A 115,343-nucleotide genomic window follows, 5' to 3' on the forward strand; every position below is an offset into this window, starting at 1 on the left:
ATCATCTACCACATAATTTTGTTGTTTTAATTGTTCTAAAATTTCATGGCGCTCAGCATCGCCGCCTTTTAAGCTAATACCAACAAAGACTTGCGCTTCTTCTGTGTTGTTTGCTCGGTAGTTAAACTCGGTAATATTACGGCCTTGTAAAGCGCGACAGAAGCCTAAGAATGCACCTTTTTCTTCTGGTAGTGTCACCGCATAAATAGCTTCACGCTGTTCACCTAACTCGGTACGCTCAGCAATATAACGTAGACGGTCAAAATTCATGTTGGCGCCACATACAATCGACACAATATTTTTATTGCTGATTTTATGTTCGGTAATATATTTTTTGATGCCAGCGAGGGCCATCGCACCTGAAGGCTCAACAATACTGCGGTTTTCGTCGAAGGTATCTTTAATTGCCGCGCAAATTTCATCTGTATTTACAGTTACAATATCAGGGTCAACAATTGGACCAGAATTATCAGACTTACGCAGACGAATAATATCAAATGGTAAAGCACCAATTTGTGCGACGGCAGTACCATCTGCAAACAAGCCTACATGTGGCAAGATTACGCGTTCATTTGCTTCTAAGGCTGCTTTTAAGCACGCAGATTCTTCATATTCAACGCCAATAATTTTCACGTGAGGTGCAACTTCACCAAGGTAAGCTGCTACGCCTGAAATAAGGCCACCACCACCTACAGCAACAAATACATATTCTACATCACGCCATTGACGTAATATTTCATTTGCAATAGTACCTTGACCAGCAATGACAAGTTCATCGTCATAAGGTGGAATGAATACAAGACCTTCAACTTCGGCACGTTGCTGCGCATATTTATTTGCGATATCAAAACTATCGCCATGTAACACAACTTGACCACCCAAGCGTTTAACTGCTTGAACTTTAATGTCTGGAGTTGTGCTTGGCATAACAATAATCGCTGGAATTCCTAAACGTTGACCTGACAATGCTACGCCTTGAGCATGGTTTCCAGCAGATGCACAAATTACCCCACGTTCGAGTTGTTCTTTAGGTAATTGGCTAATACGGTTATAGGCACCGCGTAATTTAAAAGAAAAAACAGGCTGTAAATCTTCACGTTTAAAACGAATAATATTATTTAATTTTTGACTAATTCGTGGAGCTGCTTCGAGAGGTGTTTCAATTGCAACATCATAAACCGTTGCTTGTAAAATTTGTCGTACCACACGAGACAGCATGTTCATCTTCCCTATAACAGTTTAAAATAGGAAGTTATTGTAGCAAACCCCTGTGCATTTGCGCCGATTATTGGTGCATAAATGTCAAAAAATAGTTGAGTGATGTCATGAGTCTATACGCAACCCAAGATGAAAAGAAACAAGCTGCTGCGAAAGCTGCTTTAAAACACTTACCCAAAGGTGGCATTTTGGGGGTTGGGACTGGAAGTACAGTAAACTTTCTAATTGATTTATTGCCTGAATTGCAATTAGAAGCTGCTGTGGCAAGTTCTCAAGCAACTGCTGATCGCCTTAAAAAATTAGGCATTGAAGTTGTAGATATGAACCATGTTGGTGGTTTAGATGCCTATGTTGATGGTGCAGATGAGATTGACCGTCATATGCATATGATTAAAGGCGGCGGTGCTGCATTAACACGTGAAAAAATTGTTGCTTCAATTGCAAAGAAATTCGTATGTATTGTTGATGATTCAAAGTGGGTTGATCAACTTGGCCGTGATTTTCCACTTCCTGTAGAAGTTATTCCAATGGCTCGTTCGGCAGTTGCTCGTAAACTAGTCGCTTTAGGTGGTGATCCGGTTTATCGCGAAGGCGTCGTAACAGATAACGGTAATGTGATTTTGGATGTATTTAATCTTAATATTTTAAATGCGATTGATGTAGAAAAAACCATTAATAACATTCCAGGTGTTGTGACTAATGGTATTTTCGCTTTAAACCCAGCAACGATTGCAATTGTTGCAACAAATAATGGTATTGAAGAGCGTACAGCACAGTAATGTCTGCAAAAATGCCAGAGATTAAAATCGTTCGACACGTAAGAGCAAGGAAATTGCGCTTACGTGTTGAGCCAGCTTCAATACGCCTGACAGTTCCTTTGTTTTGCAGTAAGAATCAAATTCAGCTTTTTTTAGCACAATCTGAGCAATGGTTGATCGAAACGTGGAATAAGCAACAACACGTTCAATCTAGTTCACTTGAAATTCCTTCAGAAATTTATTTTTTTAATAAAGACCAACCGTTTCAGGTCGTTGTTCAAAAGCAACATCGTGTTTTCCAATTTGATTGGGAAAATAACTGTCTATTTATTAAAGATACGCAGCCATATTTGGCATTACAAAGTGCAGTTATTGCGTTTGCAAAACAAGAATTACCTAAGCTTTTAAACGATTTAAGTGAGAAAACTCGTCTAAATTACAGCGAATGTTCAATCCGCCGTCCCAAAACTCGCTGGGGAAGTTGCAGCAGTCAGCATAATATTATGCTGCATGCAGGTTTGGTGCTCATGCCACAAGAGATTGCTCGCTATGTCGCTATTCATGAGTTAGCTCACACTAAACATTTTGATCATAGCCCTGCATTTTGGGCAGAAGTTGAAAAATATGATCCATATTTTCAAAAACACCGCAGACAACTTAAATCAAATCCGTTGCCTGCATGGTGGTATGTCTCAAATTAACTAAAACTACATTCTAATTGTGGTGTTTGTAAGTTATCTGGTGCTTTTCGGCTATCTAGACCTGCTTTGGCACTCACAATTTTATTTGCTTTAATCGATAATTGTATAAAGTTGTATTGCTGCGTTGAGTTATTTGGTTCGGCTGAACTTGAGTTGAGTAAATAACTTGAGCTTACAGCATCTGTTTGCAATAGATTATCTGTACTATCGGCGCTTAAAGCAGAGCGATAAGTCTGTGTTCCTTTAATAAGTTCGATTTGACCATTCGCACGGAAATTAAGCTGACAACCTGTTGAGGTGTCTTCATAGTGACCTACTAAATAGTCTGTAGCTGGTAGTTTGGGGTCGGACAGATTAATGCTAGTCAAACCCTGTTTACAAGGATATGCAGAACCGTTACAGGTCGCTGTAATACCGCTAAAACCTACAGCACGACGATAATCACCAGCCCCATCTATACGGAAAAAGTCAGTCGTATTTCCGGCAGGTATGACCCCTGAATATAGTTTCTTTTGCAGTAGATCATAACCTATTTGATCTAGACTGGATTGGCTTTGGGTATCTGCCAATTTTAAAGTCGCGGCTTTTAAATTGGTTGCAAAATTATCGCGCGTAGCTTTTTGATTAGCTGCGATATCTAACAGTGTATTTTTAACTGGATCAATATTATCTGGAGCTGATGTGAAAATAGGGGTAAAGGTCGTTTGATCCCCATGAAGTTTTTTCCCATCTAAAAAGCCATCTTTTAAATCTGTTGCCAAACTTTTAATGAGCTCTTGGTATGTGGTTGTTCCACCATGAAAAGTTGACCAATGTTGTAAGTAGCCAAAGCTAAGATAACTATCTACATATGTACTAGGTTTTTGAGTTGAGTACTGCAATAAAGTTAAAACCGTAAGGGGATTGGCTGGACTTAAACTTGGAATGTCTGCATCTTTGAACGCATTAAGAAGAGATCTATAAACGTCTTGAGAAGCTAAATCCACATGCAATTGCTCAATGCGTGTTGGGTCAATCGTCTCTTGAGGAAGTTGTCCTGAACGTATAACAGCGCGTTGGTAAATTGCTTCACTGCTTGGACTTATGGATAGGGTTCTGCCACTTATACTGTTCGGTGTAATAAACGCATGATAAATACCAGAGAAATTTTGGTATGTTGAAGTAATTGGATCAAATACTTGAGATGAATTTTGAGTCGTAATTTCTACACGATATAAACGATTCAATTTAGCGGTAGGAATTTTGACATTAAAGCTATTTAAACTTGCAATTGAAGTATCTAATAAAACAGAGTTAGTGGTGTTGTCATATACTTTTAGTTGGATATTACGCATTTCTACAGGAGATTTAAGAGTAACATCAGTCGTTGCCTCTGGAGTAGGATCAACGGGTGTTGGGGTGCTTGGTGAGTTGCCACTACTACTGCCTCCACCTCCACAACCTACAAGTAGTGCACTTAAAATTAATGTGCTCAAGCCAAGGTAAGTGTGTAATTTTGTTTCTTTTGATTGATGAAGCATCCTAGCTCTCCAATTAAATCTGGTATTTATTTGCTGATATTTGTTTAGTTATGACAGTTCAATAAGTTCTATCTAATTGTCGCTAAAATTAAAAAAATTAAAATTACCAAGCATGAAATGGTTTTGTAAGCTTGGACATCCTGTCATACTACCGCACAAGTATAGATTCAAGAATTGAGGTAATGCACGTGATTTCTGTCGGAATTGTTGGTGGAACGGGTTATACAGGCGTTGAACTATTACGTATTTTATTACGACATCCTAAAGCGCAGGTTCGAGTTCTTACTTCACGTACAGAAGCGGGCAAACCAGTTGCAGATATGTTCCCTAATTTACGTGGACATACTGATCTTCAATTTTCAGATTTAAATATTGATGATTTAAAAAAGTGTGATGTTGTATTTTTTGCGACCCCTCATGGTGTTGCGATGCAGCATGCAAAAGAATTGATTGCAGCTGGAACTAAAGTTATTGATTTAGCTGCTGATTTCCGTTTGCAAAATCTTGAGCAATTTGAAAAGTGGTATGGCATGGAGCATGCTTGCCCAGACCTTCTGGAAAACTCAGTATATGGTTTGGCTGAACTAAACCGCGAAAAAATTAAACAAGCACAAGTGATTGGTAACCCAGGTTGCTATCCAACAACTGTTCAATTGGGGTTGGCTCCACTTTTGAAATCAGCACAAGCATTGATTGAAACAAAAAATATTATTATTGATGCGAAGTCAGGCGTTTCAGGAGCAGGCCGTAAAGCAAGCTTAGGCATGATCTATAGTGAAAATGCTGATAACTTCAAGGCTTATGGAGTTGCTGGGCACCGTCATCATCCGGAAATTGTTGAAGCATTAGAAAATATTTCTGGGCAAAAAGGTGGTTTTGAAGGGCTCTTGTTTGTTCCTCATTTAGTTCCAATGATTCGCGGTATGCTCAGCACAATTTATGTCGATTTGACAGAAACTGGAAAACAAACTGATATTCAGGCATTGTATGAGCACTTTTATGCAAATGAAAAATTTGTTGATGTGATGCCTGCTAACAGTTCGCCTGAAACACGTAGTGTGCGCGGTGCGAATGAGCTTCGTATTGCTTTATATAAGCCGCAGCCGAATAAACTTATTATTCTTGCGGTACAAGATAACCTTGTGAAGGGTGCATCTGGTCAAGCTGTACAAAATATGAACCTTATGTTCGGCTTTGATGAAGATGAAGGCTTACAAGGGATTGGTTTATTACCATAAAAAACTCTTTTTTGCTTCACACACATTTAAATTTCGATTTAAATGTGTGTCTTGACTCTGATCTTAAACACTGAGATGACGATGCAAAACTCTGGACAGACGACTTCGGCAGAAAGTTCGTTGCAAAAGAAAAAATTTTTAAATACCAATAAACCTTTGTTTATTGGTGCGGCTATTTTAATGAGTGGCTGTCTTGCGCTCGGCTATACAATTGGGCACCGTCAAGGTCTAACTGTTGTAGGTTACGATGCAGATGCAGAGCAATTGGTTGAAGTGGTGCAAAAGCAAAAAACAGCTTTAGATGCGGTTAATAAAAGCCTGAATGCTGCGGTACAAGAGCGTGATGTTGCTGTAACAAATGCAAATGATCTGTTTGAAGCCCTTAATCAGGCCAATGCTGATAAAACGCAGCAAGAAGGTATGAGTAATATCTACCGTGATATCTTGAGGCAGCGCGGTGGTCTAAGCTTAACGATTCAAAATTTGGCGATCAAACCTCTGCCTGAAAATGCTTATGAATATCAGTTAGATTTAGTGCAGGTGAGCCCAAGCAAGCGACGTGCTTCAGGATCGATTGAGATAAGACTCATTAAAGATACAGAAGTTTTGGTGGTGCCACTTGAAGCTAAAAACTTTAACTTTACTGATTTTGAGCGTTTAACAGGTCGTTGGACTATGCCTAAAGGTTTTACGCCTCAATTTATTGAGGTACGTTTAACAGGCGGTTCTGATACACCAGTTATTAAGCGTTTTAGTTGGCAGCGCGGTAAACCTGTCGAAACATCTTCTGCTTTTGTGGCAGAAATTCCTCAAGCTGAAGCAAATTCACAATAGTAACATCCTATGCGAACAAATAAGCGTCAAACAAACTTAAAAGATATCAAGGCTTCTTTTCAGCAGTCTGGTTATGTCGATTGGCACTTCCATCCACGCTTAAGTGATTCGCAAAACGAAGATCATGACGGAGAGGTTGTTGTACAAACAGCACCTCCTGAACTCAAGCGTCCGCCGTTATATGCAGTCGTCTTAATGAATGACGATTACACGCCAATGGACTTTGTAATTGAAATTTTACAACAATACTTTGCAATGAATCTTGACCAAGCAACTCAAGTAATGCTAACAGTACACTATGAAGGTAAAGGTATTGCTGGGGTATATCCAAGAGACATCGCGGAAACCAAAGCAAACCTTGTTAATAATTACGCTCGATCGCAAGGTCATCCATTACTTTGCCAGATTGAGCCTAAAGCATAAGGGGGTTACATGCTCAGTCGTCAATTAGAAGTATCATTACGTTTGGCTGTTAGCATGGCTCGTCAAAAGAGACATGAGTTTCTTACAGTTGAACACTTATTATTAGCACTACTCGACAACGATTCGGCCGTGAATGCATTAAAAGCATGTGGGGCTGATATAGTTTCTTTACGTAAAGAATTAGAAGAATATGTAGAACAACATACTCCTAAGCTTGGCGAAAATAGCGAGCAGGCGCCTCATCCAACAGAAAGTTTTGACCGCATTTTGCAACGTGCTATTTTTCATGTGCAATCAAGTGGCGGCGATCGTACTGTTGAAGGTGCGGATGTTTTGGTCGCAATGTATTCAGAGCGTGATTCTTTTGCTGTGTATTTGCTTAAACGTCATCAAATCAATCGATTGACACTGACTCAATACTTGTCTCATGGGACACGTAAAGATGAAGTGCAAGTTGAAGAAGAAGTTGAAGATATTGAGGGTGAAACGAGTACGGGCAATGCAGGGCCATTAGAGCTTTATACGCTGAACTTAAATGTTGAAGCGCAAAAAGGCAAAACTGATCCACTTATTGGTCGTGAAAAAGAAATTGAGCGTACTGCACAAATTCTGTGCCGCCGTCGCAAAAATAATCCATTACTGGTAGGTGATCCGGGCGTTGGTAAAACCTCGATTGCTGAAGGTTTGGCATGGTTGATTGTGAATGGTAAGGCGCCTAAACCTTTGAGTCAGGCTGAAGTTTATAGTTTAGATATTGGTGCATTAGTTGCTGGGACCAAATATCGTGGTGACTTTGAAAAACGTTTAAAACAATTGCTTAATGCTTTGAAGAAAAATCCAAATGCGATTTTATTCATTGATGAAATTCACATGATCATTGGCGCAGGCTCAAGTATGGGCAGCACAATGGATGCTTCGAATCTCATCAAGCCAGCTTTGGCAAATGGTACTTTGCGTTGTATCGGTTCAACGACGTTCCAAGAATATCGTCAGGTTTTTGAAAAAGACCATGCGTTATCACGTCGTTTCCAAAAAATTGATGTCAATGAGCCAAGTATTTCTGAAACAATTGATATTTTGCGTGGCTTAAAATCTAAATTTGAAGATTTTCACCACGTACAATATGACGATAAAGCATTGGTATCAGCTGTAGAGCTTTCTGCTAAATTCATTAATGATCGTTTCTTGCCAGATAAGGCAATTGATGTGATTGACGAAGCTGGCGCTCAGCGTCGTTTGAAGGCTGAAAGTGATGATAGTTTGATTACGGTAGAGAATATCGAAGATATCGTTTCTAAGATCGCTCGTATTCCACCAAAAACTGTTTCTAAAGATGATAAGTCAGTGCTTGAAAATCTTGAGCGTGATTTAAAACGTGTTGTGTTTGGTCAGGATGAAGCGATTACCGCTTTAGGCTCAGCGATCAAGTTATCTCGTGCTGGATTGAAATCACCAGATAAGCCAGTAGGTAGTTTTGTTTTTGCCGGTCCAACAGGTGTGGGTAAAACTGAAGTCACTAAACAACTAGCGAAGTTGTTAGGTGTTGAGCTGGTGCGTTTCGATATGTCTGAATATATGGAACGTCATGCAGTTTCACGTTTGATTGGTGCACCTCCGGGTTATGTGGGTTATGACCAAGGTGGGCTGTTAACTGATGCGATCCATAAGAACCCACACTGTGTTTTGTTGCTAGATGAAATTGAGAAAGCACATCCTGATGTGTTTAATCTCTTGCTACAAATCATGGATCATGGTGCTTTAACGGATAACAACGGACGTAAGTCAGACTTTAGAAACGTTATTATTGTCCTGACTACGAATGTGGGAGCAGAAAGTATTTCTCGCGCGAGTATTGGTTTTACTGAACAAGATCATAGTTCTGATAACCAAGAAGCAATGAAACGTGCTTTCTCACCAGAGTTCCGTAACCGTCTAGATAGTGTTATTCAATTCAAGTCATTACCAACAACTGTTATTGAGTCTGTGGTTGATAAATTCTTGACAGAGTTACAAGCTCAACTGGATGACAAACAAGTTGTACTTGATGTCGATCAAAGTGCTCGTGATTGGTTGGCAACAAACGGCTATGACCGCTTGATGGGGGCACGTCCAATGCAACGCCTCATTCAAGAACACTTGAAGAAACCATTAGCTGAAATGATTTTGTTTGGTGAACTGGCAGATCATGGTGGTAATGTGGCTGTATCAGTGAAAAATGAAGATGGCAAAGCTGTTGGCTTAAAACTTGAAGTGTTTGAAGATCATCATACGGCAGAACCAGCATAACTCATGTTAATTGATAGTCTAGCTATAACCCGAATACTGAGTGTATTCGGGTTATTTATTATTACAGCAATTGCTGAAATTCTGGGTTGCTATTTCCCTTATCTGATTTTAAGAGAAGGCAAGTCGGCTTGGCTGTGGTTACCTACAGTTTTAAGTTTGGGTGTCTTTGTATGGCTATTGACCTTACATCCAGCGGCTTCAGGGCGCATTTATGCTGCATATGGCGGTATTTATATTTTTACTGCGTTAATGTGGCTGCGCTTTGTTGATCAGGTCGGATTAACAAGATGGGATATATTAGGTGGTCTAATAGTACTTTGTGGAGCTGGCTTAATTATTTTGCAACCTCAAGGGCTGATTCGTTAAGACAATGAGTGAATCAAATCTTAAGCGTGAAAATAAGAAGTTTTTTCAAAAAAAAGACTTGTCAAAGGCCTCAACAATGCGTATTTTAGATTTAAGGAACATATTTTTATATTTGAGATAAAGATGTTAAATCTATCTGTGAACACTAACGCATATTATTATTTTTGGCAATTTAGATAGTTGCCTGAGCGTATTCGGGCATGAGAAAGTTGCCCATCACAGTTAATACCTGATCGGCAACCCCGATCAGGTTTTTTTATGCTTTATCTTTTTAAATCGAGGAACTTAAAATGAACAACATGACTTATTCATACTTTAGCAACTTTTATTGGTTTTACTTTTGCTTACCGTTACCAACGAATAGATCCAAAACGCTCAAATAAATGATCGGACTGAATAGATTGCAGTCCCAAGGAAAAACCAATGAATGCCCTAAATACTTTATTAACACAAAGCAATACAAAAGAAACTCCAGTTAGTTTACCTGTCCAGTTAAAAGCAAAATATCCGCTTGCACACGGTTTCGTGCGTCAAATTGCCGAACACCGTCAAACTATTCAAAATATTCTTATCGGCAAAGATCATCGGTTAATGGTAATTACAGGGCCTTGTTCCATTCATGATCCGGTTGCAGTACTTGAATACGCTGAAAGATTGCAAAAATTACAAGAAAAAGTAAAAGATCAGATTTTTATCGTGATGCGTGCATACATTGAAAAACCACGTACAACTGTGGGTTGGAAGGGTTTCATGTATGATCCAAATTTAGATGGTTCATCAAATTTACAACTTGGCTTAGAAAAGTCTCGCGAACTTTACCTGCAAATTATTGAAAAGGGTTTGCCAATTGCGAGTGAAATTTTAAGTCCAATGGCAACTGGTTATTTTGATGATTTATTGGCTTGGGGTGCAATTGGTGCTCGCACAAGTGAATCTCAGATTCACCGCGAAATCTCAAGCCACATGCCATACAGTATTGGTTTCAAGAATGGTACTGATGGCTCAATTCAGATTGCATTAGATGCAATTCAGTCAGCACAAAATGAACATCAATTTCTAGGGATGAATCAGCAAGGTTTACCTTCAGTGATTCAAAGTGCTGGCAATCCATTGCCACACTTGATTTTGCGTGGAGCGAATCATGGGCCAAATTATGATTTAGCTTCAATTCAGGCTATACGAGAAAAACACAAACAAAATTTTCCTGCATTGGTGATTGACTGTAGTCATGGTAATAGCAGTAAAGATCCGTTACGTCAGCCAGAAGTTTTACAGCAAATCGTTGCTGAACGTTTAAAAACACAAGTAAAGGGTGTCATGATTGAAAGTCATTTGGTTGATGGTAGTCAAAAGATTTCTTGTGATATGACTTATGGGCAGTCAGTAACTGATGGTTGTTTAGGGTGGGAAAAAACAGAGCGACTTTTGTTAAGTGTTTCAGAGCAGTTAAAAGCAAAAGAGTTAGCTCATTCAGCTTAATGTTTTGCATATTTAAAAAGGGATCTGCGAACAGATCCCTTTATTTTTTAAGAAGCATGTTTTAATTCTGATAAGAATGTTGTGATTTCATGGCCAAATTTTTTCGGCTCGGTCAATAAAGGTGTATGGCCTGAGCGCTCAAAATATATTGCTTTTGCATGCTCGACACTCTGTGCAATAAGTGTCTGCCCAGTTTCTGGATAAAGCGTTGAATTACGGCCAATAAAGAAAGTTGTTGGGCACTCTAATTGCTGGATAGCTTCACGATAATCTTCATTGTGATAAAGATAATTTTCGACATACCAAAATAAATAATCTAAACGCTGAATAGGTAATAAATATTTTTGTAGAAACGGTTGTTTTAGCGCTGTTTTAAAAACTAAAGGGCTAAATGGATTGCTACTTTGTAAATCAATAAAATCTACCCAAAGGCGAACCAATTCCTGTCGATCTGGAAGTGATAATTCATAAAGATATTTGGCATTTTTGTGCTTTGATAATAATTGATAGATATCATTTAGTAATTGTTTGAACTGAGTATGATGAGAACCAAATAAACCATACTCCCATGTTGAATCGACAGATATTTTAGGTGTTTGGTCGATATGTAAATATGCTTTTAGTTGCTGTGTGAGATGAGCATGTTTCATACCATGCATGGCAGTTGTAGCACCCATTGAATAACCCATCAAGATAAAGTTATCGAGTTTTAATTGTTCTATTAAATGAGCAACGTCTTGCCAATGACTTGATATTGCATCTTGCTCAGGGATTGCACAATTTTTTGAACCGCCAAACCCACGCCAATCTGGAATAATAAACTCATAATCTTTACGGTTTGCATAAATAAAAGGTAGCCATTGCCAACTTTGCATACCAAGACCAGATAAAACCAAAACTGGTTCACCACGACCAACACGACGTACAAATAAATTTTCCCGATCGGGCATGGTGTAATATGGCATGGCTATTCTCCGGATACGCTATCTTGGGCGAAGCGTTTTAATTGAGGGATGACTTGTTCCAACCATTTGATCCATTCACTTTCCATCGTAATTCCAAGTTCTAAGATCATTTTATGGATGTATAACACACGGTCATTTAGATCATTGCTGTCTTTAAAATCTTTATCATAAATACTTTGATAAAGTTTAAGCTTTTCCTGATGTAGACCAAGGTGTCGTAACAGTTCAGGTAATATCTGATTATTGCTCAATTGTGCTTCAGCACGCAATCTAACCATCAAGTCATCACGAAGCTGCGCAGGTTCACTTTGTTGTGTCATCCATGAAGCTAGCTCAATACGTCCCAGTTGTTCAACTTGATAAGTCTTTTTTCGACTATTTTCCATTTCATTTTCTAACGTTGAAACCCAACCTTTTTTGAGCATGTGGTTGAGTTCACGATAAATTTGCTGATGGGTGGCATTCCAGAAAAAACCGATTGAACGATCAAAGCGGCGGGCAAGTTCGAACCCTGTGCTTGGTCGTTCAAGCAAGCTGGTCAATAAAACATGAGGAAGTGACATAGCAATCCGGTTTGTAAGCAAAAGTAAAGTGTGACTGATGAGATTATGCAACATGTTGCATAAAAGTCAAAATTTGATTATAAATTAATGCAACAAGTTGCATTAGCAAGCTAATTGCTAGCCAAAGGAGAAAATATGTCAGCTTATCCACATTTATTAAAGCCACTTGATTTAGGCTTTACTACTTTAAAAAACCGTGTGCTTATGGGGTCTATGCATATTGGGTTAGAAGAAGCACCGCAGGGATATGAGCGCATGGCAGCATTTTATGCTGAGCGCGCAAAAGGTGATGTTGGATTGATCGTAACTGGCGGTGTTTCTCCAAATGATGATGGTGTTGTATTTAGCCACGGTACTAAACTAGATACAGTTGAAGAAGCTGAGAAACATAAAGTGATTACCCAAGCTGTTCATGAAGCTGGGGGGAAAATTGCTATGCAGATTTTACATACTGGGCGTTATTCTTATCAGGCAAATAACGTTGCACCTTCAGCAATTCAAGCACCAATTAACCCGATTAAGCCTAAAGCTTTAAGTTCTGCCGAAGTACAACAGACCATTGATGATTTTGCAAACTGCGCCAAACTTGCTCAGTATGCAGGTTATGATGGTGTAGAAATCATGGGCTCTGAAGGTTATTTAATTAATGAGTTTATTGCTGCACGTACTAACCATCGTGATGATGAATGGGGTGGTAGTTACGAAAATCGTATTCGTTTCCCCATTGAAATTGTAAAACGTACGCGTGCTTTGGTTGGTGAGAACTTTATCATTATTTATCGTCTATCGATGCTTGATTTAGTGGAAGGTGGTTCAAGTTTTGATGAAGTGATTCAGCTTGCAAAAGAAATTGAAAAAGCAGGTGCAACAATTATTAATACAGGCATTGGCTGGCATGAAGCACGTATTCCAACCATTGCAACAAAAGTACCTCGTGCTGCGTTTACGTGGGTCACAGAAAAACTCAAAGGAGAAGTCTCTATTCCTTTGATTACGTCCAACCGAATTAATACGCCAGAAATGGCTGAACACGTCTTGGCTTCTGGTCATGCTGATATGGTGTCCATGGCACGCCCAATGTTAGCGGACGCTGAATTTGTCTTAAAGGCAAGTCAAGGTCGTAGCGATGAAATTAATACATGTATTGGGTGTAACCAAGCGTGTTTAGATCATATTTTTTCAATGAAAATCGCAACGTGTTTAGTGAACCCTCGCGCATGTTATGAAACTGAACTTATCTTTAAAGAAGCACAGATTCAAAAGAATATTGCTGTTATTGGTGCGGGTCCGGCAGGTTTAAGTTTTGCAGTATATGCAGCTGATCGCGGGCATAAAGTCAAAGTTTTTGAGGCAAGTCATCAAATTGGTGGTCAGTTTAATATTGCAAAGACTGTTCCTGGAAAAGAAGAGTTTTATGAAACCTTACGCTACTTTGGCCGTCAAATTGAATTGCGACCAAATATTGAGCTTGTATTAAATCATAAAGCAACTTATGAAGAGTTGAGCCAAGCAAATTTTGATGAAATTGTAGTTGCAACAGGTGTAACTCCTCGTCAATTACAATTTGAAGGCATTGATCATCCTAAAGTACTGAGCTACTTACAAGTTCTAAGAGAACGTGTGCCTGTGGGGCAGCGTGTAGCTATTATTGGGGCGGGTGGTATTGGTTTTGATACGGCGGAATATCTTACTCACGAAGGTGAAAGTGGCAGCTTAAACCCAGAAAAGTTCTATGCTGAATGGGGAATTGATACTCAATATGAGCATGTTGGCGGGTTAAAACAGCCAAAAGTTGAAGATTCGGAACGAGAAATTTATTTACTGCAACGTAAAGCTGCTGCTGTAGGGGCTGGTTTAGGTAAAACTACTGGCTGGATTCACCGTACAGGTCTAAAAAATCGTCAAGTCAAAATGCTTGGTGGGGTTCAATACGACAAAGTTGATGATCAAGGTCTTCATATAACAGTAGATGGAAAACCGAGTGTACTTGAAGTTGATCATGTGGTGATTTGTGCTGGTCAAGAATCCTTTACAGCAATGTATGAACAATTAAAAGAAGACGGAAAAAATGTTCATTTAATTGGTGGAGCTAAAGAAGCCGGTGAATTAGATGCAAAACGCGCTATACGACAAGGTGCTGAATTAGCAGCGACACTATAAATTTATATGGGCATTTCTTTCAAAAGGAAATGCCCATAATTTCATTAAGTAAATTAAAGGAAAAATAATAATGGCACTTGAAACAACAAAACATTCTTTAGAAAAATGGCATCACATGATTCAGGTAGGTAACTTGTCCGATCTAAATGATTTGCTGGCAGATGAAGTTGTTTTCCGTTCGCCTGTTGCCCATAAACCTTATGAAGGAAAGCAAGTCGTTTTCTTCATTCTGAGCAATGTTATTCAGGTATTCCAAGACTTTACTTATTATCGTGAGTTTTATACGGAAGATGGCGAAAATGTGGTACTTGAGTTCAGTGCAAATGTAAGCGGCAAGTCATTAAAAGGTATTGATATGATACGTTTTAATGAGCAAGGCAAAATTATTGATTTTGAGGTAATGATTCGTCCAATGAGTGGTTTAGCGGCGCTAGCTGAACAAATGGGTATAAGAATTGCCAAGTTTCAACCGCAATAATTTTAGCAAATAGCCTAAGTAATATTATTGGGGTCATTAGAATGTGGGTAAAACTTTCAACATTAGTCTTATTGCCTGTATTATTTATACAAGGGGCAAAGGTTCGTAAGAATACACCACGTCTATTAGAGGCCATTGGCGAGCGTGAAGGTCTATGCGGACAAGGAAGACCTTTGTCATTGCTTATTTTAGGTGATTCTGCAGCGGCAGGTGTTGGAGTTGAGACTCAAAAAGATGCTTTATCTGGCGCAATTATTTCTGAGTTGCAAGATGAGTATTCTTTATGCTGGAAACTTCATGCAAAAACAGGCGATACAACCAAGCAGGTTTTTCAAGCTCTACAGCATTTAGAGCAGCAAAATTATGATGTTGTTGTTACATCTATCGGTGTTAATGATGTGACAAAATTAACCTCAGCAAACTCATGGATAAAACAACAAAAGCAATTGTTTCAGCAAATACAGACGCGTTTTCAACCTAAACTCATTATTGTATCTGGCGTGCCGCCAATGCAACATTTTCCAGCTTTGCCGAATCCATTGGCTTGGCTATTTGGAAAATATGCGGAGCAAATGAATCAGGCATTATATAAATGGTTAGAATTACAAAACCAATTTAGATTCATTCAATATGATATTGAAAGTTTTCAAGCGATGAATTTGCCTATGGCAAGTGATGGTTTTCATCCAAGCAAAGAAATTTATGCAATTTGGGGGCAGCAGGTTGCAGCATTAGTGCGGCAATCATTTAACTCATAATCAGAGGTCGTGATTGGATATGGGCATATCTACTTTAAATAAAATTAAAGCTTTCGGTTCAGAATTTTTTGATTCGGTGCTGGGTGCTGAACAGCCAAAAGTCTATTATGACCCAAAAGGGAAAATTAAAGATGTTTTAGATAAATTGCCCCAACTTAAGCAAAAATATCGTCCTACGCCATGGTTAAGTAACAATCATGTTCATCTTTTGTATTTTGATATTATTAGAAAAAAAACCATCAAGCTTGAATATGACCGTATTGATCAGCTCATCATGAAAGATGGTGGTGTAACTGCAATCGCATGGTATGGCTATAATCTTCCAAAAGCTACTCCTACAGTTGTCATCATGCATACTATTACAGGAACACCTGAAAGTATGCGTGAACTGGTGAAAGATTTACATCACTATACGGGGTGGAGAATAGCGCTTTGCTTACGCCGTGGGCATGCTGGTTTACCTATGCCTGTACCACAGATTTCTCTTTTTGGATCAACAAGTGACCTTAAAGAGCAGCTTACGCATATTCAAAATTTGTTTCCTGAATCAGATTTGTATGCAGTGGGTTCTTCGGCAGGCACTGGCTTACTCGTTCGTTATTTGGGAGAACAAGGCACTGACACGCCATTTAAAGCTGCTTTTGCAATGTGTCCCGGCTATAACACAGAGATTGGCTTTAAAAATGTTCATCCGTTTTATAGCAAAATGATGACCAAAAAGTTATTCAAATATTTTATCCACCCTTATCAAAGTACTTGGAACCAGATTTCTTCTTTAGAAAAAGTTCTTGCAACCACTAGTCTAGAAGAGTTTGAAAAAGAATATTTTGAAATGGCTGGCTTTCAGGATTATCAAAGTTATTGTCAGGCAATTAATCCAATTTATGTATTTGAAAATGTCAAAATTCCATTAATGATTCTTAATGCTGAAGATGATCCGGTATGTTCTATTAAAAATTTAGAACCTTATAAAGAAACGATCCAGCAAATGAGTAATATTGCAGTTGTAACCACTAAAAAGGGAAGTCATTGTGGCTTTTACGAAGGTTGGAAAAGTACCTCTTGGGCTGCCAAATTAATGTCGAATTATTTTATGGTTAATCATAAACAATGACGGTGTTGCTGTGATTGGTTAAATAAAGCCCATCTATTGAATGGGCTTTATGATTTATCAGGTCAAGATAAAAGCAATTTGGGATCTTTCAGTCCAATTTTGATTTTAGTACTAGCAACGAGGTCTTTTTCATCGGTTTGGTTTGGATGAAAGTCAAAGCGATAATAATCAAAAAATTTCGGAGTTAAAATTCTATATTGTGTTCCCATAAAACCAAGAAACTTACGCCAAGACTTAAAATTGAGAAGTTGATGATCACGTTTCATAAGAACGAATTGATAAATTGTTGAGAAGGCAGTAATTAGAAATAGGCTTAAAGTGAAGACGGTCACACGAGGAAGATACGCACTTAGCCCATTTCCATACAAATGCTGATAAAGATCAAAGGCAACAGCTTTATGTTCGGTTTCTTCAATACTGTGCCATAGCCATAAATTACGGATAGTTGAGTCTGTCATCAGTTCATTAACAGATTGCATCATACTAACTACAAGTACCGCGGTATAGTGCTCTAAGCCAACTGTTACAAGCAAATTCCATTTCTTACTAAAAACTTTTTCAATACTTTTTAAAACGATGCCAGTTACTTTTTCTAAAGATTCGGGATCAAGGCCATATTGCTGTGCACTCACATGAAAAGCATGATGTTCTTTAGAGTGCATTGCTTCTTGACCGATAAAAGCACTGATTTCGCGATCTAAAATTTCATTTGACTTTGCTTTGGCACGTAAAGCTCGAACTGAACGAACAAAATATGATTCACCTTCAGGAAACAAAGTAGATAAACCCGTAAAATAATGGGTAAAAGATGGCTCGTTGTTGCACCAATAACGAGGAGTATTTTCAAAATTGTAGTCCATGCGACGGACTGGAAATGAGGCAGGTACGCGATTTGATACAGTAGTCATTTTAAGCTCCAATCTTCTTTTAATTGAGGTTCCAAAAAGGAACTTGATAAAAAACTACATCTCGGCGTGAGCAACGTCAATGCTTTTTCAGGGGGAATAAGTAGATTGTCCTAAATTGATATCTAGGCAAACTTTAAAGACAAATTGGGAATACAAAGGTAAAGCTGATTATTGAGTTGATAATTTTAATAATATTTAAAAAGCCCAAATCAACTGTTCAATTTGGGCATAATCATACGAGAACTTAGTTTTTAAGCGCTGGTGTAGCAGCAGCAATCGCAGCGGCAACAGCATCATCTTCAGTTTGAGATGGTTCTGCTGGCTTAGCTGGTTTTGACTGAGCTTTTTCAGGCTTCGGTTCTGCTTTTGGCTCAGGTTTAGGTTCTGGCTTAGGCTTCGGCTCTGCTTTAGGTTGTTCAGAAACAGTTGTTTGTGAATTTTGCTCAGATTGGGCAGGGCGAGTTTCACTGCGAATTACAGTTGTAGTATTCGCGGTTTCCTCGTGATGAACTTCAACTTGCGTTGGTTCCTGAGTTTGAGCTTCTTCAGTTTTAACACTTTCTAGAGACTCAAATTTTGCAGGTTCAGCAGGTTTAGGTTCTGAAACAGCAGTTTCAACCTTTTCTTGCTCTTCTTCAGGTGTTTCTTTTTTGACGCATGCGGTTAACAATAGTCCAGCCGCAATTGCAGCACAGATTAAAAGTTTTTTATTTGCCATTGCCCTAAACAACATTTAATTGAGGAGCTGGCATTATAACAGCAAAAGAGAATGAAAAAATCATGTGAGATTGACCTAATTTTTTATTAAAAATGCTGATAGAATAGCCAGTTGTTTAATGATCTTTGAATTGGTGCGGTTTGACTTTGCTTTATAGGGGCAGAGTACAGTAAAATTGCCCAACATTGTAGGCCGATTTCGGCTTGATTGTACGAGAAACTTAATGACCCATTTTATTTTTGTTACTGGTGGTGTGGTTTCATCGCTAGGTAAAGGTATTTCTGCTGCTTCAGTTGCTGCACTTTTGGAAGCCCGTGGCTTAAAAGTCACAATGGTTAAAATGGATCCTTACATTAATGTCGATCCGGGGACAATGAGTCCTTTCCAACATGGTGAAGTTTTTGTCACAGAGGATGGTGCCGAAACTGATCTAGACTTGGGTTATTACGAACGTTTCTTACGTCGTGCGAAAATGACCAAATTGAATAACTTTACCAGTGGTCGTGTATATCAAGATGTTCTAAATAAAGAACGTCGTGGTGACTACTTAGGTGGTACGGTTCAAGTTATTCCACATATTACTGACAACATTAAAGAACGTGTACTTCGCGCCGGTGAAGGTTACGACGTTGCAATCGTTGAGATTGGTGGTACGGTCGGTGATATCGAATCACTTCCATTTATGGAATCAGTCCGTCAGTTAATGGTTGAGCTTGGTCATAAACGTACCATGCTGATGCATTTAACTTTGTTGCCATATATCAAATCTGCGGCTGAGTTAAAAACCAAGCCAACTCAACATTCAGTGAAAGAGTTACTTTCAATTGGTATTCAGCCAGATATCTTAATCTGCCGTACTGAATATGATGTAGATGTTGATACTAAACGTAAAATTGCATTGTTCACTAACGTGGAAGCGCGTGCCGTTGTGGTATGTAAAGATGCGAAAACGATTTATCAAATTCCACGTACATTCTATGAACAAAACGTTGATGACCTCATTTGTGAACGTTTTGGGTTTAATGATCTTCCAGAAGCAAATCTAGAAGATTGGGACAATGTAGTCGAAGCATTACTTAACCCAGAATACACTTTACGTGTAGCTATGGTTGGTAAATATGTTGAATTACCAGATGCTTATAAATCTGTGAATGAAGCATTGTTACATGCAGGCATTAAAAACCGTGTGAAAGTACAAATTGACTATGTCAATGCTGAAGAACTTGAAAGCCAAGACGTTTCTATTTTGCAAACAGCTGACGCAATTTTAGTCCCAGGCGGCTTTGGTGAGCGTGGTACTGAAGGCAAAATGAAAGCCATTCAATATGCACGTGAAAACAAAATTCCATTCTTGGGTATTTGTTTAGGCATGCAATTGGCTGTAATCGAATATGCACGTCATGTTGCAGCTATGCCAGAAGCATCTTCTACAGAGTTTAACCGTTCTACAAAGTATCCATTGATTGGTTTAATTACCGAATGGTTAGATGAGCGTGGCGAGTTACAACAACGCAGCGTAGAGTCTGACTTAGGCGGAACTATGCGTTTAGGTGCACAAAAATCTGAATTGGTTGAAGGCACAAAAACACGTGAAGTCTATGGTAAAGCAGAAATTACTGAGCGTCACCGTCACCGTTATGAAATGAACAACCGTTTCATTGAGGCGATTGAACAAGCTGGTATGAAGATTTCTGGCTATTCTTCAGCACAACATTTGGTTGAAACTGTAGAAATTCCTGAACATCCTTGGTTTATTGCTGTACAATTCCACCCGGAATTTACAAGTTCACCACGTGATGGACATCCATTATTTGCTAGTTTTATTGACGCTGCGAAAACACAGCATCAAAAAAGTAAATAATGCGATTTTAAATAAACTGGGAAAGTTTAAATGTCACAATTAAAACCACAAGAAGTTGTACGTTTAGGCGATATACAAATGGCAAATCATTTGCCATTTGTATTATTTGGCGGAATGAACGTACTTGAATCAAAAGATTTAGCTTTCGAAATTGCAGAAACTTATGTTGATATTTGCAAACGCTTAGACATTCCTTATGTATTTAAAGCGAGTTTCGATAAAGCAAATCGTTCTAGTCTGCATTCGTTCCGTGGCCCTGGACTTGAAAAGGGTATTGAATGGTTAGGCGATATTAAAAAACATTTTAATGTGCCTATCATTACCGATGTTCATGAGCCACACCAAGCTGAAGCAGTTGCAGAAGTAGCTGATATTATTCAGTTACCGGCTTTCTTAAGTCGCCAAACTGATCTTGTTGAAGCGATGGCAAAAACACAAGCTATTATTAACATTAAGAAAGCCCAGTTTTTGGCACCTCATGAAATGCGTCATATCCTGAATAAATGTTTAGAAGCAGGAAACGATAAACTTATTCTTTGTGAACGTGGTTCAGCATTTGGCTATAACAACCTTGTTGTAGACATGCTTGGCTTTGACATCATGAAAGAAATGAATGTTCCTGTTTTCTTTGATGTAACACATGCGTTGCAAACTCCTGGTGGTCGTGCTGACTCGGCAGGTGGTCGTCGTGCTCAAATTACAACTTTAGCACGCGCTGGAATGGCAACAGGCTTGGCTGGGCTGTTCTTGGAAGGTCATCCAGACCCAGAACATGCAAAATGCGATGGACCTTGTGCATTACGTATGTCACAGCTTGAGCCATTCTTGGCACAAATAAAAGAATTGGATACTTTGGTTAAAGGATTCAAAAAGTTAGACACCCATTGAGTTTTTACTCACTTACGCTGCTTTAATTGCAGCCCATATTCATTTAACAGAGGAATTGTTCATGAGCCAAATCGTTGACATCCGTGCACGTGAAATTTTGGACTCTCGTGGTAACCCAACCATCGAAGCAGACGTAATTTTAGAATCTGGGGTTGTTGGTCGTGCATGTGCACCATCTGGTGCTTCAACTGGTTCTCGTGAAGCTTTAGAACTACGTGACGGTGATAAATCGCGTTACTTAGGTAAAGGTGTTAAAACTGCGGTTAACAACGTAAACACGATTATCCGTGATGCTTTAGTGGGCAAATCAGTATTTGAACAAAAAGACATCGATAATACGATGATCGAACTTGATGGTACTGAAAACAAAGAAAAATTGGGTGCAAATGCAACTTTGGCTGTATCATTGGCTGCTGCACGCGCTGCTGCTGATGAAAAGAAAATTCCTCTTTTCCAATACATCGCTGATTTACGTGGTCAAAAGATTTTGACTATGCCTGTACCAATGATGAACATCATCAATGGTGGTTCGCATGCAGACAACAATGTTGATATTCAAGAGTTTATGATTGAGCCTGTAGGCTTCACTTCATTTGCTGAAGCATTACGTGCAGGTGCTGAAATCTTCCATTCTCTAAAATCAGTTTTAAACAAAAAAGGTTTAAACACTGCTGTGGGTGATGAAGGTGGTTTTGCACCAAACTTGCGTTCAAACGAAGAAGCAATCACTGTTATTCTTGAAGCTATTGGTCAAACTGGTTACAAAGCTGGTTCTGATATTATGTTGGCGCTTGACTGTGCATCTTCAGAATTCTACAAAAATGGTCAATACATCCTTGCAGGTGAAGGCAATAAAGCATTCACAAGCAACCAGTTCTCTGACTATTTAGCGGGTCTTGTAAACCAATATCCAATTATCTCAATTGAAGATGGTTTAGATGAATCAGATTGGGAAGGCTGGTCTTACTTGACGTCTATCCTTGGCGATAAAATCCAATTGGTAGGTGATGACTTGTTCGTTACAAACCCGAAAATCCTTCAACGTGGTATTAATGAGAAAGTAGGTAACTCTATCTTAATCAAGTACAACCAAATTGGTACGTTGACTGAAACTTTGGATGCAATCTATCTTGCTAAAGAAAATGGTTATACGACTGTAATTTCTCACCGTTCTGGTGAAACAGAAGATTCAACTATTGCTGACTTGGCAGTAGGTACAGCGGCTGGCCAAATTAAGACTGGTTCACTTTGCCGTTCTGACCGTGTTTCTAAGTACAACCAATTACTTCGTATTGAAGAGTTGACTAAAGCTGCTTACCGCGGTAAAGCTGAGTTTAAAGGTTTAAACTAATCTTTAAATAAAAAGTTAAAATTAGTTTTTTTAACATTTTTAGGGTGCTATTTCTCTATTTTTAATAGGAAATGGCACCTTTTTTAATGCTTAAAAGATGAGTTACTTTTTCATTTTCTAATGATTTTTTTTATTACATCTCAAGAATGCAAAACTCTGTCTATTACAGCATTTTCAAAAAGCTCATGTCAGACATTTATAATACTCAATTCTTTTACTATCCTAGTCGACGGGTTTTTAAAGACTCTGCCCAACTATGATGTTTGCAACGAGAACACTCTTGATCAATTTTATTGAGAATTTTAGTTTCACCACATTTCATGCATGAATAAAAAGTATTGATTTTAAGTACTTCAGCTTTGCAATAAGCATCAGGGAATAGTGGTAATCCCCATTTTACTTCTTCATCTTCATAGTACAGTAAGCTAAGGATACCGTCGGACTCCAGTAAAGCTGTTCTCACTTGACCTAAATGTTCAACATTTTGTTGGCGCATCTCTGAGAAAAACTCATCATGTGAATATGATTGTTTCTGGAAATCTTTGTAGACTAAAAGTCCATCTTTGACCACGCAAAGTGCTTTTCCTTCTAATAGATCTTCAATTTTCTTATGCTTCACCATGGCCCAAGTTACTAAGCGATAGAGAAAAAGAATAACGATAAATACGACTAAAGCATGGGTAATAGGTAAGTCCTTGGTAAACATTGGATCACCAGCAGCCGAGCCTAAACATAAAATAATTGCGAGTTCAAAAAGGGAAAGTTGGCGAACACCACGCTTACCTGATAGTCTTAAAAAACTAATAATAATGATAAACATGAGGAAGCATCGAACCAAAATTTCCAAAATAAAGGTCCATGTGGTGTCACCTATGAAAATATTAAAAAAATCCATTTTTTCTCCTTTTAATAGGTGGATGAAGTCTTTATAAGATTCTTAACAAATTAAAAATAGAAAAAATATACTTTTTAAGTAGTTATTGGTTAAAAATTCGAACTCTCTGTGATTCTGTATAAATTTTATTTTTCAAACTATGTATTAGAATAATACATATAGCGTACGTTTTAATTTTAGATAAATAGCAAGACAGAATGATTGTTGAAGTTGTCAAATAGGATGAAAGTGTATTTATTAGAATTTTAGTTTTAAATGTCTTTTTCTATATTAGCTAGGAATTATGGTACTTCATTTTTACAATATCTAATATTAATAGATATATGATATGTTTTAATATTTTTTGGATTTTATGAGGAACTTTATATCATGAGAAAGCAATATCATTTTAGAAAAATTGAAAATGATACTTATATTTGGGATGTAGATAATTTAATAGCTTTAACTAGAAAATTTAAAGTAAAAGAAATTTTACTATCAGAAATAAAAGAATTAAATGAACCATATTGGTATCCAGATTCTCATCCTACTACTCAAGATATTATTAATCATATGCTACTAATTCAAGAAGCAGATCTGTCCTATCCAATAATAATATGTTCACAGGGGAGAATAATGGATGGTATGCATAGGGTGGCAAAAGCAAAAAATTTAGGTAAGGATAAAATATGTGCTGTACAATTTGATAAGGATCCCCAGCCAGATTATATCAATGTTGATGAAAATGATCTTATCTATGGTGATTAATTATTTAGTTTCCATAATTTTTATATTTAGAAATATAGAATTTATTAAAATTTTTTCTATGTTTAGGATTAATTATGGAAAATTTATTTAGCTACGGATGATACAGAAGATTTTGCTTATACTGTTTTATTTTTAATCTCAACTATTTTAGGTTCTATCACGAGCAAGCCAAAATTTTGAGGCGGATGGTGGCTTATAACATCCATTAATATACTTTACTGACAATTCGGGCTATACGGAATAGCATCTAAACGTTTTTGAAAAGCACCGGCATTCAGTATATTTTCATACATTTGTTGATATGTTTTTTTGTGATCCTCAATGTTGTGATAATCGATAATTTGTTGAAGTTTGTCTCTATATTCTATATGGCCAGCATGGAACATTGCTGCATAATGTCCCCACAATATATATTGATATCGTACAGCTGCCTTCGGAATTAAATTTATTTCGTTTAAATAGCTATGAGCCGTTTTTTCATAACATTCTTTTATTTCATGAGCATCTTTTTTCATTTTTCTTAACAAAATGCATTGCATCTCTTGTAGTTGTGAACTATCTGTTTTATTTAGAATTTTTTCGGTAACTATATATGCTCCTTTAAGGCAGCCTAAGTGAATAAGTACCTTACGTTTGGTTTTTAAAATATCTAAATTATTATCGCTAGAAGGCATCTTTCTTAGTAAGTTTTTTAATTTTAAATGGGCAGTATCAGGGGCTTGTCCAGCTTTTATTGTATATACAATTTCGTTATATTCAAATATATAGGGGGTGGCTAAAGTATATTGTGTCTGATTACTCTCCATATTAAGTATTTTTGAAGGGCTATCATCAGTAGGATTATTACAAGCGCTTAAACCTAAGCTTGCTAAAGAAAATGCTAAAATTTTATGCACTACAGTTTATACCTTTATTCTCTTTTATGAGATTTATGAAGAATAATAAAATATAAAAGAAAATACTGTGTAGTTTTTTATTTCTCTTGTTCTTGAGCAGTTTCATAGTCAATATTAATTTAGAAGTTATTTTATATCTTTTTAAATCAATAATATAAGCATCATAGTTTGAGTTTCATTAGTCAACAGGATCTGCGTCTAATTTGTTAGAAATCCAGAGTTTTGGGTGGATAGCATATTCTATGGTTAATGCAATATGGATTAATAATTTAAGTTAAACAAATAAGAATAATTATTAACTTAAAGTTGATAACAATTATCATTCGTGTTAATTTTTGTGCCGAACTTTTACTACTGTGTAACAAGGAACAAGGTAGTGGAAGGCTAAAAATATGGTACAGCACATTGGTTATTATGGAATTTTCTTATGTACAATCCGCCCTTTAGAAAAGCATTTAGAGTTCACCCTTTAGCACTTTCTATGGCTTTAACGGTCCCTTCATTTGTTTATGCAGAACAAACCGAAACAGCCACTTTAGCAACGATAAAAGTACAAGCAGAACAAGAAAATCCGGCTATTACTGAAGGTTCGGGAAGCTATACAGCAAAAAGCACAAATACTTCTACAAAATTAAATTTATCTCTTCGTGAAACTCCTCAATCGGTCAAAGTTTTAACCCGTGAATATTTAGATGATCGAAAAATCGATTCTTTTCAAGATTTAATGAACAATATTACGGGTGTTTCAACCTCACGTACTGATGAGCGCCAAAAAGTTTATGCACGTGGTTTTGAGGTGGATTATTACTTAATTGATGGAATACCTAGTACAACAAACTTAGGCACTGGAGATTTAGATTTAGATATTTATGATCGTGTCGAAGTCGTAAAGGGTGCCAATGGACTAACCACAGGTGCTGGAAACCCAGCGATGGCGCTGAACATGATTCGGAAACATGCAAACTCAAAAGAACTCACTGGTAATGTCAGCACATCTTTAGGCTCATGGAATTCTTGGAGTAGCTCAGCTGATGTTTCCACACCGCTCAATGCTGATGGATCATTACGTGGCCGTATGTTTGTAAAGTATTCTGATGAAAAATCATTTATGGATTTCTATGAGAAAGAACGCAATGTATTTTATGGTGCGGTTGATTATGATTTGAGTGATAAAACAAGCATGTCGCTTGGTGCAACTTATCAAGAGTTACATCGTGATGGTATTCGTTGGGGCGGTACACCTGCTTTTTATACTGATGGGACTCGTACCAATTTCTCTAGAAGCTTAACAGTAAGTGCACCTTGGACATATTGGGATGTAAATACAACAGCAGTATTTGCAAACTTAAAGCAGAATTTATTTAATGACGTTAATTTAAATATTGCTTATACCTTCCGTAAAGAAGATACGGCTTCTATGTTGTTGTATACAGCTGGAAAAGTAGACAAGGCAACCAATACAAGTCCATTAGAAAATCCAAATGATAATCAGAAGAATAAACCTGATTATGTTTCTGTATATGGCGCAAAAGCTGCAAATGAAGAAAACAATATTGATGTTTTTATCAATGCTCCATTTACGCTTTTTAATCGTCCACAAGAAATCATTATTGGTGGATCGTGGAATAAGAATGAAAAGACAAAAGATATTTTTGGTGGATCTAACACAAACCAAGACATTGAAAAATATTTAGGTGGTCCGCTTAATTATAATGATATGGCTCAAGAGTTGCTTCAGCCTGTTGTTTTAAACGGTAAAAATGCGCTGAATGAAACCACACAAACTGCTGCATATATTGCTGGTAAATTTCAGATTCTGGATCCTTTGAAAATTATTGCTGGGGCACGCTTATCAAATTGGAAATATGAATCAGAAAATGATAAAGGTAATCGTGAATTTAATAATGAATTAGCACCATATATTGGGGCTATTTATGATTTTGCCCAAGATCATTCTGTATACGCGAGTTATACAGAAATTTTCAAACCTCAAGAACGTAAAGATATAAATGATCAATATATAGATCCGATTACAGGTAAGAGTTATGAGGCTGGCTTAAAGAGCGAATGGTTTGGAGGGCGTTTAAATACAGCGTTGTCAGTATTCCGGATCGAGCAGTCTAATTTTGCTGAATCGATACCTGACACGTTCATTATTCGCAATGGTATAAAAACCACAGAGCAGGCCTATCGCGCTGTAGATGGGGTTGAAAGTAAAGGTTTTGAGTTTGAAGCTGATGGCGAGATTAATGACAATTGGGGTGTTAACTTTGGAATTGCTAATTTTGAAGCAAAAGATGCAAAAGGCACAAAGGTTAATACGACAAACTCTCGAACAACCTCAAATCTATTTGTTAAGTACAAACTTGAACAATGGAGTGCAGGACTTGGCTTAAATTATAAGAGTAAGTACTATACAGGTAGCGGAAGCGCCCGTATTGAGCAAGATGCGTATGTTTTAGCAAGTGCGATGCTTGGCTATCAAGTAGATAAAAATATCAAACTTCAATTTAATATCGATAATATTTTTGATGAGAAATATTATGAAGGTATTGGTGCCAACTCAATGAACTGGGGAATTCCCCGAAATGCAACGTTGAGTGTTCGTTATAATTTCTGATTTAGACTCTCATAAGTAGTCGATTTATAAGAGCCCTTTAATGAGGGCTTTTCTATATTTAAAAGTTAATTGCATTTTTAACTCGTCTTATAAATTGAAGAAAATCTTGACTTCTTTTTTATAAATATGGTTGTATTATGCAACTATATTGTGGATATGTAGAAATGATTGATCAAAAAATTATTAATGAAATTCGTAGTTCATCAAGAATTATGGTTCGTGAATTAGGCTTTATGAGTTCAACTCTTGCTGCCACCGATTATTCTCCTTCCGCTGTCCACTCTTTACTCGAACTTGAAAGTAGGGGCTCACTAACCGCTGTACAACTTGGACAGATTTTGGGGCTGGAAAAATCAAGTATTAGTAGAATGTTAGTTAAACTTATTAAGGCGGGGGAGATTATAGAAGAACAAGACAAGAATGATGCCAGATTAAAAGTGATTAAACTCACTGCTAAAGGAGTAGATACTGTAAGAAAAATTAATAATTATGGAGAGATGAGAGTTGTTCAAGCGATTGAAAAATTAAACTCTTCTAAACAACTTGTTATTGCTCAAGGTCTGACGACGTATGCTGAATCTTTAGTAAACTGTCGAGATAATAAAGATCTTATAGATAACAATAATGTTGAAATTGTGAGTGGTTACCGTGCAGGTATGATCGGTAGAATCGCTGAAATGCATGGTATTTATTATCATGAAAATTATAATTTTGGGTATTTCTTTGAAGGAAAAGTTGCTACGAATTTAGCTGAATTCTGTAATCGTCTTTCTAAAGAACCTAATAATATTTGGTTGGCAATTAAAAATAATCAAATTGTTGGTTCTGTGGCAATTGATGGCGAAGATTTAGGGAATAATGAAGCTCATCTTCGATGGTTTATTTTAAATGACGATTGTCGAGGACAAGGTGTTGGTAAAAAACTACTAAAAGAGGCAATAGATTTTTGTGATCAAAAACAATTTTCAGCTGTTCAATTATGGACTTTTAGCGGTCTTAGCGCAGCAAGAAAGCTTTATGAAAATTTTGGTTTTAAATTGACCAATGAATGGCAAGGAGACCAATGGGGTAGAACTATGTTAGAACAACAATTTTCACGGATAAATAATGAAAACTAACTAAACTTGATTTAAGTTTTTTTATGTACGAGCTCTGAGAAACCACGACTTAATTGCACAACAACATCTTAAATAAGGCTGATGGGTGTTCTGAAAGTTTAGATTTACATGATATTGATTAATAAATCTGTTTTGTATCATCAAAGCTTTGTTTGGAAATGAAATATAGAAAAAGTAAAATATAAAAATATTTAAGTCCTCTTTTATGGTTTAAATTTTAAATAAATATATATTATTTTAATTAAATTATATATAAGTAAACTTTACTTTAAAATAAAGAGGTTAATTATAATGCATCCAATAAATATTCTATTTGTAGCAGGTTTCGGTCCCATAACTCGTGATGATCATATAAGTAAAAAATTATATTTAAATACTATGGGATTACCGCTTAAGAATTTGGAAGGGAATGAATCTTATATGCTAATTGATGAGGGTGGATTAGAAGGAGTAAAACACTTTGCATTATGGCCTTTATCCCAAGCGGCTGATTCTTGTTTTGGTCAAAATGTTTGGCCAGATAATTTGAATATTCCTCAAAGTTGGATTGAATTTGAAGTTGAAGATTTGAAAGTGGCATCAAATGAAATGATTTCAAAAGGTTATGAGCTTCTGGTAAATAATAGATTAGAGCCTTGGGGGCAAGCGGTTACACGGTTCTTAAGCCCTGAAGGAATTTTAATTGGTTTGACCGTAACTCCATGGCTAAGGTAAGGACTTTGGGTTTGTAGGGGAGTTCAAAAAATTTGATTCTAGAGCTGATTCACCTACTCGTACTTTGGTTGGGGGGAGGTAGATTGATTTATAAACAATTGTACTTATAAATATTATTTCCCTTTCAAATTCCATTCATTTTTGACAAAATGAAACATGTCACAATGGTCAATTAAAGTAATATGCCCATTAATAATTTTGCTTAAATTTTTGCAGGAATTGCGCATGTTGTTTGTTAATTACTATACAATACAAAATCTTAACGAAAGTTTTTAATTAAAAATCTTAATGATATGTTAGAAGTATTTCGATCCACTTCAAGCAAACTGATATTGCTACTTGTTATTGTTCTAGTAGCTATACTGCAATATCAATTTTGGTTAGGTGAGGGTGGCTATATCCCTCATCAAGCTCTCATGCAACAAATTCAGCAGCAAGCTGAAGTAAATGAAGAGCTTAAAGAACGAAACCGAATTTTGGCGGCAGAAGTTTTTGACCTGAAAAACGGTACAGAAGCTATAGAAGAACATGCTCGCCTTGATCTTGGTTTGGTTAAACCTCACGAGACATTTGTTCAAATGAGTACAATCAGTACCCATTACAAGCCTATTTATATTGACCCGAACGCTAAAGTTGATTTGGAAACGAATGAGACACCTGCATCCCCAGATATCCCAGACTAAATTATGGGCAGTTATACCCGCTGCAGGATCAGGAAGTCGATTTTCTAAAACTGAATTGAAGCAGTACCAATATATTCAGGATAGGACTGTTTTAGAACACACTATTCGGCGTATAAGTCAACTTCCGTTAAATGGTTATGTTTTGGCTATTGGTACACAAGATACCTTTGCTCAGACTCTTGCATTTCAAGATATAGATAAGGCGCATTTTTGCACTGGTGGGGCTGAGCGAGTTCATTCGGTATTAAATGCGTTAAATCATCTTTTAAATTTTGCTGATGAAAATGATTGGGTTCTTGTGCATGATGCAGCTCGACCTTGTGTAACAGTTGATTGTTTAAATGCACTTGTGGCAAAGGCAATTGAATCAAATGATAGTGCTATTTTAGCAATTCCTGTTCGTGATACTTTAAAGCAGGTTCAAACAGGCGATCATATTGATAAAACAGTAAGCCGAGATTCATTATGGCAAGCTCAAACGCCTCAAATTACTAAAATTGGTAAACTCAAAAAAGCAATTGAGCATGCTTTAGAAAATAACGTCACTATTACAGATGAAGCAAGTGCACTTGAATATATGGGTGAAACTGTACGGGTCGTGATGGGGCGTTCTGATAATATAAAAATTACCTATCCCGATGATTTAGAACTTGCGCGTTTGATTCTCCAATCTCAATCTTAATTCTATTATTTTTTAAATTGCTTGGATGATTAAATCGTCTAAGCAAATTTTCTACATATCTATTTATAACAACTCATATTCTTTTACATTGATAAGTTTTACGATTTATCAAGATTGTACAACTATCTTAGATAATGTTCGATCATCGAACAAAAATAACTTATAGCGAACAAAACCATAGCAGGATAACTAGATCAAATTATAAAAATTATCAAGAATGATTAAAAGGGAAATCTAAGGGAAACACTCGGGATTGAGTGAAATATTTATCTATTCTTCTCGCCTCAGTGTGCCTAACTCTCTTACCTATCTCTTCTTCAATGAGCACAATGGAGTTGTCTAATGATTGACAAAAGTAAGTCCTCTCTTAGCGAGGTTCTATCGCAGATTAAAGATGGAGCAACCATCCTGATTGGTGGTTTTGGTACCGCAGGACAACCCGCTGAACTCATTGACGGACTGATTGAACTGGGTGTTAAAGGCCTAACCATCGTCAGCAATAACGCTGGTAATGGTGATTACGGTCTGGCTAAACTTCTTAAAGCCGGTTCGGTTAAAAAAGTCATCTGTTCTTTCCCACGTCAGTCAGACTCTTATGTGTTTGATGAACTGTACCGTGCCGGAAAAGTAGAGCTTGAAGTAGTACCGCAAGGTAATCTGGCTTGCCGTATTCAGGCAGCGGGTATGGGACTTGGGGCTGTGTTTACCCCAACTGGCTTTGGCACACTTTTAGCTGAAGGCAAAGAAACCCGTGAGATTGATGGTAAAGACTACGTACTTGAATATCCGATTAAGGCTGACTTCGCCTTGATTAAAGCTTACAAGGGCGACCGTTGGGGCAATCTGGTTTACCGTAAATCTGCCCGTAACTTTGGCCCAATTATGGCCATGGCTGCTGATGTCACCATTGTTCAAGTTTCTGAAGTGGTTGAACTGGGTGGGTTAGATCCAGAGCACATTATTACCCCAGGTATCTTTGTACAGCACGTTGTTCAAGTACAGCCCGCACAATAAGCAATAAGGAGAAATAACATGAGCTACCAGAAACTCAGCCGTGACCAGATTGCAAAACGTGTGGCACAAGATATTCCAGATGGCGCCTATGTAAATCTAGGCATTGGCTTACCCACCAAGATTGCAAGCTATTTACCCAACGATAAAGATATTTTCCTTCATTCTGAAAATGGTCTGTTGGCTTTTGGCCCACCGCCAGCAGCAGGTGAAGAAGACCCTGAACTGATTAATGCGGGTAAAGAATTTGTGACTATGCTTGAAGGCGGCAGCTTTTTCCACCATGGCGATTCATTTGCCATGATGCGTGGTGGACACCTTGATATTGCAGTGCTTGGCGCATTTCAGGTTGCAGCGAATGGTGACTTGGCGAACTGGCACACGGGTGCACCGAATGCGATTCCTGCGGTGGGTGGTGCAATGGATTTGGCTGTGGGTGCTAAAAAAGTATTTATCACCACAGATCATGTGACCAAGCAAGGTGAACCCAAGATTGTGGCTGAGCTGAGCTATCCGGTAACGGGTAAGCACTGTGTGGACCGTATTTACACGGACCTGTGTGTGATTGATGTGACCAAAGATGGTTTAAAGGTGCTTGAGAAAGTAGAAGGTCTTAGCTTTGATGAGTTACAGGCTTTGACAGGTGCAACTTTGATTGATGCGACACAAGGGTAAGGAAGTAGGAAATGACATTAAAAAACGCTTATATCATCGATGCTATCCGTACTCCATTCGGCCGTTATGCAGGTGGTCTTGCTCCTGTCCGTGCCGATGACCTTGGCGCTGTGCCGATTAAAGCTTTAATGCAGCGTAACCTGAATGTAGATTGGGAACAGGTCGATGATGTGATCTATGGCTGTGCTAACCAAGCGGGTGAAGACAACCGTAATGTCGGCCGTATGTCAGCACTACTTGCTGGTTTACCGTATCAGGTACCGGCAACCACTATTAACCGTTTATGCGGTTCTTCACTCGATGCGATTGCCATTGCTGCCCGTGCTATTAAAGCAGGTGAAGCGAATTTGGTTATTGCAGGTGGTGTGGAAAGCATGAGCCGTGCACCCTATGTGATGGGTAAGTCAGACAGTGCTTTTGGCCGTAGCCAGAAGATTGAAGACACCACCATGGGCTGGCGTTTTATTAACCCAAAACTTAAAGAATTATATGGTGTAGACACCATGCCCCAGACTGCCGAAAACGTGGCTGAACAGTTTAACGTGAATCGTGCAGATCAGGACCAGTTTGCCTTGGTGAGCCAACAACGCACCGCAAGCGCGCAAGCCAAAGGCTTTTTTTCTAAAGAAATCGTGGCAGTTGAAATCCCTCAGCGTAAGGGTGATGCGGTTGTGATTGACACCGATGAACATCCACGTGCATCGACCACTCTTGAAGCTTTAAGTAAGCTTAAACCAGTTGTAAAAGCAGATGGCACAGTCACTGCGGGAAATGCTTCGGGCATTAACGATGGTGCAGCAGCACTACTGATTGCTTCTGATGATGCAGTTCAGGCCTACAACCTAAAACCGCGTGCCAAGATCATTGCTTCAACAGCGGTAGGTGTAGAACCACGCATTATGGGTTTTGCTCCAGCACCTGCAATCAAAAAGCTTCTTAAACAAGCCAATCTGACTTTAGATCAGATGGATGTGATTGAGCTCAATGAAGCCTTTGCTGCGCAAGCATTAGCAGTGACTCGTGATTTAGGTTTGCCAGATGATTCTGACAAGGTCAATCCAAACGGTGGTGCAATTGCATTGGGCCATCCGTTAGGTGCTTCAGGTGCACGCCTAGTGACCACAGCCTTAAACCAGCTTGAGCAAACAGGCGGTCGTTATGCCTTATGTTCAATGTGTATTGGTGTAGGCCAAGGTATTGCACTCATTATTGAGAGAGTCTAATCATGAGCCAGTTATATGCCAGCTTGTTTTATCAAAAAGACGTCACTGACATCTTTAGTGATTCATCTTTAATCACATACATGATTCAGGTTGAAGCTGCGTTAGCTCAAGCACAGGCACAAGTTGGCGTGATTCCTCAAAATGCGGCTAATACAATTGCACAAGTGGCTGAACAAGCACTAGAAAAGTTTGACTTTCCTGCTTTAGCAGTTGCAACTGGCTTAGCAGGAAATATCGCAATTCCATTTGTAAAACAACTTACAGCAATTGTTAAAGATGTCGATGAAGATGCTTCACGTTATGTGCATTGGGGAGCAACCAGTCAAGATATTTTAGACACAGCATGTATTTTGCAATGCCGTGATGCGTTGAACATTGTGGAAGCACAACTTCAACAGTGCTACACCACTGCATTACAACAAGCTAAGCAATATCGCCATCAGGTCATGATTGGGCGTACATGGTTACAGCAAGCTTTGCCAATTACTTTAGGACATAAGCTTGCACGTTGGGCTTCTGCATTCAAACGTGATTTGGACCGTATACAAGCAATGAAACCACGTGTATTCACTGCCCAGTTAGGCGGTGCTGTTGGTTCATTAGCTTCTTTACAAGATCAAGGTTCACTTGTGGTCAGTGCATTTGCTAAGCAGTTGAATCTGACTGTACCCACAAGCACATGGCATGGTGAGCGTGACCGTATTGTAGAAATCGCAAGTGTGCTCGGCATGATTGTTGGTAACACAGGCAAGATGGCTCGTGACTGGTCACTCATGATGCAAACAGAAATTGCTGAATTGTTTGAGCCAACTGCAAAAGGTCGTGGTGGTTCATCAACCATGCCACACAAACGTAATCCAGTTGCAGCAGCTTCAGTACTTGCAGCAGCGAATCGCGTACCAGCACTTATGTCTAGCATCTATCAAAGTATGGTGCAGGAACATGAGCGTAGCTTAGGCGCGTGGCATGCAGAATGGCTGGCAATCCCTGAAATTTTTCAGCTTTGTGCTGGAGCATTAAGCCGTACTGGTGAAGTTTTACAAGGTTTTGAAGTTAATGCTGAGCATATGCAACGAAACCTTGAATGTACGAACGGTCTGATTATGGCGGAAGCTGTCATGATGGCACTTGCTCCAAAAATTGGACGTTTAACTGCTCATCATGTTGTTGAAGCAGCTTGTAAAACAGCCGTGGCTCAAAACCAGCATTTATCTCAAGTTGTTAGTCAGTTAGATGAAGTAAAAGCACAGTTCAGCCAAGATGAAATTGTGGAAATATTTAAACCAGAAAACTATTTAGGCAACATTCAGCAACAGATTGATGCAGTTTTGCAAGAAGCACAAGGAGAGTCAAAGTGAAACAGACTATTAGCAATCGTCAAGGTAAACAGCTAGCTGTTTATAGTGAAGGCTTAAAAGATGCTCCTGTGCTTGTGTTTTCTAATTCGTTAGGAACAGACCATGGGATGTGGCAGCCACAGTTAAATGAATTAAAAAGTCATTTTAATGTCATTACATATGACACACGTGGCCATGGTGAAAGTGATGTAATTAGCGACACCACATTGCAAAACTTAGCAGAAGATGTTGTTGATATTTTAGATGCCTTAAATGTTGAAAAAGCTCATTTTTGTGGCATTTCAATGGGTGGAATTACAGGGCTTTGGTTAGGTATTCATTACTCAGAGCGCTTTCACAGCATTACTGTAGCGAACTCGGCAGCTAAAATTGGTCAAGCTGATGCTTGGTTAAGCCGTGCAGAATCTGTAGAACAAAATGGTTTAGCTGAATTGGTTAAAACCACGCACACACGTTGGTTTAGTGAAAAATTCGACTATCAACATAATGTGGTTGCACAAACGACGATTCAAAGTCTCGCAAACACACCAGCACAAGGTTATGCCAATGCATGTCGTGCTTTAGCACATGCTGATTTAAGAGATGAAATTGCACAAATCCAGATTCCGGTACTGCTGATTGCAGGAACATACGATCCGGTAACTACCGTAGCAGATGCTGAGTTTATGCAGCGTGCTATCAACAATAGCCAACTTGCGAAAGTGGATGCATCTCATCTTTCTAATATTGAACAACCACAAAGATTTACTCAGGAATTGACTAGGTTTATTCAGCAAATCTAATAGCTTAGTGATTTAAAAGGAATTGGCCTTAAGGAGGCAAATATGGCGTCTCAGGATTACGCTGCACCAAACAAAAGTATCGATGCTCAAGCACTGATTAATGATGCTCCACTCAGTAAGTATCAATGGATGATCGCAATCATCTGTTTCTTAATTATTTTTACTGATGGGATCGATACTGCTGCAATGGGCTTTATCGCTCCAGCTTTGGCTCAGGACTGGGGCGTTGATCGTTCTCAGTTAGGCCCAGTAATGAGTGCTGCACTTGGCGGAATGATTATTGGAGCTTTGGTTTCTGGCCCGACAGCTGACCGTTTCGGTCGCAAAATTGTTTTGGCCGTTTCAATGCTTATTTTTGGTGGTTTTACCTTGGCATCTGCCTATGCCACAAATCTGGATAGCCTTGTTGTATTGCGCTTTTTGACAGGTATTGGGCTGGGTGCAGCTATGCCAAATGCCACCACATTATTCTCTGAATATTGTCCAACACGCATTCGTTCACTATTGGTGACATGTATGTTCTGTGGCTACAACTTAGGTATGGCAACAGGTGGCTTTATTAGTAGCTGGCTCATTCCGACTTACGGTTGGCACAGTCTATTTTTGCTGGGTGGCTGGTCACCTCTGATTTTAATGATTTTAGTGATTTTCGTTTTACCTGAGTCTTACCGCTTTTTAATTGTTAAAGGTAAAGACCCAGAGAAAGTACGCAAAATTTTAAATCATATTGCGCCAACTCAAGTTAAAGACGTAAGCACTTTTTATGTTCCAGAAGAGAAAACTGAAACAGCTCAAAAGAAAAATGTTTTTGGAATTATGTTTTCTAAACCATATGCGAAAGGAACACTTTTGCTTTGGTTGACCTATTTCATGGGCTTAGTCGTTGTTTACTTGCTTACAAGCTGGTTACCAACACTCATGCGTGAAACAGGTGCTTCAATGGAGCGTGCTGCATTTATTGGTGGGTTGTTCCAGTTCGGTGGTGTGGTGAGTGCATTATTCATTGGTTGGGCGATGGACAAATTCAACCCGAACCGAGTGATTGCTATTTTCTACTTCGCCGCAGGTCTATTTGCGATTGCTGTCGGTCAAAGCTTAGGAAACTCAACATTACTTGCTGTATTGGTGCTTTGTGCAGGTATCGCAATTAATGGTGCGCAATCTTCAATGCCAGCTTTAAGTGCACGTTTTTATCCAACTCAATGCCGTGCAACGGGTGTGTCTTGGATGACGGGTATTGGGCGTTTCGGTGCGGTATTTGGCGCTTGGATTGGTGCCGTATTACTCGGCAATGATTGGTCGTTTACTGCCATTCTCAGTTTATTACTGATTCCAGCGACTGCTGCGGCTGTTGCTGTATTTGTTAAATCACTTGTTGCGCATACCGATGCAACTTAATGGAGGTCTATCACAATGAATGATGAAGAACGCTATAAACAAGGCATTGAAGTGCGGACTGAAGTTTTAGGTGAAAAGCATGTTGGTCGGTCTTTGCAGAACTTGAATGACTTTAACCAAGATTTTCAAAATTTTATTAGCCGTTACGCATGGGGTGAGGTGTGGTCTCGTCCAGGCTTGCCACGTCACACACGTAGTTTAGTGACTATCGCAATTTTATTGGCGCTTGGTCGTGAAGATGAACTACGCATGCATTTACGTGCTTGCTTCAACAACGGTGTAACTAAAGAAGATTTAAAAGAGTTGATCTTACATAGCTCACTCTATGCAGGTTTACCTGCTGCAAACGCTGCAATGCATATGGCTGAAGAAGTCTTTAAAGAATTGGGGATAGAAGTAAGCCCAGTTGCAGCGAAAGAACAGGATTAAGGAGATAAAGATGTCACAACATAGCTGGGGTGCTTACGCCCAACGTAATACAGATGATCATCCACCAGCGTATACGCCAGGTTATAAAACAAGTGTATTACGTTCGCCAAAAAATGCATTGATCTCTATTAACGAGACTTTAACTGAAGTCACTGCACCGCATTTTTCTTCAAATCTGTTCGGTCCAAAAGATAACGATTTGATTCTGAACTATGCAAAAGATGGTTTGCCAATTGGTGAGCGTGTCATTGTTCATGGCTATGTTCGTGATCAATTTGGTCGTCCTGTAAAAAATGCGCTTTTAGAAGTATGGCAAGCCAATGCTTCAGGTCGTTACCGTCATCCAAACGATAAATTTATTGGCGCCATGGACCCTAACTTCGGTGGTTGTGGTCGTACATTAACGGATGAAAATGGTTTTTATATTTTCCGTACCATTAAACCGGGTCCGTACCCATGGCGTAACCGTATTAATGAATGGCGTCCGGCACATATTCATTTCTCTTTAATTGCTGATGGTTGGGCTCAACGCCTGATTTCACAGTTTTATTTTGAAGGCGATACTTTAATCGACTCTTGTCCGATTTTAAAAACCATTCCTTCTGAAGATCAACGTCGTGCACTAATTGCACTAGAAGATAAAAACAACTTTATCGAAGCTGATAGCCGTTGTTACCGTTTTGACATCACTTTACGTGGACGTCGAGCGACTTACTTCGAAAACGAATTGACTTAATCAGGAGCCTTAGCATGAATAACTGGAATTTTCAGGAATTAAAAGAAACTGCATCTCAAACGGGTGGTCCTTACGTTCACATTGGTTTGTTACCACAACAAGCAAATATCGAAGTTTTTGAAAACAACTTTAATAACCAGCTTGTACAAGACCAGACCCAAGGTCAGCGTATCCGTCTTGAAGGGCAAGTATTTGACGGGTTAGGTTTACCTCTACGCGATGTGCTTATCGAAATTTGGCAAGCCGATGCAAATGGTATTTACCCAAGTCAGGCTGATACACGTGAGCAAAAAGCTGACCCAGCTTTTCAAGGTTGGGGCCGTACTGGTGCAGACTTTGAAACGGGTATTTGGAGTTTCAATACAATTAAACCGGGCGCAACTGCAGGGCGTAAAGGTTCAACTCAGGCACCTCATATTGCTTTAGTGATTTTTGCTCGTGGTATTAATTTAGGTCTTAATACGCGTGTTTATTTTGAAGATGAAGCAGAAGCAAATGCCAATGACCCAATTTTAAATAGCATTGAATGGGCACCACGTCGTCAAACACTTATTGCGAAACGTTTTGAAGAAAATGGTGAAGTTGTTTACCGCTTTGATATTCGTATTCAAGGCGATGACGAAACCGTATTTTTTGATATTTAAGAAACACCTAAGGCTACACATGATCGCCCATGGATGCGTGTAGCCTTTTTCAAGGATGAATGATATGAACATGAAAACATTATTAAGCTTAAGTTTGCTTGCACTTCCATGTTTTACAGCGCAGGTGAATGCTGAACCTGTCGCTTTAGCTGCTCAAACACAACCTGCGAGTACAGCTGTTAAAACGATTGTTCCGATTACTGCAAAAACTAAAGAACAAGCTTTGGCACAAGCTCAAGTCATTGCAAATACAGCAGATGCTGATTTGGCAGAATTCCGTATCGATTTATTGAGTTTTGCTAGTGATACAAAACAAGTGATTGCGTTAGGTCATGAATTAAAAAAGATCTTAGGCAATAAGCCAATGATTGCCACAATTCGTACTAAAAACGAAGGTGGTCAACTTGAAATTAGTGATGCGGATTATGGTAAGACCTATCAGGCTTACTTAAAAAATCCTTTCATGGACTGGTTAGATGTTGAAATGTTTCGTGATCAAAAAGTAGTTTCAGAAATTGTTCAAAAAGCACATCAAAAGAAAGTGCTGGTTGTAATGTCTAATCACGACTTTCAGAAAACACCAAGCCAAGATGAAATTGAAAAGCGCTTGTTAAAACAAGATCAGATGGGCGCAGATGTTCTCAAAATTGCAGTAATGCCAAAATCTAAACAAGACGTTTTCACTCTAATGAACGCGACTTTAAAAGTAAGTCAGCAAACCACTAAACCTTTATTGACCATGTCAATGGGCCAACTAGGTACGATTTCTCGTGTTGCGACAGCCAATATGGGCGGAAGTTATAGCTTTGGCATGATTGGTGAGGCTTCTGCACCGGGGCAAATTGATGTGACTAAGCTCAAACAGATTTTAAAAACCGTTCAACCAACAAATCCATAAATCATAAGGACATGATGAAATGAATACATTACGTTTAACTACTCTTGCATTAGGTTTGATGGTTTCAGGTGTAGCCGCGGCTCAAACTTATGTTGTTGACCGTTATCAGGACGACAGCAATAAAGGTTCTTTACGTTGGGCAATTGAGCAAGCCAATGCTAACCCAGCCGATGCGAGCGAAATCTTGATTCAGGCAGTGGGCAAAGCACCTTATGCAATCAAATTAAACAGCGCGCTTCCTGAGATTAAAGCACCGGTCAAAATCATTGGTACCCAGTGGGATAAAACTGGTGAATATATTGCGATCGATGGTTCAAATTATATTAAAGGCGAAGGTGCGAAAGCTTGCCCAGGCGCAAACCCTGAACAGTATGGGACCAATGTGCGTACGATGACTTTACCGGGCTTAGTACTACGCGATGTAAATAACGTCACGTTAAAAGGTCTAGATATTCATCGTTTCTGTATTGGTGTATTGATCAACCGTTCAAGCAATAATCTCATTCAGCACAACCGTATTAGCAATAACTACGGTGGTGCTGGTGTCATGCTTACTGGTGATGATGGTCAAGGTAATCCAACTGCAACCACGACCAATAACAACAAAGTTTTAGACAACATCTTCCAAGATAATGGCGATGGTTTAGAACTAACCCGTGGTGCTGCTTTTAACCTGATTGCAAATAACCATTTTGTTTCAACTAAAGCAAACCCAGAGCCATCACAAGGTATTGAAATTTTGTGGGGTAATGACAATGCCGTAGTCGGTAATAAATTCGAAAACTATTCGGATGGCTTACAGATTAACTGGGGTAAGCGTAACTATATTGCCTACAATGAAATGACCAATAACTCGATTGGTTTCAACATGACAGGTGATGGCAACATTCTCGATAGCAACAGAGTTCATGGTAACCGTATTGGGGTCGCGATTCGTTCGGAAAAAGATGCAAATGCAAAAATTACATTGACTAAAAACCTGATTTGGGACAATGGTAAAGATATTAAGCGCTGTGAGGCGGGTGGTTCATGTGTACCGAATCAGCGTTTAGGTGCAATTGTATTTGGTGTACCTGCACTTGAGCACGAAGGATTTGTAGGTTCTCGTGGTGGTGGTGTAGTTGTTGATCCATCTAAACAACAAAAAACATGTACTCAACCAAATCAACAAGGCTGTAATGCTCAACCTAATCAGGGTATTAAAGCTCCTAAATTAACTGCGAATAAAGGTTCAGTTGCAGTAGAAGTTAATGGTTTACCAAATCAACGTTACCAAGTTGAATTTTTTGGTAATCAAAATGCGGTATCAAAAGAAGCCGAGCAATATTTAGGGGCAATAACAGTTGCTACAGATGCACAAGGAATCGCAAAAGCAAATTGGAAGCCAACTGTAAAAGTTGCCTCAATTACAGCGAATATTACTGATCGTTTTGGTGCAACTTCTGAGCTTGGTTTTACAAGTGTTAAATAACAATAAGGAAAGCGCCTCAAACTGAGGCGCAGCATAGAAATATAGAAATGATAAAAGGGACTTAAAATGCCGAATTTAATGAAACTGAGTGTATTAACAATCGCTGTATTGGGTAGCCAATTTGCGCTTGCGAATGAGCCGTGGTCACAAGACCGTCAATGGTTACTTGGCGACTGGAATGGTGAGCGCCAGCAGCTAGAGCAACAAGGCTATAAATTTACAGCTTCTATTATGAGCCAAGCTGCCACAAATTTAGATGGTGGTTACAACGACAGCAATACTTTTGAAAATGCTGCACAACTTTCTTTAGGTGCAAACTTCGACTTAGAAAAAATTGCTGGATGGAAAGATACAACTGCCAGTTTAGTGGTGACTAAACGTGATGGGAATGCACTAACTCTCGAGCGTATTAAAGACCCGCGTTCTAGCCAATTAGGCAATGCTCAAGAGATTTATGGTCGCGGTAAAATCTGGCGCCTGTCTCAGGCATGGGTGAAAAAGGGTTTTGCTGATAATACAGTACAGGTCAAATTCGGTCGTATGGGCATGTCAGAGGATTTTAATAGTTCTCAATGCGAGTTTCAGAACTTATTGCTTTGCGGTGGACAGTTAGGAAAATCAATCGGTTCGATCTGGTATAACTCGCCAGTTGGTGTTTGGGCTACAAATGTTAAATATCAGTTTGCGCCTGAGTGGACATTGGGACTGGGTGTTTATGAGGTAAATCCAGACAACATTAAAACCGAATCAAACAGTGATGGTTTTAATCTAGATATGAACAACGTGAAGGGCGCAACCATACCAGTTGAGCTTGCATGGAAACCAAAACTTGCTGCTTTTAATGGCTTACCGGGTGAATATAAAGTAGGGGCGTTGTATTCAACCGCAGAAGCGAATGACATTAAAACTGCGGGCAAAGTTCATGACGGAAAACAAAGTTTCTGGATTAATGCTCAGCAGCAACTTACCCATAAAGGTGAAGACCCTAAACGTGGTTTATACGTAAGCTTGAACGGTGTTGTAAATGATAAAGCAACCACCTTTGTTCAAAGTACACAACAACTTGCACTTTGGTATAAAGGGCCGTTTGATAGCCGTCCAAACGATTCGATTGGTTTTGGTATTGCCAATTATGTGGTCAATGATCGTGCTAAAGATAAGCAGATCGCGACAAACGAAAGCCGTGGATACTATAGCTATGATGCGATTGCATCTGACTATATTCCAATTCAAGACGACGAACTAAATGTCGAGTTGAACTATACCTATCAATGGTCTCCGGCCGTTATGTTACGTCCAAACATTCAATATATCCATCAACCTGCTGGTGTAAAAGCGGTCGATGATGCTTGGGTGGCTGGTCTTAGCGTGAAAGTCAATTTTTAACAATGTTGATGGCTGGTTAGACATAGTTTAACTGGCCCAAATGCTTGAACTATTGTGTTCAGTATATGTGGAGTAGGATCTATGTCTGAGTCAGATTCTAAGTTTCATATCTTATTCAAAATATGGTGTTTTCTATTAGGCCTAGTTTTATTGGCTACTGGTGTTTTTTACATCGTAGGCGGTGGAAAGCTAGTTTCATTAGGTGGATCTTGGTATTTCCTCATCGCAGGACTATTTATTACAATTTCTGCATTTAGTATTTTTCGTAAAAAGGCGCTTGGTGTCTGGATTTTTGCGGCTGTTTTTGTTGGCACCGTAATTTGGTCGCTGATTGATGCAGGTTGGGAATTCTGGCCGTTATTCTCGCGGTTAATGTTTCCTGCTGGTCTATTTGCTGCATTGTTATTTACCTTACCTTCAATTCGACGTTACCAATTCCAAAGCGGTTTGGCATCTTCATCTTACGCAGTTGGTGGGTTAGTTGTTGTCGGTATGTTGATTGCGTTCTATCAAATGTTCCAACCACATCCAACAGTAGCAAGTTCAGGTGAAAAACTACCTTTAGTGCCAGTTGATCCTGCTAAAAAACAGGTGAATTGGGAAAACTATGGAAATGATGCTGGTGGTAGTCGTTTCGTTGCTCTCGATCAAATTAACCGAGATAACGTTCATAAACTAAAAGAAGCTTGGCGTTTTAGAACAGGTGATTTTACAACGGGTAGCGGTAATGGTGCGGAAGACCAAATGACCCCGCTACAAGTTGGAAATAAAGTTTTTTTATGTACACCACATAACAACATTTTTGCAATCGATGCTGATTCAGGCAAACAGCTCTGGAAAGCTGAAGTGAATTCTAAAGCTGATGCTTGGGAGCGCTGCCGTGGCGTTGCATACTTTGATTCGACTAAGCCACTTGTACAACCAACGTTGGCTGGCGCAAATGCAATAACTCCAGTTGCAAACAATACCGCATGTCCTCGTCGTTTATATACCAATACACCTGATGGTCGTTTAATTGCAGTCAATGCAGATAACGGTCAGCGCTGTGCTGACTTTGGTGTAAATGGAACAGTTGATCTGTTAGAAGGTCTTGGCGCTGGAACTAAAGCTCCACGTTTTGAAGTAACTTCTGCACCAACTATTGCAGGTACAACCATTGTGGTAGGTAGCCGTATTGCCGATAACGTTGCCGCAGATATGCCGGGTGGTGTTATTCGTGGTTATGACGTGATTACCGGTAAACTTCGCTGGGCATTTGACGCACGTAATCCGAACCCTAACTATGTTCTTAAACCGGGTGAAACGTATAAACGTAGTTCAGCAAACTCTTGGGCTGCAATGTCTTATGATCCGCAAATGAATACGGTGTTCTTACCTATGGGTAGTTCATCTGTCGACATTTGGGGTGGTAATCGTAATACGTTAGATCATAAATATAACACTTCTGTTTTGGCACTTGATGCAACAACAGGTAAAGAAAAGTGGGTATATCAAACTGTTCATAATGATTTATGGGACTTTGACTTACCAATGCAACCGAGTCTAGTCGACTTCCCATTAAAAGATGGTACGACGAAACCTGCTGTTGTCATTGGAACCAAATCAGGCCAATTCTTTGTACTTGACCGTGTAACTGGTAAACCATTAACTAAAGTGATTGAACAGCCAGTTAAGCCTGCAAATATTCCGGGTGAGCAATACAGTGCAACTCAACCACGTTCAGTTGAAATGCCTCAAATTGGTAATCAGACTTTAACTGAATCAGATATGTGGGGTGCAACGCCGTTTGATCAGCTCATGTGCCGTATTAACTTCAAGTCAATGCGTTACGAAGGTTTATTTACTGCACCAGGTACTGACGTTTCATTAAGCTTCCCAGGTTCTTTGGGTGGTATGAACTGGGGTAGCATTGCATTTGATCCGACACATCGCTATATGTTCGTAAACGATATGCGTCTTGGGTTATGGATTCAGTTAATGGAACAAACCCCTGAAGACATTAAGATTCAGGCGAGTGGTGGAGAGAAAGTAAATACGGGTATGGGCGCTGTGCCAATGAAAGGTACACCATATAAAGTGAATAAAAACCGCTTTATGTCGGCGCTTAGCATTCCGTGTCAAAAACCACCATTTGGTACCATGACTGCGATTGACTTAAAAACTCGTCAGATTGCATGGCAAGTACCGCTTGGTACAGTACAGGATACTGGACCTATGGGTATCAAAATGGGCTTAAAAGCACCAATTGGTATGCCAACTATTGGTGGACCAATGGCAACACAAGGCGGATTGGTCTTCTTTGCAGCAACACAAGATTACTACTTACGTGCTTTTGATTCATCTACAGGTAAAGAACTGTGGAAATCACGTATGCCAGTGGGTAGCCAAGGAACCCCAATCAGCTATGTTTCACCGAAAACAGGTAAACAATATGTAGTGGTTACGGCAGGCGGAGCTCGTCAGTCTCCTGATCATGGTGATTATGTAGTCGCTTATAGCTTAGATCAATAATTCAATAAGGCAAAAGAGAGCATTTCTCTTTTGCCTTTAACTTTAATATATTTTTTGTATTAAAGCCTGGGAGTAAGTTCTATTATTTTAACTAGATAGGTTTACCAAATAGTAAAAAAGTGCTTTAACTTATTGCAAAACCTAAAATATTCCTAAGATTGATAATCCTTGAACACTAGATGTAGCCGAACTGTTAGATATTTTTTCACAATGTTTTACCTATAAATAAATCTCATTTGTTTATTAAGTTTTGTTTAACTTAAGATGGTGAATTTTAATTAGAAATAAACATTATTAACTTATTACACTTAAAAATCAGGTTTTTTTTGTTGAAAAAACAAGCGTAAATATATATTTATATTATATTTATATAATTTATAGCATTACGTTAGAATGGTCGTCGCAGGTTATTACTACCCAGTAATAATTTGTATTTCAGGATTTTAAGCTTTTATTGGCTTAAGGCTCATCGCAAGATGGGCCTTTTTTTATGCGATTTTGATCATAATATTTCATTACTATAAAATAGCCTAAGCAAGAATTTATATCAATTAAAGAAAACTATCACAAAAAATAGTCTTTAATGACAAGAAGTGTATGATTTGATAAATTAAAGCTACTTGATAATAATAGGTGATACGATGAGATTTTTGGTTCTTGCAACTTTATCTGGTTTAGCTTTGATGGGTTGTGCTTCTGTTCAGCAAGCACCGAATACACTAGAAACTATTCGTTATGCTTCTAGCCCATGCTTTGGTGCATGCCCAATCTATTCAGTAGAAGTAGCACCTACGGGTTTAATTCGCTTTGAAGGCAAACAATATACTAAAGCTATAGGTGTTAAAGAAATTCAAGGCAGTGTAAAAGACTATCAAAAACTTGCAGATGATTTAAAAACTTATCGCCCAGAAACAGGCACACAAGCGAAAACTGGTGGATGTCAGCAAACCGCTACCGATATGTCTAGTTATTACATTTCTTGGATTCAACCAAATGGCACAGAAACAAAATTAAGCCATTACACAGGTTGCATGTCTCCTGCGAATAATAGATTGAATAAAGTCATGGAAAAGTTGCCTGAACAATTAGGCATTAAAGATCTAATTTAATGATAAAAGCCCCAAAATCTTGGGGCTTTTTCTTGTTAAGAAGAATTATATACTTGGGAGTCTTATTTTAAGTATTTCTAAAAGAATCAGCGTATAATACAGATTATAAAAACATATATTGTTAAGAGTGGTTATATGTCACATATTGTCTATGCCTTTTTGGGTGGTTTGTTACTCGGCATCGCAACAGTTGGATTTTTATATATAAATGGTCGTGTAGCTGGAATTAGTGGATTGCTTGCTCAAATCATTAATCCAACTAGAGAGACCTTTAAAAGTTCTGCATTCTGGTTCATTGCTGGACTAGTGATCACACCTTTCATATATGGTTATTTTTATCAGCCTGAAATTGAAATTAAAGCCAACACATATGCACTTATTTTAGCAGGCGTACTTGTTGGCTTTGGAACACGGTTAGGATCTGGTTGTACAAGCGGTCATGGTATTTGTGGCATGAGCAGGTTATCAAAACGCTCGATGATAGCGACAGCAGTTTTTATGTTTGCTGGCATGTTAATGGTTTATATCATTCGTCATGTGTTGGGGTAATCCTATGAAAAACATTTTTGCTTTTATATTTGGTAGCTTGTTTTCATTGGGTTTAATGATCTCGGGCATGTCTAATCCTGAAAAAGTATTAGGTTTTCTAGATATATTTGGACAGTGGGATATCAGCTTAATGTTTGTAATGTTAGGTGCTATTGCTGTGGCATTTATTCCATTTCAAAAAGCGATTAAAAATCCAAAAACACTTTTTAATGAACAAATTCAATTACCAATGACTACACAGATTGACCAAAGGTTAATTGTTGGTGCTTTTATTTTTGGTATAGGCTGGGGAATAGCAGGCATATGTCCAGCGCCCGCCTTAACGCTTATTGGGTTAGGACATTTTGAAGCGCTTTATTTTATTGTCGCAATGTTATTAGGAATGTTTATTTACCGATTTTTAAATAAAGGAAATTAAACCTATGCAACAACCTCTAGTAAAAGATTTTTTTGATGAAAATACCAATACTTTTAGCTATGTTGTTGCGGATTTGGTTACGCGTCAATGCGCCATTATTGACAGTGTACTTGACTACGATGCAGCTTCAGCGACTACGAAAACAACCAATGCTGATCTGATTATCGATTATGTTTTAGCTCAAAACTTCAAAGTGCAATGGATTTTAGAAACCCATGTGCATGCAGACCATATGACCGCGGCCCAATATTTAAAATCTAAATTGGGTGGCACAATTGCCATAAGTCAAAAAATTTCAATCGTACAAGAAACTTTTTCTGCTATCTATAATTTTGATTTTAAAAAATTTAATGAAAATCAGCCTTTTGATTATTTATTTGAAGATCATGAACATTTCAAAATAGGGGATATAGAGGCTTATAACATTCCTACGCCAGGGCATACACCTGCTTGCTTAAGCTATTTAATTGCTGATGCTGTTTTTGTGGGTGATACTTTATTTATGCCTGATTATGGTTCGGCTAGATGTGACTTTCCTAAAGGGAGTGCCGCCGCTCTCTATGACTCGGTACAACAGCTTTATACACTTCCTGATAACATGCGCATGTTCTTATGCCATGACTATAAGCCAGAAGGTCGTGATGAATATGTCTGTCAAACAGACATAAAAACTCAAAAGCAAAGCAATATTCATTTAAATCGACAAGTTTCTAAAGAGTCATTCATAAAAATGCGCCAAGAAAGAGACGCAACTTTACCAATGCCAAAATTAATCTTGCCTTCAATACAAATTAATATGTATGCAGGAAATTTTCCGGAACCTGAAGCGAATGGCATCCGTTATTTAAAAATACCATTTAATTATTTTTAGAAATAGCCTAAGCATATCCATCCAGTCATTACCACTCAACAAATAGCCTAAGCAAATAATAAAATTTATCCCATGAAAATAGCCTAAGTAAGATTTAAAGAACTTGTCTCAAATCCCGCGAAGTCTCTTGCAATAAAGGCAAAATATGTTGAATTAAATATTCTTCAGTTGTTTTCATGGTTGGAGAAACAATATTTAAAGCCGCAACGACTTTAAAGTCTTGCCCATAAATTGGTACGGCGAGTGCGTGAACACCTAATTCATGTTCTTCACGTGAATAACACCAATCTTGTTCTCGAATTTCTTGTAGTAACTCTAAAAATTTATCGTTTTCAATATGCGTATATTTGGTTAAACGCTGTAGTGGGTATTTTTGAAGCCAGTCCAATTGTTCTTCTTGGCTTAAATGTGCCAGTAAAATTTTACCCGCCGAGGTCGCATGAGCAGGCAAGCGATTACCCAAATGTAACCCGTATGGATTTACACGGTCAGTTTGTTGGTGCGCCGCACTACGTGCAATGGTAATGGCTTCATAACCGTCAAGTACCATCACAGAATAAATCAGAGAGGTTTGGTTAGTTAATAGGTTTAATAAAGGCTGCGATACTTTTGGAAGTTGAGCTGCACCTAAATAAGCCCCCGAAAATTTAAGAACTTTAGGGGTTAAATAGTAATAGTGACCATCTGACTCAAGATAGCCTAGATATTCTAAGGTTAATAAATGACGTCTTGCTGCCGCTCGGGTAAGCCCAGTTTTTTCAGCGGCCATAGAAATATTTAAACGATGTTGATTGCTGCTAAAGCTATCTAAAATCGCCATGCCTTTACCAATGCCAGCAATGTAATCTTCATGACGAATAGTTTTCTTGTTGTCCTGATTCTGGATTATTCGTTCATCTTTACTCATAACAGGTCCTTGTACGATGTAGGCGTTAGTAGATCAATTTGCTTTACAGAAAAAGTTTAATAATTTCATGTCGCAAAAATTGATGCCTTAAATTATCCCTTAAATCTTCATGCCAAAACATCCCCATTTTGATATTGGTTATCTCAAATGGGAGTGAATGCAAACGAATGTCCGAACTATAGGATAAATGCTGCAAAATCATTCGGGGCATAGTCAATATTGCGTCAGCTTGAGCCTCCAAAACTTGTAATGCTGTTGAGTAGTTTTGACAGCGCATGAATACATTTCTTGAAATTTTTTGATGTTGGTTTAAATAAATATCTTCAAGTAAAGCACCCGTACGGCGTGACGAAACACCGATGTGTCGGCCACTGATATAACTCGATAAATCGACTTCTTTAAGTTGACTGCAAATGACGAACTCGTCTGTTACAAGGTGGTCAAAGGTAATTTTTGGAGATAAGTATTGTTCCAAATCAATCACGAAGTCGAGCTGCTGCGTCGCCAAGTCGGCCGTAATATGTTTTCGATCTAGCTTCATACTCACAAACTGCAAATCTAAATTAAGATTTTGAAAATGTTGAACAAGTCTTGGAAGAATAATAGGCTCAATTTCATCATGCACAGCGATTTTTAAGTTTTTTAAACTGGTTGGGTCAAAGACGTGTTTCTGCAGGCTAATATTTTGAATGGTTAAAAGCGCTTGCTTCACAGTGGGGTAAATCTGTTCTGCAAAAGGCGTTGCAGACATTTTATTGCCTACACGTATAAATACATCATCTTCGAGTTGTTGGCGTAACCGTTGCAGAGCATGGCTTGCTGCCGATTGTGTAATGTTGAGGCTACTTGCAGCATTTGAAATACTTTTTTGCTCATAAATCGCGATAAAAAGAGGATATAAATTGATATCTATTCGATGGAAAAAGCTTAAATCGAGCCCATGCAGGTTATGAATATTATTCATGATGTGTTATTTAATAAAATCATTTCATTCATATTAAGTTTCAAGTTATGTTGATGTAAAGACAAGATAATGATGTAAAGGAAAAAATAATGTTTGAACTTTCAAAAACAGCTCAAGATTTTGTCGAGCGAACAAGAAAATTTATTCAAGAAGAAATAGAACCTGTTGAAGCAAAATTTTGGGAAGAAGTTCATGAGCTAAATCCAGATGGAAACTGGAAAAAATGGCAATGGCCTGAACTTTTAGAAACTTTGAAATCTAAAGCGCAGCAAGCTGGTCTTTGGAATATGTTTCTACCCGATGACAAGCTCGGTGCGGGATTAACGGTTCAGGAATATGCTCACATTGCAGAATTAACTGGGCGTAGCTTATTGGCACCTACCGTTTTTAACTGTAACGCACCTGACACAGGGAATATGGAATTGTTATGGCGCTATGGCAGTGAACAGCAAAAACAGCAATGGTTACAGCCGTTATTAGATGGAAAAATTCGCTCTGTTTTTTGTATGACTGAACCAGATGTTGCTTCAAGCGATGCAACAAATATGCAAGCGACTGCGCTCATCGACGGTAATGAAATTGTTTTAAATGGCAAAAAGTGGTGGTCTTCTGGTTTAGGTGACCCAAATGCCAAAGTCATTATATTTATGGCTCATACCCCAGATGAAAGCAAAGACCGTCATCATCAACACTCCATGGTTTTAGTACCTATTGATACGGCGGGTGTTGAAATTCAGCGTATGTTACCAGTGTTTGGAGACTACGATGCGCCGCATGGGCACGGTGAAGTTCATTTTAATAATGTTCGAGTACCTATTGAAAACTTTATTGGTGGTGCAGGTCAAGGTTTTGAAATTGCTCAAGGCCGTTTAGGACCCGGACGTATTCACCATTGTATGCGCTGTATTGGTGCTGCTGAAAAAGCTTTGGAGCTCATGATCGACCGCGGGATGTCTAGAACTGCGTTTGGCAAAGAAATTTTAAAACTCGGTGGGAACCTCGAACGGGTAGCTGATGCGCGAGTAGCGATAGACCAAGCTCGGCTTTTAACCTTGTATGCAGCCTATAAAATGGATACTTTAGGTAATATGGCCGCTTTAACAGAAATATCCGCAATTAAAGTGGTGGCTCCAAGTGTTTTAGAAAAAGTAGTCGACATGGCGATTCAGCTACATGGCGGTGCGGGCGTTTCAAGAGATACACCATTAACAGGTTTCTTTGCTCAAGCACGCAGTTTACGTTTAGCTGATGGTCCTGATGAAGTACATAAAGGCATGATTGCCAAATTAGAGTTAGCCAAACGTGGTTACGGTCGTCATAAGAAAGTATAAGTTTAAAGGAAATTAGAATGTCGGTAATTGATATAGGCGGTGAAGTACGTGAAGGTGAAGAACTTGATATTAGAGCAGTTGAAAGCTGGTTAAAGAACCAAGGTGTTGAGTTGATCGGCTCAGCAATCGTGACTCAATATACAGGTGGTGCTTCAAATTGGACTTATCGTTTAAAGTATGAAAATACCGATTTAATTTTACGACGTCCTCCAAAAGGAACAAAAGCGAAGTCTGCTCACGATATGGCCCGTGAATATATGGTGCAGAAAAACCTTGCGCCTTATTATCCGGTACTTCCTAAAATGGTGGCACTTTGTCAGGATGAAAAGGTTATTGGCTGTGATTTTTATGTCATGGAGCGCATTGCGGGAATTATTCCTCGTGCTAAATTGCCGCCCGAGCTTAGATTTAATGAAGAGGATGTTCACCAACTTTGTGTAAATGTACTTGATAAGCTAATCGAGTTACATCAAGTTCCTTATGAAAACACGCCTTTAGCTGAACTAGGCAAAGGTGGAGGATATTGCCGTAGACAAGTTGAAGGTTGGGATAAACGCTATGAAAAAGTTAAAACGCTTAATGTTCCTTCATTTAAATATGTCCGAAAATGGTTGAACGATAATATTCCTCAAGATTCCACGACTTGCATTATTCATAATGATTGGCGTTTTGATAATGTGATTTTAGATCCAGAGCATCCAACTGAAGTGATTGGCGTGCTGGATTGGGAAATGGCAACCTTGGGTGATCCATTAATGGATTTAGGCAGTGCTTTAGCCTATTGGGTTGAACCTACGGATAATATGATTTTTAGATCGACACGTCGTCAGCCTACCCATTTAAAGGGAATGTTCTCTCGCAAAGAAGTTGTTGATTATTACCTGAAAAAAACAGGTCTGAACGCTCAAAATTGGGCTTTTTATGAGGTATTTGGCATATTTCGTTTAGCAGTGATTGCTCAGCAAATCTATTACCGCTATTACCATAAACAAACGCGAAATCCAGCTTTTAAAGATTTCTGGATCGTCATTCATGCGTTACATGTGCGAGCTTTAAAACTTATTGGGCAGCAAAAAATTCAAGAATCGGAATTTGCTCAGCAATCTCTACAGAAAATACAGGGTATTTTAAGAAAATGACCACAATTTATCTGGTAAGACATGGGCAGGCATCATTTGGTAAAAGTAACTATGATGAGTTGTCTGAAAATGGTGAAGCTCAAGCGACTTTATTAGGGCAATACTTTAAGCAAATATTGAAAGAACAACCTTATGTTGTGGCCGGAACCATGCAGCGCCATCAACAAACTGCACAACTCGCTTTAAATGAATGCTTCCCAGATGCGATGATTAATCACAATAGTTTATGGAACGAGTTTAATCATCAGCAGGTTTTTGCACGTTATGAACCGCGTTTTGAACAACCGGAATTGTTAAAAGCTGACGTAGCACAAGATAATAATCCACGTGCCTATCTTGCCAAAATATTTGAAGGCGCAATTGGACGATGGACAGATGGCGATTTTCATCATGAATATGATGAGTCATGGCCGCATTTTAAAGACAGAGTTGAAACGGCACTACAACAACTTTGTGATGAATTGGCAAAAACCAAACCTCGCTATGCAGTCGTTTTTACTTCTGGTGGTGTGATTTCTGTCGCAATTGGCAAATTGCTTGAACTGAGCCCAAATCGAACTTTTGCTTTGAACTGGGCAATTACTAATACAAGTCTCACCACTTTACGTTTAGTTGGAAATGAAGCTCAGGTTCTAAGTTTAAATGAACATCATTTTATAAAAGCTGAACGTCCAGATTTACTGACATGGATTTAAAAATAAGGATAAAAGCATGGCAAAGACAATTTTAATTACAGGTGCAAGTTCTGGGTTGGGTGCGGGTATGGCTCATGAATTTGCAGCGAAAGGCTATAACTTGGCGATTTGTGCACGCCGTTTAGATCGTTTAGAGACTTTAAAAACTGAACTTGAAAATGAATATGGCATTCAGGTGATTGCAAAAAGTTTAGATGTCACAAATTACGATCAGGTTTTTGAAGTATTTCGTGCATTTAAGCAAGAGTTTGGCTATTTAGACCGAATTATTGTCAATGCTGGAGTCGGAAATGGCCGCCGTATTGGTAAAGGTAATTTTGAAATTAATAAAGCCACCGCTGAAACCAACTTTATCTCTGCCTTAGCACAGTGTGAAGCGGCGGTTGAAATTTTTAGAGAGCAAAACGCAGGCCATTTGGTGGTGATGTCATCAATGAGTGCCATGCGTGGATTACCAAAACATTTATCGACTTATGCGGCAAGTAAAGCTGCGGTTGCTCACTTAGCCGAAGGTATTCGCGCTGAATTGCTGAATACCCCAATTAAAGTTTCTACAATTTTCCCAGGTTACATTCGCACTGAAATGAATGAAGGTGCTAAACATTTGCCATTTGAAGTAGATGCTAAAACAGGATGCAAAGCTTTAGTAAAAGCTATCGAAAAACAACCGGTGAAAGCTTATGTACCGCAGTGGCCATGGTTACCGATGAGCATTGCAATGAAGGTTTTGCCTTTAAGGTTGGTTAATAAATTAGGATAAAAAAATTACCCCCTAAATTTTAGGGGGTAATTTTTTATATTTAGAACTTCTTGGTGTAATTCACAAATAGGCGGTCTTCACCAAAGTCATTACCGTGTTTGACGTTGTAATCAATACGAATATATTGCAGGGCAACGCCTTTTAAGAATGGCTGCTGAAACGCATAGTTCAGAATTACATTCGACTCAGTTTCATGGTTCTTTTCACCATTCGCTGCTTTAAAGTCATGTCCGTAAACATATTTCACCATCGCATTTAAGCCCGGTACATAGTCCTTAAAGTCGTAGCCATACATCACATGGTAAGACTTTTCATCTTCTTTAAAGAAACCGGTGGCATTCCAGTTAATGAAATAGGTTTCAGGTAAGAAGCCATCTGGTAGTGGATAAGCTGATTCACCAATAATTTGTTGATAACCTAAACCAAAGGTATGGTTTTTTACTTTGACAGTTTCAAGTAATCCGATGTTCTGCGCATCAATATCAAAAGTATTGCCATCATCTTTTGCATTGAAGTATTTAAACTTGGAAGTCAGGGCAAAAGTTGGTTGTTTCCACGTATGCTCAAGTCCTACATAATGCTTGTTATATAGATCTTCTAAATTACCAAAATAGTATTCACCCTTTAAAGACGGCGTAAATTGGTAGCGTAGGTCAATATAGTTTAAGCCATCAGATTCTTTGGTAATTCCATTGGCCGTGAAGGAAAACTTTTTAAAATCTTCTTCATTTCGTGGTGATACTTTTTCAACCCGACCAATTTCAGCATAGAGTTGATCTGAAAGTTGCGACTTTAAATTGGTTCCCCAATACGAAGTAAGTAACTGACGACTAGCATCTACGGCAGTTACAGGTAAATCCAACCAAAGCTCACCTACACTTAAAAGTGTTTTGTTATAGCCCAGCTTTAAGGTTGCACCGTATTTTAGATAGTCCGATGCTTGAGATTGGGTTTCTTTATTAAAAGGTAAAACCGTATCGGCGACATGTTTGTCTGAACTTAAACGCACGGCGTATTGAACAGAAGCATCGGCACCAATGGTGATTGGCTTGTCTGCTATTACTAGTGGGGTATCATGCATTTTCGATTTATAAAATAGCGATGCTGCCTGAGACCAACTGCCAGTATCTTTTAAGGCATCGTTATCAAAATCGCGGTTGATATAGGCATTTTTTAAAGTGAATTTCCATTCATCTTCAGTTTGCTGATTCGGATTTGCAGCCCATGAATTGCCACACATCAATATTAAAGTTGCTATAGCTAAAGGCTGCGGTTTAAAGCGTTGAAATAATTCCATAATCCATTTCCAAAATCTATGCGCCAGTCCTAGGCATTACGTGTTGTGAAATATTTGTGTAGTACTCCCTAAGTTCTTAAAGGGAGCACTGTTAAATAACAGGTGATTTCTTCAATTAATTTAATTTTTCAAGCTTCATACTTTCACTAAAGAATTTGCAGCCTTTGAAAAGTAAAATTAAAGCCAGCACACAAGAGAACCCACCGACAATCGATAAAGATGAGCCAACCATTAAAGGATTAGCAAAAACTTTATCTGTAATGATTGCGACCAATGTTGTGCCAATACCAAGCCCAATTAAGTTACTGATCAAAAGGAAGAGAGCGGAAAGACGTGCTCTAAATTGATTTGGCGCTAACATTTGTAAGGCAGTTGCCGAAATTACCAGAGGGAAAGACGCAAAGAACATCGCAGGAATTAATAAGCTAACCGACAACCAAAGCTGATCTGTTTGAGTAAAAAATGAAATTGGAATAATCAGACCAACAATACCAATCACACCTGTAATCATCGGAGCATCTTGGCGTCCTTTTTTGATAAACCAATCATTTAACCAACCTGCACAAAACACCCCTAATGTATTTGCAATTAACAGGATGGTACCAAGCATGTAACCTGTTTCTGTTGGAGCGAGTTGAAACTTTCGGATATAAAATGCGGGTGTCCAACTAGTAAGACTGTAGAGCGCCATAGCATAGAAGGTAAAACCTAAATAGTGACAGGCAAAGGTTTTTGAATGCTTTTTAATAAACTGAAGACATTGTGTGAATTTAACTTGGTCAACTTGTCCATTTTGGTTCAGCTGCTGACCTTTACGGGCTGGGTCTTTAACTGTCAGGATAAATAGCAAACCAATAATGATGCCGGGTAAGCCCACCACTAAAAAAGCGATTTGCCAGGCCTTAAGTGCGCCTAATAAAGGAACTTGAATTAAAGTCACGTCTTTAAGTAAATTAATGACATAACCGCCGACTAAAAAGGCAATACCGCCACCTAAAAAAGCTCCAACAGAATAGATTCCAACGGCGCGACCGAGTTTGTCCTTACTGAACATATCGCTAAACATTGAATATGCAGCAGGAGATAAGGCAGCTTCGCCTACACCAACAGCCATACGACTTAAAAATAGTTGAATGAAGTTTTTACTTAAACCACAAGTGGCTGTTGCCAAACTCCAGACAATAATACCGATTGAAATAAGCTTTGGGCGTGAGAAACGGTCGGCAATATAGGCTAAAGGTAAACCCATGACGGCGTAAAACAGGGAAAAGGCTAGGCCATGTAATAGACTAAACTGGGTATCTGAAAGTTGAAGATCGGCTTTGATCGGCTCGATCATAAGTGCCAGAATTTGGCGATCAATGAATGAAAATATATAGGCCAACATACAAAGTATGACCACGTACCATGCATATGCATTGGTTTTCTTTTGTGTCCTTTCAACAGCGATATTACTTTGGTTCATACACTTAATCCTTATGTATAAAACTCTTTTAGAGAAGTTGAATCTCGGCTATCTATGTTTCCTAAAAGATAGTTTGGTGTCCCCCAATAACTTTTGAAAAATAAATAACCTGTTTGATTGAAGAATTGCCTTATATACAAACTGCATATACAGACAAAGATAGTTAAAGAAGAAGGTGAGAATTTCTATATGATGGAAATATTATTTTCTTTTTATATGTAAAATTCCATTACTTATTAAGTATGTTTGGATACCTAATAGGTATTTAAACAATCGGAAAATTTAGAAATTATTATGATTTGTAGGAAGGAAATGATGTTTTATGATTTTAGGTTTTTGATAAATATTGATATTTTAAAAAGAGTGAGCAGAAAGCCATATCGGTTTTCTGCTCACTCTTTCATGTTTAAACAAGATGAATCTAAGTTAGCTTGAAGGCATAAGATCAAATAATTTCTTCAACTGGTTATTTAGATTATGGAGTTCATCTTCTGAAAAAGCATTCAAAATACCAGCCAAGGTCACAACACTAATCTGATTAATCTGTTCAACCAGCTCAACACCTTTGGCAGTTAATTTCACCATTGAGATCCGTTCATCTGAAGTAGAAGAGTAGACTTCAACGATTTCATCTTCAACTAACCGATATACAGCCTTGGTTGCAGTGGTTAATTTTAAAGTCGAAAGATTAGCAATATCGGTAATACTTGCTTCTCCAAGGGCATTTGTACTTAAAATAATTTTACGGCGTGTATTATCAATACCTAGTTTTTTTATTGATTTTTCAATAAGTTGAGAATATTTTCCATTAACTTGGGAAATCCAAAAAAAAGGGAAATTTTGAATACTCGACGGTTCTTTATTAGGAAGAAATTGTTCTAAATGATCAAGCATAGCTAAGCAATAACTTAGGAAAAAAGGGTAATCCTATTATAAACAAAATTTTGCATATTTCCTTGAGTACAAATTATAAAAAATACTTGACAATTCCATTAAATTTTCTCATATTTTAATCAATGGATAAAAATACATGGAAAAGTGAATGAATATTGTTAGCCAAAGCGTGCATAAAGGAAGTGGCAAGCTCAAGGTGATGGTCAAAGATACGATTGATATTCAGGGTCTAAAAACCATTGCTGGCAGTCGAGCTTTATTAAATGTTGAACCTGCTCAAGATGATGCCGAGGTGGTTAAAAACATTTTAAAAGCAGATTGTGAAATTATTGCAAAAACAAATTTGCACGAATTGGCTTTTGGCATTACTGGCATTAATCACGCTTTTGGTACACCCATTAATCCAAAATACCCTGAACTTATTCCTGGTGGCTCTTCAAGTGGTTCGGCTGCGGCTATTGCAGCAAAACAAGCTGACTTTACTTTAGGTACCGACACGGGCGGCTCTATTCGTATGCCTGCTGCATGCTGTGGAGTTTTTGGTTTAAAACCGACTTTTGGTCGTGTTAGCAGACAGGGCGTCTATCCACCGTCAAGTTCTTTAGATTGCGTTGGCCCCTTTGCAAATTCAGTCGAAATGATTGAAAAAGCTATGCAAATTATTGACCCAACTTTCAAGCCTATTGAATGTACTAGCACACCAAAACTTGCTGTTTTAGATGTAAAAGCAGATGAGATTATTTGCAATTGCATTCAACAAGCACTTCAAAAAGCCAATTTACAGATCACTTTAGAAAAAGTTGAACATTTTGAAGCGGCTTTTGATGCAGGTATGCAGATTATTAATTATGAAAATTGGCAAGCTTTGGGTGAGTTAACTCAAACAGGCTTAGTTGGTTCTGATGTAAATGGTCGTTTATTAAAAGCTGCCGCAACAACTTTAGAGCAAGTGAAACAAGCAGAAGTTGTGAAAGCGCAGCTGACCCAAGAACTTGATGCACTATTAGAAAAATATGATGCATTGATCTTACCTACACTTCCGCAAATTCCACCGAAAGTTGCTGAAGCTGAAAATACAGTCGCTTTTTTGAATCTGACGGGTTTAGTACGACCATTTAATTTATCAGGACATCCAGCCATTTCAGTGCCGCTTGAAACCAGTGAAGGTTTACCTGTGGGCTTACAGATCGTATCGAAGCATCAAAAAGATGAGCAATTATGCGCTATAGCTAAATTTTGTGTTGATGCAATGCAATAAATTACAAGGAGTTAGATGATGAATAAGTTATCTAAAATGGAGTTTGCTTCTCAAGACAAAGCAGTTGACTTAGATGCTTTGTGCCAAGAAATTCGTGAGCGTGCCTGTGCAGGTGAATTCGATAATCAGGCGTATGTGAGCCAAGACATTATCGAAAAACTTAAACAGATTGGTGTTTACCGTGCATTAGTTCCTAAACGTTTTGGTGGTGAAGAATGGTCACCACGACAGTTTTGCGAATTGATCGAAACTTTATCTAAAGCTGACGGTTCAGTGGGTTGGGTGGCAAGTTTCGGTATGAGCCCTGCATATTTAGGGAGTTTGCCTGAAGAAACGCTTAAAGAGTTGTACCAAAATGGACCGGATGTTGTGTTTGCAGGGGGTATTTTTCCGCCGCAGCCTGCTGAAATTACCGATGATGGTGTAGTGGTTCGTGGACGCTGGAAATTCTCAAGTGGGTGTATGGGAGCTGACATTGTTGGCGTGGGAATTTCACCGCTTAAAAACAATGAAATGCAAGGTTTACCACGTATGGCAGTGATGCCTGCAAAAAAAGCCAAAATTGAAATGACATGGGACACCGTTGGGCTAAAAGGTACGGGAAGCCACGATTTGGTAGTCGAAGATGTATTGGTCGAAAAGAAATGGACCTTTGTACGTGGCGAACCGTCAAAACTAAGTGAACCATTTTTTAAATATCCATCACTCTCTTTAGCTACTCAAGTGTTAACGGTGGTGGGTATTGGCGTTGCAGCTGCTGCATTAGAAGAATTTGAAAAATTGGCACCCGGTAAAGCATCCATTACAGGTGGGTCAGAAATTGCAAACCGCCCAGTGACTCAATATGAATTTGCTCAGGCAGATGCAGAGTTTCAAGCTGCAAAGTCTTGGTTTTATCAAACCATGGATATTGTTTGGAATGAAATTATTGCTGGACATGAGGCAACTGCTGAACAAGTTAGTGATATGCGTCTGGCATGTACCCATGCAGCTCGAGTTTGCGCCAAAGTGACCCGAAAAATGCAAATGCTCGCGGGCATGACAGCGATTTATACCAACAATCCATTTAGCCGTTTTGTAAACGACACCAATGTGGTGACACAGCATGCCTTTATGGGTGATGCGACTTTACAAAATGCAGGATCAATCAGTTTTGGGTTAAAGCCAACCCCAGGTTATTTATAAGTTTTTAATTTTTAAAAAGGATATCGAGATGGAAGCTAAAAAATCATTACGTGTTTTGTTCTGCATGGGTATTAACCAAAACTTTTTTGATGCAGAACCTGCTGAAGCAAAAGCGGTTTGGGCAGCATTTGGTGAAATGTGGAATGGTATTCATGACTTACCGGGTGTGCATGTTTTTGGAAATCTTGATGATGACCAAAGCATGGTTGGCCCAAGTGCAGGTTGGCCGTGGACAACGTATTTGCTTGCAGACGTTCCTGATATTGAAACCGTACATGCAGCTTGTAACTTGTTTAGAACGACGGTGGTGGGTGAAGGGCCATACAAACTTTGGAAATATTGCAAAGTTGAAGCTCGTGTTGGGCGCGAATTGATTATCCAACGTTAAGGCGACTGCAATGAATGACAAAGTGAATATTGCAGAAATCATAGAGCGGCTAGAACAGTTAGAAGCGCACAACGCTATTCGTAACTGCCTGAACCGTTATATGGAAATCTGTGATGAGCTCAATGCAAATACAGACCTTGATGAGTTAATGAATCTTTTTGATCAAGACTGTATTTGGGAAGGTATTGGCGAGAAATATGCCAAATCTTTTGGTCGATATAACTCTTGGCAGTCGATTTACGACATGTTTAAAAGTTATACCCAAAAAGAATCTCACTTTGTCATGAATGCACACTTTGTAAATTCAGAGCAAATCTATGTAAATCAGCACCATGCAAATGCTTCTTGGCTCATGTTGCAAACTTCAACGTTTAAAGATGGCCGTAGTCATCTGAATGCAGCAAAGCTCAATGTGAAGTTTCAAAAGCAAGTAGATGGAACATGGAAGATTAAACATTTCCAGACACAGAATATTTTCAGTCGTCCCGTATCGCATTGGCACAGTGAAGCCGAACTGCCAGTACCTTCCCAGGAATGACCCAGGACATATTTAAAAGGACTATTTATTGATATGAACAGTATTATCCCAACGCATAACATTGGCACTGATTACGAAACTTTAGTTAAAAGTGACCGTGCCCATACTTCTCTTTATAAAGATGAACGCATTTTTGATGAAGAAATGGAAAAAATCTTTTATAGCACTTGGGTATGGGTTGCACATGCCAGCGAAATTCCAGAAGGCGGAAGCTATAAAACCATTAACATTGGTAAACAGCCCGTTGTTGCGGTACGTGACCGTAAAAAGAAAGTCCATGTACTTTTAAACCGTTGTCGTCACCGTGCAGCAACCGTCTGCGAACATAAAAAAGGAAAAACCAACAGTTTTGTATGTCCGTACCACGGTTGGAGCTATGCATTAGATGGTAGTTTACGCGGTGTGCCATCTCCGGAAAGCTACGGTGATTGTTTAGATAAATCTGAGTTACCGCTGGTGAGTCTACGTGTAGAAGAATATAACGGTATGATCTTCGCTTCATTTAAGGAAGACATTCAACCGCTTGAAGAGTTCCTTGGACCTGCAAAAAAATGGATTGACCTGTTTATGAAACAAGGGGCGGGTTATCCAATTAAAGTGTTGGGCGAGCATCGTTTCCGTTTCCCTGGTAACTGGAAAATCCAGCTTGAAAATACAACCGATGCATATCACTTCCCGTTGGTACACAAGTCATTCTTAAGTTCTGTAGATGAAAAAACCGAAGAACTCTTTAATTTCGAAAACCAGCCGGGTTTTGTTGAAGATTTAGGAAATGGTCACAGTGTCATGGTAATGATTCCTGAACTGGTTGATTTAGACGAAGAGCTCATGGAGCGACCAATTCAAGAACGTTTTGAAGACTTGGCTCAAGCTTTGCGCGATGAAGGTCATGAAGAATTAGAAGTGCGCCGTATTGTGCGTGCAGTCGGTGGTTCTGGCTTTAACTTGAATTTATTCCCGAATATTGCATGTTCAATGGCGTTCTTCCGTGTGTTGCAGCCAATTTCAGTTGCTGAAACAGAAATTCATCACTCGGTGATTACGATGGACGGCGGTCCGCAAATTGCTAATCAGTACCGCTTGCGTTTGCATGAACATTTCCAAGGTCCATTTGGTTTTGGTACACCAGATGACTCTGAAGCTTGGGAACGTGTTCAACACGGCGCCAATGCGGGCAATGATTTATGGATCATGTTGAACCGTGGGTTACCGGGCGAAGTGCAAACTGAAGATGGTTTAAAAAGTGATGTCAGTGCTGAAACCGGTATGCGTGCAGCCTATCAGCAGTGGAAAAAGATGATGACGGCTTAAGGAGAGAGCAATGAATATGAATCTGCAATTATTAAATGAAGTCACTGCTTTCATCTGGGCTGAAGCAGACATGTTAGACCACAGTGAATACCGTGAATGGCTCAATTTATGGAATGAAAAAGGCGTTTATATCATTCCGATTGACCCAAACCTCACTGACTACGAAAACAATCTAAATTATGCCTATGACGATAACCACATGCGCACATTACGGGTAGAGCGTCTTGAAAATGGTGAAGCAATTTCAACTGCACCTAAAGCAAATACGGTACGTAGTGTTTCTCGTGTACGTGTTATTCAAGATCAAGATAATGAAATCGTTTTACGCTGTGCTCAAAACTTACGTGAGTTCCGTAAAGAAAACCTCAAGCATTACACCGCAGATATTACTTACCATTTGGTTCGTGATGCTGATACGGGTTTTAAAATTAATCGTAAAATCATTAACTTGGTTAATTCAACCGATACCTTGGCTGGTATTAGCTACATTCTTTAGGAGCAGCAGATGAAACAAGTTGTTTTAGTGACAGGGGCTGCTTCAGGACTCGGTAATGTTATTGCTGAATATTTTGCGAGCCAAGGCCATCAAGTGATTTTGTCAGCCAGTACGCTTGAAAAGGCCGAAAATGCAAAGGCACAAAGTCAATATGCACAAAATATGTTTCCTGTGAAATTAGATATTTCAGTCGAAGCAGATTTTCATGCCGTGGTGCAATGGATTGAAGAGAAGTTTTCTAAACTTGATGTGTTGATTAACAATGCAACTGTCACCAAGGCAACTCCAGTATTAGAAATTACCGCAGCTGATTTTGATTGGGTGACTCAAGTCAACCAACGTGGCACTTTTCAGGCTTGTCAAATTATTGGTCAATATATGGCTAAAAAAGGCTATGGACGCATCATTAATATGGCGTCTTTAGCGGGCCAAAACGGTGGCACTGCAACGGGTGCACACTATGCGGCAACCAAAGGTGCGATTGTGACTTTAACCAAAATTTTTGCTAAAGAATTTGCTGCAAAAGGTGTAACAGTCAATGCGATTGCACCGGGACCGATGGAATCACCGATTGTTCATAGTGTGGTGTCAGACGAAAAAATGGAACAGTTCATCCAAAATATTCCCGTTAAAGCCTTGGGAAGTATGCATTTTATTGCTGAAACTTGTGGGTTGCTCGCGAGTCCAAATGCGGGGTTTGTGACTGGTGCAACATGGGATATTAACGGTGGTTTATTCATGCGCTAAGCACGTAGCTTACGCATGAAAAGGGAGTTGAATCATGACTACACTTTATGATGTTGTCGTTAAAAATCGCCATGTTGAAGGTGGAAATATTGCAGTCATGGAATTTGAATCTGCAACTTCTGCAACATTGCCAAAAGTTGAAGCGGGTGCGCATATTGATGTGCACTTACCAAATGGCATGGTACGCCAGTATTCACTTTGCCAAAATCCAAATGACGAAGGTAAGTTCCGCCTTGGAATTTTGCGTGACCCTGATTCTCGTGGTGGATCAGTATCGGCTTTTGATGAAATCAAAGATGGCATGCAAATTCAGGTCAGTGAGCCAAAAAATTTGTTTCCACTTTTAAAAGCCAAACACAGCGTATTGATTGGCGGTGGAATTGGGATTACGCCGTTAATTACCATGGCATATCAACTTGCCTCTGAAGGCACATCCTTTGAGCTTCACTACTGTGGTGCTAGCCCTGAAAACTGTGCTTTTGTTGATGAAATTAAAAATGGTGAGTTAGCAAAATACACAACCTTCCATTTTAAATCCGAAGGTGCAAGCCACAGAGCGTTTTTTGAATCGGCCATTAAAGATATTGACTCTGAGAGCCATATTTACACTTGTGGTCCAGTCGGTTTCATGGACTGGGTGATTAACCTTGCCACGACTCACGACTTTCCTGAGCAGCAAATCCACAAAGAATATTTCCAAGTTGAAACTGACACTTCTGGTGATTCATTTGAGGTGGTGGCTGAGCGTAGCGGAAAAATCATTATGGTTGAAGCTGGCGAAACCATTTTGCAGGCTTTGGCTAAAGAAGGCATCGAGATTGAAATGTCCTGCGAGCAAGGCGTATGCGGAACCTGCATGTGTGATGTGATTGAGGGCGAACCTGATCATCGAGATGTTTATTTTACTGACGAAGAAAAGGCCAGCAATGAACAAATATTGGTGTGCTGTTCGCGCTCTAAAACACCGAGATTAGTTTTAGATATTTAATGCTCTCGCGATTTATATGGATGTAAGAGAAGGTTTAGGAGAAAGATGATGAATGTATTACAACAAATAGATGAGTTTACGGTCGATCCACTACAGTTCCGACGGGCATTAGGAAATTTTGCAACAGGCGTTACCATTGTTACTGCACAAAATGCACAAGGCGAGAAAGTTGGGGTCACCGCAAATAGTTTTAACTCGGTGTCACTCGATCCACCACTTATTTTGTGGAGTATTGATAAAAAATCTTCGAGTTTTTCGGTGTTTGAAGAAGCGACACATTTTGCCGTCAATATTTTATCGGGCACGCAAATTGAGCTGTCTAATAAGTTTTCGAGACGTAATATTGATAAATTTGCAGACACGAACTTTCAACTTGGTGTCGGACGCGCACCCATTTTAGAAAATTGTTCTGCGGTGTTTGAGTGCGAACGTTATCAAGTTATTGAAGGCGGTGACCACTGGATTCTTGTTGGTAAAGTGGTTCGTTTTCATGACCAAGGTCGAAGCCCATTGGTTTACCATCAAGGTGCATATTCTTGTGTCATGCCGCATCCAAGCCTTCAAGTTAAACAAACTGAACAGAACGGCGTAGACCAGACACATTATGGGCACTTATACAATAATGTCTGCTACTTGATGAGTCGTGCTTTTAAAGCTTATCAAACCGACTATATTCCTAAACAAATGGCTTCTGGCTTTCGAACCAGTGAATCACGGCTGTTGCTGGTTTTGGCAAGTGGTACTGCTTCAAGTAAAGAAGATTTACCACGAGATATCGCCATGCCAATGCAAGAGGTAGAAAGATCGGCTGAAATTTTAAAATTTGAAGGATTACTGGTTGATCACGATAATTTGTATGCACTGACCGAAAAAGGTAAACAAACGGCACAGTATTTATTTGATATTGCCGATAGCCACCAAAATGAAGTGTTTAAAAAATATTCTGAGGAACAAAAGGATATTTTTATTACCATGCTGCGAGACTTTGCAGGAGTAGCATAAGCCCCATTAAGCTGATAAATTGAATTGATTTATCAGCTTTTCTATATCTAGCTGACTATAATCAAAAGAATTCCAAGGATAAGGAATTTTTGGCACACAATTTGTTTATCAATAAAACATGATTGCAAATAAGCCAAGACAGTGAACTACAGCGAAAGAAAATGTTTCGCGGTGGCACGTGTATAGAGAGGTAAGGGATGAACCAATATGTAAGTGATGCATTGTTGAATTGGACACACCATATCAAGAATGTTTGCGGAAATTTTGAAACAGATTTTGACGGCACCCGTAATTTATTCATTGGAGAAGTTCAATGTTTCTTATTGGGTGATACCGAAATTGCTTTTATCAGAAATAATGCAAATAAGATTGTCCGAAAAGCCGATGAAATCGATCGAGTGAATAATCGTTTTTGCTTTTTGATTTTGCAGTATTCGGGGAAAATGCTGCTCGAGTATAAAAATGAAACGCTAAGCCTGAATGAAGGCGATATTGTGTTGGTAGATCCGGTCGAAACCATTTCTATGTATCCGCAAGGCTTGGTAAGCCAGATTTCGGTCCATCTGTCGCGTGAAAAATTACTTAAAGAAAATATTAGTACTGAATATTTTGGAAAACTGATTACTCAAAATATGAGTGGTTTTTTACTCAAAAATATTTTGAAAAACATGTCTGCTGAAAACATCAAACTTTGGTACGCAACCGAAGACGGTAATGCTTTTGAAGATGCGCTGATTGCCTTAATCAAACCTACCATCAATTATAAAAATATTAATAGCTCAAATAATCTGATGGAAAAAGCTGAGCGCTATATTATAGAAAACTTAGCAAAACCAGATTTAACACCTAAATTAATTGCAGAACATATTGGGGTGTCGTTACGTCATCTCTACCGTCTATTTCTTCAAGAAAATTTATCTATTAACAAATATATACAGCTCAAACGCTTAGAAAAAGTCAAAGCAGATCTGCTTGATAAAAGAAATAAACAAAGCTCGATTACCCAAATTGCTTTGAAATGGGGCTTTTGGGATGGCGCGCATTTTTCAAAAATATTTAAGAAGACTTATGGTATTTCTCCTAAAGAATTTAGAGAGGGTATGTCGGCTTAAACCTTTCATCTCTCAATGTCATTTTTAGACAAGTTCTGGGTCATTCCTGAACAAGCTAGCCCTATGTAACTGTGTTGAAATTAAATTCATTAGAGCAGGCTAGATAAGCTTAATAACCTTAAAACTATTAAGTTGGTCTAATGAATTTCACTCACAGGGAAGTGCATTTTTAACTGTCTGATTCAGATAGTTCAGGGATAGATGAAAAGGATGAAACCAATGCGTAAACAACGATTATTGAATGACATACAAAAAATATTGGCACTTAACTTATCAATAGCTGCAAGCTTTTGGGGATTAAATACTCAAGCTTATGCTCATGGTGGAAAGGCCGAAATGGTCTCACTTTATCAAAACATGAGTGAGCAGGGCGCCAAAGTTGTAAAAGATGATTTTACCAATACCTATATGATCACCAAGGGTTCGATGGTGGTTCGAGCCAAACCTAATTCAGATCAGGTTTTGGTGAATGGCAAACCTTTCAAGCTCAGTGTGCCTTTATTAATTAAAGATGGTAAACCTGTTATTGGAAAAGATTTTTTTAATGAAGTATTCCAGTCTGGTTTAGATCAAACTTTCAAAATTGAAAATACCTTTCACCCGCTCAATAGTTTAAATTCTGACGAAATCAAAAAGACATTTGATGTCATTAACCGCTCGAAATATGCCTATAAAAATATGCGTTTTGCCGAGTTAAAACTTAAAGAACCAGAAAAAGCTAAAGTTTGGGATTATTTTATTAATCACAAAGAATTTAAAGAAGATCGAATTGCCTCATTTATTTTGTTAAAGGGCAATCAAGCGATTGAAGGTGAAGTTAATCTTAACACTCAACAAGTCACCAAATGGAATGTCCTTAAAGATACTCATGGAATGGTGCTTCTAGATAATTTTGAGGCCGTACAGCGTGTAATTGAGACAAGTAAAGAATATCAGGAAGCTTTACGCAAACGCGGCATCACAGATGTGAAGAAAGTAATTGCTACACCACTGACCGTTGGATATTTTGGTGGTAAAGATGGACTGGATAAACAACTCAATATATTAAAAGTCGTCGCTTACCTTGACACAGGAGATGGTAACTACTGGGCGCATCCTATTGAGAATCTAGTTGCTGTAGTCGATTTAGATAAAGAAAAAATTATTAAGATTGAAGAAGGTGCGATCATTCCTGTGCCAATGGCAAATCGACCTTATATGTCAGATAAGCCAGTAGCCAGCAAGCTAAAACCACTCAATATTACTGAACCTGAGGGTAAGAACTTTTCTATTACAGGCCAAACCGTACACTGGGGTAACTGGTGTTTCCATGTGGCGTTAGATTCTCGTGTTGGCTTACAACTTTCTACAGTGACTTATAAAGACAAAGGTGTGAAGCGTAAAGTCATGTATGAAGGTAACTTGGGTGGAATGGTGGTTCCATATGGCGACCCTGATATTGGGTGGTACTTTAAATCTTATTTAGACTCTGGCGAATATGGTATGGGTACGCTGACGTCATCTATTCTAGCAGGGACAGATGCACCCGAAAATGCCATTTTACTTGATGCCGTGATTGCAGACTACAAAGGTCAACCACAAGTAATTCCAAATGCCATTGCTGTATTTGAACGTTATGCTGGACCTGAATATAAACATCACGAAATTTTTGGTAACCAAGATGCCAGTGAAGCGCGCCGTGAACTTGTTGTGCGCTGGATTAGTACGGTTGGAAACTACGATTACATGTTTGACTGGGTATTTGCCCAAAACGGTGTGATTGGGATTAATGCGGGTGCTACAGGTATTGAAGCCGTGAAAGGGGTTAAATCACGGACTATGCATGACAGTACCGCTAAAGAAGACACTAAATATGGAACTTTAATTGACCATAATATTGTGGGTACAACGCATCAACACATTTATAACTTCCGTTTAGATATGGATGTAGATGGAGAAAATAATAGCTTTATGCATATGGACCCTGTGGTGAAAGCCAATGAAAAAGGTGGTGTGCGTACAAGTACGATGCAAATCGATAGTAAAGTGATTAGTAATGAGCAAAATGCGGCTGAAAAATTTGATCCATCAACTATCCGCTTACTCACAAACTTCAACAAGGAAAATAAATTAGGTAATCCGGTTTCTTACCAACTTATTCCGTTTGCGGGTGGAACACACCCTGTAGCGAAAGGTGCTAATTTTTCTAAAGACGAATGGTTATTTAAACGTTTGAACTTTATGGATAAACAAATTTGGGTGACTCAGTACAATCCAGACGAGCGCTATCCTGAAGGTAAATATTCAAACCGTTCGACTCACGATACGGGGTTAGGACAATTCATTGGCAACAACGAAAATATTGAAAATAAAGACCTCGTGGTCTGGATGACAACAGGCACAACCCATGTAGCACGTGCTGAAGAATGGCCAATCATGCCTACAGAGTGGGTCAATACACTCATCAAACCTTGGAACTTCTTTGACAACACCCCGACTTTAAACTTGGGCGAAGAAAAGCAAAACACGCAGCACGACCATCACTAAAAATGTGCATGAGCCAGAATGGGTAACGAATAAGTTACTCATTCCTGAGCGTAGGTAAGCCGTTCGCAAAAAGGAATTCTGTATGAAAACTCTACTTTCTCAAGTGATGAGAGGGACTCTCTTTGTCTCATTTTTTTCAACTGTGCATGCTGGTGAGCTTGAAATTAAACCGACTTTTGAAGCAACTTTTGGGGCTTTTAGCAGCGGTAAAAGTTACAACGGTGAAAACCTAGATGACGAAAGAATAAATTGGCAAGAAGGCCATCTTAAATATGGTGCGAAAGGACAATACACCTTTAAAAACAATCAGCTCTATGCAAGTTTGAGCGGTATTAGCTCGGCAACATTTGGCGATGGTGACGCAGGCCAAAATAGTAATGGCAAAGAGCGCAAAACAGATGTAAATGAATGGATCATTGGCTTTAAAGACGGTACCAATAAAGATGAGTTGACTACTTATGATTTAAGTATTGGTCGACAAAATATCATGATTGGTGATGGTTTTTTCATTGCGGGTGATGCATTAAATCTCGGCAAACCGCCAGCAGATGGCGCCTTAGACCGAGGCGGGGCATATTATCTGGCAGCACGACGCAGCTTTGATTTTACCAGTCTGCTTCAATACAAACCGCAAGAGAATACAACGCTAAAACTGGCTTATTTAAAATCGAATAATAAAGCACAATTTTCATCTGAACTCTTTGTAACTGATCTGATGTATCAGCTTAAAGATAAGGGCGTTGGGTTTACTTACTTAAATGTATTAGACCTTGAAGATGCTGAACACGTCTCAGGGCGCGAAGATCTTAAAAACTATGCTTTACGTTTGAATTATCAACCTTTACCTGAGTTACAAGTTAAGTCTGAGTTTGTTATTCAAGATAAAAAAGATAGTCAAGAAAATGCAGGTTACGTAGGGCTGAACTATAACTTTTTATCTTCAAAATATACGCCCTCATTAGGTTACCGTTTTAGTCATTTTTCAGACCAATACGATCCTATGTTTTATGGAAATACGGTCGGTTTTGGCACATGGTTTCAGGGCGAAGTTGCCGGAAATTATGCTGGCCCATTTAATAAAAATGCAGATATCCATCAAGTCTCTTACAGTATGAATCTAAAAGAAAATTTCATGTTAGGTGCTTTGGCATATAAGTTCAAAACAGTAAATAAGTCTTTAAGTAATGTGGATGGACATGAGCTGGATGTGTTCTCGGTTTGGTCCGTCAATAAAAAACTTAACGTTATTCCGTTGGTTGGACTCTACAAGCCTAAACAGGATATCCAGAGTGGCGGCACTCAAAACTACGATGACAAAACCAATGTGTATGCGCAGTTGATTCTGCAATACATCTATTAATAGATCTTTTTAAATGAATTGAGAGAAATAAAAATGAGTGAAGTTCAAATTTTAGCAAGCGTACAGCAATTTATGGCGCGTCAACATGGGCATTTTATTGATGGGAAGTTAGTTGATGCCGAGCATTTAGATAAAGTGGATATTGTAAATCCATCGACTGAACAGGTTGTTGCTCAAATTAGTATTGGTAGTCAACAAGATGTCGCAAGCGCCGTGAAAAGTGCTGAACATGCTTTTCAAAATGCTTGGGCCGAAACTACGCCGTATGAACGTGGTGTTAAACTGAACAAGTTGGCAGATTTAATTGAGCAATATGGTGAAGAACTCGCACAGCTTGAGTCGTTGTCTACCGGAAAACTCATTAATATTTCCCGTCATCTTGAAGTAGCACAATCTGTTATTTTCTTAAGATATTTTGCAGGGTGGGCAACCAAAATTAATGGTCAAACCATGCAACCTTCTATTCCATCAATGCAAGGTGAAAAATATACAGCCTTTACTTTAAGACAACCGATTGGTGTAGTCGCAGGTATTGTGCCTTGGAATTTTTCACTCATGATTGGTGTTTGGAAAATTGGTTCAGCTTTGACAACTGGTTGTACCATTGTGCTTAAGCCAAGTGAGTTTGCTAGCTTATCTTTATTACGTTTAGCCGAACTTGCCATTGAGGCAGGTATTCCAGCCGGGGTGATTAATGTGGTTACGGGTAAGGGTGATACAGGACAATATTTAATTGAATCGCCACTCGTTAAGAAAGTCTCGTTTACAGGCTCAGTACCAACGGGCATTGCCATTGGTAAGCTCGCGATGAGCAGTGATTTAACCCGTGTCAGTCTAGAGTTAGGTGGTAAAAATGCCATAGCCGTTTTGGCTGATGCAAATATCGATGAGATTTTACCAACTTTGTTGCAAGCAACTTTTGTGCATCAAGGTCAAGTTTGCGCATCTCCAGAGCGGTTTTTTGTACACCACACAAAATATGATGAACTGGTCGAGAAACTTTCTAAAGCACTATCTCAATTCAAAATTGGGTCAGCGATGGATGAGGGAAGTATGTTTGGTCCACTCTCTAATCAGCCACATTTTTATAAAATAAAACATTATTTAGATATGGCAAAAGCAAACAACCAGATTATTGCAGGTGGTGAGGCTTTAGATCAGACTGGATATTTTGTACAGCCGACTTTAATTTCCTTCAAAAATACAGATGATCCTTTATTTTCAGAGGAAACTTTTGGACCAGTGGTCGGAGTAATGCCGTTTGAAACTGACGAAGAACTGATTCAGCTCATGAATCAATCTCGCTTTGGTTTAACCGCAAGTATTTGGACAAATGATCTGTCTAAAGCCTTACGTTTAATTCCTAAAATTGAAGCAGGGACCTTGTGGGTCAATATGCATACTTTCTTAGACCCATCGGTTCCATTTGGTGGTGTGAAAGCTTCAGGAATTGGCAGAGAATTTTCAGATGCATTTATCGAAGATTACACTGAATTAAAATCGGTCATGATTCGCTATTAAGTTTAAAGATTCTACGAGATATAAAAAATGGCCTTTATAGGCCATTTTTTTGAATCATTAAATTAACCTAATAAAAAATCCTTTAGAATTTTATTAAAAGCTTCTGGCTGTTCTACATTGGAAATATGAGAAGCGTTTATTTCTGCAAGCTTTGACTGTGCAATACGCTGCTGCATAAATTCACCATCTGCAACAGTCGTTACAGGGTCTTGAGTTCCAGCAATCACTAATACAGGAATTTTGATGTCTTTTAACTGCTCACGGACATCCGCTTTAGCCAAAGCCCCACAACAATTGGCATAACCCATTGCGCTGCCAGCACTTAAGTCGTTACACAGGTTGTTGACAATTGAAGCGTGACTTTGGATAAAGGGATCTGTAAACCATCGCGAAGCTGCTGTGGCTGCGATCGGTTGTAAACCTTGCTCAAGTACTAATTTTGCACGGTCAAGCCATGCCTGTTCTTGCCCAATTTTAGCGGCAGTATTTGCCACAATCACATGACTAAAACGGTCAGGGTAGTGAATCGCAAGCCATTGCCCCGTTAAACCGCCCATAGAAATACCACAAAAAGCAGCTTTGCTAATATTCAGATTATCGAGTAATCGAACAACATCTTCACCTAGTTGCTCTACAGTGTAAGGGCCTTCAGGCGTAGATGATGAACCGTGACCACGGGTGTCATAGCAGATCACAAAAAATTGATCTTTTAACTCATTAAACTGTTTTTGCCACATGCCATAATTGGTGCCCAAAGAATTGGAAAACACCAAAGCAGGGGAAGAAGGTTCGCCAAAAGTTTGATAGTTAATTTGTGCATCGGCAGATTGAAAAGATGGCATTTGTTTCTCCTTAAAGTGCTTCAACACGTTCAATAATCAAAGCGATGCCTTGTCCCACACCAATACACATTGAACATAAGGCATAACGACCGCCTGTTTGCTCAAGCTGGTTTAAGGCTGTGGTCACTAGGCGTGCACCTGAAGCACCTAACGGATGGCCCAATGCAATTGCACCACCGTTTGGATTGACCTTGTCAGAATCATCTGGCAAACCTAAATCACGAGTCACTGCTAATGCTTGCGCAGCAAAGGCTTCATTGAGCTCAATCACATCCATCTGATCTAAAGTCAGATTGGCTTGTTTAAGAAGCTTTTTGATTGCAGGTGCTGGAGCAAAACCCATAATGCGTGGTTCTACACCTACCGCTGTTGAAGCAATGATCTTGGCACGCGGTTTTAGGTTGTAGGCCTGAACTGCATCATCAGAAGCAATCAGTAGTGCTGCTGCACCATCGTTAATACCCGAAGCATTTCCCGCAGTCACAGTGCCATCTGCTTTGACAACTGGCTTAAGTTTGCTTAAAGCTTCAAGCGTGGTTGATGCACGTGGATGTTCATCGGTATCAATCACAACAGCATCCCCCTTACGCTGAGGGATTTCAACTGCCACGATTTCTTTAGAAAAAAAGCCTTTGGCTTGCGCGCTTGCGGTGCGTTGTTGGCTCGCCAAGGCAAACTGGTCCTGATCTGCACGATTGACGTTGAACTTTTCAGCCACGTTTTCGGCAGTCTGGGGCATGGTGTCTACACCATACAATTCTTTAAGTTTAGAGTTAATGAAACGCCAACCCATGGTGGTGTCTTCAATCTTCTGGCTACGACCAAAAGCACTGTCTGACTTACCCATCACATAAGGTGCACGGCTCATGCTTTCCACACCACCTGCAATCACCAAGTTAGCTTCGCCTGCTTTAATGGCACGGGCAGCAATGGCAATCGCATCGAGTGATGAACCACACAAACGGTTAATGGTGGTTGCTGGAACCTGATACGGTAAACCTGCAAGCAGTGCTGACATACGGCCGACATTACGGTTATCTTCACCAGCTTGGTTGGCACAACCATAGATCACATCATCGACCTGTTCCCAATCTACATTCGGGTTACGTTGCATTAATGCTTTAATCGGCACAGCACCAAGGTCATCGGCACGAACAGGGGCAAGGCCACCGGCATAACGGCCGAATGGAGTACGGATGGCATCGATGATATAAGCGTTTTTCATTCTTACATTTCCATTTTGAAATCTGTTTCTGTCACTGCCACAAATGATGGGTTTATCCATTCTTCCTTTGCATAGGCAATGCCTCACTTTTGACAGGGCAAAAGTGACAAAACCCTTTGTTTCTCAGACACAACATCCCTGTTGTGCTGAGCAACGAGGCGACATCCATGTCGCCACCTCGTATCCACTAGCAATTTGCTATCGTGACAGGTGACATGGATGTCACCCGTTGGACAGGGAGGCAAGGAAGCCTCCTCTGTTCAACATAGATTTTTGTTACTTTTCATCTTTGAAAAGTAAGGTATTGCCTATACAAAAGGCTTTTGAATATCAATGTAATTCAAGGCCGTGATGCTATTTATTAACTGTAGCGACTACATCATTTAAAAACTTAAACCGTGGCATCAATCAAAGTTGCACCTGTCAAAGCTTGCAACTCTTCAAAGCTAAGACCTTCCACTTTCTCAAGCACCTTTAAACCATCTTTGGTCACATCAATCACACAAAGGTCGGTGTAAATACGGTCAACACATTTTTTACCCGTTACCGGATAGCTCAGTTCAGCTACAATCTTCGGCTCACCTTGTTTGGTCACGTGGTCCGTGGTGATAAATACTTTCTTGGCACCCACTGCCAAATCCATTGCACCACCCACCGCAGGAATCGCATTCGGTGCACCCGTGTGCCAGTTCGCCAAGTCACCATTCGCTGCAACCTGAAATGCTCCAAGCACCGCAATATCAAGGTGACCACCACGCATCATCGCAAATGAGTCACCATGGTGGAAAAAGCTGCCGCCTTCAAGCATGGTCACAAATTCTTTACCTGCATTAATCAGTTCAGGGTCTTCTTCACCTGCTGCTGGTGGTGGGCCAAAAGCCAGTAAGCCATTTTCAGAATGAAGGAAAATATCTTTATCGTTGGGTAGGTAGCTCGCGATCTTGGTTGGCAAACCAATACCTAGGTTCACATATGCACCATCTGGAATGTCTTGTGCCACACGTTTTGCAATCTGGTCACGGCTGAGTTTCTGGTAGCTCATGTTATTTCTCCTTATTGCTTATTGTGCGGGCTGTACTTGTACAACGTGTTGTACAAAAATACCTGGGGTAATAATGTGCTCTGGGTCTAATCCACCTAACTCAACTACCTCAGAGACCTGAACAATAGTGACATCCGCAGCCATGGCCATGATCGGACCAAAGTTACGGGCAGATTTACGGTAAACCAGATTGCCCCAACGGTCGCCCTTGTAAGCTTTAATCAAGGCAAAGTCAGCCTTGATTGGATATTCGAGTACGTAGTCTTTACCATCGATCTGGCGAGTTTCTTTACCTTCAGCTAAAAGTGTTCCAAAGCCTGTTGGGGTAAACACGGCCCCAAGTCCCATACCCGCTGCCTGAATACGGCAAGCCAGATTACCTTGTGGTACGACTTCAAGCTCGACCTTTCCGGCACGGTACAGTTCATCAAACACATAAGAGTCTGACTGACGAGGGAAAGAACAGATCACTTTTTTAACTGAACCGGCTTTAAGCAGTTTAGCCAGACCGTAATCACCATTACCGGCATTGTTGCTGACAATGGTTAGGCCTTTAACACCTAGTTCAATCAGTCCGTCAATGAGTTCAGCGGGTTGTCCTGCGGTACCAAAACCACCAATCAGAATGGTGGCACCATCTTTAATCTGCGATAGAACCTCGCTAAGTGAGGACTTACTTTTGTCAATCATGTGAGAAACCTTAGAGCATGAGGTAACGTGATGTATTACTACCGCTAAAAATTTATCTAAATTCTTAAGGGTAGTAATATATGGAATAAGTTTTGTGAGTCAAAAGCGAACTTTTAACTCACATACACTTTCAATTAAGCACTAGCGCGACGACGTTCAACTTCAGTTGAAGGTGCAGCAGCGGCATCTTTTACAAGTTCGATGTTAAATGTGATGTGCTTGAAAGCGTGATCTAAACCATGGCGTTGAATTTCAGCAGGGTCAGATACATCAACTGCTGTTGCAACTAAACCGTCACGAGTAGCGAAGGCAAAGTCGTCCCATAAGTACTCATCACCCTCAATATTGAATTGAGTTGTAAGCTTGCGGAAACCTGGTGCAGACACGAAGTAATGAACGTGCGATGGACGGTTACCATGACGCCCTAACTTGTTAAGAAGGGCCTGAGTTGTACCTTCTGGAGGGCAACCGTAGCCAACTGGCATCGTAGTTAATGCAACATATTTACCATCAGCATTAGTCAAAATACTACGGCGTAGGTTGAAGTCAGATTGAGACTTATCAAAGAATGAGTAATTACCCAAACTGTTGGCATGCCATACTTCAACTTTGGCATTTTCAATGATATTGCCATCAGTATCTGTCACAGTACCTTCAATAATTAAGGTATCGATTTTGCCTGTTTCAGTGCCATCATCCATACGTGCAAAACCAACAGTTTCAGGTGCACCAGCGACGTAAAGTGGGCCTTCGATGGTACGAGGTGTGCCGGCAGTAACGCCTGCTTTGGCATCGGCTTCATCAGCACGTAAGTCAAGGTAGTGCTCTAAACCTAAACCAGCTGCTAAAAGTCCAAGTTCATTGGCTTGACCTGCATCTGTGAAATATTCCAGACCTTTCCATACTTCTGAAGGCTGGATGTCTAAATCTTCGATGGCTTGAAATAAATCCCCGAGAAGGCGCACTACAATTTGCTGAACACGTGCATCGACTTCGCCTTTAGCTGTGTCGATATTCATTTGTTTTACAAGCGCATCAATTTGTTGACGGTTCATACTAAAACTCCTTAAGTATGCAATACGGTTTTAGGTGGCAGTGGTGCTGGCATTTTGTTTTGCTAGCGAATTGTTGCTGCCACGTTCCTTGTTACCTTCTGAATAAATATATTTAGTTTTTGAATGTGCTTCAGACCACACACTCAAACTATTTTCTTAAATTACGAATCATCATCACGAACAGATGAAGGGTGACGATTAAGCGCCATCACTTCGATGTTCATGTAAGGATAGAGAGGTAATCCTTGTAAAATGTTGTGCAACTCTTCATTGCTCTCTACATCAAAAATACTGATGTTTGAGTACTGGCCTGTAACTCGCCAGATGTGACGCCATTTACCTTGACGTTGTAAGTCTTGCGAATAGGCTTTTTCAACGGCCTTAATTTCATTTGCTTTGTCGGCTGGCATATCAAGTGGAATATGCACATCCATACGTACATGAAATAACATGGGAAACTCCTTATCCTGTTGCCTTAACGACGTAACTTCTCAACTTTATCTTCATCAATTTCAATGCCTAGGCCCGGAGCCGTTGGCAAATGCAATTCAAAGTTCTCGTAGCGTAGCGGTTCTTTCAAAATTTCTTCAGTAAGTAATAACGGACCAAATAATTCAGTACCGAATGCTAATGTTTCAAAAGTTGCAAATGCATGAGCAGAAGCAATGCTACCTACAGGGCCTTCAAGCATGGTGCCGCCATAAAGTTCAATTCCAGCCAAACCTGCAACCTTGGCCACTTCACATGCTTCGATCAGACCACCAGATTGTTCAATTTTTACCGCAAATACGTCAGCCCCATGGCTTTTTGCAATACGGTATGCGCTGTCTGGCCCAGTTAAAGCTTCATCCGCCATGATTGCGACATCAAAACGATGTGTTAAACGAGCAAGTGCTTCAGTATTTTGAATAGCACACGGCTGTTCAATTAAATCAATTCCACCATCTTGCAGCTGTTGAATACCTTGAATACATTCCAGCTCTGACCATGCACGATTTACATCGACACGTACACTAATATCTGCACCTAGTGCTTTTTTAATTGCAATCACATGATCAACATCTTGTTGCAAAGGGCGTGCGCCGATTTTGAGCTTGAACGTGTTATGACGCTTCAACTCAATCATTTTTTGAGCTTCAGCAATATCTTTTTCTGTGTCGCCAGACGCGAGCGTCCAAAGTACAGGTAAACTATTACGTAGACGGCCACCTAACACTTCGCTTAATGGCACGCCTAAGCGTTTTGCCTGAATATCAAGTAGGGCAGTCTGAATGGCACATTTCGCAAAGCGGTTACCATTAATATTTTTACGAATCAGTTTTAATGTTTGAGCAACGTTTAAATCTTTAACTGATGTGAGTAATGGTGCAAAGTAAGTATCAATATTGGCTTTGACACTTTCAGGACTTTCTTCACCATAGTTCAATCCACCAATGGTGGTCGCTTCACCCCAACCGACAATACCATCCGTGGTCGTAATTTTAACGAGCACCAAAGTCTGAGTACGCATCGTAGTCACAGACAACTGGTGAGGACGGATAGTTGGAATATCCACAAGTATGGTTTCTATGGTTCTATACATGAAGTTTCAACTATTTCAAACTTGTTTACATACCATAGAAGAATGTAATAGCCTAAAATAGATATAGAACGGTATTTTAAGATACTAAAAAGGTATATTAATGGAATTAAGACATCTACGTTATTTTGTTACCGTTGTTGAAGAACAAAGTCTGACTAAGGCCGCAGAAAAGCTTTTTATTGCCCAGCCACCTTTAACACGTCAAATCAAAAAACTAGAAGAAGAGTTAGGGATTGATTTGTTTGTGAAGGGCTCACGTCCATTAAAAGCGACAGAAGCAGGTCTGTTTTTTTACCAACATGCTGTGCAGATTTTAACGCATACTGCTCAAGCTGCTTCTATGGCCAAAAAAATGAAGCTGGTCGATAACATTGTCAAAGTGGGTTATGTCAGCTCACTGCTTTACGGGCGGTTACCCCAAGTCATTTATCTGTTTAGACAAAAAAATCCTGACATTCATGTCGAGCTTATTGAATGTGGAACACGAGATCAGGTTGAAGCTTTAAAGTTAGGCAAAATCGATTTAGGTTTTGGTCGATTACCCATTAGTGATCCGGCTATTAAGAGACTTTTACTCAGAAAAGAAAAATTAAAATTAGCGATTCATAAAAAGCATCCATTAAGTGAATTTCAAGATTCAGGAATTTACTTATCTCAAATCATTAATGAGACGATTTTTTCTTATCCAACTACACCTAAGCCGAATTTTTCGACCACCATTCAAGCTTTATTTACCAAGTTAGGTTTAATTCCAGCCAAACTCACCGAAGTTCGCGAAATTCATATGGCACTTGGATTGGTGGCATCTGGGGAGGGTATTTGTATTATTCCGGAAAGTGCCTGTGACATTGGAATGAAGAATCTAACTTACTTAAATATCTTAGACTTAGAAGCCTATAGTCCGATTTCTCTATCTATGCGTAACATGGACCAAAGTTCGTATATTCCTAAAATTTTAGATTGTATTGAAGAGATCTATAGCCAAGAAGAAGTGTCCAGAAATTTGAATTTATAAATTTTTAATACGATTAAAATTGAATTTTCATGTTATTTTAAAACTTTAAACCTATAGGTAATATGTAAAAGGAATTATTGAATGAGAAAAATTTTAGGATTAGCTTCTCTCATTATGTCTACAGGTGTTGTACATGCTGAACAATTAAATGAACAAGAACAAATTTCTCCATACAGTGCAAATGTAACCTTTGCAAGTCAATATATATCACGTGGTTTCCAGCAAACTTGGGGTAAGCCAGCTTTACAGATTGGTTTAGACTATGCAAATCCGAATGGAGTATTTGTAGGTACTTGGGCATCCAATGTGAGTTCTAACTATCTTAGAGATGCTTCAGTTGAGTGGGATTTTTATGCTGGTTATATAAAAACTTTCGATAAGTTTTCGGCTGGAATGACGGTTTTTTATTATTACTATCCGGGTGCTGAAAGCACGCCTGAAACGGGCAGTACCAGTTATAACTATGGCGAAATTGTGCCTCAAATTGGTTATGGACCATTAACGCTTAAATACTTTATTACATACACCCCGGATTATGCTGGCTATAACTCCAAGACGATGGGCGGCCCTGAGGGTAAACGTTCAAGAGGAACAACATATCTGGATTTAACTTTTACACAGCCTATCAATGAAACTTGGACTTTTGGTGCTCATTATGGCTATGAAAGAATTAAAAATTTCTCTGAAGCTAATTTTCAAGATGTTAAGGTTGAGCTTATTAAGGATTTAGGCGATGGTTGGAATACAGGATTAGCCTATACCAAAGCTTGGGATAAAAATGGGTTCTATAAAAAGTATAGTAATGGTGAGCCAGATGCACCTATTTCAAATCCGATTGACTCGACTTTTACAGTGTCTGTAAAAAAAGTTTTTTAAGTTAAACTTATTAATAGTAGTCTGATTAACTACGCTTGAAAGTCATCTGTAAACTTTCAAACGTAGTTAAAAACAATCTCCTGTTAAGACTAAGAATTTACTTTTCTCAGCCAAGAAAGATTTAATATTGCTGTTTGTTTAATTTTAAAATAAGACATAAATCATTTAATATTGTACCTTTAGTTTTTAAGCACATCTTTAATTAGATCTAATAAAATTGATAAGGGGTAAATAATGTCAGAAGTTGACAATAAACAAAAAACTAATTCTGAATATTCATTACAAGTTGATTGTGCTTCAGCTTTGAGTTTCGTTTTACAACAAAATTCAGTGCCCCTAATCCGACAAGTTCTAATATCTTCTACTGAAACAATTTCTGACTCTCGAATTATTATTCGTTCTAATCCTGAATATTTCAAAGAACATATCATTCATATCGCGAGCTTGGAAGGCAAGCAAGTCTTGGCTCTCGATAAACCAAAATTAGCTTTTGATATTCAAATGTTGCAAGAGCTACCTGAAAATATGAAAGGGAGTATTGAAGTACTCTGGTTGAATGAAAAAGAAGAAGTGCTGGCAGAACAACAGTTAGAAATAGATGTATTAACTATTGATACTTGGGGCGGAGAACGTCAGCCAATTGAATTATTAGCGAGTTTTTCACAACCTAATTCTTCAGCACTCAGCCCAATTTTAGTTAAAGCGAGTGAGATTTTAAAAACAAAACAACTTGGTTCATTAAGTGGGTATTTAGATCGAGATCGGGATTCTGTTCTATCTCAGTTGAATGCACTATGGGATTCTTTATTAACACAAGATATTCATTACATTGTGAGTCCACCAAGTTTTGTAAAGTCGGGACAACGAATACGTTTAGCAAAACAGATTTTTGAAGAAAAACTGGCGTGTTGTTTAGATAGTACAATGTTGTTAAGTGCCTTGGCTGAACAAATTGGTCTTGATACGTTAATCATTATTGAAGAGGCGCATGCTTATCTTGGGGTTTGGTTAAATGAAACCCCAAATGTTGATTTAATTATTGATGATATTCAAGCATTAAGAAAACGTTATGATTTAGGTGAGATCGTTTTTATAGAAACGACGTTACTTACACAACAAGCAAAATTCACTTCTGCACTTGAAACTGCAAGACAGTATATTAAGGACGAATCTCGTCAGAATAAATTTTATCTTGCAATTGATGTTCGGCAGTCTCGATTACGTGGCATTAAACCCATTTCTGCACATCTGGAAAAGAAGAATCATCTAGATGAAACAGAGATTGAATGGGCATCTGCATCTATTCCTAATTACGATGTTGACCGTCCTGTTGAAAGTAAAACTACAAGGGTTGATCGTTGGTTACGTCGATTATTAGATTTAAGTCTTCGTAATAAACTCTTAAATTTTAAAGATAACCGTTACAGTATTCCTTTACAGTGCTCTGAGTTAACACTAAGCAAACTTGAAGATGCACTTGCAAATCAAGAGGGTTTCTTATTTAAGAGTATTGATAGTATTTCGCTAAAAGATGTCCAGCGTGACAATGAAAGCCAACATATTTATCAATACGTTGATGAAAGTCTTTCTAGAAAATTATTATTTAGTCCTTTAGATACACCCTTATTAGAAAAGCGCCTGATTGAAGTCTATCGTGCTTCACGTACTGCTTTAGAGGAAGGCGGGGCTAATACATTATTTCTTGCGGTTGGTTTTCTTGAGTGGAAAGAGTCAGAACGCTCGAAACGTACATTTAAGGCACCGTTACTCCTCATTCCTGTACAGATTACGCGTGAGACGGCTAAAACAGGCTATCGTCTATTTATGTACGATGATGAACCACGTTTTAACTCCACTCTATTACAATTATTAAGACAAGACTTTGAACTTGATATTGCTGGCTTGAATCCTTTACCAACAGATGACTCTGGGGTAGATGTTAATCAGGTTTTACATATTGTACGGAAGGCGATTGTAAATATACCGGGATGGGAAGTAAAAGCAGAGGCTGCTATTGGTCAATTTTCATTCTCAAAATATTTAATGTGGCTTGATTTATCTTCACGGATGGATGAACTGAAAAATCAAGCAGTAGTAAATCATCTAATTGAATCCCCAAGGGAACCTTTTATTAAACAAGATGAATTCCCTCAACCTGCTCAATTAGACCAACAATATAAGCCACAACAATTATTTACTCCTTTATCGTCTGACTCTTCGCAGCTAGCGGCAGTCATGTCCGCAGCATTAGGGCGTACTTTTGTGTTATCAGGCCCTCCCGGTACAGGTAAGTCACAGACCATTACCAATATGATCTCTCAATGTTTGGCTGATGGTAAATCCGTGTTATTCGTCTCTGAAAAAATGGCTGCTTTAGAAGTTGTTTATCGTCGTTTGACACAAATTGGCTTAAGTGAACTGTGCTTGCAACTACACTCATCAAAATCCCAAAAAATGGAAGTATTGGATCAACTGAGAGAAAGAGCGCAGAAAAACAATGATCCTTACTTTTTAAGTGCTCAACTTAAAACAACAGAATGGCAGAAACTTTCAGACAGATTAATTCAAACCCGAGATGAGCTGAATCAACATGTAAAAAATCTCCATACATCACACCCTATTGGCTGGAGTTTGTATGCTGCAATGAGTGATGAACTTCGTTATCGGGATACACCGCATTTACGTTTTCCTGATATCAATATTGCGACGTTAACAGCAGAAAAACGTGAGCTACTGAGTGAGAGCGTGACACAAGCTGTAAGTTTACGTCAGCTCGTCAATGAAAATGTTAAAGATGTATTGAATGGTTTTGCGGAAGGTTTGTCTGAGCCGATTTGGAGCCTAGCATGGCAAGAACAATATCAAATATTACAGGATCAACTTGTTGATCAGATACAGCGTTTGCAAAGTTCAGTTTCTATTTGGCAAGAAGTTTATGGATTTGGTGAAAAGCAAAATCTGAGTCAGGTTAAACAAGATGTTTCTATTTTTACTGCATTATCTGCTCTTGTTCAGCAAACTGATTTAAAATTATTAAGTGTTATTAAAGATTTAGATTTAACTACCATTACACAAGCGAAGCAGTTAGTCCAAGATTTAAAACAGCAGCGTTCTTCGTTAGTTGGACAATACCAATCTCAAGTTTATCAAGCAGATTTAAATCAAATTGCCTTTAAATGGCGTGAAGCAGAATCAAAAATTTTCCCATTCTCATGGTTCGCTAAATTCCAACTGAGAAACCTAGTCAAAACTTATCAAAGCTCAACTCAACGTCCTACAGCTTTGGCAGTTGCTCATGACTTACCAATTTTACAGCATATCCAAAGTCAACAAAGACAATTCACTGAATGTGAAAATCAGTTGGCAAGTAAATTGGGTTCTTACTGGCAGGCTGAAGATAGTGCATGGCAAAGTTTTGAAACTATTCACAATCAGTGGCAACAAATTAAGCAAATCGTTGCATCAACAATTATTGATCAAACAACTTTATTTAAAGCTGTAGAATTTAGTAAAAATAATAGCTTGGATGAAATAAAACACAACTTAGCTCAGGTTGAAAATACATTCGGTCAATTGTTGAATGATCATGCATTGAAGAATGATGTCCAACTCACTCCATATCTAGATATTAATTTTAATGAAATTATCGAAAGACAGAAGCAATTGCAGCAACACGGTTCATCTTGGAGACATTGGTTAAATTGGCAGGCTATAAAGAGCCAGTTGATTAAACAAGGATTAAAACCTTTGGCCTTTGAACTCTTGCATGCTCCATTAGAATTGGATGCTGTTCTAAAACGCTTGAATATTAATTTAGCAAGACACTGGATTACTCATCAATTTAGTCAACATCCAGAATTAAATCAGTTCAATAGTCAGCAACATGAACAGAAAATTCAGACTTTTACACAGCAAGATAGGGAACACCAGCTTGCTGCGAGTCATGAGATTATTCATCGTTGGAATGCTATTTTTAGTGAACAAGATAAATATAAGGCACAGTGGACTGTTCTAAATAAAGAGTTAGGTAAGAAGCGTCGTCATATTCCTGTACGTGAATTAATGCGCCAGATTCCTGATGTGTTAGTTGGCTTAAAGCCATGTCTATTAATGAGTCCTTTATCAGTTGCTCAATATCTAGATACAGAAGCAAAATTTGATGTGGTGATTTTCGATGAAGCTTCTCAGATTCCAGTGTGGGATGCGATCGGTGCATTAGCGAGAGGCAAGCAATCAATTGTGGTGGGTGATAATAAACAAATGCCACCAACAAGCTTCTTTGGTAAGGGAGATTCTGAAGAAGAGGTGGATGAAGAAGTAACTGAAGATTTAGAAAGTATTCTGGATGAATGCCTTGCTGCCCAGTTACCTGAGTTGGCTTTGAACTGGCATTACCGCAGTCGTTATGAAAGCCTCATTCAGTTTAGTAATCAGAAATATTACAAAGGCGGTTTATTTACTTTCCCTGCACCTGTTGCGAAGGATACCGCTGTAAAACTGCATGTGGTTGAGGGTGTTTACGACAAAGGGGATACGCGTACCAATACGAATGAAGCTAAAGCAATTGTTGAATTTATTATTCAGCATTTACAGTCACAGTTAGGGCAAGAGAACCCTCTGACCCTAGGTGTTGTGACTTTCAATATGACGCAGCAAAAGTTGATTGAAGATTTACTGGATAATGAACTGGCAAATCATCCTGAGTTAGAGACATTGAGCAAGTCGGGCATTGAACCTTTATTCGTTAAGAATCTAGAAAATGTGCAAGGAGATGAGCGCGATATTATCGTTTTCTCCATTACCTATGCAAAAGATCAGGATGGTCGCTTATCAATGAATTTTGGTGCGCTTAACCGCCAAGGTGGTCAGCGCCGTTTAAATGTAGCAATTACTCGTGCCCGTCAAGGGTTACATGTTTTCTCAGCCTTGAGTCCAGAAGAAATTAATTTAGCTCGCACCAATAGTGAGGGCGTAAGAGATTTAAAAGACTTCCTCGTTTTTGCTCGTAGTGGTCAATTGCATTTAAATTATGTTGATCAAAGTAAAAAGCAGACTAAAAAAGAGTTCGTACAGTACCTACAAACTAAGTTACAAGAACAAGGCTGGAGTGTGGATCTTGGAATAGGACAGGGTGATAGCTGTGTAGATTTAGCGATTAAGGATGATTTGAATTCGGGTAGTTATATTGCAGGTGTTATTGTAGATGGTGAAAACTATGCTAAAGCTGCTACTGCACGAGATCGAGATCAACTTAGACCAACGGTTTTAAATGGATTAGGTTGGGAAGTTTTATCGGTTTGGACGGTGGATTGGTGGTTAGATCCAGAGCAAAATTTAACAAAATTGGTAAAAGTATTAGAAGAGATAAAAGCGAATCAAAATGTTGCTTAATTGGTTTGGAAACAGATAGGGGTTGACCTTATCTGTTTCTAATTTTATTAAATAACAGATTACTAAATTTTAACTGGTAGATTTAATACCACCTGAGCATCTTCTATTACGTCTAAACGTAGAATTTTTGAAGCGCCAAGTTCATTAAGCAACTTGGTTAAGGGTCCTTGGTTTTTCACTAATTGAATTTTCTTTGGAAAAAGCTTTTGTGCAAAAGAAAGAATGTTGGACTGAACTTCTGTTTGGTGCCATGTTCCATCAACCACATGTAGCATGGTGGCTTTGTTTATATGTGTTTCAGAATCGACATGTTTTAAATTCGGTACACGGGTTTTTAGGCTTAAATCTAATTTGCCATTAAGATCGGCAATATTGGCTTGGACCTCTTTTGAGCTAATGTTGACATCAATTTTAGTTAACCATTTTGGTAACTGGTAACCATATACACCACGCACACGGGCAATTTCTGTATCTACAGGCAATGCTAAAACATGTGCATAGAAATGACGTTGACGCATCGATTTCATTAACTCAGCAATGTGTGGTCCACGAGCATTCGGTTTACGTACAACAATCGCAATTGACACTTCGTTATATGGGTCATTGTCACAAACTGAATAGGTAAAGAATGTGACTGCTACTAATCCATACCTTGGAAATGGTTGTAAAGGAGTTAAAGCAGCAGGAAGTTTTGCCTTAATTTGCTTAATTGGCGCAAGCATTAACAGCTGAATATTTGAACTACGATAATAAAAGTTTGGTGCCCAGACAGGTCCAACCCTCGATTCAACTAATTTTTTAGGAATTTTACGAAAAAAATCGATATTGCCAGCAGCCGGATCTTGAGCTACTTCGTCTAAATCCGGGTTCATTCTAAAACGGTCGTAATAACCGCCTTTAGATACTTTGACTTTTTGTTGCCCAAACTCAACCTCAGTAAACTGTTGTTTTATATTCATGAGAGTTCACCTTTAACATTAATTGACCGAGTAGCTACGTTTGTCCATATCGAGACGTGTTAATTTATAGCCAATGTAGTCACTATAAGATTAAAGCTAACTTTAAAGTCAAGGTTTTAAATTTTCATATGTAAGATCTTTGGCATTTAAAAGAAATAAAACAAAAACAATTAAAGATTAAAAAGATACAAAGTCCTGTGGAGTCTTCATATAAATTTTATTATTAAAAATAAATTAAGACTGTTGACCTTAAAGTTAACTTTAACCTTAGTATAAATATTCAAGCCTTTATAACGAATCTACAAGCAGATTTTTAGCAGGAGAACAAAGATGGGATATGTAACCACAAAAGATGGCGTTGATATTTTCTATAAAGATTGGGGTCCACGCGATGCCCAAGTTTTATTTTTTCATCACGGTTGGCCCTTAAGTTCAGACGATTGGGACACTCAACTACTTTTCTTTTTAGGACAAGGTTATCGTGTTGTGGCTCATGACCGACGTGGTCATGGTCGTTCTAGTCAAGTGTGGGATGGTCACGATATGGACCATTATGCAGATGATGTCGCAGAGGTGGTTAAACATCTCAATATTAAAAATGCAATTCATATTGGCCACTCAACAGGCGGCGGTGAAGTGGCTCACTATATCGCTCGTCATGGCGAAGAAAATGTTGCAAAAGCTGTGCTTGTCAGTGCTGTCCCGCCACTCATGGTTAAAACTGAAAATAATCCTGAAGGTTTACCAAAAGAAGTTTTTGATGACCTGCAAAATCAAGTTCTCACCAATCGTGCACAATTTTTCCGTGATTTACCATCTGGACCATTCTATGGTTTTAATCGACCTGATGCGAAACCATCTGAGGGTATCATTAATAACTGGTGGCGTCAGGGTATGACGGGTAGTGCAAAAGCGCATTACGACGGTATTGTCGCTTTCTCACAAACTGACTTTACCGAAGATTTAAAGAAAATCACGATTCCTGTTTTGGTATTACATGGTGATGATGACCAGATCGTGCCTTATAAAACTTCTGGCGTGAAATCTGCTGAATTGCTTCAAAATAGCCAATTAAAAATCTACCCTGGTTTTTCTCATGGCATGTTAACAGTGAACCATGAAGTGATTAATGCAGACTTATTAGCCTTTATTCGTGAGTAATAAAAGTATTAAACTTTAAAAAAAGAGGCATTCAATAGCCTCTTTTTTTATATAAAAAATTAGTTAATTCAAATTATTAAAGAGTAAAAATTGAAAAAGTATTGACATTGAAGTTAGCTTTAATCTTAAAGTAAAGCCATACTGAATGAGGTCATTCCAATGAAAGTGTTCGAAAAATTAGTATTTCCAAATGGCTCATATGTTTCAAACCGAATTGCGAAAGCGGCAATGGAAGAAAACATGGCTGATCTTAACCACGCACCTTCAGAAGAGCTAATGCGTTTATATCAAGCTTGGGCAAATGGTGGTGTAGGTCTAATTATTACCGGAAATGTCATGGTAGACCGTAGAGCGATGACTGGACCGGGCGGTGTGGTTCTTGAAGATGAAAAGCATTTAGATACTTTCAAAAAGTGGGCACAAACTGGACGTTCCAAAGGCGCTCAGGTTTGGCTTCAAATTAATCATCCGGGGCGTCAAATGCAGTCAAATTTAGGGCAACAAACATGGGCACCTTCTGCCGTTGCTTTAGATTTAGGAAAAATGTCAGACCGCTTTAATACGCCAATCGAAATGACTGAATCTATGATTGCAGAGGTGATTCAGCGTTTTGCAAACACGGCGCGTTTAGGTGAAAAAGCAGGGTTTACTGGTGTTGAAATTCATGCAGCGCATGGTTATCTACTCAGTCAGTTTCTTTCTCCACTCAGTAATAAACGCCAAGATCAATGGGGTGGTTCCTTAGAAAATCGCGCTCGTATCTTAATTGAAATTGTGGATGCAGTTCGTAAAATGGTTTCGCCTCAGTTTACTGTTGCAGTAAAACTAAATTCAGCCGATTTCCAACGCGGTGGGTTTAGCGCCGAAGATGCTCAACAAGTGGTTAAAATGTTAAACGAATACGCTGTCGATTTGGTTGAGCTTTCAGGTGGTAGTTACGAGGCACCAGCAATGCAAGGTCAAGCACGTGATGGTCGAACACTTGCTCGGGAAGCTTACTTTTTAGAGTTTGCACAAGAAATTCGAAAAGTTGCCAAAATGCCTGTTATGGTAACAGGTGGTATACGCCGTAAACAGGTAGCAGAGCAGGTGGTTGAAAGCGGTGTAGATATGGTCGGCATTGCCACAGCTTTAGCAATTGAACCTAATTTGCCCAATGCTTGGAAACAAGGCCAAAATATTACACCTGAACTAAAACCAATTACATGGGAAAATAAAACGTTAGCTTCCCTTGCAAATATGGCGGTGGTCAAATTCCAGTTACGTAATTTAAGCTCGGGTAAAAAAACTAAACCAAATGTTTCACCAGCGTGGGCTTTAATTTTACAACAATCAGCTATGTCATGCCGTACCCGCCAATACAAAAAAGGCATGCGCGACTATTCATTTGCTTCTTAATAAAAGAGTGGTGTTATGACAAATTCTAACGATTCAAACTGGATAATTTATGGAGCAAATGGCTACACGGGCGAGTTAATCGCTCGTGAAGCTGTACGTCAAGGTCTAAAACCAACTCTTGCTGGTCGTAACAAGGCCAAGGTTGAAGCACTAGCTCAAGAGTTAGGGCTCACCTATCAGGCTTTTGGTCTTGATAATGTAGAGGCGGTAAGTGAGCATCTCAAAGGTTTTAAACTGGTTATGCACTGTGCAGGGCCATTTTCAGCTACCTCAAAACCCATGATGGAAGCTTGTATAAAAGCAGGCGCTCACTATCTAGATATTACTGGTGAAATTTCTGTATTTGAATTGGCACAGTCTCTCAATAACCAAGCAGAAAAAGCCGATATTGTACTTTGTCCGGGTGTTGGCTTTGATGTGATTCCAACAGATTGTGTTGCAGCCGCACTGAAAGAAGCACTACCAGATGCGACCCATTTAGCGCTTGGTTTTGACTCTAGAACTGGGTTTTCACCGGGTACTGCCAAAACAAGTATAGAAGGTATGGGTGAGGGCGGAAAAATTCGTAAAAATGGAAAAATTACCACCGTTCCATTAGCACATTATGTTCGGACTATTGATTTTGGTGACGGTAAAAAAAGTGCCATGAGTGTTCCGTGGGGTGACGTATCTACAGCGTTCTATACAACTGGTATTCCAAACATTGAAGTGTTTGTACCTGCATTTCCTAAAATGATTATGGGCGCGAAAATGATGAATTATTTACGCCCTGTATTAAAACTCAAGGCTGTGCAGAAGTTAATTAAGTCACGTATTGAAAAAACGATTGTTGGGCCAAACGAAGAACTTCGCGCGAAAGTACCGACCTATGTTTGGGGCGAAGCAAGAAATGCTCGCGGAGAAATAAAAACTGCCCGTATCCAAACAGAAAATGCTTATAGCCTTACCGTGAATGGTTCACTGGCTGTGGTGAGTTATTTACTTAAAAATACGGTCAAAGGTGGTACATATACGCCTGCAAAACTGATGGGCTATAAACTAGTAACCGAACTTCCGGGTTCTGGATCACTGGTGATCTCTTAACAAAACTTTGTTTAAAGCATTATGTTTATAGATTGATCCCGAATAAGGAATCATGCTTATTCGGGTAATTGATAAGATTTAGAGCTATTTCAAACAAATACACCTTGGTTTTTGTTCTAAGAAAAAGAGAAAACAAAACATTCCACGAGAAATAATTCAAATTGAATATACTAAAATATAGTGCATATTTTTTATGAGCAAAGGAATGTAAATAATGAGAAAACTCGTACTGTTCCTACATGCATCGCTTGACGGTTTTGTAGAAGGGCCAAATGGAGCAATGGACATTGGTTGGATTGCTTACGATGCCGATTTAGCAAACCATGCAAAAGAAATTTTGAGCACTGCCGATACGGTCATTTGGGGGCGTGCGACGTATCAAATGATGTACGATTATTGGTCAACTATGCTTTCAAATCCAGCAGCTTCAGAGCATGAGCGAAATCATGCCGAATGGATCGAAAAGACAGAGAAAATTGTTTTTTCTACAACTTTAGATAAAGTCGAGTGGAATAACTCCAGACTTGTGAAAGATCATGTTGAAGAAGAGATTCATAAGCTTAAACAGAAGCAGGGCAAGGATATGGTAATTCTGGGGAGTCCTCGGTTCGCTCACTACTTGATGCAACTTGGTTTAATTGATGAATATAAAATTACGGTTTCGCCCGTCTTAATTGGTAGTGGCTTGCCACTATTTCAAGGTATTGAGGAAAAGACCAATCTTAAACTCATTGAAAATAAAACTTTTGCTTCAGGTGCAATAGGTCTTCATTATCAAAAGATTGGCTGATTTTTTTCTATAGTATTTATATGGAAAAGACGAATTACAGAATGGAGCTGTAATTCGTCTTTTTAGATTTATTCAATGCTACTTAAACGCTTAACAACTGCTTCGGCAATTTCCTTACTCGACTGAGGGTTTTGTCCAGTAATAATTCTGTCGTCCGAAATCACATAAGACGTAAATGGAACAAATGCTTGTTTGTAGTTTGCTCTGCGTTCAATGAGTTCGTTTTGTAAAGAAAAAGGTACTTGAGATTTAATACCAGACAGTGTTTCTTCAATATTTGCAAAGCCTGTAACGGTTCTACCTGCAATTAACGATTTGCCATTTTCATCTTGTAGAGGCAATAAACCACCCACGCCGTGACATACTGCTGAAACTATTCCACCTTGGCGATAGATCTGTTCGCTAATGTTTTGCAAAGATTTATTGTTCGGGAAATCCCACATGGTGCCATGACCACCAGTATAGTAAATAGCTTTGTAATCTGATGGATTAATTGCACTAGGGGACAATGTGGTCTTTAACCGCTGCATAAATGCTGGGTTGGCTAAATGATCTCGCGCTGATTTGTCTAAATAAGTGGATTTTAGGCTACGTTCATCTAACGGAACTTCACCGCCGAGCGGGCTTACAAAATCCATTTCATAGCCAGCCGCTAAAGCAACATCATAAAAGTGAGTCAGTTCAGTAAGCCAAAGTCCTGTTTTATCCGAACGGGAAGGATAAGCCGAGTGATTGGTCATCACGACTAAAATTCTTCCGTTTGCTTTAGTAAGGCTTTGAGCTTTATCTGACTCTGCGGCATGTACCACATTTGAAGACAAAAGAATGCCAAAAATAATTGTTAACCAACGCTGAAAATTCCAAACTTTAAACATCACAGGTTCCTTATCAATCACCTGTAGTCAATCCTATGCTTAAAGCTCACTTTAAGGTCAATAGGTTTCTTAAAATTTTATGGTGCTTTTGCCTTGTCGTAATAGAGATTCATGAGTCTTTCCGCATTTTGTTCGCAAGTAATCTCATCTGGCTTGTTATTGATCGCATCAATCATGGTGTGTAAATTTTGTTTACTCACTTTTAGCTTTTGTTCTAAAAGTTCTATTTCCTGAATTTTGGATTCAAGTGTTTTAATTAGTTCATCATGATTCCAAGAGGCAACTTTTGATGGCAAAAAAGCTTTAATTTCTGCTAAAGAAAATCCAACTTGTTGAGCCTGTTGAATTAAAGAAAGTTGTTTTAAGTCGTTGTCACTATATTCACGGTAGCCATTCGATTTTCTTTTAGCTTTAGGCAAGAGTTTGATTTGTTCATAATAACGAATGGTAGGGGTCGTTAAACCGCTTAGTTTAGATAATTCGCTAATATTCATAGCCACTACTCTCTTGACATTAAAGTTAACTTTAGACTTATAGTGGTGTAAAAGCAAGGTTCATAACTTTACTAAGCACAAACTTTCAGTAACAGGTTTCTATGCTTTGATAAATTAATGAACAGAATTATAAATATGAAAAATGAGGTGAAAAGATGTCTAAACGCATATTACATGTCGTGACCAATGTTTCACGCTATAAAGATGTAGATGAACCCACAGGTCTATGGTTAGGCGAACTCACGCATGCCTATGATAAGTTCGAAGAAAAAGGTTATATCCAAGATATTGTGAGTCCAAATGGCGGCAAAACGCCAATTGAACCAAAATCACTGGGCGCTTTAGTTGCCGATAAATCTGTCAAAGCGAGAGAAGACGATCAAACGTTTATGACTTTGCTGGCCAACACTCATAAACCCTCAGATATTCATTGGCAAGATTATGACGCGATTTATTACACTGGCGGCCATGGGGTAATGTGGGATTTTCTAGATAACCCTGAACTACAAGAAATCACCAAAAATATTTATGAAAAGGGCGGCATTGTATCGAGCGTATGTCACGGCTATTGCGGCTTACTTAATGTAAGGCTTTCAAATGGTAAACGACTGATAGAAGGTAAAAAATTAACAGGTTATGCATGGAGTGAAGAAATCTTGGCAGGCGTGGCAAAAAAGGTACCTTATAATGCCGAAGAGTTAGCAAAAGAGTATGGTGCTGACTATAAAAAGGCTTTTGTTCCATTTGCACCCTATGTTGTTCAAGATGGCAATTTAATTACAGGTCAAAATCCTTTTTCTGCTAAAAAGACAGCTTTAGCGATTATAGAAGAGCTAGAAAAAGCATAGATTTTAATGATTCAAAACTAAACCCCAAAAGCAGTTCTCTACTTTTGGGTTTTTTTAAATAGACTTGTACTCACTAAAACAGATTGTTTTAAGGAACAATTACAAAATCAGGATTTGCTATCGCAAACACAGCATCACGGTCTGCCGCAGGTGGATAAATCCAGACAGTATTAATTTCTTGCTTAATTTTTTTGGCTTCTTCACGAACAAATTGAACCTGACGGTCCCAACCTTCGCTATAGAGAGCACCCCAAGGGCCTAAATCAAGACAAGTCACATACTTTGGCTGACTATAGGCATGCAACGGTAAATCAACCAATTCCGCCGCAGCATTGTAACCCGCCACACGGCCTAGGCTCATGGCGTGTTGACAAGACATCACATTAAAATTACCTAAATCATCGGTTGGAACTTTTACCGTATCACCGGTCACAAAAATATTTTTTGATTCAGGTGCATGTAAATAGGCATCACCTAAAATACGGCCTAAATTATCTTTTTCACCTGCAATTTGAGAGGTGAGTGAGTTAGCTCTCATGCCCGCAGTCCAAATGACGGTTTCTGCTTCAATTCTTTCACCATTAGAAAGTGTTACACCAGAAGCATCAAGTGCAGTAACGCGGACTCCAGCTATACCTTCAACACCCAACTCGTCGAGAGCTTCTCGAATTACAGCCGCAGCTTCATCACCCATAGCAGCACCAATTTGTGCAGATGAGTCGACTAACACCACACGAATATCAGTTTCGCCTAAAATGTGACGTAAACGTTCAGGCATTTCAGTCACTGTTTCTAGACCAGTAAGACCGCCACCAGCGACGACTACAGTATTACGAGCTGCATTTGAAGGTTTGTTAGCTAGGTTTTTAAGATGCAGGTCTAATTTTTCCGCATCTTCTAATGTGCTTACGCTAAACCCATATTCGGTAAGGCCCGGTATAGGCGGCATAAACGTCGTACTTCCAGTTGCCAGAATAAAACGGTCATAACTTAAGGTTTGCTTGCCGCCGTCGGTGGTTGAAACTTCAATTGTTTGTTGGTCGGCATCAATCTGATTTACCCAGCCAGCCACGTATTTAACGTCGACTACACTTAATAACTCTGAAATATCAGGGTTCATATTTTCAAGTACAGCTTCATAAAGCCGCGGTCGAATCCCAACATTCGGGCTAGGGGAAACCATAACCACTTCAATATTTTGTTCTTGGGATGCTAAGTGAATTGCTCGTTGTGCAGCAAGTGCAGCCCATAAACCAGCAAAACCAGAACCTGCAATAATAATACGCTTACTCATTTGATTATCCTTTTGATAGGTTTTCGGACAATACATTCCAGCTCATCACAAAATTTAGGGTGAGCGAATCCTTTCTCTGATTGTCCGAAAAATCTGAGAAGGCGTTTAAAAAAGGGTTAGGGGTGTTGTTACTCTAGGGGTGAGACCCTATAAGCTCATTAGTCGGGCATATCCCGTGATATTTTACTTTTTCGCATTTTTGCTGTTCTTCCTTCAATGCGTTCATTGATCCAGCCATTTACATCACTAAAAAATACGTCGGGTGCATAACGACCAAAACGGTCTGCAATATCGCCAAGTGTATGAGCACCTAAAGCATCTCGCATGGCCTTTTCGGCTTGCAGCATGACAGCATGCACGGCACATACACCATTGGTTGCCCAATCAGGTGGAGCATGATTAAAGACCGCACATTTTCCACGGACTTCTTGGCACTCAAAAAGCGGTTTTTCACCTTCGATCGCATTCACAATATCTAGAAAACTGATTTCATGAGCAGGCTTGGCCAGTAAATACCCACCACGAACACCTTCTTGTGCAACAACAAGGCCTGCCTTTTCAAGTTTAGGAAAAATCTTGGCCATAAAACTTGGAGAGACTCCTTGTAATTCGGCAAGATCCTTACTACTCAAAGGTTTATCTTCATTGTTCACAAGAAAAAGAAGACAGTGAATCGCATACTCGACGCTACTAGTGATATAAGCCATTTAATTTCATAATTGATCAATTACAAACACAGACTAATGTAGTCTGTGTTTTAAGTCAACAATAAAACTAAGACAAAGTTAGTCCTAGTTTTATTTGTGAATGATATAGATAGGAGGAATGGGAGATATATATCTGAATTTGAATACCTTTAAAGTAAAATTAGAGGCTATAAATAATTTAAAAATTATTGAAAAAACTTACGAACGCCACCAATAATTTTCAACATTTGGCTCGTTTAAGTTTAATACTTCACCCATTTGCGGCGTACTAATTGCTAATTCATTTTGTTTAGCCAAAGCGACAATTCGTTCAAACGGGTCGTCCCAAGCATGGAGCGCCAAGTCAAAAGTTCCGTTATGCACGGGTAACAAATGACGTCCTTTTAAATCGAGATGCGCTTGCAAGGTTTGCTCTGGTTGCATGTGAACATCTGGCCATTCTGGGTCATAAGCTCCGGTTTCTAGCATGGTCAGATCGAAGGGGCCATAACGATGTCCAATCTCTTTAAAACCATCGAAATATCCGGTATCTCCGCTAAAAAACACGCGTAGATCATTATCAATAATCACCCAAGATGCCCAAAGCGTTTCATTACTATCACCCATGCCACGACCAGAGAAGTGATGGGCAGGGGTCGCAACCAGTTCAAGACCATCGACATGGGTGGTGTCCCACCAGTCAAGTTGTTGAACTTTTTCTGCTGGAATTCCCCATTTAATGAGTGTGTCACCCACACCAAGCGGCGTTAAGAAATGTTCAACTTTGTCTTTAAGCTGCATGACTGCATGGTAGTCGAGATGGTCGTAGTGGTTATGCGACAAAATCACGCCTTTGATGGGCGGTAAGTCAGCAATGTTAATGGGTGGTTGGTGAAAACGTTTCGGCCCAATCCACTGAAAAGGCGAGGCGCGCTCTGAAAAAACAGGGTCAGTTAACCAAAACTCATTTCGCAATTTTAACAATATGGTCGAGTGCCCAAGACGAAATAGGGAGCGGTCAGGCGCACTCAAAAGTTGTTCTTTTGACAAACTCAAAACGGGAATGTCTCGGTTGGGCACAGTGTCTTTCGGTTTGTTAAATAGAAACTTCCACATCAACTGAAGTGTTTTACCAAAAGATGATTTGTGTAGGTTTGGGCGTGTATTTCTAAATTTGCCATCATGCTGTTGTGACGACATTAAGGGAGAAGGCAAGTCTGTTGTGTTTGAAATAGTCATCTTGTTTTTCCTTTAGTGGAATAAACCTATATGTGCAAATAAGAACTTTAAGAGTACTTATTAATATCTATATAAATGAGTATTTACTCACTCATTAATTGGTTCAAAAATAAGGACGCCGTGGGTCCTTACCTTTTATTTAAATTGAAACCGCATGCCAAAATGCTTCAAAGCCAGATTTGCGATAACGCTCGGTTTGAGAAGGGTCTTGGGCAATAAAATTCAGTGTGACTTCGGCAAGTGCCCCCAAAATTGAAGCAATAAATAACGGGGGGTAATCACGTAGTGTTCCGCCATTAATATGTTCTTGAATATTTTGGGTCAGATCACAAAAGGTTTGCATGCCAATTTGTTTGCTTTGCTCGGTAATTTGTTCAGAGGTTGAAAGCTGTGCCATTACTTTGCGTTTGAGTGGAGCTTCTAAACTCCAGTCCAAATAGCTTTGCCAAATATGGGACATTTGTGTTTGCAAATCGGAGTGATCAGGGTAATTGAGAATCATGACCTGACGTAGTTCAGCCTTTAGTGAAAGATAGAGCTGATTAAGCAACTCTTCTTTGCTACTAAAATAGGTAAATAAAGTGCCTTCTGCCACGCCAGCGACTTTAGCAATTTTTGAGGTAGACGCACGTTCGCCAAGCTCTGCCAATGTTTCAATAGCAGCACTTAAAATTGCATTACGTTTATCTTCACTACGAGGACGAGCCATACACAAATATATTAATTGAGTGATTACTCAATCATACATGAAAATAGATAGAGTGCAAGTGAAATAAAGAAGCCTTACATTAGCTTTTTCCCCATTCCCAGCAAAATATTTAATAGTAAAACTACCATACTAATTTTTATTATTTTTTGATTTTTCATCAGATAAATAAAAGGCAATTTACTAATCTAGATTATCTAAGATGTAGTTCTTTCTATGGTTATAAATATAATTAGTTATTTCACGAGTTAAGAAGAATTTTTTGTACAGCTTAAAGTAAATTTAGAAGAATTAATTATTCTTGAATCCACCTTAATAATTAGGTTAAATACAAACCAATAACATAGAAAACACATAACTTTACTTTTGTAATATCGATTTTAAAAAATTAGGAGAAATAGGGTATGAAGACATTTTTTATGTGGGTAGGTATTCTATTTACTATTATTTTTGTATTAGCCCTTATTGTTGGAGGGAACAGTTCAAAAGTATCATCAACTTCCTCAAATAATGTTAGTGAATCAGCAAAGCAAGAAGCCATTGCTGCCGCAAGTGAAGCAGTTGAAGCTGCAGAAGAGGCACAGGCAGCAGTTGATGCAGCGAATAAAGCTGAAAATCAAAATACGCCAGTTGTGGTCACCTCTAATTTGACTAATCAACAACGCAATGCTGTTAGAGCTGCTGAGCAATATCTTGATCTGATGGGTTTTTCTCGTAAAGGCTTAATTGACCAATTATCTTCAAGCGCTGGCGATGGTTTTAGCTATGCAGATGCCGAAGCTGCGGTCGATAGCATGGATGTAGATTGGAATCAGGAAGCAGTACAAGCAGCACAACAATATATAGAACTAACAGGTTTTTCTTGTAGTGGCCTTATTGACCAACTTTCGTCCAGTGCTGGTGATAGATTTACTGAGCAACAGGCTCGATATGGGGCGCAGCAAGTAGGAGCATGTTCTTAATCATTATAACTTTCCGCTATGGCTTTAATATTAATAGCCTAGCGGATTTCTTTATTCTGAATATAAAACCTTTAAATAATTATTCAGAACCAATAATTTTATTAAGCTTACATTTAAGATATTCCTTAAATATGTAATTAAATGAAAAACAATAATTAATTAAATATTTTCTAGCCAATTTCACATTGACACCATAATTTTTGAAGATTACCATTTGCGGGCTGGCCTACATTGCCAGTCGGTTTTGACGGACCGATGATCGACCACATCAGATTATTCCTTCTGAGGAATAGTTTCATGTGTGCACCTCGTTCCCTCCCGTAGCGGTAGGACGGGAGTGGGACACTTTCGAGTGTGCTGGATGTCGAACCCAGTCCGTCAACCCACTTCCGTTCTGCCACCATAATTTATAATGCTTTGGCAGAACTCCCAATAAAAAGGAGTTGGCTTTGCACACTAATCATTTCTTGGCAGTCTTTGCCAAAGTCTATAACGACACAACTTAAACTTTTAAAACAGTTTGATCGCCTCTAGGCTTATCAGGCTTTAAATCGTCACGACTAAAAAACTTGCATCAACAATAAAACTTGAGATGTGCCAAGCACAGTCTTTACGGCTTTGCTATGCCTTTTTTTCTCCCAAGAAAGGGCAGCGGATTTCATATCTCATTTATATACAACAAAAATTTATTTTATAACGGTAAAACTATGCCACATTCAAATCTCCCATTTCGTGCTTTAAGCGTACTTCATTCTGCAAGATATCTTTTTAATAAACACGGCTTTCACAATGTCGGGATAGACCGAATTATTGAAGCAGCAAAAATCCCAAAAGCCACGTTTTATAATTATTTTCACTCAAAAGAACGCCTCATTGAAATGAGTCTGACCTTTCAAAAAGATGGTTTAAAAGAAGAAGTACTTTCAATTATTTATGTTCAAAAAGACTTAACGCTAGTTGAAAAACTTAGGAAAATATACTTTTTGCATGCCGATTTAGAAGGGCTTTATCATTTGCCGTTTAAAGCTATTTTTGAAATTGCGAAAACACATCCAAAGGCGTATCAGGTCGTCATTGACTATCGAAATTGGTTGATCAAGGAAATTCATAATCTGCTTTTAACGTCCAATACAAATACTTCAAAACCCGATGCCCACATGTTTTTGTTTGTGATTGATGGAGCAATGGTTCAGCTTTTAGACCCGAGTAAACCAGATGAACGGGAGAGGTTGCTTGAGTATTTTTTATTGGGGTTGGGGTGAGAGAAAAGCATTTTAATTTGTAAAATCTAAAATGAAATTTGTTTGATCAAGTAGTCAATGTAATTTATATTTTTAGGAAATTCAAATAACTGCATCTTTATTAGCCATATATTTTTATCTTCAATCATAAAATTTACAATGAAAGAAAATGTCACATGAAGGAGGTAGCTTTATAATGATAAGTATGTGAATTTAAAAATGAATCATATTAAAGAATGGACAATTAATATGGCTAATCAAAAAAGTGATCAACACCGGCAACAAGAGAGTGATCAAGATCGCCAAAATAAACAGCAAGATCAACAATTCGAGCAAAACCAACAGGATCAACAACAGCAACAAAACCACCAATACCAACACCATATACCAAATCAACAGCGACAACAAAACGTGAAAGATCAGAAAGATATACAGCGGCAAAAAGATCAGCAAAACTGATAAAACTATCGCAAATGTATAAAAAACCTCAATATCTCATTGAGGTTTTTTTTATACGTATTTAAGTCTATTTCTTGTAGCAGAAAGCATCCTATAAATATCATGATTTTTTATTTAAGGAATATTTTTGTCCTCATTGGCATAGTCATTTAAAAATACCAATGAAGAAATAGACTAGAAATTACTTTTGATTTTATAAAGCTACTACGAATGGTCGAGTCATTAAGATCTTTAATGATTTGACCATTCGTAGTGTTTTTTATTTAAATAAATGCTCAAAGTTCAGCAATATTATTTAAAACAACTTTACCTTTTGATCGGCCCGTATTTACATATTGAAGTGCTTCTTTAATTTGAGCAAAGTCATAGGTTTGGTCAACTACGGGTTTAATCTTTCCAGCTTCTACCAATTCGGAAATTTTTGAGAGCTGTGGACCACTCGGTTGCATAAATAAAAATGAATAAGTAATGCCACGTTTTTTTGCTTTATTTCGAATTGACCAGCTTAACAGTGGGATAACACATTTTAGAAACCAGTTCGGATTAATTGCTTCTGCAAAAGCTTGGTCGGGTGGGCCTGAAATACTAATAAGACGCCCACCACGTTTAAGTACATTGAGTGATTTCTCTAAGGTTTTCCCACCTTGTGTATCTAAAACTACGTCATAGTCTTTAAGCTCTTGCTCAAAGTCCGTTGTTTTATAGTCAACAATGATGTCGGCACCCAACTCTCTAACCCAACGAGTGTTTTTGCCACTGGTTGTGGTTGCAACAATAGCACCTAATGACTTGGCAAGTTGAATTGCAATTGAACCCACACCGCCTGAACCTGCGTGAATCAGTACTTTTTGTCCAGTTTTCACTTTTGCAATTTCAACTAGTGCTTGCCATGAAGTTAAGGCAACTAAAGGTAGAGCTGCTGCCTGTTCCATCGAAATATTTTGCGGTTTAAGCGCCAGCGAAGACTGCTGAACGACCGTATATTCGGCAAAAGCGCCGTTCAGATCGGTCTTGGCATACACTTCGTCTCCAGCTTTAAACTCGGTAACGTTCGATCCAACTTCTACCACTGTGCCTGCAAAATCATTGCCTAAAATAAAAGGAAATGGTACTGGCAGAATTGCCTTAAATTCACCTTCTAAAATTCTTAAGTCGAGAGGGTTAATACTTGCTGCATGTACCTTAACAAGGACAGCATCTTCGGTTAGAGATGGTTTGGGTTGTTCATTGATTTGTACATCATCAATCTTGCCATAACGGCTTATGTAGGCTGCTTTCATTTTAAACCTCTATTTTTTGAAATTTGTTTTTAATGTTTTATAAGCTTAAGTTTGCTCTAAACTTTTAAGCTGCGCTGAATTAATTTGTCAAAGATCTTTGCTGGTGCAAATCGTCTTAACGCTTTTAAGTTTTTTGCAGTTTTACCTGCTGTGTAGCGAGGTACGACATGTTGACTTTGAATCACATCTAAAATTGTATTGGCAACCACACTTGGGTCATCTGACTTATTAATTGAATTAATCATTTGTCGATGTAACTTTTTGCGTGCTTCATCATAAAAAGCAACTTTATTGTCGGCTTCAAGTAAATTCATTCCTAAAGAAGTCTTGGTATAAGCGGGTTCAATAAGAGATACACGAATGCCCTGAGACCTTAATTCATGGTCTAAAGATTCAGAATAACCTTCAAGCGCATGTTTTGACGCAGAATAAAGTGCGCTAAAAGGCATCGGCACAAGTCCAAGAATTGAACTGACATTTAAGATCAGTCCTGAACGGTTTTCACGCATATGTGGAATTACTGAACGTGTCATCCGAACAGCGCCGAAGAAGTTGGTATCAAAAATAGCCTGTGCTTGTTGCATTGAGCTTTCTTCGGCACCAGCAGGCGATATTGCAAACCCTGCATTGTTAACTAAGACATCAATTCGGCCTTCGTTTGCTATTACTTTTTCAATGGCTTGAGCAACTGAGTCTTCTTGATTTACATCTAACTCAATAAGGTGAAATTTATGCTTAGAGGGATTTTTTGCTTGTCGACTTGTGCCATAAACAATAAATCCTGCTTCCTGTAAAAGCTCTGCCGTCGCCAACCCAATACCCGAAGATGCGCCTGTAATGAGAACTACTTTGCTGGTCATATCATGTTCCTTACTTAAACTTTGTCGCCTGAACGAATGAATTCCGGCTTGATTTTTTCATCATAATCTAAAAATAAAATAGTTACTACTAAAAAGATAGTGACAATCTAATTTTACCTATGTATAGTTGGTATTAAATCGATACTTACTCTGTTTTTTATCTTTTCTCCCTTTGAAAGATCACTCATAAAAAACAGATAAATCAGATCAATGAATTAAATTTGAGGATCAGAGAAATGAAGTTTTTATTAAATACAGTTGCTATGGGTTTGACAGCGGTATCTATTTTTAGTGCTCCCTTAACTCAGGCAGAGGTTGTGCCATCGGTTTCTTTTAATGAAGCATCTATTCAGGCACATAAAGTGTCATCAAGTGCTATTAACAATCCGCAAGCAGGGCAAAACGCTCAGCAAGATACAAATTGGAAGAATGTACCCACTCAATTTATTAGTGCAGGTGGCGTTAACTTCGCTTACCGAGAATATGGTCAACAAAATGGTGGAACACCTGTCATTTTCTTAAATCACTTGGCAGCTGTTCTAGATAACTGGGACCCACGAATTATTGATGGAATTGCTGCTAAACATCATGTGGTGGTGTTTGATAATCGTGGTGTTGGTGCTTCTACAGGTAAACCAGCCCAGTCGATTGAGCAGATGGCAGATGATGCGATTGCTTTCATTCAGGCAAAAGGATTTAAGCAAGTTGATTTATTTGGCTTCTCGATGGGCGGCATGATTTCACAAGAGATTGTTTTGAAGCAGCCGAATTTGGTTCGAAAAATGATTTTGTCGGGAACTGGCCCTGCGGGTGGTACAGGCATTAGTACCGTAGGGCGAATTTCTAATTGGGATTTAGTCCGTGGAATGGCTACTGGTCAAGACCCTAAAGTTTATCTTTTCTTCACGCGTACAGAAAATGGTAAAGCTGCGGCAAAACAGTTTATTCAACGCATTAATGAACGTACTGAAAACCGTGACAAAGAAATCACCATGTCAGCCTATCGTGCCCAACTTAAAGCACTCAAAAAATGGGGAAATAAAGAGTCTGCTGACCTTTCTGTAATTCAACAACCTGTATTGGTTGCCAATGGCGATCATGACCGAATGGTGCCAACAGTAAATACTTACGATTTAGCAAAGCGCTTACCGAATAGCTCACTTGTTATCTATCCAGATGCAGGTCATGGGGGAATATTTCAGTTTCATGATGATTTTGTAAAACAATCTCTCACGTTTTTAGCTAAATAAAAATTAGCTTAATCAGAAACTTAAATTTAGGATAAAGATAATGACTACTATTACTCACCAAACAGCAGAGACCCAATTCATTGAAGTAGATGGAGCAAATTTTGCCTACCGTCGATGGGGAAATGAAAATACAGAGCAACCACCGTTATTCTTTCTCCAGCATTTCCGAGGCGGATTAGACAATTGGGACCCAATCATTACCAATGGTTTGGCAGAAGGGCGTGAAGTCATTTTGTTTAACGGGCGAGGTATTGCTTCATCTACAGGCCAGCCTCGTACTCGCATTGAGGATATGGCAGACGACGCGGCAGCAGTCATTCGTGCACTAGGCTTAAAGCAAGTTGACCTGTTAGGCTTTTCACTTGGTGGGTTTCAGGCACAAGACTTGGTACGCCGTCATCCTGAACTCGTAAGAAAGCTGATGCTTTTAGGTACAGGGCCAAGAGGCGGTAAACCACGCGGTGACGACCCCGAAGTAGCTGCGTTGGTATTGAAACATGCAACAACTGCTGTGCCATCTGAAGAAGACTTTCTCTTTTTATTCTTTGGCCGATCTGAAGCTGCGATTCAAGCGGGCCATGAATTTTGGCAACGTCGACATGAACGCAAAGATCAAGATGCAGCAAGTTCAGTTGAAGTCATGCAGGCACAGATAGAAGCCAATATGCATTTTTTACCTCAACTTGATGAACAAGATCCTTTTGCGCATTTACGTGAGATTAAACAACCTACTTTCATTTTAAATGGTGTAGATGATGTGATGATTCCGACCATCAATGCATATCACATGGTACTCAACATTCCAAACGCGCAGCTATTCATCTATCCAGATGCAGGACATGGTGCTCAATTTCAATACCCTGAACGCTTTGTAAAGCATGCAATACAGTTCTTAGATGAATAAATGCATGAGTTTGATCTAGTCAATTTGATGAATCAAGAAGATAAAAATGATGAAATTTAAATTATTGCTGTGGATGCTCACCAAGCTCATGCAGCGTGCGGTAAAAAAGAACCCGAAATGTGCGGCCTATGTGAATGACAAAAATGTCACCTTTCAGATTCAAACTGCAAATGGTGAAGGGCGCTATTTCGAAGTGAAAAACGGCAAGATTAACTCTTACTCAGGGCTAACCAAGTCACCCAGTTTTATTTTTACATTTAAAACGGGTAGCAAGGGGTTCGCCGTATTGTCTGCTAAAGATAGCGTGAATACGTTTTTAACGGCACTTAAAACACAAGACCTTGTGATTAGCGGAAATTTTGTGGATGTGATGTGGTTTCAAAGTTTAGTGGACTTTATTCAACCTCATTCAAAACCATCTTTAACTGTGTGAGATAAGACCATGACTCAACTGCAATTAAAAACCAATCTTTTGAATCAGCCTTTAACGTTGCCAAATGGCTTCAGCATTCCAAACCGACTAGCGAAGGCTTCAACCAGTGAAACCTTAGCCACCTATTCAAATAATCCAACCGAAAAACATGTTCGGTTATATCAGCGTTGGGCTGCATCAGGAATTGGGATGATCATCAGTGGCAACATTATGATTGACCGACGTGCCTTGGGGGAGGCTGGGAATGTGGTGGTTGAGGATGAGCGTGATTTTGCGATTTTACAAAAATGGGCAAAATCCGTGACCGATCAAGGTTCTCAATTGTGGGCACAGTTAAATCATCCGGGAAAACAATCAACGAAAGGATTAAATGTACGTAATATTTCTGCATCGGCAGTGCCGTTCGGGCCAGAAATGCAATCTTTATTTGCGACGCCTGAGGAAGCCACAGATGCAGAGATTATAGATATTATTCAGCGTTTTGGTCGTAGTGCTGCCATATGTCAAAAGGCTGGATTTAGTGGCGTCGAGATTCATGCTGCACATGGTTATCTCATTAACCAGTTTTTGTCGCCTTTGCATAATTTAAGAAACGATGAGTGGGGCGGTACGCCTGAAAAACGCCGTCGTTTTTTAATGGAAGTTTATACAGAAATTCGAAAACAAGTCGGTAAAGAGTTTCCAATTGCAATTAAGCTTAACTCTGCAGACTTTCAAAAAGGTGGTTTTACAGAGCAAGACTCTTTAGAAACGATCAAGGCTTTAGCGGATGCAGGGATCGACCTGATTGAAATATCGGGCGGGACGTATGAATCAGGAGTAGCCAAAGCACCACAAAAAGCATCGACCATTGCACGTGAAGCTTTCTTTATTGATTTCGCAGAAAAAGTAAGAACACTCGTAAAAACACCGCTGATGGTCACAGGTGGTTTTCGGACCGTAGAAGGTATGAATCAAGCTTTACAGTCTCAAGCGTGTGATGTCATTGGGATTGCAAGAATTATGGCAATTGAACCTGATGTACCTAAATATTTGCTAGCGGGCAAAAATGGTCTTCGGTCGGTGCATCCCATCAAAACAGGCATTAAGAAGGTTGATAGTCTAGGCGTTATGGAAGTACTTTGGTACACCCAACAATTAAAACGCATAGGTCAAGGTAGAGAGCCAAAACCTTATGAAAGTGGTTTATGGGCATTTATTAAATCTGTTTTACGTAATGGTTGGGGAACTTATGCAACCCAACGTAGCCGAGCAAAGTAGCTGACTTACTTTAAATAGGCACAATAAAAAGCACTCCAATTGAGTGCTTTTTATTTGAAATCTTATTCGGTTTTTTGGCGAATAGGGCGAGTACCAATTTCAGCACCAGTGATTTGATCAATCACAATCGGTTTAATTTCAGTGCCTTGTTCTGCGTCAAGAAAAGTCACCATTTTTTCGGGCTGTTCATAAGGTTTATATTTTCGGCCCCATGCGCCAATCACAAATAAAGCAGGTAAAAAATCTTTACCGGCTTCAGTTAATAGGTACTCTTCACGCGGCGGATGTTCAGAGTATTGTCTTTTTTCGAGTAAGCCTTCCTCCACTAAAACAGACAAACGTTTAGTTAGCATGGTTGGTGCAATACCTAAGCTTTTACGAAACTGATCAAAACGTGTAAAACCCGCATGAGCATCACGTAAAATCAACATACTCCATGCATCACCTAGAACAGAAAGACTTCTAGCGATTGGGCAGACTTCAAGATTGCTATTTTTACTCATATCGAATTAATAAACTTAATAGTAACTACTAAAATAATACTAACATAAAGTGGTGAGTGAAACCAGTTTGAATGTTTAATATACGATAATACTTTTATTTCCCGAGTCAATTTTGAACGATGTCTGCACTCGGCTGATTTTCTAATAATTTGGATAAATTATTTTCAAGCCAAGTCGTTAAATCAAATAGTCGTTCGGAAGCCTCTCGTCCAAAGTCTGTTAATTGATAATCTACACGAGGTGGTATTTCTGCATAATCCTGACGCACGATAAAACCATCTTGCTCAAGCGTTTTTAAGGTTTGTGCCAACATCTTTTCACTAATGCCATCAATTAGTTTTTTTAACTCATTAAAGCGCAAACGTTGATCTCGAAGTGCCACTAAAATCAAGACACTCCAACGGCTAGTGAGTGTTAACAAAATTTTCCGAGAGGGACAATCTGCTGAAAAAACGTATCCTTTCATCGCGCACCACCTTAATTACAAAACTTTACATTTGTTTCTAAACTTACTTTTAGGTAAGTACTTACTTTTAGTAAGTTAAGGTACTACGATGATTGAAAGATATCAACTACATCAGATGGAGATCATCATGCGTATTGCAGTTACTGGTGCATCAGGTCAACTCGGCCAATTCGTTATTTCTCAATTACTCGAACGTACTGAGGCAAAAAATATTGTGGCATTAGTTCGCAATCCAGAAAAAGCATCAGAATTAAGCTCAAAAGGGATCGAAGTTCGCGCTTTTGATTATGTTCAAGATGCAGATAAACTTTCGGCTCAATTGGCTGGTATTGATAAGCTTTTATTAATCTCATCAAATGAAATCGGTCAACGTACAGTACAACACCAAAATGTGATTAATGCGGCAAAACTTGCACAGGTAAAATTTATTGTTTACACGAGTTTATTAAACGCAGATACATCACCGCTTCTATTAGCACAAGAACATGTAGAGACTGAACAATATTTAAAAACATCGAATATTTCACATACATTATTACGTAATAACTGGTACAGCGAAAACTATGCGATGGGACTTGCCCAAGCAGTTGAGCATGGCAAAATTTTCGGGGCAACGCATCACGGTAAAATTGCTTCTGCTTCACGCTTAGATTATGCGATTGCTGCCGCTGTAGTATTAACTCAAGAAGGGCATGAAAATAAAGTTTATGAACTAGCAGGTGATACGAGCTATACCCTTGATGACGTTGCAAAATGGACAAGTGAAATCAGTAAAAAAGAAGTCATTTACCAAGACTTACCAGAAGAAGAATATAAAGCGCTTTTGGTACAATTGGGTATACCAGAAGGCTTTGCCAATATTTTGGCAGATTCAGATGAAGGCGTATCTAAAGGTGGCTTGTATAGTGAAAGTAAAGACCTGCACCAGTTAATTGGTCGTGCCACTACAACTATGCAAGAGACGATTAAAGAATTTTTATCTTAAATCGACGCTATATACCTAAAAAATAAAAAGGCTTAAATCGTTCTGATTTAGGCCTTTGTATATTTTAATAAATACAACTTTCATAAAGTCGGGGTAGACCAAGTTATTGAGTCAGTAAATAACAACCAAATCAAATGCTTTAAAGCAAGATGCACACGGGTGTTTTTGATAGTTTAGTTTTTATATTTCTTTCTTTCGAAATTGGATTGGCGTTATTCCAGTCCATTTCTTAAATGCCCGTGTGAAATTAGTCGGCTGTATATAGCCCAGATAAACAGCTATCTCTTGTATTTCCATATCACTATTAAGTAATAAGTTTTCAGCCTCTTTTTGTTGTACTTCTTCCAACAGTTGCAGATATGAAGAACCGACTTGGTTTAAGTGACGTCTCAGTGTCCGACTAGACATATTTAAGCGATCGGCAATTTCATCAAAAGTGGGGTAGCCCACTTGGGGTTTTAAGTTTAACTCTGCTTTTACGGTCAGGCATATATCTTTAATTTGTTCGGAAAAGCGGAGTTGTTCAGCTTCACATTGTGCTAGAGCTTGTTTGAAAGCAATTGGATCTGCCATTTTAATAGGTAAGTCTAGAAGCTGTTTTTTATATCGAATTTGATTAGTCGTTTGATTAAAATGAATAGTAGGCAATAAATGTTGATAAGCTTTGTGGTAGCTAGGTTCTGACCAGTCCACCCATAACTCAATATCAGCGAAATGATGCTCTATCAAAAATTGACTAGCTTGAATCACGCCAATCATCAAACATTCGTAAAAAAATCGTCTCAGCATTTCTACTTGTACGAGTTGATTGCTGACAACGGGGTGAGTTTCTTTAATTTCAATAATAAAAAAGTCATGATCGTCTAGTAGAGTCATCCCATAATCTTTTAATCGCATATTAAAAAATTGTGTTGAAACCTCAATAGCCTGTCGTAAATTGGGGCTGCTCATTAAGGCATATCCCATTGACCCATGTGCAGTTAAACGCAGTTTTATTCCATATTCATATCCCAAGCCTGAATCTTTTGACAGTATTAAGCTTTCCCATGCCTGTTTAGACCATTGCATAGGGGTAATTCGGGCATCTAATTGATCTAAAAGCGTTAAGGGAATTTTACTTTTTTTCAAAATCTCAACGGCGGAAAACCCTTTGTCTACCATGATTTCTAATAATAAATGAGCATAAGAAATAGGAATGCTGGCCTTAGATAGCCCATAGGGATCCTTCATATTGTTTTTTATTGTGGCCGAAAATGATTATCAGTATGTCTGATCTACATCTCACGCTCAAGTCAAAACTTCGGAATAATCAATTTATTCTATTTTGAGCAAGAATTATGAGCCTACCTATTCCACTAGCCTCAGCTCGCGTTGTGATTACAGGGGCTTCATCTGGTATTGGAGAAGAGTTAGCAAAGCAGTTTGCTTTACGAGGTTATTCCTTAGTTTTAGTTGCTCGCCGTGTCGAAAAATTAGAAGCGCTGGCTGAAAAGTTAAAAGCTCAATATCAAATATCCGTAGATTTATATCCATGTGACTTAGGAGATAGAGAAGCTAGAGCTAAATTTCGTCATTATTTAGCAGGTATTGAGGTTTCAATTCTTTGTAATAACGCAGGTTTTGCGACTTTTGGACGCCTTCAAGAGTTAGATGCAGACCGAGAGCGCGAAGAGGTTGAAGTCAATAGTGTGGCAATTCACGACCTGACTTTAGCTGTGTTACCCCAAATGCTCAAACGAAAATCCGGAGCCATACTTATTGTCGGTTCTACTTCTGGACATCAACCCACTCCGGCAAATGCCACATATGCGGCAACTAAAGCATTTGCAAACTCATTTGCAGAATCCTTACATAGCGAGCTAACAGGTACAGGCGTGACTTGTACTTTACTTGCTCCGGGGCCTACTAAAACAGGTTTTAATGAAGTTGCTGGTATTAGCAAAATTGATGGAGTTGGTGGAAATTTCGTTTGGGTAACGGCTGAAAGAGTTGCCAAAGAAGCGATTCAAGGTATGGATTGCAATCGTCGTATCGTGATTCCCGGTTTTATTGCACAGGCTCAAACTTTTGGGGGACGTTATACCCCGCGCATCATTTTGCTTCCCATTCTGAAACAAGTATTTTCGAGATTAAAATCATGAGACAACTCATCAATGATTTAAGTGTTCCAGTGGGCTTGGCCAATCTTGGAAATAAGCTGTATCACAATGCTCAGTACTTGACGGCTGTTGTTGAAATTGATGAAAAAATCATGGCTCGCTGGTTACCGTCTGGAATGAAGTTGGCGGAACCTGCAAGAGCTGATTTGTTCTGTGCTTATTTCCCAGAAAATGTCTATACGGGTGCTTACCATGAAGCGGGTTTATTCGTTCATATTAAGGTAGGCAATAAAACAGGAATCTTTTGTCCTTGGATGATTTTAGACGATGATCGCGCCATGATTATTGGACGTGAGTTGCTAGGCTATCCTAAAAAGATTGGGGAGATCAGTTGGGAAAATGACGGCAAAAGTATTGTTAGCAATGCCTCACGCCGCGGTACAACACTCATTGAAATGGAAGCCAAGCTTGGTGAAGTCATTCTTGATGCACCTCCAATTTTAGGACTGCCACACCGTAATATCACAGGCGGTTTAGGGCTTGGTCTACCACGTGAGGTTCGATTTACCCCTAAAGAACATCCACTTGAAGTTCGTCGTGTAGAAATGAACCTACGTTTTACGGGTACTGAAAATGATCCTTTACATAATATGGGACTAGGTAAAGTCATTGAAGCAAGATTGCATCGAGTTGATTTATCGGGTGGGTTAATTCCGCCAATTCAAATACCTCGTCTACGTACACCATTATTTTTATTACGCCAATTTAATCCTCGCGTTTTATAACTGGAGAATAAAGATGAATGCGTTCTTTAAGTCAAAACAAACACAAGATTTTTCTAAAATTTCGGCTTCAATTGATATTCCTGTAAGAACAATGGATTTTAATTTTTCAGATGAAATTCCTGAGTTCTGGTTTAATAACAATGCCTTACTCACAATGTTATTGACTGCATTATCGAGCGCATTTCCAGATGGTGAACGTCAATTTATTCATAGTGTACGTAATTATCAGGCAAAAATTGAAGATCCTGTTCTACTTAAACAAGTCCGTGCTTTTATTGGTCAAGAAGCACATCACGGTAAAGAACACGACGCGCTCAATGCGGTCATGCTGAAAAAGGGCTATCCGGTAGACCGAATTTATAAGCGCTTTAAAAAGATGAATCGCTTAATGCAAGAGCAACTCTCTACAGCTCATCAGCTTGCATGCACCGTATGTATGGAACACCTCACAGCAATTCTAGCTGACTATTTTATTAGTACCGCGCCCCAAGATTTAGAATTATTTAATGCCCATGTAAGAAAAATTTGGGCATGGCATGCGATTGAGGAAACAGAACATAAAGCTGTAGCTTTTGATGTATATCAGTCTTTGGTCAATAGACCTTATTTCTTGCGATGGGTGATGATAGAAACCACGCTTTCTTTTCTTATCATTACCACCAGAGGAACAGCAGAACTGTTACGAGCTTCTGGAAAACAACGAGATTTAAAAGAACTTTATGAAGGTTTTCGTTATTTGTTTGGAGAACAAGGTCTAGTCAGACGTATTGGTAAAAATTATCGCGATTTTTTCTCCGCAGATTTTCATCCTTGGCAGCATGACAATCGGGACATGATGAACTTATTAAAAAAGCAATATTTCAATGAAGAGCTGTTGAAGTAATCAAAAGTTGATGTTTATGCAGCACCTACAGAACAAACAATTTTAGGAATAATTACCATGGCACAATCTACATTTACAAATTCTTCGCTACAGCAACCATTAAAATTGGCATGTGGCATAACCATACCAAACCGTATTGCAAAGTCGGCCATGAGTGAACAATTGGCAGATCGACACGGTTCACCCACCACAGACTTACAGCAACTTTATGCAACATGGGCGAGGGGTGGAACTGGGTTGTTAGTTACGGGCAATGTAATGATTGACCATCGTGCCTTTGTTGAGCCACGAAATGTCGTTTTGCAAAATGAGCAATTTTTACAAGCACATAAGTTATGGGCTCAGGCTGCCCAAGCCAATGGCAGCAAAATCATTATGCAAATTAACCATCCGGGTCGTGTTGCGGTTTTACCACTTTTGAAAAAGCCGATCGCACCATCCGCAGTCGGGCTTGATTTACCTGCCATGAATATTATTCGTGTTCCGCGGGCGATGACTGAAGCCGATATTTTAGAGCAAATTAAGCGCTTTGCCACAACTGCTGAACTGGCTGTTAAAGCAGGGTTTGATGGCGTACAGGTTCATGCTGCACATGGTTATTTACTCTCGCAATTTTTGTCACCGCTCTCAAATGTTCGGACCGATCAATGGGGAGGAAGTCCTGAAAACCGACAACGTATGTTGATTGAAACTGTGCGAGCGGTTCGCCAAGCGATTGGCAAACATAAAATATTAAGCGTAAAACTCAACTCTGCCGATTTTCAAAAAGGCGGCTTAAGTCAGGAAGAATCTTTAAAAATTGCATTAGCTTTAGAAGCAGAAGGGATCGACTTATTAGAGATTTCCGGCGGCAATTATGAATCTCCTGCCCAGTTAGGCTATGCGCCTGAGCGTTCTGCTCAGCGTGATGCATATTTTATTGACTATGCCACTGCACTTCGTAAGCAAAGCAAATTGCCCCTGATGTTAACAGGCGGACTGCGTGATGTAGATTTTATGAATCACATTATTGCCAATGGTACGGTTGATATGGTGGGGTTGGCTCGGCCTTTTGCAATACAGCCCGATTTAGCCAAACAACTACTAGCCGGAAAATCAGTATTAAAACCAGCAAAAATTCCAGCGATTGGATATAAACCAGTAGATGCTTATTTGCAACTCGGTTGGCATGCAGCGCAATTTCGCCGTATTAGCAGTGGGCAACAACCGAAAGCAATTAAAGGATTAATCCATACATTGATTGCCTTTGGTCCACGTATGGGCTTTAACATTTTGACTCAGGATTAGTGGTAAACGCTTTTGATATAAGGAGTTGTTATCATGAATAGTTTAATCAGACAAAACCATGTCATTGTTCCGCGGCGCCCTGTATTTAATTTTACTGAAACACCAAGGCATTGGATTTATGATGATCCAATCGTTTCACAAATATTAAATTCAATTAACCCGATTACACCTGCACCAGAACGTTGGTTTTGTCAGACTTTTAGAGATGCATTGCCTTATATTAAAGATGAAAAACTTAAAGAGGCAGCTATTGCTTTCATTAAACAAGAGGGTGCTCATAGTTATGGGCACACTCTAGGAACTCGGCACATAGAGGCTTTAGGGATTGATTTAAGTCGTTATACCAAGATGATGAATTGGATATTTAATGACATGATTGGTCCCAAACCATTAGGCTATGAATTGAAGCGCCCACGCTTAAAGTCGATGTGGTTGACGACCCGATTAGCAATGGTGGCTGCTGCCGAGCATCTGACTGGAGTGTTAGGAGATTGGGTTCTTAATGCTGAGGGATTACAACAAGCACCTGTAGATGTAGAAATGTTGCGTCTATTGCAATGGCACGGGGCCGAAGAGGTTGAGCACCGTGAAGTAGCCCATGCGATGTTTAGATACTTCAGCAATAGCAATCTACTTCGAGTGGGGGCGGCAGTTTTCACGTTCCCTCTATTTATTGTTTTGGCTTATGTTGCTGTCGAAAATCTAGTAGAACAAGACGCTCAATTACCGCATCGTTTTCGTTTTAAAGATTATTTCCGAGCAGCTCGACAAGACCGTGTGCCTAAAGCTGACAATATAATAGGTGCCTGTTTACGTTACTTTAATCCCAATTATAGTCCTTTAAATGAAGGATCAACTGAGCAAGCATTGGCATTTTTAAATGATGGCAATTACAAGCAGGCCACTTAAATGACCGTTGTAAAAGTAAATTGTTAAGCCATTATTTAAGGTTTTTCTTAATTGTGTAATTTAATGAAAAACAATAATTAATTAAATAATTTCTAGCCAATTTCACATTGACACCTTAAATATTGCAGATTACCATTTGCGGGCTGGCCTACATTGCCAGTCGGTTTTGACGGACCGTTATTTGAACCACATCAGGACTATTTCTTCTGAGGAATAGTTTTGTATGCACACCTCGTTCCCTCCCGTAGCGGTAGGACGGGAGTGGGACACTTTCGAGTGTGCTGGAGTTCAAACCAGTCCGTCAACCTGCTTCCGTTCTGCCACCATAATTTATAATGTTTCGGCAGAACTCCAAGTTTAAAGGAGTCGGCTTTGCACATTCATAAATTATTGGTAGTCATTGTCAAAATCTATCTTGATACAACTTAAATCACTTTAAAACAGTTTGATGAGCTATTGGCTTTTCAGGCTTTAATTCGTCACGTCTAAAAACTTAGCAACAATAAAACTTGAGATGTGCCAAGCACAGTCTTTACGGCTTTGCTGTGCCTTTTTTTCTCCCAGAAAGGGTAATGGCTTTTATCTCTCATTTAGAAACAACAAGAATTTATAACGGTAAAAATATGCCAACTTTAGAAACATCTTCCAAAAAATTACAGGTTATTCATACCGCAATAGAGCTATTCAATATCTATGGATTTCACAATACAGGCGTAGACCTGATTGCCAAAAAATCTAAAATTCCTAAAGCCACTTTTTACAACTACTTTCACTCAAAAGAACGCCTGATTGAAACGTGCGTATCCTTTCAAAAAAGCCGACTGAAAGAAGAGGTGCTAGCAATTATCTACTCAAGCCGTTACCGAACCTCAAGCGATAAACTTAAAGAGATTATTGTTTTACATGTCAATTTTAATAGTCTGTACTATCTATTGCTTAAAGCCATTTTTGAAATTAAACAGATTTACCCGCAGGCCTACCGTATGGTAATTGAGTATAGAAAATGGCTGCTTCACGAGATTTTTGATCTGGTTTTTAGTTTAGAAAACTGTCCACTAAAACCCGATGCCAACATGGTTTTAAATCTTATTGATGGTTTGATGTTCCAGATTTTAAGCTCAAACAGTTTGGATGAACGGGATGTGGTGGTGGAGAGGTTTTTTGGGTAATATTTGATAATGCATAATTCTAAAGTTTACTAACTAAAGGTAAAATAATGAGGGGGATTTTA

Annotated in this window: 109 protein-coding genes (1 of these 109 only partly in view); 77 read left to right on the forward strand and 32 right to left on the reverse strand. The window is 39.0% G+C overall.

The features are described 5' to 3' along the window. On the reverse strand, positions 1 to 1,224 hold the 5' portion of the coding sequence (gene ilvA, locus ACB088_RS05415) for a threonine ammonia-lyase, biosynthetic (RefSeq protein WP_170834049.1). Its footprint begins 324 nt before the window's first position; 1,224 of the gene's 1,548 nt are visible here — the first part of the coding sequence; its start codon is at positions 1,222 to 1,224; its stop codon lies off the left edge, out of view. A 101-nt stretch (positions 1,225 to 1,325) separates the two neighbouring features. Between ilvA and rpiA the strand changes: the two genes are divergently transcribed. After that, a complete protein-coding gene (gene rpiA / locus ACB088_RS05420) occupies positions 1,326 to 1,997 on the forward strand; it encodes a ribose-5-phosphate isomerase RpiA (RefSeq protein WP_003652085.1) in 672 nt (223 codons plus the stop codon). Continuing rightward, entirely contained in the window at positions 1,997 to 2,677 is a 681-nt protein-coding gene (locus ACB088_RS05425) for a SprT family zinc-dependent metalloprotease (protein ID WP_375038228.1), read from the forward strand. The genes rpiA and ACB088_RS05425 overlap by 1 nt, the downstream gene beginning before the upstream one ends. Here the strand turns inward: ACB088_RS05425 and ACB088_RS05430 are convergent. Further along, positions 2,674 to 4,197, reverse strand: a complete 1,524-nt coding sequence (locus ACB088_RS05430; protein WP_375038229.1) for a hypothetical protein — start codon at positions 4,195 to 4,197, stop codon at positions 2,674 to 2,676. The two genes, ACB088_RS05425 and ACB088_RS05430, sit on opposite strands and share 4 nt — an antisense overlap. Positions 4,198 to 4,379: 182 nt before the next feature. Here ACB088_RS05430 and argC point away from each other — a divergent pair, with 182 nt between their 5' ends. The 6 genes from argC to ACB088_RS05460 all read left to right on the forward strand — a co-directional run bounded on the left by argC (position 4,380) and on the right by ACB088_RS05460 (position 10,823). Continuing rightward, on the forward strand, positions 4,380 to 5,435 hold the full coding sequence (argC, locus tag ACB088_RS05435) for an N-acetyl-gamma-glutamyl-phosphate reductase (RefSeq protein WP_375038230.1): 1,056 nt from the start codon (positions 4,380 to 4,382) through the stop codon (positions 5,433 to 5,435). Positions 5,436 to 5,510: 75 nt separating this feature from the next. Next, the gene (locus tag ACB088_RS05440; protein ID WP_080027243.1) at positions 5,511 to 6,269 is read left to right on the forward strand and encodes a DUF6776 family protein; all 759 of its coding nucleotides are present in this window, start codon (positions 5,511 to 5,513) and stop codon (positions 6,267 to 6,269) included. Between the two features lie 9 nt (positions 6,270 to 6,278). Next, a complete protein-coding gene (clpS, locus tag ACB088_RS05445) occupies positions 6,279 to 6,692 on the forward strand; it encodes an ATP-dependent Clp protease adapter ClpS (protein ID WP_002121129.1) in 414 nt (137 codons plus the stop codon). Positions 6,693 to 6,701: 9 nt separating this feature from the next. Next, positions 6,702 to 8,978, forward strand: a complete 2,277-nt coding sequence (clpA, locus tag ACB088_RS05450; RefSeq protein ID WP_003652076.1) for an ATP-dependent Clp protease ATP-binding subunit ClpA — start codon at positions 6,702 to 6,704, stop codon at positions 8,976 to 8,978. Between the two features lie 3 nt (positions 8,979 to 8,981). Then, a complete protein-coding gene (locus tag ACB088_RS05455) occupies positions 8,982 to 9,344 on the forward strand; it encodes a YnfA family protein (protein WP_375038231.1) in 363 nt (120 codons plus the stop codon). 423 nt (positions 9,345 to 9,767) lie between these two features. Beyond that, positions 9,768 to 10,823 (forward strand): 3-deoxy-7-phosphoheptulonate synthase, encoded by a 1,056-nt coding sequence (locus ACB088_RS05460; protein WP_375038232.1) that lies wholly within the window; start codon positions 9,768 to 9,770, stop codon positions 10,821 to 10,823. A 47-nt stretch (positions 10,824 to 10,870) separates the two neighbouring features. Here ACB088_RS05460 and ACB088_RS05465 read toward each other — a convergent pair whose 3' ends face one another. Both ACB088_RS05465 and ACB088_RS05470 read right to left on the reverse strand, forming a co-directional pair. Next, entirely contained in the window at positions 10,871 to 11,788 is a 918-nt protein-coding gene (locus tag ACB088_RS05465) for an alpha/beta fold hydrolase (RefSeq protein WP_375038233.1), read from the reverse strand. Positions 11,789 to 11,790: 2 nt separating this feature from the next. Continuing rightward, positions 11,791 to 12,351, reverse strand: a complete 561-nt coding sequence (locus tag ACB088_RS05470; RefSeq protein WP_042896087.1) for a PadR family transcriptional regulator — start codon at positions 12,349 to 12,351, stop codon at positions 11,791 to 11,793. A 135-nt stretch (positions 12,352 to 12,486) separates the two neighbouring features. On the opposite strand from ACB088_RS05470, the gene ACB088_RS05475 reads away from it, so the two are divergent. The 4 genes from ACB088_RS05475 to ACB088_RS05490 all read left to right on the forward strand — a co-directional run bounded on the left by ACB088_RS05475 (position 12,487) and on the right by ACB088_RS05490 (position 16,861). After that, positions 12,487 to 14,511: an NADPH-dependent 2,4-dienoyl-CoA reductase gene (locus ACB088_RS05475; RefSeq protein WP_092707115.1), complete on the forward strand. Its 2,025-nt coding sequence runs from the start codon at positions 12,487 to 12,489 to the stop codon at positions 14,509 to 14,511. Between the two features lie 70 nt (positions 14,512 to 14,581). Further along, complete coding sequence (locus ACB088_RS05480) at positions 14,582 to 14,989, forward strand: nuclear transport factor 2 family protein (RefSeq protein ID WP_375038234.1); 408 nt, start codon at positions 14,582 to 14,584, stop codon at positions 14,987 to 14,989. Between the two features lie 41 nt (positions 14,990 to 15,030). After that, positions 15,031 to 15,747, forward strand: a complete 717-nt coding sequence (locus ACB088_RS05485) for an SGNH/GDSL hydrolase family protein (RefSeq protein ID WP_375038235.1) — start codon at positions 15,031 to 15,033, stop codon at positions 15,745 to 15,747. A 19-nt stretch (positions 15,748 to 15,766) separates the two neighbouring features. After that, on the forward strand, positions 15,767 to 16,861 hold the full coding sequence (locus tag ACB088_RS05490) for an alpha/beta fold hydrolase (RefSeq protein WP_375038236.1): 1,095 nt from the start codon (positions 15,767 to 15,769) through the stop codon (positions 16,859 to 16,861). A 62-nt stretch (positions 16,862 to 16,923) separates the two neighbouring features. On the opposite strand, the gene ACB088_RS05495 is transcribed toward ACB088_RS05490, so the two are convergent. Beyond that, the gene (locus tag ACB088_RS05495) at positions 16,924 to 17,769 is read right to left on the reverse strand and encodes a metal-dependent hydrolase (protein WP_375038237.1); all 846 of its coding nucleotides are present in this window, start codon (positions 17,767 to 17,769) and stop codon (positions 16,924 to 16,926) included. 244 nt (positions 17,770 to 18,013) lie between these two features. Further along, positions 18,014 to 18,487, reverse strand: coding sequence for an internalin (locus ACB088_RS05500; protein WP_375038238.1), 474 nt, complete (start codon positions 18,485 to 18,487; stop codon positions 18,014 to 18,016). A 223-nt stretch (positions 18,488 to 18,710) separates the two neighbouring features. On the opposite strand from ACB088_RS05500, the gene ACB088_RS05505 reads away from it, so the two are divergent. The 3 genes from ACB088_RS05505 (at position 18,711) to eno (ending at position 22,587) form a co-directional block, all read left to right on the forward strand. Further along, a complete protein-coding gene (locus ACB088_RS05505; RefSeq protein ID WP_045431240.1) occupies positions 18,711 to 20,348 on the forward strand; it encodes a CTP synthase in 1,638 nt (545 codons plus the stop codon). Between the two features lie 30 nt (positions 20,349 to 20,378). Next, entirely contained in the window at positions 20,379 to 21,236 is an 858-nt protein-coding gene (gene kdsA, locus ACB088_RS05510) for a 3-deoxy-8-phosphooctulonate synthase (RefSeq protein ID WP_003652054.1), read from the forward strand. Between the two features lie 61 nt (positions 21,237 to 21,297). Continuing rightward, the gene (gene eno / locus ACB088_RS05515; RefSeq protein WP_042896102.1) at positions 21,298 to 22,587 is read left to right on the forward strand and encodes a phosphopyruvate hydratase; all 1,290 of its coding nucleotides are present in this window, start codon (positions 21,298 to 21,300) and stop codon (positions 22,585 to 22,587) included. A gap of 217 nt (positions 22,588 to 22,804) precedes the next feature. Here the strand turns inward: eno and ACB088_RS05520 are convergent, their stop codons facing one another. Then, positions 22,805 to 23,482, reverse strand: coding sequence for a YetF domain-containing protein (locus ACB088_RS05520; RefSeq protein WP_133746729.1), 678 nt, complete (start codon positions 23,480 to 23,482; stop codon positions 22,805 to 22,807). A gap of 369 nt (positions 23,483 to 23,851) precedes the next feature. Between ACB088_RS05520 and ACB088_RS05525 the strand changes: the two genes are divergently transcribed. Then, positions 23,852 to 24,229, forward strand: a complete 378-nt coding sequence (locus tag ACB088_RS05525) for a hypothetical protein (RefSeq protein WP_375038239.1) — start codon at positions 23,852 to 23,854, stop codon at positions 24,227 to 24,229. Positions 24,230 to 24,444: 215 nt separating this feature from the next. Here ACB088_RS05525 and ACB088_RS05530 read toward each other — a convergent pair whose 3' ends face one another. Then, on the reverse strand, positions 24,445 to 25,125 hold the full coding sequence (locus ACB088_RS05530; RefSeq protein ID WP_375038240.1) for a hypothetical protein: 681 nt from the start codon (positions 25,123 to 25,125) through the stop codon (positions 24,445 to 24,447). 427 nt (positions 25,126 to 25,552) lie between these two features. On the opposite strand from ACB088_RS05530, the gene ACB088_RS05535 reads away from it, so the two are divergent. The 22 genes from ACB088_RS05535 to ACB088_RS05640 all read left to right on the forward strand — a co-directional run bounded on the left by ACB088_RS05535 (position 25,553) and on the right by ACB088_RS05640 (position 48,411). Continuing rightward, positions 25,553 to 27,745: a TonB-dependent siderophore receptor gene (locus tag ACB088_RS05535; RefSeq protein ID WP_375038241.1), complete on the forward strand. Its 2,193-nt coding sequence runs from the start codon at positions 25,553 to 25,555 to the stop codon at positions 27,743 to 27,745. Between the two features lie 164 nt (positions 27,746 to 27,909). Next, the gene (locus ACB088_RS05540; RefSeq protein WP_375038242.1) at positions 27,910 to 28,863 is read left to right on the forward strand and encodes a GNAT family N-acetyltransferase; all 954 of its coding nucleotides are present in this window, start codon (positions 27,910 to 27,912) and stop codon (positions 28,861 to 28,863) included. 291 nt (positions 28,864 to 29,154) lie between these two features. Next, entirely contained in the window at positions 29,155 to 29,577 is a 423-nt protein-coding gene (locus tag ACB088_RS05545) for a glyoxalase (RefSeq protein ID WP_151743678.1), read from the forward strand. Positions 29,578 to 29,870: 293 nt separating this feature from the next. Then, complete coding sequence (gene ftsB / locus ACB088_RS05550; protein WP_004643028.1) at positions 29,871 to 30,260, forward strand: cell division protein FtsB; 390 nt, start codon at positions 29,871 to 29,873, stop codon at positions 30,258 to 30,260. Then, a complete protein-coding gene (gene ispD / locus ACB088_RS05555) occupies positions 30,226 to 30,942 on the forward strand; it encodes a 2-C-methyl-D-erythritol 4-phosphate cytidylyltransferase (protein ID WP_375038243.1) in 717 nt (238 codons plus the stop codon). The genes ftsB and ispD overlap by 35 nt, the downstream gene beginning before the upstream one ends. 342 nt (positions 30,943 to 31,284) lie before the next feature. After that, positions 31,285 to 31,956 carry a 3-oxoacid CoA-transferase subunit A gene (locus ACB088_RS05560; RefSeq protein ID WP_003652034.1) on the forward strand — a complete coding sequence of 224 codons (672 nt, stop codon included), beginning with the start codon at positions 31,285 to 31,287 and terminating at the stop codon, positions 31,954 to 31,956. Positions 31,957 to 31,974: 18 nt separating this feature from the next. Then, a complete protein-coding gene (locus ACB088_RS05565) occupies positions 31,975 to 32,628 on the forward strand; it encodes a 3-oxoacid CoA-transferase subunit B (RefSeq protein ID WP_004643025.1) in 654 nt (217 codons plus the stop codon). 11 nt (positions 32,629 to 32,639) lie between these two features. Further along, the gene (gene pcaF / locus ACB088_RS05570) at positions 32,640 to 33,851 is read left to right on the forward strand and encodes a 3-oxoadipyl-CoA thiolase (RefSeq protein WP_375038244.1); all 1,212 of its coding nucleotides are present in this window, start codon (positions 32,640 to 32,642) and stop codon (positions 33,849 to 33,851) included. Positions 33,852 to 33,853: 2 nt separating this feature from the next. Beyond that, complete coding sequence (locus ACB088_RS05575) at positions 33,854 to 35,209, forward strand: 3-carboxy-cis,cis-muconate cycloisomerase (RefSeq protein WP_375038245.1); 1,356 nt, start codon at positions 33,854 to 33,856, stop codon at positions 35,207 to 35,209. Further along, positions 35,206 to 35,991 (forward strand): 3-oxoadipate enol-lactonase, encoded by a 786-nt coding sequence (gene pcaD / locus ACB088_RS05580; protein WP_375038246.1) that lies wholly within the window; start codon positions 35,206 to 35,208, stop codon positions 35,989 to 35,991. The genes ACB088_RS05575 and pcaD (ACB088_RS05580) overlap by 4 nt, the downstream gene beginning before the upstream one ends. A 42-nt stretch (positions 35,992 to 36,033) precedes the next feature. Continuing rightward, positions 36,034 to 37,389 carry an MFS transporter gene (locus tag ACB088_RS05585; RefSeq protein ID WP_005040146.1) on the forward strand — a complete coding sequence of 452 codons (1,356 nt, stop codon included), beginning with the start codon at positions 36,034 to 36,036 and terminating at the stop codon, positions 37,387 to 37,389. A 15-nt stretch (positions 37,390 to 37,404) separates the two neighbouring features. Next, a complete protein-coding gene (gene pcaC, locus ACB088_RS05590; protein ID WP_005040148.1) occupies positions 37,405 to 37,818 on the forward strand; it encodes a 4-carboxymuconolactone decarboxylase in 414 nt (137 codons plus the stop codon). A 10-nt stretch (positions 37,819 to 37,828) separates the two neighbouring features. Continuing rightward, a complete protein-coding gene (gene pcaH / locus ACB088_RS05595; protein WP_003652026.1) occupies positions 37,829 to 38,554 on the forward strand; it encodes a protocatechuate 3,4-dioxygenase subunit beta in 726 nt (241 codons plus the stop codon). Positions 38,555 to 38,568: 14 nt separating this feature from the next. Then, on the forward strand, positions 38,569 to 39,198 hold the full coding sequence (pcaG, locus tag ACB088_RS05600) for a protocatechuate 3,4-dioxygenase subunit alpha (RefSeq protein ID WP_003652024.1): 630 nt from the start codon (positions 38,569 to 38,571) through the stop codon (positions 39,196 to 39,198). A 70-nt stretch (positions 39,199 to 39,268) separates the two neighbouring features. Further along, the gene (gene aroD / locus ACB088_RS05605) at positions 39,269 to 40,096 is read left to right on the forward strand and encodes a type I 3-dehydroquinate dehydratase (protein ID WP_375038779.1); all 828 of its coding nucleotides are present in this window, start codon (positions 39,269 to 39,271) and stop codon (positions 40,094 to 40,096) included. Positions 40,097 to 40,115: 19 nt separating this feature from the next. Continuing rightward, positions 40,116 to 41,567 (forward strand): nitrous oxide reductase family maturation protein NosD, encoded by a 1,452-nt coding sequence (locus tag ACB088_RS05610; protein WP_375038247.1) that lies wholly within the window; start codon positions 40,116 to 40,118, stop codon positions 41,565 to 41,567. Positions 41,568 to 41,633: 66 nt separating this feature from the next. Beyond that, the gene (locus ACB088_RS05615) at positions 41,634 to 42,953 is read left to right on the forward strand and encodes a carbohydrate porin (protein ID WP_375038248.1); all 1,320 of its coding nucleotides are present in this window, start codon (positions 41,634 to 41,636) and stop codon (positions 42,951 to 42,953) included. A gap of 81 nt (positions 42,954 to 43,034) precedes the next feature. Next, positions 43,035 to 45,464 carry a glucose/quinate/shikimate family membrane-bound PQQ-dependent dehydrogenase gene (locus tag ACB088_RS05620; protein WP_375038249.1) on the forward strand — a complete coding sequence of 810 codons (2,430 nt, stop codon included), beginning with the start codon at positions 43,035 to 43,037 and terminating at the stop codon, positions 45,462 to 45,464. Positions 45,465 to 46,114: 650 nt separating this feature from the next. Further along, a complete protein-coding gene (locus ACB088_RS05625; protein WP_133748163.1) occupies positions 46,115 to 46,573 on the forward strand; it encodes a DUF6438 domain-containing protein in 459 nt (152 codons plus the stop codon). Positions 46,574 to 46,708: 135 nt separating this feature from the next. Beyond that, a complete protein-coding gene (locus tag ACB088_RS05630; protein WP_375038250.1) occupies positions 46,709 to 47,122 on the forward strand; it encodes a YeeE/YedE family protein in 414 nt (137 codons plus the stop codon). Positions 47,123 to 47,126: 4 nt separating this feature from the next. Then, a complete protein-coding gene (locus tag ACB088_RS05635; RefSeq protein ID WP_375038251.1) occupies positions 47,127 to 47,540 on the forward strand; it encodes a DUF6691 family protein in 414 nt (137 codons plus the stop codon). A 4-nt stretch (positions 47,541 to 47,544) separates the two neighbouring features. Next, positions 47,545 to 48,411 (forward strand): MBL fold metallo-hydrolase, encoded by an 867-nt coding sequence (locus ACB088_RS05640; protein ID WP_375038252.1) that lies wholly within the window; start codon positions 47,545 to 47,547, stop codon positions 48,409 to 48,411. 94 nt (positions 48,412 to 48,505) lie between these two features. Here the strand turns inward: ACB088_RS05640 and pcaU are convergent, their stop codons facing one another. Both pcaU and ACB088_RS05650 read right to left on the reverse strand, forming a co-directional pair. After that, positions 48,506 to 49,318: an IclR family transcriptional regulator PcaU gene (pcaU, locus tag ACB088_RS05645; RefSeq protein WP_003652006.1), complete on the reverse strand. Its 813-nt coding sequence runs from the start codon at positions 49,316 to 49,318 to the stop codon at positions 48,506 to 48,508. A 43-nt stretch (positions 49,319 to 49,361) separates the two neighbouring features. Next, on the reverse strand, positions 49,362 to 50,282 hold the full coding sequence (locus tag ACB088_RS05650) for a LysR family transcriptional regulator (RefSeq protein WP_375038254.1): 921 nt from the start codon (positions 50,280 to 50,282) through the stop codon (positions 49,362 to 49,364). Between the two features lie 89 nt (positions 50,283 to 50,371). Here ACB088_RS05650 and ACB088_RS05655 point away from each other — a divergent pair, with 89 nt between their 5' ends. Genes ACB088_RS05655 through ACB088_RS05670 form a run of 4 tightly spaced genes read left to right on the forward strand, consistent with a single transcriptional unit; the run spans position 50,372 to position 54,207 of the window. Next, the gene (locus ACB088_RS05655; RefSeq protein WP_375038255.1) at positions 50,372 to 51,613 is read left to right on the forward strand and encodes an acyl-CoA dehydrogenase family protein; all 1,242 of its coding nucleotides are present in this window, start codon (positions 50,372 to 50,374) and stop codon (positions 51,611 to 51,613) included. Between the two features lie 17 nt (positions 51,614 to 51,630). Then, complete coding sequence (locus tag ACB088_RS05660) at positions 51,631 to 52,752, forward strand: phosphotransferase family protein (RefSeq protein ID WP_375038256.1); 1,122 nt, start codon at positions 51,631 to 51,633, stop codon at positions 52,750 to 52,752. Next, the gene (locus ACB088_RS05665; RefSeq protein ID WP_375038257.1) at positions 52,749 to 53,447 is read left to right on the forward strand and encodes a histidine phosphatase family protein; all 699 of its coding nucleotides are present in this window, start codon (positions 52,749 to 52,751) and stop codon (positions 53,445 to 53,447) included. The genes ACB088_RS05660 and ACB088_RS05665 overlap by 4 nt, the downstream gene beginning before the upstream one ends. A 16-nt stretch (positions 53,448 to 53,463) precedes the next feature. Next, a complete protein-coding gene (locus tag ACB088_RS05670; RefSeq protein WP_375038258.1) occupies positions 53,464 to 54,207 on the forward strand; it encodes an SDR family oxidoreductase in 744 nt (247 codons plus the stop codon). 40 nt (positions 54,208 to 54,247) lie between these two features. On the opposite strand, the gene ACB088_RS05675 is transcribed toward ACB088_RS05670, so the two are convergent. From ACB088_RS05675 to ACB088_RS05685, 3 genes are all read right to left on the reverse strand, one after another. Next, on the reverse strand, positions 54,248 to 55,504 hold the full coding sequence (locus ACB088_RS05675; RefSeq protein ID WP_375038259.1) for an OprD family outer membrane porin: 1,257 nt from the start codon (positions 55,502 to 55,504) through the stop codon (positions 54,248 to 54,250). Positions 55,505 to 55,619: 115 nt separating this feature from the next. Further along, positions 55,620 to 56,969: a spinster family MFS transporter gene (locus ACB088_RS05680; protein ID WP_375038260.1), complete on the reverse strand. Its 1,350-nt coding sequence runs from the start codon at positions 56,967 to 56,969 to the stop codon at positions 55,620 to 55,622. Between the two features lie 426 nt (positions 56,970 to 57,395). Next, positions 57,396 to 57,863, reverse strand: coding sequence for a MarR family winged helix-turn-helix transcriptional regulator (locus ACB088_RS05685; RefSeq protein ID WP_004642999.1), 468 nt, complete (start codon positions 57,861 to 57,863; stop codon positions 57,396 to 57,398). A gap of 148 nt (positions 57,864 to 58,011) precedes the next feature. Between ACB088_RS05685 and ACB088_RS05690 the strand changes: the two genes are divergently transcribed. The 13 genes from ACB088_RS05690 to ACB088_RS05750 all read left to right on the forward strand — a co-directional run bounded on the left by ACB088_RS05690 (position 58,012) and on the right by ACB088_RS05750 (position 72,295). Beyond that, positions 58,012 to 59,121 (forward strand): amidase, encoded by a 1,110-nt coding sequence (locus ACB088_RS05690; RefSeq protein WP_375038261.1) that lies wholly within the window; start codon positions 58,012 to 58,014, stop codon positions 59,119 to 59,121. Positions 59,122 to 59,157: 36 nt separating this feature from the next. Continuing rightward, the gene (locus tag ACB088_RS05695; RefSeq protein WP_375038780.1) at positions 59,158 to 60,306 is read left to right on the forward strand and encodes an acyl-CoA dehydrogenase family protein; all 1,149 of its coding nucleotides are present in this window, start codon (positions 59,158 to 59,160) and stop codon (positions 60,304 to 60,306) included. 28 nt (positions 60,307 to 60,334) lie between these two features. After that, a complete protein-coding gene (locus ACB088_RS05700; RefSeq protein WP_000387554.1) occupies positions 60,335 to 60,694 on the forward strand; it encodes a hypothetical protein in 360 nt (119 codons plus the stop codon). Positions 60,695 to 60,704: 10 nt separating this feature from the next. Next, positions 60,705 to 61,232: a nuclear transport factor 2 family protein gene (locus ACB088_RS05705; protein ID WP_375038262.1), complete on the forward strand. Its 528-nt coding sequence runs from the start codon at positions 60,705 to 60,707 to the stop codon at positions 61,230 to 61,232. Positions 61,233 to 61,265: 33 nt separating this feature from the next. Then, a complete protein-coding gene (locus ACB088_RS05710) occupies positions 61,266 to 62,543 on the forward strand; it encodes a Rieske 2Fe-2S domain-containing protein (protein WP_133973404.1) in 1,278 nt (425 codons plus the stop codon). Positions 62,544 to 62,553: 10 nt separating this feature from the next. Next, a complete protein-coding gene (locus ACB088_RS05715) occupies positions 62,554 to 63,039 on the forward strand; it encodes an aromatic-ring-hydroxylating dioxygenase subunit beta (RefSeq protein ID WP_004642994.1) in 486 nt (161 codons plus the stop codon). Between the two features lie 9 nt (positions 63,040 to 63,048). Continuing rightward, positions 63,049 to 63,786, forward strand: a complete 738-nt coding sequence (locus tag ACB088_RS05720) for an SDR family NAD(P)-dependent oxidoreductase (protein WP_056480427.1) — start codon at positions 63,049 to 63,051, stop codon at positions 63,784 to 63,786. Positions 63,787 to 63,820: 34 nt separating this feature from the next. After that, entirely contained in the window at positions 63,821 to 64,774 is a 954-nt protein-coding gene (locus tag ACB088_RS05725; RefSeq protein WP_375038263.1) for a PDR/VanB family oxidoreductase, read from the forward strand. Positions 64,775 to 64,819: 45 nt separating this feature from the next. Continuing rightward, positions 64,820 to 65,776 carry a p-hydroxyphenylacetate 3-hydroxylase reductase component gene (locus ACB088_RS05730; RefSeq protein ID WP_375038264.1) on the forward strand — a complete coding sequence of 319 codons (957 nt, stop codon included), beginning with the start codon at positions 64,820 to 64,822 and terminating at the stop codon, positions 65,774 to 65,776. 197 nt (positions 65,777 to 65,973) lie between these two features. Beyond that, positions 65,974 to 66,888: a transcriptional regulator FeaR gene (gene feaR, locus ACB088_RS05735; protein WP_005040201.1), complete on the forward strand. Its 915-nt coding sequence runs from the start codon at positions 65,974 to 65,976 to the stop codon at positions 66,886 to 66,888. A 210-nt stretch (positions 66,889 to 67,098) separates the two neighbouring features. Further along, entirely contained in the window at positions 67,099 to 69,414 is a 2,316-nt protein-coding gene (gene tynA / locus ACB088_RS05740; protein ID WP_375038265.1) for a primary-amine oxidase, read from the forward strand. Positions 69,415 to 69,556: 142 nt separating this feature from the next. Further along, the gene (locus tag ACB088_RS05745; RefSeq protein WP_375038782.1) at positions 69,557 to 70,774 is read left to right on the forward strand and encodes a hypothetical protein; all 1,218 of its coding nucleotides are present in this window, start codon (positions 69,557 to 69,559) and stop codon (positions 70,772 to 70,774) included. Between the two features lie 33 nt (positions 70,775 to 70,807). Further along, positions 70,808 to 72,295 (forward strand): NAD-dependent phenylacetaldehyde dehydrogenase, encoded by a 1,488-nt coding sequence (locus ACB088_RS05750; protein WP_375038267.1) that lies wholly within the window; start codon positions 70,808 to 70,810, stop codon positions 72,293 to 72,295. A 62-nt stretch (positions 72,296 to 72,357) separates the two neighbouring features. On the opposite strand, the gene pcaD (ACB088_RS05755) is transcribed toward ACB088_RS05750, so the two are convergent. The 7 genes from pcaD (ACB088_RS05755) to ACB088_RS05785 all read right to left on the reverse strand — a co-directional run bounded on the left by pcaD (ACB088_RS05755) (position 72,358) and on the right by ACB088_RS05785 (position 78,731). Then, entirely contained in the window at positions 72,358 to 73,137 is a 780-nt protein-coding gene (gene pcaD / locus ACB088_RS05755) for a 3-oxoadipate enol-lactonase (protein WP_375038268.1), read from the reverse strand. Positions 73,138 to 73,147: 10 nt separating this feature from the next. Beyond that, positions 73,148 to 74,362 carry a 3-oxoadipyl-CoA thiolase gene (gene pcaF, locus ACB088_RS05760; RefSeq protein ID WP_375038269.1) on the reverse strand — a complete coding sequence of 405 codons (1,215 nt, stop codon included), beginning with the start codon at positions 74,360 to 74,362 and terminating at the stop codon, positions 73,148 to 73,150. A gap of 391 nt (positions 74,363 to 74,753) precedes the next feature. Then, positions 74,754 to 75,404: a 3-oxoacid CoA-transferase subunit B gene (locus tag ACB088_RS05765; RefSeq protein WP_375038270.1), complete on the reverse strand. Its 651-nt coding sequence runs from the start codon at positions 75,402 to 75,404 to the stop codon at positions 74,754 to 74,756. A gap of 18 nt (positions 75,405 to 75,422) precedes the next feature. Beyond that, positions 75,423 to 76,094 carry a 3-oxoacid CoA-transferase subunit A gene (locus tag ACB088_RS05770; RefSeq protein ID WP_045431259.1) on the reverse strand — a complete coding sequence of 224 codons (672 nt, stop codon included), beginning with the start codon at positions 76,092 to 76,094 and terminating at the stop codon, positions 75,423 to 75,425. 134 nt (positions 76,095 to 76,228) lie between these two features. Further along, complete coding sequence (gene catA, locus ACB088_RS05775; protein WP_375038271.1) at positions 76,229 to 77,149, reverse strand: catechol 1,2-dioxygenase; 921 nt, start codon at positions 77,147 to 77,149, stop codon at positions 76,229 to 76,231. 161 nt (positions 77,150 to 77,310) lie between these two features. Then, positions 77,311 to 77,601, reverse strand: coding sequence for a muconolactone Delta-isomerase (gene catC, locus ACB088_RS05780; protein ID WP_003651954.1), 291 nt, complete (start codon positions 77,599 to 77,601; stop codon positions 77,311 to 77,313). Between the two features lie 23 nt (positions 77,602 to 77,624). Then, positions 77,625 to 78,731, reverse strand: a complete 1,107-nt coding sequence (locus ACB088_RS05785; RefSeq protein ID WP_375038272.1) for a muconate/chloromuconate family cycloisomerase — start codon at positions 78,729 to 78,731, stop codon at positions 77,625 to 77,627. 100 nt (positions 78,732 to 78,831) lie between these two features. On the opposite strand from ACB088_RS05785, the gene ACB088_RS05790 reads away from it, so the two are divergent. From ACB088_RS05790 to ACB088_RS05800, 3 genes are all read left to right on the forward strand, one after another. Continuing rightward, entirely contained in the window at positions 78,832 to 79,746 is a 915-nt protein-coding gene (locus ACB088_RS05790; protein WP_005040228.1) for a LysR family transcriptional regulator, read from the forward strand. A gap of 81 nt (positions 79,747 to 79,827) precedes the next feature. Beyond that, a complete protein-coding gene (locus ACB088_RS05795; protein ID WP_375038273.1) occupies positions 79,828 to 80,622 on the forward strand; it encodes a TorF family putative porin in 795 nt (264 codons plus the stop codon). A 234-nt stretch (positions 80,623 to 80,856) separates the two neighbouring features. Further along, a complete protein-coding gene (locus ACB088_RS05800) occupies positions 80,857 to 86,013 on the forward strand; it encodes a DUF4011 domain-containing protein (RefSeq protein WP_375038274.1) in 5,157 nt (1,718 codons plus the stop codon). A 62-nt stretch (positions 86,014 to 86,075) separates the two neighbouring features. Here the strand turns inward: ACB088_RS05800 and ACB088_RS05805 are convergent, their stop codons facing one another. Beyond that, positions 86,076 to 86,972 (reverse strand): acetoacetate decarboxylase, encoded by an 897-nt coding sequence (locus ACB088_RS05805; protein ID WP_375038275.1) that lies wholly within the window; start codon positions 86,970 to 86,972, stop codon positions 86,076 to 86,078. A 330-nt stretch (positions 86,973 to 87,302) separates the two neighbouring features. On the opposite strand from ACB088_RS05805, the gene ACB088_RS05810 reads away from it, so the two are divergent. The 4 genes from ACB088_RS05810 to ACB088_RS05825 all read left to right on the forward strand — a co-directional run bounded on the left by ACB088_RS05810 (position 87,303) and on the right by ACB088_RS05825 (position 91,404). Beyond that, entirely contained in the window at positions 87,303 to 88,133 is an 831-nt protein-coding gene (locus tag ACB088_RS05810; protein ID WP_375038276.1) for an alpha/beta fold hydrolase, read from the forward strand. Between the two features lie 159 nt (positions 88,134 to 88,292). Then, positions 88,293 to 89,531 carry an NADH:flavin oxidoreductase/NADH oxidase family protein gene (locus ACB088_RS05815; protein WP_375038277.1) on the forward strand — a complete coding sequence of 413 codons (1,239 nt, stop codon included), beginning with the start codon at positions 88,293 to 88,295 and terminating at the stop codon, positions 89,529 to 89,531. A gap of 15 nt (positions 89,532 to 89,546) precedes the next feature. After that, complete coding sequence (locus tag ACB088_RS05820) at positions 89,547 to 90,614, forward strand: saccharopine dehydrogenase family protein (protein WP_375038278.1); 1,068 nt, start codon at positions 89,547 to 89,549, stop codon at positions 90,612 to 90,614. 214 nt (positions 90,615 to 90,828) lie between these two features. Continuing rightward, a complete protein-coding gene (locus tag ACB088_RS05825) occupies positions 90,829 to 91,404 on the forward strand; it encodes a dihydrofolate reductase family protein (RefSeq protein ID WP_375038279.1) in 576 nt (191 codons plus the stop codon). Positions 91,405 to 91,472: 68 nt separating this feature from the next. Here the strand turns inward: ACB088_RS05825 and ACB088_RS05830 are convergent, their stop codons facing one another. Both ACB088_RS05830 and ACB088_RS05835 read right to left on the reverse strand, forming a co-directional pair. Continuing rightward, entirely contained in the window at positions 91,473 to 92,279 is an 807-nt protein-coding gene (locus ACB088_RS05830) for a type 1 glutamine amidotransferase domain-containing protein (RefSeq protein ID WP_375038280.1), read from the reverse strand. A 77-nt stretch (positions 92,280 to 92,356) separates the two neighbouring features. Next, the gene (locus ACB088_RS05835; protein ID WP_092706038.1) at positions 92,357 to 92,773 is read right to left on the reverse strand and encodes a MerR family transcriptional regulator; all 417 of its coding nucleotides are present in this window, start codon (positions 92,771 to 92,773) and stop codon (positions 92,357 to 92,359) included. A gap of 155 nt (positions 92,774 to 92,928) precedes the next feature. Between ACB088_RS05835 and ACB088_RS05840 the strand changes: the two genes are divergently transcribed. Then, positions 92,929 to 93,621 (forward strand): type 1 glutamine amidotransferase domain-containing protein, encoded by a 693-nt coding sequence (locus ACB088_RS05840; protein ID WP_092706036.1) that lies wholly within the window; start codon positions 92,929 to 92,931, stop codon positions 93,619 to 93,621. Positions 93,622 to 93,709: 88 nt separating this feature from the next. On the opposite strand, the gene ACB088_RS05845 is transcribed toward ACB088_RS05840, so the two are convergent. The 4 genes from ACB088_RS05845 to ACB088_RS05860 all read right to left on the reverse strand — a co-directional run bounded on the left by ACB088_RS05845 (position 93,710) and on the right by ACB088_RS05860 (position 97,549). Next, positions 93,710 to 94,915 carry an NAD(P)/FAD-dependent oxidoreductase gene (locus tag ACB088_RS05845; protein WP_375038281.1) on the reverse strand — a complete coding sequence of 402 codons (1,206 nt, stop codon included), beginning with the start codon at positions 94,913 to 94,915 and terminating at the stop codon, positions 93,710 to 93,712. A gap of 158 nt (positions 94,916 to 95,073) precedes the next feature. Beyond that, the gene (locus ACB088_RS05850) at positions 95,074 to 95,622 is read right to left on the reverse strand and encodes an Rrf2 family transcriptional regulator (RefSeq protein ID WP_209733722.1); all 549 of its coding nucleotides are present in this window, start codon (positions 95,620 to 95,622) and stop codon (positions 95,074 to 95,076) included. Between the two features lie 198 nt (positions 95,623 to 95,820). Continuing rightward, entirely contained in the window at positions 95,821 to 96,840 is a 1,020-nt protein-coding gene (locus tag ACB088_RS05855) for an MBL fold metallo-hydrolase (protein ID WP_375038282.1), read from the reverse strand. 139 nt (positions 96,841 to 96,979) lie between these two features. Then, complete coding sequence (locus tag ACB088_RS05860; protein WP_035360958.1) at positions 96,980 to 97,549, reverse strand: TetR/AcrR family transcriptional regulator; 570 nt, start codon at positions 97,547 to 97,549, stop codon at positions 96,980 to 96,982. Between the two features lie 401 nt (positions 97,550 to 97,950). Here ACB088_RS05860 and ACB088_RS05865 point away from each other — a divergent pair, with 401 nt between their 5' ends. The 3 genes from ACB088_RS05865 to ACB088_RS05875 all read left to right on the forward strand — a co-directional run bounded on the left by ACB088_RS05865 (position 97,951) and on the right by ACB088_RS05875 (position 100,208). Then, the gene (locus ACB088_RS05865; protein WP_004642965.1) at positions 97,951 to 98,508 is read left to right on the forward strand and encodes an Ltp family lipoprotein; all 558 of its coding nucleotides are present in this window, start codon (positions 97,951 to 97,953) and stop codon (positions 98,506 to 98,508) included. A gap of 707 nt (positions 98,509 to 99,215) precedes the next feature. Next, positions 99,216 to 99,770, forward strand: a complete 555-nt coding sequence (locus ACB088_RS05870) for a TetR/AcrR family transcriptional regulator (protein ID WP_375038283.1) — start codon at positions 99,216 to 99,218, stop codon at positions 99,768 to 99,770. Between the two features lie 228 nt (positions 99,771 to 99,998). Beyond that, complete coding sequence (locus tag ACB088_RS05875) at positions 99,999 to 100,208, forward strand: hypothetical protein (RefSeq protein ID WP_151744914.1); 210 nt, start codon at positions 99,999 to 100,001, stop codon at positions 100,206 to 100,208. Between the two features lie 275 nt (positions 100,209 to 100,483). On the opposite strand, the gene ACB088_RS05880 is transcribed toward ACB088_RS05875, so the two are convergent. Both ACB088_RS05880 and ACB088_RS05885 read right to left on the reverse strand, forming a co-directional pair. Next, entirely contained in the window at positions 100,484 to 101,488 is a 1,005-nt protein-coding gene (locus ACB088_RS05880) for an NADP-dependent oxidoreductase (RefSeq protein WP_375038284.1), read from the reverse strand. A gap of 56 nt (positions 101,489 to 101,544) precedes the next feature. Continuing rightward, positions 101,545 to 102,348, reverse strand: a complete 804-nt coding sequence (locus tag ACB088_RS05885; RefSeq protein WP_375038285.1) for an oxidoreductase — start codon at positions 102,346 to 102,348, stop codon at positions 101,545 to 101,547. A gap of 236 nt (positions 102,349 to 102,584) precedes the next feature. Here ACB088_RS05885 and ACB088_RS05890 point away from each other — a divergent pair, with 236 nt between their 5' ends. Genes ACB088_RS05890 through ACB088_RS05905 form a run of 4 tightly spaced genes read left to right on the forward strand, consistent with a single transcriptional unit; the run spans position 102,585 to position 106,195 of the window. Next, positions 102,585 to 103,598 (forward strand): alpha/beta fold hydrolase, encoded by a 1,014-nt coding sequence (locus ACB088_RS05890; RefSeq protein ID WP_375038286.1) that lies wholly within the window; start codon positions 102,585 to 102,587, stop codon positions 103,596 to 103,598. A gap of 40 nt (positions 103,599 to 103,638) precedes the next feature. Further along, positions 103,639 to 104,502: an alpha/beta fold hydrolase gene (locus ACB088_RS05895; protein ID WP_375038287.1), complete on the forward strand. Its 864-nt coding sequence runs from the start codon at positions 103,639 to 103,641 to the stop codon at positions 104,500 to 104,502. A gap of 46 nt (positions 104,503 to 104,548) precedes the next feature. Further along, positions 104,549 to 104,935, forward strand: a complete 387-nt coding sequence (locus ACB088_RS05900) for a helicase (protein ID WP_092706004.1) — start codon at positions 104,549 to 104,551, stop codon at positions 104,933 to 104,935. A gap of 9 nt (positions 104,936 to 104,944) precedes the next feature. Next, a complete protein-coding gene (locus tag ACB088_RS05905) occupies positions 104,945 to 106,195 on the forward strand; it encodes an NADH:flavin oxidoreductase/NADH oxidase family protein (protein ID WP_375038288.1) in 1,251 nt (416 codons plus the stop codon). Between the two features lie 62 nt (positions 106,196 to 106,257). Here ACB088_RS05905 and ACB088_RS05910 read toward each other — a convergent pair whose 3' ends face one another. Beyond that, positions 106,258 to 106,698 carry a winged helix-turn-helix transcriptional regulator gene (locus ACB088_RS05910; RefSeq protein ID WP_375038289.1) on the reverse strand — a complete coding sequence of 147 codons (441 nt, stop codon included), beginning with the start codon at positions 106,696 to 106,698 and terminating at the stop codon, positions 106,258 to 106,260. Positions 106,699 to 106,804: 106 nt separating this feature from the next. Then, entirely contained in the window at positions 106,805 to 107,164 is a 360-nt protein-coding gene (locus tag ACB088_RS05915) for a helix-turn-helix domain-containing protein (protein ID WP_092705997.1), read from the reverse strand. Between the two features lie 127 nt (positions 107,165 to 107,291). Here ACB088_RS05915 and ACB088_RS05920 point away from each other — a divergent pair, with 127 nt between their 5' ends. Continuing rightward, complete coding sequence (locus tag ACB088_RS05920; protein ID WP_375038290.1) at positions 107,292 to 108,149, forward strand: SDR family oxidoreductase; 858 nt, start codon at positions 107,292 to 107,294, stop codon at positions 108,147 to 108,149. A gap of 180 nt (positions 108,150 to 108,329) precedes the next feature. Here the strand turns inward: ACB088_RS05920 and ACB088_RS05925 are convergent, their stop codons facing one another. Then, positions 108,330 to 109,379: an AraC family transcriptional regulator ligand-binding domain-containing protein gene (locus ACB088_RS05925; protein WP_375038291.1), complete on the reverse strand. Its 1,050-nt coding sequence runs from the start codon at positions 109,377 to 109,379 to the stop codon at positions 108,330 to 108,332. A gap of 107 nt (positions 109,380 to 109,486) precedes the next feature. Between ACB088_RS05925 and ACB088_RS05930 the strand changes: the two genes are divergently transcribed. The 6 genes from ACB088_RS05930 (at position 109,487) to ACB088_RS05955 (ending at position 115,281) form a co-directional block, all read left to right on the forward strand. Next, positions 109,487 to 110,290 (forward strand): SDR family NAD(P)-dependent oxidoreductase, encoded by an 804-nt coding sequence (locus ACB088_RS05930; protein ID WP_375038292.1) that lies wholly within the window; start codon positions 109,487 to 109,489, stop codon positions 110,288 to 110,290. Next, positions 110,287 to 111,033 carry an acetoacetate decarboxylase family protein gene (locus tag ACB088_RS05935; RefSeq protein ID WP_375038293.1) on the forward strand — a complete coding sequence of 249 codons (747 nt, stop codon included), beginning with the start codon at positions 110,287 to 110,289 and terminating at the stop codon, positions 111,031 to 111,033. The genes ACB088_RS05930 and ACB088_RS05935 overlap by 4 nt, the downstream gene beginning before the upstream one ends. 13 nt (positions 111,034 to 111,046) lie before the next feature. Continuing rightward, positions 111,047 to 111,916, forward strand: a complete 870-nt coding sequence (locus ACB088_RS05940; protein WP_375038294.1) for a metal-dependent hydrolase — start codon at positions 111,047 to 111,049, stop codon at positions 111,914 to 111,916. 57 nt (positions 111,917 to 111,973) lie between these two features. Continuing rightward, on the forward strand, positions 111,974 to 113,203 hold the full coding sequence (locus ACB088_RS05945) for an NADH:flavin oxidoreductase/NADH oxidase family protein (RefSeq protein WP_375038295.1): 1,230 nt from the start codon (positions 111,974 to 111,976) through the stop codon (positions 113,201 to 113,203). A 33-nt stretch (positions 113,204 to 113,236) separates the two neighbouring features. Further along, positions 113,237 to 114,112, forward strand: a complete 876-nt coding sequence (locus tag ACB088_RS05950; RefSeq protein ID WP_375038296.1) for a metal-dependent hydrolase — start codon at positions 113,237 to 113,239, stop codon at positions 114,110 to 114,112. A gap of 623 nt (positions 114,113 to 114,735) precedes the next feature. After that, positions 114,736 to 115,281 (forward strand): TetR/AcrR family transcriptional regulator, encoded by a 546-nt coding sequence (locus ACB088_RS05955; protein WP_375038783.1) that lies wholly within the window; start codon positions 114,736 to 114,738, stop codon positions 115,279 to 115,281. The last annotated feature ends 62 nt before the right edge of the window (positions 115,282 to 115,343 follow it).

This window comes from Acinetobacter sp. RW6 (assembly GCF_041956835.1).
Lineage (GTDB): Bacteria > Pseudomonadota > Gammaproteobacteria > Pseudomonadales > Moraxellaceae > Acinetobacter > Acinetobacter calcoaceticus.

What these genes read in the sequence shown, in the direction of transcription:
- rpiA (WP_003652085.1), top strand. Translation starts at nt 1,326, where the DNA reads ATGAGTCTATACGCAACCCAAGATGAAAAGAAACAAGCTGCTGCGAAA.
- ACB088_RS05425 (WP_375038228.1), top strand. Translation starts at nt 1,997, where the DNA reads ATGTCTGCAAAAATGCCAGAGATTAAAATCGTTCGACACGTAAGAGCA.
- ACB088_RS05430 (WP_375038229.1), bottom strand. Translation starts at nt 4,197, where the DNA reads ATGCTTCATCAATCAAAAGAAACAAAATTACACACTTACCTTGGCTTG.
- argC (WP_375038230.1), top strand. Translation starts at nt 4,380, where the DNA reads ATGCACGTGATTTCTGTCGGAATTGTTGGTGGAACGGGTTATACAGGC.
- ACB088_RS05440 (WP_080027243.1), top strand. Translation starts at nt 5,511, where the DNA reads ATGACGATGCAAAACTCTGGACAGACGACTTCGGCAGAAAGTTCGTTG.
- clpS (WP_002121129.1), top strand. Translation starts at nt 6,279, where the DNA reads ATGCGAACAAATAAGCGTCAAACAAACTTAAAAGATATCAAGGCTTCT.
- clpA (WP_003652076.1), top strand. Translation starts at nt 6,702, where the DNA reads ATGCTCAGTCGTCAATTAGAAGTATCATTACGTTTGGCTGTTAGCATG.
- ACB088_RS05455 (WP_375038231.1), top strand. Translation starts at nt 8,982, where the DNA reads ATGTTAATTGATAGTCTAGCTATAACCCGAATACTGAGTGTATTCGGG.
- ACB088_RS05460 (WP_375038232.1), top strand. Translation starts at nt 9,768, where the DNA reads ATGAATGCCCTAAATACTTTATTAACACAAAGCAATACAAAAGAAACT.
- ACB088_RS05465 (WP_375038233.1), bottom strand. Translation starts at nt 11,788, where the DNA reads ATGCCATATTACACCATGCCCGATCGGGAAAATTTATTTGTACGTCGT.
- ACB088_RS05470 (WP_042896087.1), bottom strand. Translation starts at nt 12,351, where the DNA reads ATGTCACTTCCTCATGTTTTATTGACCAGCTTGCTTGAACGACCAAGC.
- ACB088_RS05475 (WP_092707115.1), top strand. Translation starts at nt 12,487, where the DNA reads ATGTCAGCTTATCCACATTTATTAAAGCCACTTGATTTAGGCTTTACT.
- ACB088_RS05480 (WP_375038234.1), top strand. Translation starts at nt 14,582, where the DNA reads ATGGCACTTGAAACAACAAAACATTCTTTAGAAAAATGGCATCACATG.
- ACB088_RS05485 (WP_375038235.1), top strand. Translation starts at nt 15,031, where the DNA reads ATGTGGGTAAAACTTTCAACATTAGTCTTATTGCCTGTATTATTTATA.
- ACB088_RS05490 (WP_375038236.1), top strand. Translation starts at nt 15,767, where the DNA reads ATGGGCATATCTACTTTAAATAAAATTAAAGCTTTCGGTTCAGAATTT.
- ACB088_RS05495 (WP_375038237.1), bottom strand. Translation starts at nt 17,769, where the DNA reads ATGACTACTGTATCAAATCGCGTACCTGCCTCATTTCCAGTCCGTCGC.
- ACB088_RS05500 (WP_375038238.1), bottom strand. Translation starts at nt 18,487, where the DNA reads ATGGCAAATAAAAAACTTTTAATCTGTGCTGCAATTGCGGCTGGACTA.
- ACB088_RS05505 (WP_045431240.1), top strand. Translation starts at nt 18,711, where the DNA reads ATGACCCATTTTATTTTTGTTACTGGTGGTGTGGTTTCATCGCTAGGT.
- kdsA (WP_003652054.1), top strand. Translation starts at nt 20,379, where the DNA reads ATGTCACAATTAAAACCACAAGAAGTTGTACGTTTAGGCGATATACAA.
- eno (WP_042896102.1), top strand. Translation starts at nt 21,298, where the DNA reads ATGAGCCAAATCGTTGACATCCGTGCACGTGAAATTTTGGACTCTCGT.
- ACB088_RS05520 (WP_133746729.1), bottom strand. Translation starts at nt 23,482, where the DNA reads ATGGATTTTTTTAATATTTTCATAGGTGACACCACATGGACCTTTATT.
- ACB088_RS05525 (WP_375038239.1), top strand. Translation starts at nt 23,852, where the DNA reads ATGAGAAAGCAATATCATTTTAGAAAAATTGAAAATGATACTTATATT.
- ACB088_RS05535 (WP_375038241.1), top strand. Translation starts at nt 25,553, where the DNA reads ATGTACAATCCGCCCTTTAGAAAAGCATTTAGAGTTCACCCTTTAGCA.
- ACB088_RS05540 (WP_375038242.1), top strand. Translation starts at nt 27,910, where the DNA reads ATGATTGATCAAAAAATTATTAATGAAATTCGTAGTTCATCAAGAATT.
- ACB088_RS05545 (WP_151743678.1), top strand. Translation starts at nt 29,155, where the DNA reads ATGCATCCAATAAATATTCTATTTGTAGCAGGTTTCGGTCCCATAACT.
- ftsB (WP_004643028.1), top strand. Translation starts at nt 29,871, where the DNA reads ATGTTAGAAGTATTTCGATCCACTTCAAGCAAACTGATATTGCTACTT.
- ispD (WP_375038243.1), top strand. Translation starts at nt 30,226, where the DNA reads ATGAGACACCTGCATCCCCAGATATCCCAGACTAAATTATGGGCAGTT.
- ACB088_RS05560 (WP_003652034.1), top strand. Translation starts at nt 31,285, where the DNA reads ATGATTGACAAAAGTAAGTCCTCTCTTAGCGAGGTTCTATCGCAGATT.
- ACB088_RS05565 (WP_004643025.1), top strand. Translation starts at nt 31,975, where the DNA reads ATGAGCTACCAGAAACTCAGCCGTGACCAGATTGCAAAACGTGTGGCA.
- pcaF (WP_375038244.1), top strand. Translation starts at nt 32,640, where the DNA reads ATGACATTAAAAAACGCTTATATCATCGATGCTATCCGTACTCCATTC.
- ACB088_RS05575 (WP_375038245.1), top strand. Translation starts at nt 33,854, where the DNA reads ATGAGCCAGTTATATGCCAGCTTGTTTTATCAAAAAGACGTCACTGAC.
- ACB088_RS05585 (WP_005040146.1), top strand. Translation starts at nt 36,034, where the DNA reads ATGGCGTCTCAGGATTACGCTGCACCAAACAAAAGTATCGATGCTCAA.
- pcaC (WP_005040148.1), top strand. Translation starts at nt 37,405, where the DNA reads ATGAATGATGAAGAACGCTATAAACAAGGCATTGAAGTGCGGACTGAA.
- pcaH (WP_003652026.1), top strand. Translation starts at nt 37,829, where the DNA reads ATGTCACAACATAGCTGGGGTGCTTACGCCCAACGTAATACAGATGAT.
- pcaG (WP_003652024.1), top strand. Translation starts at nt 38,569, where the DNA reads ATGAATAACTGGAATTTTCAGGAATTAAAAGAAACTGCATCTCAAACG.
- aroD (WP_375038779.1), top strand. Translation starts at nt 39,269, where the DNA reads ATGAAAACATTATTAAGCTTAAGTTTGCTTGCACTTCCATGTTTTACA.
- ACB088_RS05610 (WP_375038247.1), top strand. Translation starts at nt 40,116, where the DNA reads ATGAATACATTACGTTTAACTACTCTTGCATTAGGTTTGATGGTTTCA.
- ACB088_RS05615 (WP_375038248.1), top strand. Translation starts at nt 41,634, where the DNA reads ATGCCGAATTTAATGAAACTGAGTGTATTAACAATCGCTGTATTGGGT.
- ACB088_RS05620 (WP_375038249.1), top strand. Translation starts at nt 43,035, where the DNA reads ATGTCTGAGTCAGATTCTAAGTTTCATATCTTATTCAAAATATGGTGT.
- ACB088_RS05630 (WP_375038250.1), top strand. Translation starts at nt 46,709, where the DNA reads ATGTCACATATTGTCTATGCCTTTTTGGGTGGTTTGTTACTCGGCATC.
- ACB088_RS05635 (WP_375038251.1), top strand. Translation starts at nt 47,127, where the DNA reads ATGAAAAACATTTTTGCTTTTATATTTGGTAGCTTGTTTTCATTGGGT.
- ACB088_RS05640 (WP_375038252.1), top strand. Translation starts at nt 47,545, where the DNA reads ATGCAACAACCTCTAGTAAAAGATTTTTTTGATGAAAATACCAATACT.
- pcaU (WP_003652006.1), bottom strand. Translation starts at nt 49,318, where the DNA reads ATGAGTAAAGATGAACGAATAATCCAGAATCAGGACAACAAGAAAACT.
- ACB088_RS05650 (WP_375038254.1), bottom strand. Translation starts at nt 50,282, where the DNA reads ATGAATAATATTCATAACCTGCATGGGCTCGATTTAAGCTTTTTCCAT.
- ACB088_RS05655 (WP_375038255.1), top strand. Translation starts at nt 50,372, where the DNA reads ATGTTTGAACTTTCAAAAACAGCTCAAGATTTTGTCGAGCGAACAAGA.
- ACB088_RS05660 (WP_375038256.1), top strand. Translation starts at nt 51,631, where the DNA reads ATGTCGGTAATTGATATAGGCGGTGAAGTACGTGAAGGTGAAGAACTT.
- ACB088_RS05665 (WP_375038257.1), top strand. Translation starts at nt 52,749, where the DNA reads ATGACCACAATTTATCTGGTAAGACATGGGCAGGCATCATTTGGTAAA.
- ACB088_RS05670 (WP_375038258.1), top strand. Translation starts at nt 53,464, where the DNA reads ATGGCAAAGACAATTTTAATTACAGGTGCAAGTTCTGGGTTGGGTGCG.
- ACB088_RS05675 (WP_375038259.1), bottom strand. Translation starts at nt 55,504, where the DNA reads ATGGAATTATTTCAACGCTTTAAACCGCAGCCTTTAGCTATAGCAACT.
- ACB088_RS05680 (WP_375038260.1), bottom strand. Translation starts at nt 56,969, where the DNA reads ATGAACCAAAGTAATATCGCTGTTGAAAGGACACAAAAGAAAACCAAT.
- ACB088_RS05685 (WP_004642999.1), bottom strand. Translation starts at nt 57,863, where the DNA reads ATGCTTGATCATTTAGAACAATTTCTTCCTAATAAAGAACCGTCGAGT.
- ACB088_RS05690 (WP_375038261.1), top strand. Translation starts at nt 58,012, where the DNA reads ATGAATATTGTTAGCCAAAGCGTGCATAAAGGAAGTGGCAAGCTCAAG.
- ACB088_RS05695 (WP_375038780.1), top strand. Translation starts at nt 59,158, where the DNA reads ATGGAGTTTGCTTCTCAAGACAAAGCAGTTGACTTAGATGCTTTGTGC.
- ACB088_RS05700 (WP_000387554.1), top strand. Translation starts at nt 60,335, where the DNA reads ATGGAAGCTAAAAAATCATTACGTGTTTTGTTCTGCATGGGTATTAAC.
- ACB088_RS05705 (WP_375038262.1), top strand. Translation starts at nt 60,705, where the DNA reads ATGAATGACAAAGTGAATATTGCAGAAATCATAGAGCGGCTAGAACAG.
- ACB088_RS05710 (WP_133973404.1), top strand. Translation starts at nt 61,266, where the DNA reads ATGAACAGTATTATCCCAACGCATAACATTGGCACTGATTACGAAACT.
- ACB088_RS05715 (WP_004642994.1), top strand. Translation starts at nt 62,554, where the DNA reads ATGAATATGAATCTGCAATTATTAAATGAAGTCACTGCTTTCATCTGG.
- ACB088_RS05720 (WP_056480427.1), top strand. Translation starts at nt 63,049, where the DNA reads ATGAAACAAGTTGTTTTAGTGACAGGGGCTGCTTCAGGACTCGGTAAT.
- ACB088_RS05725 (WP_375038263.1), top strand. Translation starts at nt 63,821, where the DNA reads ATGACTACACTTTATGATGTTGTCGTTAAAAATCGCCATGTTGAAGGT.
- ACB088_RS05730 (WP_375038264.1), top strand. Translation starts at nt 64,820, where the DNA reads ATGATGAATGTATTACAACAAATAGATGAGTTTACGGTCGATCCACTA.
- feaR (WP_005040201.1), top strand. Translation starts at nt 65,974, where the DNA reads ATGAACCAATATGTAAGTGATGCATTGTTGAATTGGACACACCATATC.
- tynA (WP_375038265.1), top strand. Translation starts at nt 67,099, where the DNA reads ATGAAACCAATGCGTAAACAACGATTATTGAATGACATACAAAAAATA.
- ACB088_RS05750 (WP_375038267.1), top strand. Translation starts at nt 70,808, where the DNA reads ATGAGTGAAGTTCAAATTTTAGCAAGCGTACAGCAATTTATGGCGCGT.
- pcaD (WP_375038268.1), bottom strand. Translation starts at nt 73,137, where the DNA reads ATGCCATCTTTTCAATCTGCCGATGCACAAATTAACTATCAAACTTTT.
- pcaF (WP_375038269.1), bottom strand. Translation starts at nt 74,362, where the DNA reads ATGAAAAACGCTTATATCATCGATGCCATCCGTACTCCATTCGGCCGT.
- ACB088_RS05765 (WP_375038270.1), bottom strand. Translation starts at nt 75,404, where the DNA reads ATGAGCTACCAGAAACTCAGCCGTGACCAGATTGCAAAACGTGTGGCA.
- ACB088_RS05770 (WP_045431259.1), bottom strand. Translation starts at nt 76,094, where the DNA reads ATGATTGACAAAAGTAAGTCCTCACTTAGCGAGGTTCTATCGCAGATT.
- catA (WP_375038271.1), bottom strand. Translation starts at nt 77,149, where the DNA reads ATGAACCGTCAACAAATTGATGCGCTTGTAAAACAAATGAATATCGAC.
- catC (WP_003651954.1), bottom strand. Translation starts at nt 77,601, where the DNA reads ATGTTATTTCATGTACGTATGGATGTGCATATTCCACTTGATATGCCA.
- ACB088_RS05785 (WP_375038272.1), bottom strand. Translation starts at nt 78,731, where the DNA reads ATGTATAGAACCATAGAAACCATACTTGTGGATATTCCAACTATCCGT.
- ACB088_RS05790 (WP_005040228.1), top strand. Translation starts at nt 78,832, where the DNA reads ATGGAATTAAGACATCTACGTTATTTTGTTACCGTTGTTGAAGAACAA.
- ACB088_RS05795 (WP_375038273.1), top strand. Translation starts at nt 79,828, where the DNA reads ATGAGAAAAATTTTAGGATTAGCTTCTCTCATTATGTCTACAGGTGTT.
- ACB088_RS05800 (WP_375038274.1), top strand. Translation starts at nt 80,857, where the DNA reads ATGTCAGAAGTTGACAATAAACAAAAAACTAATTCTGAATATTCATTA.
- ACB088_RS05805 (WP_375038275.1), bottom strand. Translation starts at nt 86,972, where the DNA reads ATGAATATAAAACAACAGTTTACTGAGGTTGAGTTTGGGCAACAAAAA.
- ACB088_RS05810 (WP_375038276.1), top strand. Translation starts at nt 87,303, where the DNA reads ATGGGATATGTAACCACAAAAGATGGCGTTGATATTTTCTATAAAGAT.
- ACB088_RS05815 (WP_375038277.1), top strand. Translation starts at nt 88,293, where the DNA reads ATGAAAGTGTTCGAAAAATTAGTATTTCCAAATGGCTCATATGTTTCA.
- ACB088_RS05820 (WP_375038278.1), top strand. Translation starts at nt 89,547, where the DNA reads ATGACAAATTCTAACGATTCAAACTGGATAATTTATGGAGCAAATGGC.
- ACB088_RS05825 (WP_375038279.1), top strand. Translation starts at nt 90,829, where the DNA reads ATGAGAAAACTCGTACTGTTCCTACATGCATCGCTTGACGGTTTTGTA.
- ACB088_RS05830 (WP_375038280.1), bottom strand. Translation starts at nt 92,279, where the DNA reads ATGTTTAAAGTTTGGAATTTTCAGCGTTGGTTAACAATTATTTTTGGC.
- ACB088_RS05835 (WP_092706038.1), bottom strand. Translation starts at nt 92,773, where the DNA reads ATGAATATTAGCGAATTATCTAAACTAAGCGGTTTAACGACCCCTACC.
- ACB088_RS05840 (WP_092706036.1), top strand. Translation starts at nt 92,929, where the DNA reads ATGTCTAAACGCATATTACATGTCGTGACCAATGTTTCACGCTATAAA.
- ACB088_RS05845 (WP_375038281.1), bottom strand. Translation starts at nt 94,915, where the DNA reads ATGAGTAAGCGTATTATTATTGCAGGTTCTGGTTTTGCTGGTTTATGG.
- ACB088_RS05850 (WP_209733722.1), bottom strand. Translation starts at nt 95,622, where the DNA reads ATGGCTTATATCACTAGTAGCGTCGAGTATGCGATTCACTGTCTTCTT.
- ACB088_RS05855 (WP_375038282.1), bottom strand. Translation starts at nt 96,840, where the DNA reads ATGACTATTTCAAACACAACAGACTTGCCTTCTCCCTTAATGTCGTCA.
- ACB088_RS05860 (WP_035360958.1), bottom strand. Translation starts at nt 97,549, where the DNA reads ATGGCTCGTCCTCGTAGTGAAGATAAACGTAATGCAATTTTAAGTGCT.
- ACB088_RS05865 (WP_004642965.1), top strand. Translation starts at nt 97,951, where the DNA reads ATGAAGACATTTTTTATGTGGGTAGGTATTCTATTTACTATTATTTTT.
- ACB088_RS05870 (WP_375038283.1), top strand. Translation starts at nt 99,216, where the DNA reads ATGCCACATTCAAATCTCCCATTTCGTGCTTTAAGCGTACTTCATTCT.
- ACB088_RS05875 (WP_151744914.1), top strand. Translation starts at nt 99,999, where the DNA reads ATGGCTAATCAAAAAAGTGATCAACACCGGCAACAAGAGAGTGATCAA.
- ACB088_RS05880 (WP_375038284.1), bottom strand. Translation starts at nt 101,488, where the DNA reads ATGAAAGCAGCCTACATAAGCCGTTATGGCAAGATTGATGATGTACAA.
- ACB088_RS05885 (WP_375038285.1), bottom strand. Translation starts at nt 102,348, where the DNA reads ATGACCAGCAAAGTAGTTCTCATTACAGGCGCATCTTCGGGTATTGGG.
- ACB088_RS05890 (WP_375038286.1), top strand. Translation starts at nt 102,585, where the DNA reads ATGAAGTTTTTATTAAATACAGTTGCTATGGGTTTGACAGCGGTATCT.
- ACB088_RS05895 (WP_375038287.1), top strand. Translation starts at nt 103,639, where the DNA reads ATGACTACTATTACTCACCAAACAGCAGAGACCCAATTCATTGAAGTA.
- ACB088_RS05900 (WP_092706004.1), top strand. Translation starts at nt 104,549, where the DNA reads ATGATGAAATTTAAATTATTGCTGTGGATGCTCACCAAGCTCATGCAG.
- ACB088_RS05905 (WP_375038288.1), top strand. Translation starts at nt 104,945, where the DNA reads ATGACTCAACTGCAATTAAAAACCAATCTTTTGAATCAGCCTTTAACG.
- ACB088_RS05910 (WP_375038289.1), bottom strand. Translation starts at nt 106,698, where the DNA reads ATGAGTAAAAATAGCAATCTTGAAGTCTGCCCAATCGCTAGAAGTCTT.
- ACB088_RS05915 (WP_092705997.1), bottom strand. Translation starts at nt 107,164, where the DNA reads ATGAAAGGATACGTTTTTTCAGCAGATTGTCCCTCTCGGAAAATTTTG.
- ACB088_RS05920 (WP_375038290.1), top strand. Translation starts at nt 107,292, where the DNA reads ATGCGTATTGCAGTTACTGGTGCATCAGGTCAACTCGGCCAATTCGTT.
- ACB088_RS05925 (WP_375038291.1), bottom strand. Translation starts at nt 109,379, where the DNA reads ATGAAGGATCCCTATGGGCTATCTAAGGCCAGCATTCCTATTTCTTAT.
- ACB088_RS05930 (WP_375038292.1), top strand. Translation starts at nt 109,487, where the DNA reads ATGAGCCTACCTATTCCACTAGCCTCAGCTCGCGTTGTGATTACAGGG.
- ACB088_RS05935 (WP_375038293.1), top strand. Translation starts at nt 110,287, where the DNA reads ATGAGACAACTCATCAATGATTTAAGTGTTCCAGTGGGCTTGGCCAAT.
- ACB088_RS05940 (WP_375038294.1), top strand. Translation starts at nt 111,047, where the DNA reads ATGAATGCGTTCTTTAAGTCAAAACAAACACAAGATTTTTCTAAAATT.
- ACB088_RS05945 (WP_375038295.1), top strand. Translation starts at nt 111,974, where the DNA reads ATGGCACAATCTACATTTACAAATTCTTCGCTACAGCAACCATTAAAA.
- ACB088_RS05950 (WP_375038296.1), top strand. Translation starts at nt 113,237, where the DNA reads ATGAATAGTTTAATCAGACAAAACCATGTCATTGTTCCGCGGCGCCCT.
- ACB088_RS05955 (WP_375038783.1), top strand. Translation starts at nt 114,736, where the DNA reads ATGCCAACTTTAGAAACATCTTCCAAAAAATTACAGGTTATTCATACC.